Annotated in this window: 107 protein-coding genes and 9 tRNA genes (1 of these 116 running past the window's edge); 64 read left to right on the forward strand and 52 right to left on the reverse strand. The window is 67.8% G+C overall.

Annotation, left to right across the window (positions count from 1 at the left end; all coding sequences use genetic code 11):
* Both BOX17_RS11210 and ttcA read left to right on the forward strand, forming a co-directional pair.
* A protein-coding gene (locus BOX17_RS11210; protein WP_071944582.1) for a 3'-5' exonuclease crosses the window boundary here: on the forward strand, positions 1-243 show its 3' end. 384 nt of this gene lie to the left of the window's left edge; only the last 243 of its 627 coding nucleotides appear in the window; its start codon lies off the left edge, out of view; its stop codon occupies positions 241-243.
* Between the two features lie 86 nt (positions 244-329).
* On the forward strand, positions 330-1,241 hold the full coding sequence (gene ttcA, locus BOX17_RS11215; protein WP_071944584.1) for a tRNA 2-thiocytidine(32) synthetase TtcA: 912 nt from the start codon (positions 330-332) through the stop codon (positions 1,239-1,241).
* A 152-nt stretch (positions 1,242-1,393) separates the two neighbouring features.
* Here ttcA and fnr read toward each other — a convergent pair whose 3' ends face one another.
* From fnr to ccoN, 11 genes are all read right to left on the reverse strand, one after another.
* The gene (gene fnr, locus BOX17_RS11220; RefSeq protein ID WP_071946835.1) at positions 1,394-2,137 is read right to left on the reverse strand and encodes a fumarate/nitrate reduction transcriptional regulator Fnr; all 744 of its coding nucleotides are present in this window, start codon (positions 2,135-2,137) and stop codon (positions 1,394-1,396) included.
* Positions 2,138-2,204: 67 nt separating this feature from the next.
* Positions 2,205-3,560 carry an oxygen-independent coproporphyrinogen III oxidase gene (gene hemN / locus BOX17_RS11225; protein ID WP_071944586.1) on the reverse strand — a complete coding sequence of 452 codons (1,356 nt, stop codon included), beginning with the start codon at positions 3,558-3,560 and terminating at the stop codon, positions 2,205-2,207.
* A 96-nt stretch (positions 3,561-3,656) separates the two neighbouring features.
* The gene (locus BOX17_RS11230) at positions 3,657-4,355 is read right to left on the reverse strand and encodes a sulfite exporter TauE/SafE family protein (protein ID WP_071944588.1); all 699 of its coding nucleotides are present in this window, start codon (positions 4,353-4,355) and stop codon (positions 3,657-3,659) included.
* A complete protein-coding gene (gene ccoS, locus BOX17_RS11235; RefSeq protein ID WP_071944590.1) occupies positions 4,355-4,567 on the reverse strand; it encodes a cbb3-type cytochrome oxidase assembly protein CcoS in 213 nt (70 codons plus the stop codon). The genes BOX17_RS11230 and ccoS overlap by 1 nt, the downstream gene beginning before the upstream one ends.
* Positions 4,564-7,044: a heavy metal translocating P-type ATPase gene (locus BOX17_RS11240; RefSeq protein WP_071944592.1), complete on the reverse strand. Its 2,481-nt coding sequence runs from the start codon at positions 7,042-7,044 to the stop codon at positions 4,564-4,566. The genes ccoS and BOX17_RS11240 overlap by 4 nt, the downstream gene beginning before the upstream one ends.
* Positions 7,045-7,557: a FixH family protein gene (locus BOX17_RS11245; protein WP_071944594.1), complete on the reverse strand. Its 513-nt coding sequence runs from the start codon at positions 7,555-7,557 to the stop codon at positions 7,045-7,047.
* Entirely contained in the window at positions 7,557-8,990 is a 1,434-nt protein-coding gene (gene ccoG, locus BOX17_RS11250) for a cytochrome c oxidase accessory protein CcoG (RefSeq protein WP_071944596.1), read from the reverse strand. The genes BOX17_RS11245 and ccoG overlap by 1 nt, the downstream gene beginning before the upstream one ends.
* Positions 8,991-9,129: 139 nt before the next feature.
* Complete coding sequence (gene ccoP / locus BOX17_RS11255) at positions 9,130-10,059, reverse strand: cytochrome-c oxidase, cbb3-type subunit III (RefSeq protein ID WP_071944598.1); 930 nt, start codon at positions 10,057-10,059, stop codon at positions 9,130-9,132.
* Positions 10,056-10,268, reverse strand: coding sequence for a CcoQ/FixQ family Cbb3-type cytochrome c oxidase assembly chaperone (locus BOX17_RS11260; RefSeq protein WP_071944600.1), 213 nt, complete (start codon positions 10,266-10,268; stop codon positions 10,056-10,058). The genes ccoP and BOX17_RS11260 overlap by 4 nt, the downstream gene beginning before the upstream one ends.
* 2 nt (positions 10,269-10,270) lie before the next feature.
* On the reverse strand, positions 10,271-10,879 hold the full coding sequence (gene ccoO, locus BOX17_RS11265) for a cytochrome-c oxidase, cbb3-type subunit II (RefSeq protein WP_071944602.1): 609 nt from the start codon (positions 10,877-10,879) through the stop codon (positions 10,271-10,273).
* A 23-nt stretch (positions 10,880-10,902) separates the two neighbouring features.
* On the reverse strand, positions 10,903-12,327 hold the full coding sequence (gene ccoN / locus BOX17_RS11270; protein WP_071944604.1) for a cytochrome-c oxidase, cbb3-type subunit I: 1,425 nt from the start codon (positions 12,325-12,327) through the stop codon (positions 10,903-10,905).
* 349 nt (positions 12,328-12,676) lie between these two features.
* Here ccoN and BOX17_RS11275 point away from each other — a divergent pair, with 349 nt between their 5' ends.
* From BOX17_RS11275 to BOX17_RS11320, 10 genes are all read left to right on the forward strand, one after another.
* Positions 12,677-13,213 carry an alpha/beta family hydrolase gene (locus BOX17_RS11275; RefSeq protein WP_341853281.1) on the forward strand — a complete coding sequence of 179 codons (537 nt, stop codon included), beginning with the start codon at positions 12,677-12,679 and terminating at the stop codon, positions 13,211-13,213.
* A 136-nt stretch (positions 13,214-13,349) separates the two neighbouring features.
* Positions 13,350-13,425 (forward strand) — tRNA-Val (locus tag BOX17_RS11280).
* Between the two features lie 42 nt (positions 13,426-13,467).
* A tRNA-Asp gene (locus BOX17_RS11285) sits at positions 13,468-13,544 on the forward strand.
* A 31-nt stretch (positions 13,545-13,575) separates the two neighbouring features.
* Positions 13,576-13,652 (forward strand) — tRNA-Asp (locus BOX17_RS11290).
* 40 nt (positions 13,653-13,692) lie between these two features.
* Positions 13,693-13,769 (forward strand) — tRNA-Val (locus BOX17_RS11295).
* A 3-nt stretch (positions 13,770-13,772) separates the two neighbouring features.
* Positions 13,773-13,849: transfer RNA gene (locus tag BOX17_RS11300), tRNA-Asp, on the forward strand.
* A 186-nt stretch (positions 13,850-14,035) separates the two neighbouring features.
* Positions 14,036-16,048, forward strand: coding sequence for an NADPH-dependent 2,4-dienoyl-CoA reductase (locus BOX17_RS11305; protein ID WP_071944606.1), 2,013 nt, complete (start codon positions 14,036-14,038; stop codon positions 16,046-16,048).
* 286 nt (positions 16,049-16,334) lie between these two features.
* Complete coding sequence (locus BOX17_RS11310; protein ID WP_071944608.1) at positions 16,335-18,257, forward strand: PrkA family serine protein kinase; 1,923 nt, start codon at positions 16,335-16,337, stop codon at positions 18,255-18,257.
* Between the two features lie 15 nt (positions 18,258-18,272).
* Positions 18,273-19,556, forward strand: coding sequence for a YeaH/YhbH family protein (locus BOX17_RS11315; protein ID WP_071944610.1), 1,284 nt, complete (start codon positions 18,273-18,275; stop codon positions 19,554-19,556).
* 19 nt (positions 19,557-19,575) lie between these two features.
* Complete coding sequence (locus BOX17_RS11320) at positions 19,576-21,126, forward strand: SpoVR family protein (protein ID WP_071944612.1); 1,551 nt, start codon at positions 19,576-19,578, stop codon at positions 21,124-21,126.
* Between the two features lie 92 nt (positions 21,127-21,218).
* On the opposite strand, the gene BOX17_RS11325 is transcribed toward BOX17_RS11320, so the two are convergent.
* A complete protein-coding gene (locus BOX17_RS11325) occupies positions 21,219-21,533 on the reverse strand; it encodes a high-potential iron-sulfur protein (protein ID WP_071944614.1) in 315 nt (104 codons plus the stop codon).
* Between the two features lie 334 nt (positions 21,534-21,867).
* Between BOX17_RS11325 and BOX17_RS11330 the strand changes: the two genes are divergently transcribed.
* Complete coding sequence (locus tag BOX17_RS11330; protein ID WP_071944616.1) at positions 21,868-22,143, forward strand: Lrp/AsnC family transcriptional regulator; 276 nt, start codon at positions 21,868-21,870, stop codon at positions 22,141-22,143.
* 50 nt (positions 22,144-22,193) lie between these two features.
* A complete protein-coding gene (locus BOX17_RS11335) occupies positions 22,194-23,060 on the forward strand; it encodes a DNA/RNA non-specific endonuclease (RefSeq protein ID WP_071944618.1) in 867 nt (288 codons plus the stop codon).
* A 112-nt stretch (positions 23,061-23,172) separates the two neighbouring features.
* On the opposite strand, the gene BOX17_RS11340 is transcribed toward BOX17_RS11335, so the two are convergent.
* From BOX17_RS11340 to BOX17_RS16815, 3 genes are all read right to left on the reverse strand, one after another.
* A tRNA-Leu gene (locus BOX17_RS11340) sits at positions 23,173-23,259 on the reverse strand.
* Positions 23,260-23,300: 41 nt separating this feature from the next.
* A tRNA-Leu gene (locus BOX17_RS11345) sits at positions 23,301-23,387 on the reverse strand.
* Positions 23,388-23,465: 78 nt separating this feature from the next.
* Positions 23,466-23,552: transfer RNA gene (locus BOX17_RS16815), tRNA-Leu, on the reverse strand.
* Between the two features lie 236 nt (positions 23,553-23,788).
* Here BOX17_RS16815 and rnr point away from each other — a divergent pair.
* The 9 genes from rnr to BOX17_RS11390 all read left to right on the forward strand — a co-directional run bounded on the left by rnr (position 23,789) and on the right by BOX17_RS11390 (position 31,508).
* Positions 23,789-26,203, forward strand: coding sequence for a ribonuclease R (gene rnr, locus BOX17_RS11350; protein WP_071944620.1), 2,415 nt, complete (start codon positions 23,789-23,791; stop codon positions 26,201-26,203).
* The gene (rlmB, locus tag BOX17_RS11355) at positions 26,203-27,015 is read left to right on the forward strand and encodes a 23S rRNA (guanosine(2251)-2'-O)-methyltransferase RlmB (RefSeq protein ID WP_071944622.1); all 813 of its coding nucleotides are present in this window, start codon (positions 26,203-26,205) and stop codon (positions 27,013-27,015) included. Before rnr ends, rlmB begins: the two co-directional genes overlap by 1 nt.
* A 173-nt stretch (positions 27,016-27,188) precedes the next feature.
* Complete coding sequence (gene rpsF / locus BOX17_RS11360) at positions 27,189-27,560, forward strand: 30S ribosomal protein S6 (RefSeq protein ID WP_040185479.1); 372 nt, start codon at positions 27,189-27,191, stop codon at positions 27,558-27,560.
* Between the two features lie 33 nt (positions 27,561-27,593).
* Positions 27,594-27,821: a 30S ribosomal protein S18 gene (gene rpsR / locus BOX17_RS11365; protein WP_016853668.1), complete on the forward strand. Its 228-nt coding sequence runs from the start codon at positions 27,594-27,596 to the stop codon at positions 27,819-27,821.
* Positions 27,822-27,834: 13 nt separating this feature from the next.
* Positions 27,835-28,686 carry a YybS family protein gene (locus tag BOX17_RS11370; protein WP_071944624.1) on the forward strand — a complete coding sequence of 284 codons (852 nt, stop codon included), beginning with the start codon at positions 27,835-27,837 and terminating at the stop codon, positions 28,684-28,686.
* A 16-nt stretch (positions 28,687-28,702) separates the two neighbouring features.
* Positions 28,703-29,149 (forward strand): 50S ribosomal protein L9, encoded by a 447-nt coding sequence (gene rplI, locus BOX17_RS11375; protein WP_071944626.1) that lies wholly within the window; start codon positions 28,703-28,705, stop codon positions 29,147-29,149.
* A gap of 169 nt (positions 29,150-29,318) precedes the next feature.
* A complete protein-coding gene (dnaB, locus tag BOX17_RS11380) occupies positions 29,319-30,707 on the forward strand; it encodes a replicative DNA helicase (RefSeq protein ID WP_071944628.1) in 1,389 nt (462 codons plus the stop codon).
* A gap of 70 nt (positions 30,708-30,777) precedes the next feature.
* Complete coding sequence (locus tag BOX17_RS11385) at positions 30,778-31,071, forward strand: hypothetical protein (protein WP_071944630.1); 294 nt, start codon at positions 30,778-30,780, stop codon at positions 31,069-31,071.
* A 134-nt stretch (positions 31,072-31,205) separates the two neighbouring features.
* Positions 31,206-31,508 carry a DUF6482 family protein gene (locus tag BOX17_RS11390; RefSeq protein ID WP_071944632.1) on the forward strand — a complete coding sequence of 101 codons (303 nt, stop codon included), beginning with the start codon at positions 31,206-31,208 and terminating at the stop codon, positions 31,506-31,508.
* Positions 31,509-31,543: 35 nt separating this feature from the next.
* On the opposite strand, the gene BOX17_RS11395 is transcribed toward BOX17_RS11390, so the two are convergent.
* The gene (locus tag BOX17_RS11395) at positions 31,544-31,939 is read right to left on the reverse strand and encodes a thiol-disulfide oxidoreductase DCC family protein (RefSeq protein ID WP_071944634.1); all 396 of its coding nucleotides are present in this window, start codon (positions 31,937-31,939) and stop codon (positions 31,544-31,546) included.
* Positions 31,936-33,531, reverse strand: coding sequence for a cryptochrome/photolyase family protein (locus BOX17_RS11400; protein ID WP_071944636.1), 1,596 nt, complete (start codon positions 33,529-33,531; stop codon positions 31,936-31,938). Before BOX17_RS11400 ends, BOX17_RS11395 begins: the two co-directional genes overlap by 4 nt.
* Positions 33,532-33,668: 137 nt before the next feature.
* Between BOX17_RS11400 and hemH the strand changes: the two genes are divergently transcribed.
* The gene (gene hemH, locus BOX17_RS11405; RefSeq protein WP_071944638.1) at positions 33,669-34,757 is read left to right on the forward strand and encodes a ferrochelatase; all 1,089 of its coding nucleotides are present in this window, start codon (positions 33,669-33,671) and stop codon (positions 34,755-34,757) included.
* Between the two features lie 18 nt (positions 34,758-34,775).
* Here the strand turns inward: hemH and BOX17_RS11410 are convergent, their stop codons facing one another.
* The 6 genes from BOX17_RS11410 to BOX17_RS11435 are packed head-to-tail and all read right to left on the reverse strand — an operon-like array spanning position 34,776 to position 40,621.
* The gene (locus BOX17_RS11410) at positions 34,776-35,165 is read right to left on the reverse strand and encodes a Na+/H+ antiporter subunit G (RefSeq protein ID WP_071944640.1); all 390 of its coding nucleotides are present in this window, start codon (positions 35,163-35,165) and stop codon (positions 34,776-34,778) included.
* Between the two features lie 21 nt (positions 35,166-35,186).
* Positions 35,187-35,456: a K+/H+ antiporter subunit F gene (locus BOX17_RS11415; RefSeq protein ID WP_071944642.1), complete on the reverse strand. Its 270-nt coding sequence runs from the start codon at positions 35,454-35,456 to the stop codon at positions 35,187-35,189.
* Positions 35,450-35,947 (reverse strand): Na+/H+ antiporter subunit E, encoded by a 498-nt coding sequence (locus BOX17_RS11420; protein WP_071944644.1) that lies wholly within the window; start codon positions 35,945-35,947, stop codon positions 35,450-35,452. Before BOX17_RS11420 ends, BOX17_RS11415 begins: the two co-directional genes overlap by 7 nt.
* Entirely contained in the window at positions 35,944-37,455 is a 1,512-nt protein-coding gene (locus BOX17_RS11425; RefSeq protein WP_071944646.1) for a monovalent cation/H+ antiporter subunit D, read from the reverse strand. The genes BOX17_RS11420 and BOX17_RS11425 overlap by 4 nt, the downstream gene beginning before the upstream one ends.
* Positions 37,452-37,790: a Na+/H+ antiporter subunit C gene (locus BOX17_RS11430; protein WP_071944648.1), complete on the reverse strand. Its 339-nt coding sequence runs from the start codon at positions 37,788-37,790 to the stop codon at positions 37,452-37,454. Before BOX17_RS11430 ends, BOX17_RS11425 begins: the two co-directional genes overlap by 4 nt.
* Entirely contained in the window at positions 37,790-40,621 is a 2,832-nt protein-coding gene (locus tag BOX17_RS11435; protein ID WP_071944650.1) for a monovalent cation/H+ antiporter subunit A, read from the reverse strand. Before BOX17_RS11435 ends, BOX17_RS11430 begins: the two co-directional genes overlap by 1 nt.
* Positions 40,622-40,983: 362 nt before the next feature.
* On the opposite strand from BOX17_RS11435, the gene BOX17_RS11440 reads away from it, so the two are divergent.
* The 5 genes from BOX17_RS11440 (at position 40,984) to rloA3 (ending at position 44,789) form a co-directional block, all read left to right on the forward strand.
* Positions 40,984-41,136, forward strand: coding sequence for a DUF2256 domain-containing protein (locus tag BOX17_RS11440; protein ID WP_071944652.1), 153 nt, complete (start codon positions 40,984-40,986; stop codon positions 41,134-41,136).
* Positions 41,133-42,431 carry a DASH family cryptochrome gene (locus tag BOX17_RS11445; protein ID WP_071944654.1) on the forward strand — a complete coding sequence of 433 codons (1,299 nt, stop codon included), beginning with the start codon at positions 41,133-41,135 and terminating at the stop codon, positions 42,429-42,431. Before BOX17_RS11440 ends, BOX17_RS11445 begins: the two co-directional genes overlap by 4 nt.
* Positions 42,431-42,883: a DUF3429 domain-containing protein gene (locus BOX17_RS11450; protein WP_071944656.1), complete on the forward strand. Its 453-nt coding sequence runs from the start codon at positions 42,431-42,433 to the stop codon at positions 42,881-42,883. Before BOX17_RS11445 ends, BOX17_RS11450 begins: the two co-directional genes overlap by 1 nt.
* Positions 42,884-42,953: 70 nt before the next feature.
* A complete protein-coding gene (locus tag BOX17_RS11455) occupies positions 42,954-44,219 on the forward strand; it encodes a lytic murein transglycosylase (protein ID WP_071944658.1) in 1,266 nt (421 codons plus the stop codon).
* A 21-nt stretch (positions 44,220-44,240) separates the two neighbouring features.
* A complete protein-coding gene (gene rloA3 / locus BOX17_RS11460; RefSeq protein ID WP_071944660.1) occupies positions 44,241-44,789 on the forward strand; it encodes a retropepsin-like aspartic peptidase RloA3 in 549 nt (182 codons plus the stop codon).
* 21 nt (positions 44,790-44,810) lie between these two features.
* On the opposite strand, the gene BOX17_RS11465 is transcribed toward rloA3, so the two are convergent.
* Positions 44,811-45,524 (reverse strand): 16S rRNA (uracil(1498)-N(3))-methyltransferase, encoded by a 714-nt coding sequence (locus BOX17_RS11465; RefSeq protein WP_071944662.1) that lies wholly within the window; start codon positions 45,522-45,524, stop codon positions 44,811-44,813.
* A 99-nt stretch (positions 45,525-45,623) separates the two neighbouring features.
* Between BOX17_RS11465 and phaR the strand changes: the two genes are divergently transcribed.
* From phaR to coq7, 6 genes are all read left to right on the forward strand, one after another.
* On the forward strand, positions 45,624-46,088 hold the full coding sequence (phaR, locus tag BOX17_RS11470) for a polyhydroxyalkanoate synthesis repressor PhaR (protein ID WP_071944664.1): 465 nt from the start codon (positions 45,624-45,626) through the stop codon (positions 46,086-46,088).
* 70 nt (positions 46,089-46,158) lie between these two features.
* Positions 46,159-47,451 (forward strand): phosphoribosylamine--glycine ligase, encoded by a 1,293-nt coding sequence (purD, locus tag BOX17_RS11475; protein ID WP_071944666.1) that lies wholly within the window; start codon positions 46,159-46,161, stop codon positions 47,449-47,451.
* A 37-nt stretch (positions 47,452-47,488) separates the two neighbouring features.
* On the forward strand, positions 47,489-47,923 hold the full coding sequence (locus tag BOX17_RS11480) for an acyl-CoA thioesterase (RefSeq protein ID WP_071944668.1): 435 nt from the start codon (positions 47,489-47,491) through the stop codon (positions 47,921-47,923).
* Entirely contained in the window at positions 47,923-48,795 is an 873-nt protein-coding gene (locus BOX17_RS11485; RefSeq protein ID WP_071944670.1) for a phosphoribulokinase, read from the forward strand. The genes BOX17_RS11480 and BOX17_RS11485 overlap by 1 nt, the downstream gene beginning before the upstream one ends.
* 36 nt (positions 48,796-48,831) lie before the next feature.
* Positions 48,832-49,173 (forward strand): histidine triad nucleotide-binding protein, encoded by a 342-nt coding sequence (locus BOX17_RS11490; RefSeq protein WP_071944672.1) that lies wholly within the window; start codon positions 48,832-48,834, stop codon positions 49,171-49,173.
* A 73-nt stretch (positions 49,174-49,246) separates the two neighbouring features.
* Positions 49,247-49,891, forward strand: a complete 645-nt coding sequence (gene coq7 / locus BOX17_RS11495; protein WP_071944674.1) for a 2-polyprenyl-3-methyl-6-methoxy-1,4-benzoquinone monooxygenase — start codon at positions 49,247-49,249, stop codon at positions 49,889-49,891.
* 116 nt (positions 49,892-50,007) lie between these two features.
* Here coq7 and BOX17_RS11500 read toward each other — a convergent pair whose 3' ends face one another.
* From BOX17_RS11500 to BOX17_RS11510, 3 genes are all read right to left on the reverse strand, one after another.
* Positions 50,008-50,427 (reverse strand): OsmC family protein, encoded by a 420-nt coding sequence (locus BOX17_RS11500; protein WP_071944676.1) that lies wholly within the window; start codon positions 50,425-50,427, stop codon positions 50,008-50,010.
* Positions 50,428-50,644: 217 nt separating this feature from the next.
* Complete coding sequence (gene murU / locus BOX17_RS11505; RefSeq protein ID WP_071944679.1) at positions 50,645-51,307, reverse strand: N-acetylmuramate alpha-1-phosphate uridylyltransferase MurU; 663 nt, start codon at positions 51,305-51,307, stop codon at positions 50,645-50,647.
* Positions 51,304-52,329, reverse strand: a complete 1,026-nt coding sequence (locus BOX17_RS11510; RefSeq protein ID WP_071944681.1) for an aminoglycoside phosphotransferase family protein — start codon at positions 52,327-52,329, stop codon at positions 51,304-51,306. Before BOX17_RS11510 ends, murU begins: the two co-directional genes overlap by 4 nt.
* A gap of 164 nt (positions 52,330-52,493) precedes the next feature.
* Between BOX17_RS11510 and BOX17_RS11515 the strand changes: the two genes are divergently transcribed.
* The 8 genes from BOX17_RS11515 (at position 52,494) to BOX17_RS11550 (ending at position 60,378) form a co-directional block, all read left to right on the forward strand.
* On the forward strand, positions 52,494-54,959 hold the full coding sequence (locus tag BOX17_RS11515; RefSeq protein ID WP_071944683.1) for an LPS-assembly protein LptD: 2,466 nt from the start codon (positions 52,494-52,496) through the stop codon (positions 54,957-54,959).
* Between the two features lie 32 nt (positions 54,960-54,991).
* Positions 54,992-55,651 carry a SurA N-terminal domain-containing protein gene (locus BOX17_RS11520; RefSeq protein WP_071944685.1) on the forward strand — a complete coding sequence of 220 codons (660 nt, stop codon included), beginning with the start codon at positions 54,992-54,994 and terminating at the stop codon, positions 55,649-55,651.
* Positions 55,651-56,700, forward strand: a complete 1,050-nt coding sequence (gene pdxA, locus BOX17_RS11525) for a 4-hydroxythreonine-4-phosphate dehydrogenase PdxA (RefSeq protein ID WP_071944687.1) — start codon at positions 55,651-55,653, stop codon at positions 56,698-56,700. The genes BOX17_RS11520 and pdxA overlap by 1 nt, the downstream gene beginning before the upstream one ends.
* A gap of 89 nt (positions 56,701-56,789) precedes the next feature.
* On the forward strand, positions 56,790-57,608 hold the full coding sequence (gene rsmA, locus BOX17_RS11530; protein ID WP_071944689.1) for a 16S rRNA (adenine(1518)-N(6)/adenine(1519)-N(6))-dimethyltransferase RsmA: 819 nt from the start codon (positions 56,790-56,792) through the stop codon (positions 57,606-57,608).
* On the forward strand, positions 57,605-58,003 hold the full coding sequence (apaG, locus tag BOX17_RS11535) for a Co2+/Mg2+ efflux protein ApaG (RefSeq protein WP_071944691.1): 399 nt from the start codon (positions 57,605-57,607) through the stop codon (positions 58,001-58,003). Before rsmA ends, apaG begins: the two co-directional genes overlap by 4 nt.
* Positions 58,004-58,034: 31 nt before the next feature.
* Positions 58,035-58,859, forward strand: coding sequence for a symmetrical bis(5'-nucleosyl)-tetraphosphatase (locus tag BOX17_RS11540; protein ID WP_071944693.1), 825 nt, complete (start codon positions 58,035-58,037; stop codon positions 58,857-58,859).
* A gap of 31 nt (positions 58,860-58,890) precedes the next feature.
* Positions 58,891-59,214, forward strand: a complete 324-nt coding sequence (gene glpE, locus BOX17_RS11545; RefSeq protein ID WP_071944694.1) for a thiosulfate sulfurtransferase GlpE — start codon at positions 58,891-58,893, stop codon at positions 59,212-59,214.
* A 3-nt stretch (positions 59,215-59,217) separates the two neighbouring features.
* Positions 59,218-60,378, forward strand: a complete 1,161-nt coding sequence (locus tag BOX17_RS11550) for a tRNA nucleotidyltransferase/poly(A) polymerase-related protein (protein WP_071944695.1) — start codon at positions 59,218-59,220, stop codon at positions 60,376-60,378.
* 3 nt (positions 60,379-60,381) lie between these two features.
* Here BOX17_RS11550 and folK read toward each other — a convergent pair whose 3' ends face one another.
* The gene (gene folK / locus BOX17_RS11555; RefSeq protein WP_071944696.1) at positions 60,382-60,900 is read right to left on the reverse strand and encodes a 2-amino-4-hydroxy-6-hydroxymethyldihydropteridine diphosphokinase; all 519 of its coding nucleotides are present in this window, start codon (positions 60,898-60,900) and stop codon (positions 60,382-60,384) included.
* On the reverse strand, positions 60,900-61,265 hold the full coding sequence (gene folB / locus BOX17_RS11560; protein WP_071944697.1) for a dihydroneopterin aldolase: 366 nt from the start codon (positions 61,263-61,265) through the stop codon (positions 60,900-60,902). The genes folK and folB overlap by 1 nt, the downstream gene beginning before the upstream one ends.
* Positions 61,266-61,463: 198 nt before the next feature.
* Here folB and plsY point away from each other — a divergent pair, with 198 nt between their 5' ends.
* Entirely contained in the window at positions 61,464-62,018 is a 555-nt protein-coding gene (gene plsY, locus BOX17_RS11565) for a glycerol-3-phosphate 1-O-acyltransferase PlsY (RefSeq protein ID WP_071946839.1), read from the forward strand.
* A 284-nt stretch (positions 62,019-62,302) separates the two neighbouring features.
* Here plsY and tsaD read toward each other — a convergent pair whose 3' ends face one another.
* Positions 62,303-63,340, reverse strand: a complete 1,038-nt coding sequence (gene tsaD / locus BOX17_RS11570; RefSeq protein ID WP_083582146.1) for a tRNA (adenosine(37)-N6)-threonylcarbamoyltransferase complex transferase subunit TsaD — start codon at positions 63,338-63,340, stop codon at positions 62,303-62,305.
* 267 nt (positions 63,341-63,607) lie between these two features.
* Between tsaD and rpsU the strand changes: the two genes are divergently transcribed.
* From rpsU to rpoD, 3 genes are all read left to right on the forward strand, one after another.
* Positions 63,608-63,823 (forward strand): 30S ribosomal protein S21, encoded by a 216-nt coding sequence (rpsU, locus tag BOX17_RS11575; protein WP_013333229.1) that lies wholly within the window; start codon positions 63,608-63,610, stop codon positions 63,821-63,823.
* 121 nt (positions 63,824-63,944) lie between these two features.
* On the forward strand, positions 63,945-65,762 hold the full coding sequence (gene dnaG, locus BOX17_RS11580; RefSeq protein WP_071944700.1) for a DNA primase: 1,818 nt from the start codon (positions 63,945-63,947) through the stop codon (positions 65,760-65,762).
* A 242-nt stretch (positions 65,763-66,004) separates the two neighbouring features.
* Positions 66,005-67,846, forward strand: coding sequence for an RNA polymerase sigma factor RpoD (rpoD, locus tag BOX17_RS11585; protein WP_071944702.1), 1,842 nt, complete (start codon positions 66,005-66,007; stop codon positions 67,844-67,846).
* 88 nt (positions 67,847-67,934) lie between these two features.
* On the opposite strand, the gene BOX17_RS11590 is transcribed toward rpoD, so the two are convergent.
* Together BOX17_RS11590 and BOX17_RS11595 are read right to left on the reverse strand one after the other, a co-directional pair.
* Positions 67,935-68,585 carry a hypothetical protein gene (locus BOX17_RS11590; RefSeq protein ID WP_071944704.1) on the reverse strand — a complete coding sequence of 217 codons (651 nt, stop codon included), beginning with the start codon at positions 68,583-68,585 and terminating at the stop codon, positions 67,935-67,937.
* Between the two features lie 64 nt (positions 68,586-68,649).
* Positions 68,650-69,582, reverse strand: a complete 933-nt coding sequence (locus BOX17_RS11595) for a LysR substrate-binding domain-containing protein (RefSeq protein WP_071944706.1) — start codon at positions 69,580-69,582, stop codon at positions 68,650-68,652.
* Between the two features lie 183 nt (positions 69,583-69,765).
* Between BOX17_RS11595 and BOX17_RS11600 the strand changes: the two genes are divergently transcribed.
* The 6 genes from BOX17_RS11600 to BOX17_RS11625 all read left to right on the forward strand — a co-directional run bounded on the left by BOX17_RS11600 (position 69,766) and on the right by BOX17_RS11625 (position 76,255).
* Positions 69,766-71,145, forward strand: coding sequence for an L-serine ammonia-lyase (locus BOX17_RS11600; RefSeq protein WP_071944708.1), 1,380 nt, complete (start codon positions 69,766-69,768; stop codon positions 71,143-71,145).
* A 347-nt stretch (positions 71,146-71,492) separates the two neighbouring features.
* Entirely contained in the window at positions 71,493-72,269 is a 777-nt protein-coding gene (locus tag BOX17_RS11605; RefSeq protein WP_071944709.1) for an ABC transporter ATP-binding protein, read from the forward strand.
* The gene (locus tag BOX17_RS11610; RefSeq protein WP_071944711.1) at positions 72,266-73,012 is read left to right on the forward strand and encodes an ABC transporter ATP-binding protein; all 747 of its coding nucleotides are present in this window, start codon (positions 72,266-72,268) and stop codon (positions 73,010-73,012) included. Before BOX17_RS11605 ends, BOX17_RS11610 begins: the two co-directional genes overlap by 4 nt.
* A gap of 88 nt (positions 73,013-73,100) precedes the next feature.
* The gene (locus BOX17_RS11615; protein ID WP_071944713.1) at positions 73,101-74,321 is read left to right on the forward strand and encodes an ABC transporter substrate-binding protein; all 1,221 of its coding nucleotides are present in this window, start codon (positions 73,101-73,103) and stop codon (positions 74,319-74,321) included.
* 58 nt (positions 74,322-74,379) lie between these two features.
* Positions 74,380-75,267: a branched-chain amino acid ABC transporter permease gene (locus BOX17_RS11620; protein ID WP_071944715.1), complete on the forward strand. Its 888-nt coding sequence runs from the start codon at positions 74,380-74,382 to the stop codon at positions 75,265-75,267.
* Positions 75,268-75,271: 4 nt separating this feature from the next.
* On the forward strand, positions 75,272-76,255 hold the full coding sequence (locus tag BOX17_RS11625; protein WP_071946841.1) for a branched-chain amino acid ABC transporter permease: 984 nt from the start codon (positions 75,272-75,274) through the stop codon (positions 76,253-76,255).
* A gap of 72 nt (positions 76,256-76,327) precedes the next feature.
* Here the strand turns inward: BOX17_RS11625 and BOX17_RS11630 are convergent, their stop codons facing one another.
* Positions 76,328-77,218 (reverse strand): LysR family transcriptional regulator, encoded by an 891-nt coding sequence (locus tag BOX17_RS11630; RefSeq protein ID WP_071944716.1) that lies wholly within the window; start codon positions 77,216-77,218, stop codon positions 76,328-76,330.
* Between the two features lie 127 nt (positions 77,219-77,345).
* On the opposite strand from BOX17_RS11630, the gene BOX17_RS11635 reads away from it, so the two are divergent.
* From BOX17_RS11635 to mtgA, 3 genes are all read left to right on the forward strand, one after another.
* Positions 77,346-78,455, forward strand: coding sequence for an S-(hydroxymethyl)glutathione dehydrogenase/class III alcohol dehydrogenase (locus BOX17_RS11635; protein WP_071944718.1), 1,110 nt, complete (start codon positions 77,346-77,348; stop codon positions 78,453-78,455).
* Between the two features lie 19 nt (positions 78,456-78,474).
* The gene (gene fghA, locus BOX17_RS11640; RefSeq protein ID WP_071944720.1) at positions 78,475-79,329 is read left to right on the forward strand and encodes an S-formylglutathione hydrolase; all 855 of its coding nucleotides are present in this window, start codon (positions 78,475-78,477) and stop codon (positions 79,327-79,329) included.
* Positions 79,330-79,445: 116 nt separating this feature from the next.
* Positions 79,446-80,147, forward strand: coding sequence for a monofunctional biosynthetic peptidoglycan transglycosylase (gene mtgA / locus BOX17_RS11645; protein ID WP_071944722.1), 702 nt, complete (start codon positions 79,446-79,448; stop codon positions 80,145-80,147).
* Here the strand turns inward: mtgA and BOX17_RS11650 are convergent.
* Positions 80,129-81,052, reverse strand: coding sequence for a DMT family transporter (locus tag BOX17_RS11650; protein WP_071944724.1), 924 nt, complete (start codon positions 81,050-81,052; stop codon positions 80,129-80,131). The genes mtgA and BOX17_RS11650 overlap by 19 nt on opposite strands.
* A 444-nt stretch (positions 81,053-81,496) precedes the next feature.
* Between BOX17_RS11650 and dctP the strand changes: the two genes are divergently transcribed.
* The 5 genes from dctP (at position 81,497) to BOX17_RS11675 (ending at position 88,382) form a co-directional block, all read left to right on the forward strand.
* The gene (dctP, locus tag BOX17_RS11655; protein ID WP_071944725.1) at positions 81,497-82,660 is read left to right on the forward strand and encodes a TRAP transporter substrate-binding protein DctP; all 1,164 of its coding nucleotides are present in this window, start codon (positions 81,497-81,499) and stop codon (positions 82,658-82,660) included.
* 146 nt (positions 82,661-82,806) lie between these two features.
* The gene (locus tag BOX17_RS11660) at positions 82,807-85,005 is read left to right on the forward strand and encodes a TRAP transporter large permease subunit (RefSeq protein WP_071944727.1); all 2,199 of its coding nucleotides are present in this window, start codon (positions 82,807-82,809) and stop codon (positions 85,003-85,005) included.
* Positions 85,006-85,144: 139 nt separating this feature from the next.
* Positions 85,145-85,561 carry a DUF4168 domain-containing protein gene (locus BOX17_RS11665; RefSeq protein ID WP_071944729.1) on the forward strand — a complete coding sequence of 139 codons (417 nt, stop codon included), beginning with the start codon at positions 85,145-85,147 and terminating at the stop codon, positions 85,559-85,561.
* 192 nt (positions 85,562-85,753) lie between these two features.
* A complete protein-coding gene (locus BOX17_RS11670; RefSeq protein ID WP_071944731.1) occupies positions 85,754-87,658 on the forward strand; it encodes a DUF294 nucleotidyltransferase-like domain-containing protein in 1,905 nt (634 codons plus the stop codon).
* 1 nt (position 87,659) lies between these two features.
* A complete protein-coding gene (locus BOX17_RS11675; protein WP_071944733.1) occupies positions 87,660-88,382 on the forward strand; it encodes a 3'-5' exonuclease in 723 nt (240 codons plus the stop codon).
* A 101-nt stretch (positions 88,383-88,483) separates the two neighbouring features.
* Here the strand turns inward: BOX17_RS11675 and BOX17_RS11680 are convergent, their stop codons facing one another.
* The 9 genes from BOX17_RS11680 to BOX17_RS11720 all read right to left on the reverse strand — a co-directional run bounded on the left by BOX17_RS11680 (position 88,484) and on the right by BOX17_RS11720 (position 98,600).
* Positions 88,484-90,157: a BCCT family transporter gene (locus BOX17_RS11680; RefSeq protein WP_071944735.1), complete on the reverse strand. Its 1,674-nt coding sequence runs from the start codon at positions 90,155-90,157 to the stop codon at positions 88,484-88,486.
* Positions 90,158-90,201: 44 nt separating this feature from the next.
* Complete coding sequence (locus BOX17_RS11685; protein ID WP_071944737.1) at positions 90,202-90,630, reverse strand: universal stress protein; 429 nt, start codon at positions 90,628-90,630, stop codon at positions 90,202-90,204.
* A gap of 253 nt (positions 90,631-90,883) precedes the next feature.
* Positions 90,884-92,554 (reverse strand): BCCT family transporter, encoded by a 1,671-nt coding sequence (locus tag BOX17_RS11690; protein ID WP_071944739.1) that lies wholly within the window; start codon positions 92,552-92,554, stop codon positions 90,884-90,886.
* Positions 92,555-92,598: 44 nt separating this feature from the next.
* On the reverse strand, positions 92,599-93,027 hold the full coding sequence (locus tag BOX17_RS11695) for a universal stress protein (RefSeq protein WP_071944741.1): 429 nt from the start codon (positions 93,025-93,027) through the stop codon (positions 92,599-92,601).
* 310 nt (positions 93,028-93,337) lie between these two features.
* Complete coding sequence (locus tag BOX17_RS11700; protein ID WP_071944743.1) at positions 93,338-94,213, reverse strand: glycine betaine ABC transporter substrate-binding protein; 876 nt, start codon at positions 94,211-94,213, stop codon at positions 93,338-93,340.
* 84 nt (positions 94,214-94,297) lie between these two features.
* Entirely contained in the window at positions 94,298-95,131 is an 834-nt protein-coding gene (locus BOX17_RS11705; protein ID WP_071946844.1) for an ABC transporter permease, read from the reverse strand.
* 5 nt (positions 95,132-95,136) lie between these two features.
* The gene (locus tag BOX17_RS11710) at positions 95,137-96,339 is read right to left on the reverse strand and encodes a quaternary amine ABC transporter ATP-binding protein (protein ID WP_071944745.1); all 1,203 of its coding nucleotides are present in this window, start codon (positions 96,337-96,339) and stop codon (positions 95,137-95,139) included.
* Positions 96,340-96,699: 360 nt separating this feature from the next.
* Complete coding sequence (locus tag BOX17_RS11715; RefSeq protein ID WP_071944747.1) at positions 96,700-97,851, reverse strand: PQQ-dependent sugar dehydrogenase; 1,152 nt, start codon at positions 97,849-97,851, stop codon at positions 96,700-96,702.
* A 176-nt stretch (positions 97,852-98,027) separates the two neighbouring features.
* A complete protein-coding gene (locus tag BOX17_RS11720; RefSeq protein ID WP_071944748.1) occupies positions 98,028-98,600 on the reverse strand; it encodes a PRC-barrel domain-containing protein in 573 nt (190 codons plus the stop codon).
* Between the two features lie 184 nt (positions 98,601-98,784).
* Between BOX17_RS11720 and BOX17_RS11725 the strand changes: the two genes are divergently transcribed.
* Complete coding sequence (locus tag BOX17_RS11725) at positions 98,785-99,828, forward strand: hypothetical protein (protein ID WP_071944750.1); 1,044 nt, start codon at positions 98,785-98,787, stop codon at positions 99,826-99,828.
* Positions 99,829-100,033: 205 nt separating this feature from the next.
* Positions 100,034-101,314 (forward strand): serine hydrolase domain-containing protein, encoded by a 1,281-nt coding sequence (locus tag BOX17_RS11730; protein ID WP_071944752.1) that lies wholly within the window; start codon positions 100,034-100,036, stop codon positions 101,312-101,314.
* A 25-nt stretch (positions 101,315-101,339) separates the two neighbouring features.
* Here BOX17_RS11730 and BOX17_RS11735 read toward each other — a convergent pair whose 3' ends face one another.
* Positions 101,340-101,942 (reverse strand): hypothetical protein, encoded by a 603-nt coding sequence (locus BOX17_RS11735; RefSeq protein ID WP_244272135.1) that lies wholly within the window; start codon positions 101,940-101,942, stop codon positions 101,340-101,342.
* A gap of 153 nt (positions 101,943-102,095) precedes the next feature.
* Here BOX17_RS11735 and BOX17_RS11740 point away from each other — a divergent pair.
* Positions 102,096-102,172 (forward strand) — tRNA-Ile (locus BOX17_RS11740).
* A 12-nt stretch (positions 102,173-102,184) separates the two neighbouring features.
* Here BOX17_RS11740 and BOX17_RS11745 read toward each other — a convergent pair.
* The 8 genes from BOX17_RS11745 to BOX17_RS11780 form a co-directional block, all read right to left on the reverse strand.
* Entirely contained in the window at positions 102,185-103,231 is a 1,047-nt protein-coding gene (locus tag BOX17_RS11745) for a phage integrase (RefSeq protein WP_071944756.1), read from the reverse strand.
* Positions 103,228-104,520, reverse strand: a complete 1,293-nt coding sequence (locus BOX17_RS11750) for a hypothetical protein (RefSeq protein ID WP_071944758.1) — start codon at positions 104,518-104,520, stop codon at positions 103,228-103,230. The genes BOX17_RS11745 and BOX17_RS11750 overlap by 4 nt, the downstream gene beginning before the upstream one ends.
* 179 nt (positions 104,521-104,699) lie before the next feature.
* Positions 104,700-105,410, reverse strand: coding sequence for a TraX family protein (locus BOX17_RS11755; RefSeq protein WP_071944760.1), 711 nt, complete (start codon positions 105,408-105,410; stop codon positions 104,700-104,702).
* Positions 105,400-106,653 carry a secretin N-terminal domain-containing protein gene (locus BOX17_RS11760; RefSeq protein WP_071944762.1) on the reverse strand — a complete coding sequence of 418 codons (1,254 nt, stop codon included), beginning with the start codon at positions 106,651-106,653 and terminating at the stop codon, positions 105,400-105,402. The genes BOX17_RS11755 and BOX17_RS11760 overlap by 11 nt, the downstream gene beginning before the upstream one ends.
* A complete protein-coding gene (locus tag BOX17_RS11765) occupies positions 106,634-107,698 on the reverse strand; it encodes a zonular occludens toxin domain-containing protein (protein ID WP_071944764.1) in 1,065 nt (354 codons plus the stop codon). The genes BOX17_RS11760 and BOX17_RS11765 overlap by 20 nt, the downstream gene beginning before the upstream one ends.
* A 1-nt stretch (position 107,699) precedes the next feature.
* Positions 107,700-108,056: a DUF5455 family protein gene (locus tag BOX17_RS11770; RefSeq protein WP_071944766.1), complete on the reverse strand. Its 357-nt coding sequence runs from the start codon at positions 108,054-108,056 to the stop codon at positions 107,700-107,702.
* Positions 108,057-108,072: 16 nt separating this feature from the next.
* The gene (locus BOX17_RS16820) at positions 108,073-109,485 is read right to left on the reverse strand and encodes a hypothetical protein (RefSeq protein WP_125925558.1); all 1,413 of its coding nucleotides are present in this window, start codon (positions 109,483-109,485) and stop codon (positions 108,073-108,075) included.
* Between the two features lie 75 nt (positions 109,486-109,560).
* Entirely contained in the window at positions 109,561-109,812 is a 252-nt protein-coding gene (locus BOX17_RS11780) for a major coat protein (RefSeq protein WP_071944770.1), read from the reverse strand.
* Positions 109,813-109,834 lie beyond the last annotated feature (22 nt).

Consider the following 109,834-nt stretch of genomic DNA (forward strand, 5'->3'; position numbering starts at 1 on the left):
TACCTGCGCCCCCGTGTCGGCTTCGACCTGCCCAATGCCTGCATCGACGTGGCCCAGGCCTACCATCGCCAGCTGCGCCGCAGCCATCCCGAGCTGGACGTCCGGCCGCGCTTCGAGGACGTGGCCGAACGCCTGGGGGTGCCGGTGATGGGGCGGAACACGGCGCTGGGCGATGCCGTCACCACGGCGCTGATCCACCTGCGCCTGTCGCGCAGCCCCCTGCAGGTCGAGCGTTTCTGCTGATGGCCCGGACGTCGCTTCGCCTGGTCGTGGCGAGAATGGTAGGATAGTCGCCCGCCATTTCCAGCCGCCCAGGCAGCGCCCAGACCATGCAAGACGCCCTGACATTCGATCCCCGTGATACCGCCGCCCGGCCCGACGCCGCGCCGGCGATCCCGCTCGATGGCCTCGATGCCCGAGGCAAGCGCGAGTTCAACAAGCTGCAGAAGCGGCTGCGTCGCCAGACGGGCAACGCCATCATCGACTACGGGATGATCCATGAGGGGGACCGGGTGATGGTCTGCCTCTCCGGGGGCAAGGACAGCTATACCCTCCTGGAGATCCTGCGCAACCTGCAGCGCAACGCGCCGGTGAGCTTCTCCCTGGTGGCGGTCAACCTGGACCAGAAGCAGCCCGGCTTCCCCGAGCACGTGCTGCCCGAGTACCTGGAGCGCATCGGGGTCGAGTACCACATCCTCGAGCGAGACACCTATTCGGTGGTCAAGGAGAAGACCCCCGAGGGCAAGACCACCTGTGCCCTCTGCTCGCGGCTGCGGCGCGGCTCCCTGTACGGCTTCGCCGAGGAGATCGGCGCCACCAAGGTGGCGCTGGGGCACCATCGCGAGGACATCCTCGAGACGTTGTTCCTCAACATGTTCTTCGGGGGCAGCCTCAAGGCGATGCCGCCCAAGCTGCTCTCCGACGACGGCAGGAACATGGTCATCCGGCCCCTGGCCTACTGCCGGGAGGCGGACATCGCCGAGTTTGCCCGGCTGATGGCGTTCCCGATCATTCCCTGCAACCTCTGCGGCTCGCAGCCCAACCTGCAGCGCCAGTTGGTCAAGGAGATGCTGGCCGAATGGGAAAGCAAGCACCCCGGTCGGCTCGAGAGCATGTTCAATGCCGTCACCAACGTGGCGCCTTCCCAGCTGGCCGACCGGGACCTCTTCGACTTCGCCGGCCTGGAGGAGAAGCAGGCACGCCTCAATGCCGACCGCATCGATCTTCATAACGAGCTATAAGCGGCCAAGCTGCAAGCGCCAAGTGGCTCACTGAGGGGCGGCAAGCTCCACGGCAAGAACCCCATCGGATATGGCATCCGATGGGGTTCCTTGTTGATAGCGGATACGAAGCTGCCCAACATCTTGCCGAGCGCCCGGCGCGCGTCGGCGCCTCAGCGGCAGCCTTCCTGCTCGGCCACCTCGATGAGCGCCTCGAGGTCGAGGATGTTCACCTCGCGGCCGGACACGGCCACCAGCCCCTGGGACTGGAAACGGCCCAGGATGCGGCTGACTGTCTCCACCGCCAACCCCAGGTAGTTGCCGATGTCGGCACGGGACATGGAGAGCCGGAAACTGTAGGGAGAGTAGCCGCGCCGACGGAAGCGGTCGGAGAGGCTGGTGAAGAAGGTGGCCAGGCGCTGGTCGGCGGTCTTGCGGGAGAGCAGGCGCATCATGCGGCGATCCTCTCGCATCTCCTTGCTCATGCTGCGATAGAGCTGGCCCCTCAGCTCCGGCAGTGACTCGGAGAGGGCATCCAGGCGATCGAAGGGGATCTCGCAGACCATGGTGGTCTCCAGAGCCACCACCGTACCCGGATAGCGTTTCTCGTCGATGCCGTCGAGTCCCACCAGCTCGCTGGGCAGGTAGAAGTTGGTCAGCTGGTCCTCGCCGGTGCCCTCGGTGGTCACCTGCTTGAGGCTGCCGGAGCGTACCGCAAACACGCTGGTGAACGGGGCGCCCTGGCGGAACAGCGCCTCACCCTTCTTCAACGGCGCTCGACGGCGGATGATGGCGTCGAACTGGTCCATGTCCTTCACCTCGAGTGCCAGCGGCAGGCAGAGCGAACTCAGGCTGCAGGTCTGACAGCGGGTCTCGTTGAACAGTGCGCGGCGCCTGCTGGTCGCGGTGTCGGGCATGCTCTCCTCCATGAATGATGGCTCCAGCCACAGTATGGAGGATTGTCGCGCACCGGCAAACCACCCCTTAGGAGGTAGGGGAAGCCTGCCAAGGCCAGGGTGCAGGGAGGTAGGCGTCGAAGGCCGTGGCCAGCTGGCGGACCCGCAGTCGGCCGGTGGGTGTGACATTCAGTCGCATGCCCCGGCGTTCGACCAGTCCCGCTCCCTCTGCCCCGGCCAGGCGCGACAGGGGGGTGGCGAGATGGCGCTCGGCGTCCAGGCCGAAGTCGTCGCCAAGGGCCGCCAGGTCGAGGGAGAGTTCGCTCATCAGCGTCTCGATGGCGGCGCGGCGCAGGCGGTCATCCAGGCTCAGCCGGTGCCCGACGGCGGTGGGCAGGCGGCCCTGGTCCAGGGCCGACTCGTAGGCGTCCAGGGTCAGCGGGTTGCGGACATGCAGGTCCTCCAGGCGGGAGACGGCCGTGACGCCCAGCCCCAGCAGATCATGGCGCCCGCGTGCCCGCCCCGCCTGCCGGGCCAGGCGGTCGTCGCCCCGCACGAAGCGGTCCCGACCCACATGCACATAGCCCCCGGCGGCCAGCAGCTCCAGGGCCCTGTCCAGCATCTCCAGGGTCTCCTCCGCGGTGGGAAGCTCCTCGGCGCGGATGTGGCGCTGGGGAGGGAAGCGCTCGGGATGATGCTGGTAGTGAAACAGCGAGAGCCGCGCCGGCGCCATGGCGATGACCTGCTCCAGCGTGGCGGTGAAGCCCTCCCGGGTCTGGCGGGGAAGGCCGATGATCAGGTTCAGGTTCACGGAGTGGAACCCCAGCCGGTCCGCCTCGTCGATCAGCTGCTCGGTCAGGCCGGGGCCCTGCAGACGGTTGATCGCCTGCTGGACGGCGGGGTCCAGGTCCAGCACCTCCAGGCTCAGCCGGTTGAAGCCCAGCGCTTCCAGGTGCCGCAGGGTCAGGACATCGGCTTCCCGGGGGTCGATCTCGATCAGGTACTCCCTGTCCCGATCGCCGGCCAGCCGGAAGCGGGCATCCAGTCGGTCGATCAGGTCGCTCATCTGGCTCAGGCTCAGGAAGGTCGGCGTACCGCCTCCCCACTGCAGGGAGCGGACTTCCCGCCCGGCATCCAGGTGCCGACGGGTCAGGACCATCTCCCGGTCGAGGCGGGCGAGATACGCCTCTGGAAGCCGGGTGTCCGAGGTCGTGACCGGACGGCGGGCGCAGTGAAAGCAGGCCCGCTGGCAGAAGGGCAGATGGACGTAGAGGGACAGGGGCCGCGCCGCCGCATTGCTGTGCTCCAGGGCCCGACGATAGTCCTCGGCGCCGATGCCGTCACCCAGCGCATGGGTAGTGGGGTAGAAGGCATAGTCGGGTGTCGGGGACACCGCGGCGAAGGGAGCGCCGGCTCGGGGGGCGGCTGACGCGAGGGCGGACATGGGGGGCACTCCGGAGGGGAACATGCCTTCATGCTAGTGACGCGCACCGCCGGCCGCGTTGAGCTGCGTCAAGCGAACGTGGAATCGCCCCGGCCGTCAGGGAGTCGTCGCGACGGGCAGCAGCCGCCAGAGCTGCCAGAGGGCGAAGGCGATGATCGACAGCGCGGCCAGCGTGCGGGTCGCCGGATGCCGGATCAGGGCGCCGAGCTGGCTCGCCGCCAGGCCGGTGACCAGCAGGGCCGGCAGGGTGCCGAGGCCGAAGGCCCCCATCAGGGCGGCGCCCCGCCAGGGGTCCGCCATCGCCAGGCTCCAGGCGAGCATGGAGTAGACCAGGCCGCACGGCAGCCAGCCCCAGACGGCCCCCAGGGCCACGGCCTGAGGGATCCTGACCACCGGCATCAGCCGCCGCCCCACGGGCTCGAGATGGCGCCACAGCCGCCTGCCGACCGCTTCGACCTTGAGTAGCCCCTTCCACCAGTCGGCGATGTAGAGCGCCATCAGGATCAGCATCACCGCGGCCAGGACCTGCAGCACCAGGCGTGCCTGGGGGCTGAGGGCCACCAGGGTGCCGAGTCCCGCCACCAGGGCGCCGGCCGTCATGTAGCTGGCGATGCGGCCCAGGTTGTAGCCCAGCAACAGGCCCGAGAGCCTTGCCGGGCTGCGCATGCTGGGGGGCACGGCGAAGGTCAGGGCGCTCATGATGCCGCCGCACATGCCGATGCAGTGGGCACCGCCGAGCAGGCCGAAGAGAAAGGCGGCGGCCAGCGGGGGGAGGTCGAGGCCGGTGGGGTCCATCAGTCGCGGCGGTCCTCGTCACGGGGCGCGTCGGGCTCCGACGACGCCTCAGGCTCCCTGGGGCGGTCGTTCTCGTCCTCGTCGAAGAGGATGCGGTAGGCGGGGCCCTCGAGGTCCTCGAACTGGTCATGCTTGACGGCCCAGAAGAAGGCCCAGACCGCCAGGCCCAGCAGGATCAGCGAGAGGGGGATCAGCAGGTAGAGGATGCTCATGCGTTCACCAGCCTGGGAGCGTCGGCGCCGGACGGCCGCGAGGGACCGTCCCGGGACAGGCGCAGGGCATTGCCGACGACGACCAGCGAACTGGCCGACATGCCGATGGCGGCGAGCCAGGGGGGCACGAAGCCCATGGCGGCCAGGGGCAGCGCCGAGACGTTGTAGACCAGTGCCCAGGCCAGGTTCTGGCGGATGATGCGTCGGGTGGCCTGGCTGGTCGCGATGGCCTCGACGATACGCCCCAGGCGTGGGCCCAGCAAGACGGCGTCGGCGCGGGTGCGCGCCAGGTCGGTGGCGCCGTTCATGGCGATGGCCACGTCGGCGCCGGCCAGCACCGGCACATCGTTGATGCCGTCGCCCACCATGGCGACCCGTTCACCGGCAGCCTGCAGCGACTGGATGCGCGCCAGCTTGTCTTCCGGCGAGGCCGCCGCCTGCCAGGTCGAGATGCCCAGGCGCCGGGCCATGGCTGCCACCGCCGTCTCGGTATCCCCGGAGAGCAGTTCCACCGAGAGGCCGCGTGCCTTCAGGGCCTCCACGGTCTCCCGGGCATCCTCCCGCAGGTGGTCGTGGAGGCAGAACCAGCACCGGGGCTGGCCGTCCTCGGCCAGCAGCAGCCACTGGCCCTCGCCGGGCGTGGCGGGCGGCGCCTCGTGGGCGGCGAACGCCGGCGTGCCGAGTCGCCAGCGACGGCCGTCGACCCGGCCCTCCAGGCCCTGGCCGGGGCGGCTGAGCACCTCGGCGGCCTGGAGGCCGGCGTCGCGGAACGGGCGAAAGGCCCGGGCGATGGGGTGCTCGGACTGCGCTTCCAGGGCGGCAGCCAGGGCACGCGCGCGTGCCTCGTCGAGGGTGTCGCCGAGCGGGTGGGTCTCCACCAGGCGCATCTCGCCGCTGGTCAGGGTGCCGGTCTTGTCGAAGATCACCCGGTCCAGCTGAGACAGGGCCTCCAGGGCGTCGGCGCGGGTGATGAGCACCCCGCGACGGTGCAGCCGGCCGTGGCCGGCGGTCAGGGCCGTGGGCGTGGCCAGTGCCAGGGCGCAGGGGCAGGTGACCACCAGCACCGACAGGGTGACCCAAAGCATGCGGTCGGGATCGATGTACCACCAGGCCACGGCCACGCCGAGGGAGATGAGCAGCACCTGCAGCACGAAGTGGTGGGCCATGCGGGCCGCGAGCTGGGCGATGCGCGGCCGGCTGGCGAAGGCCCGGTCGGTGAGGTCGACGATGCCGGCGACCCGGGCCTCCTGCCCCGCGTGGGTGACGCGCACCGTCAGGGGGCTCTCGATGTTCTGGCTGCCGCCGGTCACGCGGTCCCCGACCCGTCGGGTCACCGGCAGGTACTCGCCGGTGAGCATCGACTCGTCGAGGCTCGACTCGCCGCTCTCGATGACGCCGTCGGCCGGCACGCCATGCCCCGGCTTGACCAGTACCCGGTCGCCGGCGGTGAGTTCGCTGGAGGGCAGGATGCGCTCCTCGCCCGCCTCGGTGAGGCGGATTGCCGAGAGGGGCAGGGCGCCGGAGAGGGCGTTGCCGCTGTGACCGCTGCGTCGCCTTGCGCGAACCTCCACGTAGCGGCCGAAGAGCAGGAAGAAGGTGAACATGGTCACCGAGTCGAAATAGACGTCGCCATGCCCCGCGATCACCGCGTAGCCGCTGGCCAGATAGGCCCCGGCGAGGGCCAGCGACACCGGCACGTCCATGCCGAGGGTCCGGCTCCTGAGGTCGCGCAGGGCACCCGCGAAGAAGGGCTGTGCCGAGAAGAGCACCACCGGGGTGGCCAGGGCGAAGGAGAGCCAGTGAAAGAGGGCGTCGAAATCGGCGCTGAGCTCGCCGGGGTCCGCCACGTAGATCGGGATCGAGAACATCAGCACCTGCATCATCGCCACCGCGGCGACGATCAGCCGGCGCACGTTCATGCGTTCCTCGTGCTTGAGCCGGCTCTGGGCGGCGTCGGGCTCGTAGGGCTGGGCCGGGTAGCCGATGGCCGCCATCTCGGCGAGGATCCGCGACAAGGGCACCTGGTCGGGATCCCAGCTGACGCGCAGGCGGTGATGGGAGAGGTTGACCGCGCTGGCGGTGATGCCCGGGAGGGCATTCAGGCGATGCTCGATGAGCCAGGCGCAGGCCGCACAGGTGATGCCGTCCACGGCGAGGGTGGCGTGCACCGTGCCCCCCTCGGCGTCGGGATGAACGAAGCGCGCCTGCAGCCCGGGGTCGTCGAAGACCGCCCAGGTCTCGACCCTGGCCACCTGGCGATCGTCCGGCCGCTCGGGCAGCTCGGTGCGGAATCGGTAGTAGCTCGCCAGGCCGCCGTCGACGATGGCATGGGCCACGGCCTCGCAGCCGGGGCAGCACAGGGGCCGGCGTTCGTCGTCCAGGGTGATCGACCAGGGCGCGTCCGGCGGCACCCGATTGCCACAGTGGTAGCAGTCGGGCGCATCGGTCTGGGGGGGCGTGGAGGAGGAGGCGACCATCTAGATCCCGGGGGAGAGCGAGATCCCGGTCTCCGTCGGGAATTTCGCTTCGCCGGTCAGGCGCCACTCGGCCTCCTGGCCCGGGGCGGGTTGCAGGTGCAGGTACCAGCGATAGTTCAGCGGCTTGTCGATCATGGTCACGTAGCGCCCGTCACGGACATGTTCCAGCACCAGGGAGCGGTCGCGGCTGCTCTCGGTCGGGAAGATCAACTCGAGGTATAGCCGCTCCGGCTGGCGTTCGCCCTTGAGGTCGACGACGATGTCGCCGGTGCGGGGATCAGCACGCATGACCGCCTCGAGGCCCAGCGCCTTGGCATGCTCCTGCTTGGCCAGCTGCTCGTTGATGGCCAGGCCCCGCTTGTAGTAGTCCTGCTCCACCGTACCGTCGTAGAAGTGGATTGACAGCACCAGGTAGGTGAGGCTGAAGGCCACCGACGAGGCCAGCAGGCCGATCAGGAACCAGGGCCAGAACTGCTTGTACCAGGGGGGAATGGGTCCGGATTCCGCGCTCATCAGCGGGTGCCTCCTAGGAAACGGCTGTCACGTTCGATGGCGATATCATCCTCCAGGGCGGTCACGCGCAGCAGGATGTCGTGGCTGGGGCGCTCGATGACGTCCGGGCTGACGGTGGCCTCCACCACAAGCTGGCGGGACTCGCCGGCGGGGACGCTGACCTCGTGGGTGTCCAGGCGCAGGCCCGGCAGCCCCTCCGCCTCGAGGCGATAGACATGGTCGCGACTGTCGAGGTTGCGCACGGTCATGGTGTAGACGTTGCTGATCTCACCCTCATCGGTCATCTGGTACAGCTGGTTGCGCTCGCGCTCCACGTCGAGTCCGAGTGGCGTGCGGTCCGTCACCGCCCAGGCGAACACACCGATCATCACCAGCAGGGCGGCCAGGTAGCCCATCAGGCGGGGGCGCAGGATGTGCGTCGGCTTGCCCTCCAGGGCGTTCTCGGTGGTGTAGCGGATCAGCCCTCGCGGGTAGCCCATCTTGTCCATCACGCTGTCGCAGGCATCGATGCAGGCCGCGCAGGTGATGCACTCGTACTGCAGGCCGTCGCGGATGTCGATGCCGGTAGGGCACACCTGCACGCAGAGGTCGCAGTCGATGCAGTCGCCGTGGCCGGCCTCGCGGGCCTGCTCGTGGCCGAGGCTCTTCTTGCGCGGCCCGCGGGGTTCGCCGCGGTCGCGGTCGTAGGAGACGATCAGGGTGTCGCGGTCGAACATCACCGACTGGAAGCGTGCGTAGGGGCACATGTAGATGCAGACCTGCTCGCGCAGCCAGCCGGCGTTGAGGTAGGTGAAGACCAGGAAGAAGCCCACCCAGAAGAAGGACCAGCCATGGGCCTCGAGGGTCGGCAGTTCCACCACCAGGTCACGGATCGGGGTGAAGTAGCCGACGAAGGTGACGCCCGTGGCCAGGGCGATCAGCAGCCAGGCCGCGTGCTTGGCGCCCTTGCGCCAGAGCTTGTCGAGTGTCATCGACTGCCGGTCGAGTTTGATTCGCCGGTTGCGCCCCCCCTCGAGGCGATGCTCGAACCAGATGAACAGGAAGGTCCAGACGCTCTGCGGACAGGTGTAGCCGCACCAGACGCGTCCGGCGAAGACCGTGATGAAGAACAGGCCGAAGGCGCAGATGATCAAGAGCCAGGAGAGCAGCATGAACTCCTGGGGGTAGAAGGTCGCCGAGAAGATGTGGAACTCCCGACCCGGGAGGTCGAACCAGATGGCCGGCCGGTCGCCCCAGGGCACCCAAGGCAGCAGGAAGAAGGCCAGCATGAGGCCCCAGTTGGACGCACGGCGCAGGCGCTGGAAGAACCCCTTGATTTCGCGCACGTAGATGTGCCGCCGGCTGGCGTACATGTGCTGGGTGACCGCCTCGTTCGGCGTGTGGTGCTTCACGGGATCCGGGGTGACATCGTGGGTCGGGATCTTCTCGCTCATGGCAGGCTCACGGCTGGCAAGGAGGGGCAGCGCCGGGAAGGAGGGCCGCTGCGGGTGGGCGTCATTGTATCGGGGCGGCCGCGGAACGAGAAAGGGTGCGACCGGAGGCCGCACCCTGTTTCATGCCGATGGCCGTGCCTCAGTCCTGTCGGCTCAGGCTGTAGACGTAGGCCGCGACGAGGTGGACCTTGTCCTCGCCGATGTAGGCCGCCTGCGCCGGCATGTGGCCGTTGCGGCCGTTGCGCAGGGTCTGGCGCACCGAATCGGCCAGCGACTGGCCGGGGGCCCGATAGAGCCAGGCATCGTCGGTCAGGTTGGGCGCGCCCAGGGCCTGGTTGCCGGTGCCGTCGGGCATGTGGCAGGCGGCACACACCGAGGCGAAGACGCTGGCGCCCTGCTCGGCGCGCTCGGCTTCCTCGGCGTTGCCGGAGAGCGAGAGCACGTGCTGGGTCACGTTCTCGATGTTCTCGCTGCCCAGCTGCTGCCAGGAGGGCATCAGGCCGTTACGCCCGTTGTTGAGGGTCTGGACGATGTTCTCCGGCGCCCCGCCGTAGAGCCAGGCGTCGTCGGTCAGGTTGGGGAAGCCGTAGCCGCCCTGGGCGTTGGAGCCGTGGCAGATCGCGCAGTTGTTGAGGAAGATGCGCTCGGCGACCTGCATGGCCTCGCCGTCCTGGGACAGCTCCGGGATCGGCACCTCCTGGTACTGGGCGAAGATCGGTGCGAAGCGTTCCTCGGCGCGGGCGACCTCCTCCTCCCACTGGCTCTCCTGGCTCCAGCCCAGCAGGCCGGCGAAGTTGCCGAGGCCGGGGTAGAGCAGCAGGTAGCTCAGCGCGAAGATCACGGTGACGACGTAGAGCTGGAACCACCAGCGCGGCAGCGGGTTGTCGTACTCCTCGATCCCGTCGGCGGCGTGGCCCGTGGTGTCGACGTTGCCCTGAGCATCCGGGGTCTTGTCGGTCTTGCGGTTGGCGAAGAGCAGCCAGAAGGCAATGCCGATCGTGCCCAGCGTGATGACGATGATCCAGGCGCTCCAGAAGCTGGAAAGGGAGTCACCCCAAAAATTGTTCATGTGTTCCTCTCTCCCTTGTCGTGTCGGGAATCGGCCTCGCGGGAGGCACTCTGGTCACGGTTCGGCTGCTCATCCTCGTCGGCGAAGGGCAGGTTGGCCGCCTCGTCGAAGTCCGGCTTGCGTCGCTTCGAGTAGGCCCACAGCGTGAGCCCCGCGAAGGCGATGATCAGCAGGATGATGATCACCCCGTTGACGGTCCCGTTATCCATGGTCAGCGCGAATCCTTGAGCACGGTACCGAGCTGCTGCAGGTAGGCGACCAGCGCGGTGATCTCGCGCTCGCCGCGGACCGCCTCGCTGGCACCGGCAATCTGCTCGTCGGTGTAGGGCACGCCCAGCGTCTGCATGGCGCGCATCTCGTCGTCGATGCGCTCCCCGCTCAGGGTGTTCTCGAACAGCCAGGGGTAGGCGGGCATGATCGACTCCGGCACCACGTCACGCGGGTTGTAGAGGTGGGCGCGGTGCCAGTCGTCGCTATAGCGGCCACCGACCCGGGCCAGGTCGGGCCCGGTACGCTTGGAACCCCACAGGAAGTTGTGGTCGTAGACCGACTCGCCGGCCACGCTGTAGTGGCCATAGCGCTCGGTCTCGGCCCGGAAGGGGCGAACCATCTGGGAGTGGCAGCCGACGCAGCCCTCGCGGCGGTAGATGCCGCGGCCCGCGAGCTCCAGGGGAGAGAGGGGCTCGAGGCCCTCGACCGGTTCGGTCGTCTGCTTCTGGAAGAACAGCGGCACGATCTCGGCCAGGCCCCCGAAACTGATCACCACCAGGATCAGTACGGCGAGCAGACCGACATTCTTTTCGACTATCTCGTGTCTCATTGGTGTCTCGTTCCCTGGTTGGCTCAGGCAGTCTGCGGAATCGGCTGACGGGCGCCTTCACCGTGCCGGACGGTCATGAAGACGTTGAAGGCCATGATCAGCATGCCGGCCACCCAGCACAGGCCACCGATCAGGCGCACGATGTAGCCCGGGCCGCTGGCCTCGACGGATTCGACGAAGGTGTACATCAGGGTGCCGTCGGCGTTCACGGCGCGCCACATCAGGCCCTGCAGGATGCCGTTCACCCACATGGCGGCGATGTAGAGCACGGTGCCGATGGTGGCCAGCCAGAAGTGCACGGCGATCATCCCCACCGAGTACATCTCGGTCCGTCCGAACAGGCGCGGGATCAGGTGGTACATGGAGCCGATGGTGATCATCGCCACCCAGCCCAGGGCGCCGGCATGCACGTGGCCGATGGTCCAGTCAGTGTAGTGGGAGAGCGCGTTGACGGTCTTCACTGCCATCATCGGGCCCTCGAAGGTGGACATGCCGTAGAAGGAGAGGGCGACCACCAGGAAGCGCAGGGTCGGGTCGGTGCGCAGCTTATGCCACGCCCCGGAGAGGGTCATCATGCCGTTGATCATGCCGCCCCAGGAGGGAGCCAGCAGGATGATCGACAGCACCATGCCGAGCGACTGGGTCCAGTTGGGCAGGGCGGTGTAGTGCAGGTGGTGCGGGCCGGCCCACATGTAGACCATGATCAGCGCCCAGAAGTGGACGATGGAGAGGCGGTAGGAGTAGACCGGGCGCTCGGCCTGCTTGGGGACGAAGTAGTACATCATCCCGAGGAAGCCGGCGGTCAGGAAGAAGCCCACCGCGTTGTGGCCGTACCACCACTGGGTCATCGCATCGATGGCGCCGGAGTAGAGGGAGACGGAGTAGGTCGCGGTCACCGGGATGGAGGCGCTGTTGACGATGTGCAGCACGGCCACGGTGATGATGAAGGCCGCGAAGAACCAGTTCGCCACGTAGATGTGGGAGGTCTTGCGCAGCTTGATGGTCCCCAGGAAGACGACGGCATAGCTGATCCAGACCACGGCCAGCAGGATGTCGATCGGCCACTCGAGCTCGGCGTACTCCTTGGTGCTGGTGAGGCCCAGCGGCAGGGTGACCACCGCAGACAGGATCACCGCCTGCCAGCCCCAGAAGGTGAAGGCGGCCAGCTTGTCCGAGAACAGCCGCACCTGGCAGGTTCGCTGCACGACGTAGTAGGAGGTGGCAAACAGCGCCGAGCCGCCGAAGGCGAAGATCACGGCGTTGGTGTGGAGGGGGCGCAGTCGGCCGAAGCTTGTCCACGGCAGTCCCAGGTTCAGTTCCGGCCATACCAGCTGCGAGGCGATGATGACACCGAGGGCCATGCCCACGATGCCCCACACCACCGTCATGATCGCGAACTGCCGAACTACCTTGTAGTTGTAGGTCGGGTGTTCAAATGCTGTGCTCATGTCAGGTTCCCATCGAACGCGGTTTGGGGGTGTCCCGCGGCATTCTGCCTCGGGGTGACCTCCGCAGGATGATGCAGGTCTATAACCAAGACTGATTCTAGCGCAGGCGCACGACAAGCTGAACACGCCAATGTATTGATTTATGAACTCGAGGAGACGGGAATTGTCGGACCATTTTTGTCGGGATTTACCTCGGATCGACCGGGAAACTCTGGTCCGACGGCTGCTGGAAGGCGACCAGGGACACTGGGACATCGACGGTCTGGGTCCGCTGGACGTGCGCGGAGAATGTCGCGTCGGGCGATTGCTGCTCGCCCATGGCGCCGGTGCGGGTCAGGATTCAACTTTTATGCAACGGTTGCGTGAGGCCCTCGCCGCCGTCGGGGTCCAGACGCTGGCCATCGAGTTCGACTACCTGCGGACGATGCGTCGCGAGGGGCGTCGCCGCCCCCCGTCGAAGGTCGAACGTCTGGTCGAGGAGCTTGCGCGGTGGTGCGACAGTGTGTCGCACCACGCCCTGTCGCCGCCCTGGCTGGGCGGCAAGTCCATGGGCGGTCGCGTCGCCAGCATGCTGGCGGCACGGGACGGTGCCCGAGGCCTGGTGCTGTGCGGCTATCCCTTCCATCCCCCCGGCAAGCCCGAGCGACTCCGCCTCGCCCACTGGCCGTTGCTCGAGTGCCCGACGCTGGTGGTGCAGGGCACCCGGGATCCGTTCGGCACCCGCGAGGAGGTGGCCGGCTACGACCTGCCCGAGGGGGTGCACCTGCACTGGCTCGAGGCGGGCGATCATGACTGGAGGCCGACGCGTGCGTCGGGTCGAGATCAGGCCGGGCTGATCGCCGAGGCCTCGGCCGAAATCGCCGCCTTCATGGCCGCGCATTCCTGAAACCCGCGTGCCGCGGGCGATGTGGCCAAGTGGATGAAAGGGCGGCGATTCTTTCCCGCTCATCGCGCCGTTGCCGCGATGCAAAAAGCGTTGACATTGGTCGGGCCCCCTGTAGAATGCAGCGCCACGTGACCGGGGGTGGTTAGCTCAGCTGGGAGAGCACCAGCCTTACAAGCTGGGGGTCACAGGTTCGAACCCTGTACCACCCACCATTGCCGCGGCAATGCCCGATCATGTTGCAGGAAGATCACAGCGGACCGGTAGTTCAGTTGGTTAGAATGCCGGCCTGTCACGCCGGAGGTCGCGGGTTCGAGTCCCGTCCGGTCCGCCAGCATCATCTTCCCCGTCGCAGGTCATCTTGCGGACCGGTAGTTCAGTTGGTTAGAATGCCGGCCTGTCACGCCGGAGGTCGCGGGTTCGAGTCCCGTCCGGTCCGCCATGATGGCATGAGACAGCAGTAAAAAGTTGCAGTAACGCGTGGGTGATTAGCTCAGTTGGTTAGAGCACCAGCCTCACATGCTGGGGGTCACTGGTTCGAATCCGGTATCACCCACCACGCGGACCGGTAGTTCAGTTGGTTAGAATGCCGGCCTGTCACGCCGGAGGTCGCGGGTTCGAGTCCCGTCCGGTCCGCCATCTGCACACGAATTCTTCAGCCCCGAGGCCCTTCCGGTCTCGGGGCTGTTTCGTTGTTCCCCGGTTTTTCCCGGCTTCCCCTTCCTCGGCGTCTTGCCGGCATTGGCGATCAGGCTTTGCGTCCGGTACCGCGACTATCATACAGTTGTTTGAAACCGTCGCCGTTTCGACCACGAGGAGCCTGCCGTGAGTGCCTACCCCCATCTCTTCCGCCCCCTGAGGGTCGGCCACCTGACGCTCCCCAACCGGGTGCTGATGGGCTCGATGCACACCAATCTCGAGGAGGCGCCCGGCGGCTTCGAGCGGCTGGCGGCCTTCTACGCCGAGCGGGCGCGCGAGGGGGTCGGCCTGATCGTCACCGGCGGTATCGCGCCGCATCCCGAGGGGGCGGTCTTCCAGGGCGCCGCGACCCTGGAACGGCCCGAGCAGTTGGCGGATCACCGCCGCGTGGTCGAGGGCGTGCACGAGGCCGGCGGGCGCCTCTGCCTGCAGATCCTGCATGCCGGCCGCTACGCCTATACCCCAGAGCTGGTGGCGCCGTCGGCGATCCAGTCGCCGATCACGCCCTTCATGCCGCGGGCGCTCGAGAGCGAGGAGGTCGAGTCGCGCATCGAGGCCTATGTGCGATGCGCCAGGCTGGCCCGGGAGGCCGGCTATGACGGGGTCGAGGTCATGGGCTCCGAGGGCTACCTCATCAACCAGTTCATCTGCCCCCGCACCAACCATCGCGACGACGACTGGGGCGGCAGCTTCGAGCGACGCATCCGCTTTCCCGTGGAGATCGTGCGACGCATCCGCGAGGCGGTGGGGGACGACTTCCTGCTCATCTTCCGCCTGTCGATGATCGACCTGGTGGAGGAAGGCAGCTCCCGCGACGAGGTCCTGGGGCTGGGGCGCGCCATCGAGGCCGCCGGCGCCGACGTGATCAACACCGGCATCGGCTGGCACGAGGCGCGGGTGCCGACCATCGTCACCAGCGTGCCGCGGGCCGCCTTCACCGAGGTGACGCGACGCATGAGGGCGGAGCTCGGCGTGCCGCTGATCACCACCAACCGTATCAACATGCCCGAGGTGGCCGAGCGGGTGCTGGCCGAGGGCCATGCCGACATGGTTTCCATGGCGCGTCCCTTCCTGGCCGACCCGGCCTGGGTCAGCAAGGCCGCCGCCGGGCGGCGCGACGAGATCAACACCTGCATCGCCTGCAACCAGGCCTGCCTGGACCAGGTCTTCCTGGGCCGGCTCACCTCCTGCCTGGTCAATCCCCTCGCCTGCCACGAGACGGAGCTTCCGGTCACGCCGGTCGATGCCCCGAGGGCCATCGCCGTGGTGGGCGGCGGTCCGGCGGGGCTCGCCGCGGCCGTCACCGCCGCCGGGCGTGGCCATGCGGTGACCCTCTTCGAGCGGGCCAGCGAGCTGGGCGGCCAGTTCAACCATGCACGACGGATTCCCGGCAAGGAGGAGTTCGACGAGACACTGCGCTACTACCGGGTGATGCTCGACAAGCATGGCGTGGAGGTGCGGCTCGGCACCGAGGCGGACGTCGAGGGCCTGCGCTCGTTCGACGCGGTGGTCCTGGCCACCGGCGTGCGGCCCCGTCGCCTCGAGCTGCCGGGCATCGACCACCCGATGGTGATGAGCTACCCCGAGGCCATCACCCATCCCGAGCGGGTCGGCCCCCGGGTCGCGATCATCGGCGCCGGCGGCATCGGCTTCGATGTGGCGGAGCTGCTGACCCACGCCGGCCATGGTGCCCAGGAGGTCTCGGCCTGGTGCGACGAGTGGGGCGTGGACCTCGACCTGGCGCATCGCGGGGGCCTCAAGGCCGCGCAGTCGCCCCCGACGCCGCGTCGGGTCTTCCTCCTGCAGCGCCGGGCCTCCCGGCCCGGCAAGGGCCTCGGCAAGACCACCGGCTGGGTGCACCGGGCCTCACTCGCGCACCGCGGGGTCGAGATGATCCCTGGCTGCGAGTACCTCGGCATCGACGACGACGGCCTGGCGCTGCGCGTCGAGGGCGAGTCGCGTCGGCTCGAGGTCGATACCGTCGTGGTCTGTGCCGGCCAGGAGCCGGTGCGGGAGCTGCTCGAGCCGCTCCAGGCGGCCGGGGTGGCCGTGCACGTCATCGGCGGCGCCGACGAGGCGGCCGAGCTCGATGCCCGGCGCGCCATCGCCCAGGGTACCCGTCTGGCCGCAGCGCTCTGACGCCTCGAGGCGGCCCTCGCCACCGGCCCTCGCCACCGGCCTGCGCCGACGCAGGCCCGCTGCCCGCCGGTCGTCTCCGGCGGGCCGCGTCGTTCCAGCGTGTAATCTCTCGAAAGATCGTCATGAACCGACGGACGTTGTCGGGCTCTGAGGAATGAGGGCTCGGGAGCGTTGACTGGTGGGCTAAACCGTTATCCGCTGATGCTGTCTACGCTGAAGAGACCCCACCCCGGCTTGTCACCACTCTGTCGAAGTGGCCGGGGAACAGGGCTTTAAGGAGGCATCGATGAGCATCTTCGATCATGTGCAGAACCGCTTCGCTCGCGTCCAGCAGGAAGAGATGAGCCTGCAGGAGTACCTGGAACTCTGCCGCGGGGAGCCGGTGGCCTACGCCACGGCCGCCGAGCGGATGCTGGAGGCCATCGGCGCACCCGAGGTGATCGATACCGCGAAGGATCCGCGCCTGTCCCGCATCTTCTCCAACAAGGTGATCCGCCGCTATCCGGCCTTCGCCGAGTTCTACGGCATGGAGGAGGCCATCGAGCAGATCGTCGCCTACTTCCGTCATGCCGCCCAGGGGCTCGAGGAGCGCAAGCAGATCCTCTACCTGCTGGGGCCGGTGGGGGGCGGCAAGTCGTCGCTTGCCGAGCGCCTGAAGCTGCTGATGGAGAAGGTGCCCTTCTATGCCATCAAGGATTCTCCGGTCTACGAGTCGCCGCTCGGTCTGTTCTCCCCGGAGGAGGACGGCGAGCTCCTGGAGAAGGAGTACGGCATCCCCCAGCGCTACCTGAGGAGCGTGATGTCGCCCTGGGCCGCCAAGCGCCTCAAGGAGTACGGCGGCGACATCTCGCAGTTCCGGGTGGTGCGTCTCTATCCCTCGCGACTCAACCAGGTGGCCATCTCCAAGACCGAGCCCGGCGACGAGAACAACCAGGACATCTCCTCGCTGGTCGGCAAGGTGGATATCCGCCAGCTCGAGCTCTACTCCCAGGATGACCCCGATGCCTACAGCTTCTCCGGTGGGCTGTGCCGGGCCAACCAGGGGCTCATGGAGTTCGTCGAGATGTTCAAGGCGCCGATCAAGGTACTGCATCCGCTGCTGACGGCGACCCAGGAGGGCAACTACAACCCCACCGAGGGCATGGGCGCGATCCCCTTCGACGGGGTGGTGCTGGCCCACTCCAACGAGAGCGAATGGCAGACCTTCCGCAACAACCGCAACAACGAGGCCTTCCTCGACCGCGTGTACATGGTCAAGGTGCCCTACTGCCTGCGCGTCACCGAGGAGATCAACATCTACAAGAAACTCCTCGAGCACTCCTCGCTGGCCGAGGCGCCCTGTGCACCGGATACCCTGCGCATGCTGGCGCAGTTCACGGTGCTCTCGCGGCTCAAGGAGCCCGAGAACTCCAGCATCTACTCCAAGATGCGCGTCTACGACGGCGAGAACCTCAAGGATACCGATCCCAAGGCCAAGTCGATCCAGGAGTATCGCGACAGCGCCGGGGTCGACGAGGGCATGGAGGGGCTGTCGACACGTTTCGCCTTCAAGATCCTCTCCAAGGTGTTCAACTTCGACAACCACGAGGTGGCGGCGAACCCGGTCCACCTGCTCTACGTCCTCGAACAGCGCCTTGAGCAGGAACAGCTGCCCCGGGAGACCTTCGAGCGCTACCTGCGCTTCATCAAGGAGTTCCTGGCGCCGCGCTATGTCGACTTCATCGGCAAGGAGATCCAGACGGCCTACCTCGAGTCCTACTCGGAATACGGCCAGAACATCTTCGACCGCTACGTCACCTATGCCGATTTCTGGATCCAGGACCAGGAGTTCCGCGATCCCGAGACCGGCGAGTTCCTCGACCGCCAGGCCCTCAACGAGGAACTGGAGAAGATCGAGAAGCCGGCCGGCATCTCCAACCCCAAGGACTTCCGTCACGAGGTGGTCAACTTCGTGCTGCGGGCCCGTGCCCAGAACAACGGCATGAACCCCAGCTGGCAGTCCTACGAGAAGCTCCGGGGGGTGATCGAGCACAAGATGTTCGCCAACACCGAGGAGCTGCTGCCGGTGATCTCCTTCAACGCCAAGGCCTCGACGTCGGACCAGAAGAAGCACGAGGACTTCGTGGCCCGGATGGTCGACCGCGGCTACACCGAGAAGCAGGTACGCCTGCTCTCCGAGTGGTATCTGCGAGTGCGCAAGTCGCAGTAGCCTGAGGAGGTCGCCATGACCTATTTCATCGATCGACGAGCCAATGCCAAGCACAAGAGCGCGGTCAACCGGCAGCGCTTCCTCGACCGCTACCGTACCCACATCAAGCGGTCGGTCGAGGAGGCGGTGAACCGCCGCTCGATCACCGACATGGAGCGGGGCGAGAAGGTCTCGATCCCCTCCCGGGACATCTCCGAGCCGGTCTTCCAGCACGGCCCGGGGGGCAAGCGCGCCATCGTGGCGCCGGGCAACAAGGAGTTCGTCGAGGGGGACCGGCTGCGCCGCCCCGGCGGCGGGGGCGGGGGGGACGGTGCCGGGGAGGGCGGTGCCTCCAACCAGGGCGAGGGCATGGACGAGTTCGCCTTCACCCTCTCCCGCGAGGAGTTCCTCGACTTCGTCTTCGACGGCCTAGAGCTGCCCCACCTGGAGCGCAAGAACCTGGTGGACCTGGACGAGGTGCGCCAGGTGCGGGCCGGGGTCTCCCGGGACGGGACGCCGGCGCGCATCAACATCGTGCGCTCCATGCGCGAGGCCCAGGCCCGGCGCATCGCCATGCGCGCCCCGATCCGCCGGGCCCTGCGCGAGGCCAGGGAGGCGTTGGCCGAGGAGGAGCGCAAGGACCCGGTGCTGCGCAACCCCGCCCGCATCGCCGAGCTCAAGGCGGAGGTCGAGCGGCTGGAGAAGCGCCTCGAGGCGGTCCCCTTCATCGACACCTACGACCTGCGCTACAACAACCTGATCGACCAGCCCCAGCCCTCCAGCAAGGCGGTGATGTTCTGCGTGATGGATGTCTCGGGCTCCATGACCCAGGCCCACAAGGACATCGCCAAGCGCTTCTTCCTGCTGCTCTACCTCTTCCTGGAGCGCAACTACGAGAAAGTCGAGCTGGTCTTCGTGCGCCACCACACCGCCGCCAAGGAGGTCGACGAGGAAGAGTTCTTCTACTCCCGGGAGACCGGCGGCACCATCGTCTCCAGCGCCCTGACCCTGGTCGACGAGATCATCGAGGCGCGCTATCCCCCCGGGCAGTGGAACCTCTACGTGGCCCAGGCCTCGGACGGGGACAACTGGGACGACGACTCCGTCGCCTGCCGGGAACTGCTCGTCGATCGCCTGATGCCGCGGCTGCAGTACTTCACCTACGTGGAGATCACCCCCCATGCGCACCAGGCGCTGTGGGAGGAATACGAGCGGGTGGAGGCCGAGTACGACACGCGCTTCGCCATGCGCCAGATCGTCGAGGCCGCGGACATCTATCCGGTCTTCCGCGAGCTGTTCAAGCGCCGAGTCGCCGTCTGAGGCGGCCTGAGGAGGCAGCATGACCCGACGACAGCCCATCGCCACCGGCTCCGACTGGAACTTCGAGATCCTCGATGCCTTCGAGGGCGAGATCGCTCGCCTGGCCGACGAGTATCGCCTGGACACCTACCCCAACCAGATCGAGGTCATCACCACCGAGCAGATGATGGACGCCTATGCCAGCGTCGGCATGCCGGTGGGCTATCACCACTGGTCCTTCGGCAAGCAGTTCCTGGCCGTGGAGCAGGCCTATCGCCGCGGCCAGATGGGGCTCGCCTACGAGCTCGTCATCAACTCCGACCCCTGCATCGCCTACCTGATGGAGGAGAACACCCTGATGATGCAGGTGCTGGTCATGGCCCACGCCTGCTATGGCCACAACTCCTTCTTCAAGGGCAACTACCTGTTCCGCACCTGGACGGACGCCTCCTCCATCGTCGATTACCTGGTGTTTGCCCGGAAATACATCAGCGAGTGCGAGGAGCGCCACGGCGTGGAGGCGGTGGAGCAGTTGCTGGATGCCTGCCACGCCCTGCAGAACTACGGGGTCGACCGCTACAAGCGGCCCTCGCCGGTCTCCGCGGCGGAGGAGGCGCGCCGTCAGAAAGAGCGCGAGGCGCACCTGCAGGCCCAGGTCAACACCCTGTGGCGGACCATCCCGGGCCAGCCCCGCGGCGATGCCCTGCCCGGCATGGCCGACGAGGAGGATCCGCTTGGCCTGCACGAGGGTGGGCGCTATCCCCCCGAGCCCCAGGAGAACCTGCTCTACTTCATCGAGAAGAACGCGCCGCTGCTGGCCCCCTGGCAGCGGGAGGTGGTGCGCATCGTGCGCAAGCTGGCGCAGTATTTCTATCCCCAGCGCCAGACCCAGGTGATGAACGAGGGCTGGGCCTGCTTCTGGCACTACACCCTGATGAACCGCCTCTACGAGGAGGGCCTGGTGGACGAGGGGCTGATGCTGGAGTTCCTGCAGTCCCACACCTCGGTGGTGCAGCAGCCGGCCTTCGACAGCCCCTACTTCAGCGGCATCAACCCCTACGCGCTGGGCTTCGCCATCTTCACCGACCTCAAGCGTATCTGTGAGGCCCCGACCCAGGAGGATCGCGAGTGGTTCCCCGACACGGCCGGCAGCGACTGGCGGGAGACCCTGGAGTTCGCGATGCGCAACTTCAAGGACGAGTCCTTCATCCAGCAGTTCCTCTCGCCCAAGGTGATGCGCGACCTCAAGCTGTTCATGGTTGTCGACGATGACCAGGAGGAGATGCTGGAGGTATCAGCGATCCATGACGAGCGGGGCTATCGTCGCATCCGCGACGCGCTGGCCACCCAGTACGCCCTGGCCGTGCGCGAGCCAAACATCCAGGTCTATTCGGCCGACATCCGCGGGGATCGTTCGCTGACCCTGCGCCACGTCCAGGACGGTCGCCGGCCGCTGGCCCGCAGCGTCTACCCCGTGATTCGCCACCTCCACCAGCTGTGGGGCTTCCCGGTGAGGCTGGAGTCGGTGGAGAACGACGAGGTGGTCCGCCGCTATCACTGGCCTCTGGCCGAGGAGGAGCGGCGCGACTGACGGCCCCGAACGAACGGTTCAGCAAACAGGGTTCAGCAATAAGAAGACCCGCGCCATGATGGCGCGGGTCTTGGGTTTGTACTGGCGGCGTGTCAGGCCTTGGCCGTCCAGGACTGGCACCAGCCGCCCGGCTCGACGCTGTTCTGCGGGAACAGCTGGCAGCCCTGGCTGTCCGCCTGGTAGAACATGCAGTTCTGGCAGTGTTCGCCTTCCTCGTAGGCCGGGTGGTCGCTCGCCTCGCTGGCGACCTTGACGTAGTTGAGGGCCTTGGCCTGCTCGGCGCTCGGGTCCAGGGGCGGGAGGTCCTGGGCGAAGGCGCGCTTCGACAGGATGCCGGCACCCAGGGGCAGGGCGGCAAGGCCCAGCAGGCTGTTGCGCATGAAGTCACGACGGTTGTGGTCGGCCATGGTCTCTCCTTGTCATCACGGTAGGGATGAAGTCTCGGCGGGACATGCTTGGTGTCCGCTCTGCTTTCCTGATCTTTATGGCGGTGGTCGGTCCACCCCATGTTCCGACAGGCGTTTCCCCGCGGAGTTCGTTCCATGGTAGCCAAGTGGTCCGGGCATCGCGAACCGCCAGGCAGCCGTGCGGCAATCCGCCGCGTGACCCGGGCGCCGCCGGAGTGCGCCCGGCCGATGGCGGTACAGCGTCCCCCCTGGCGCTGCTATACTCGCCCAGCGGCGGCGACCGCCCGACCGGAACGTGACGCGCGCGACAGCGCCTTGAGCAGGGAGAAGTCCGATGCAGAATGCCGTGATTCTGATCAATACCGACAAGGGCCAGGTGAAGGCCGTGGCCGAGCGGCTGGCCGACGTCGAGGGAATCAGCGAGGTCTACTCCACCTGTGGCCGCTACGACCTCGTGGCCATCGCGCGTACCCGCGATTTCGAGAGCCTCGCGGAGCTGGTCACCGGGCGACTCAATGCCGTCGAGGGCATCCGTGACACCGAGACCCTCAATGCCATGCAGGTGCACTCCCGCCATGACCTCGAGACCATGTTCTCGCTGGGCTGGTGAGGGGAGCGGGCCCGTGGCCCGCGGGATGATCGGACAGGGACGGTTCTCACATGGCAGCAAGGCGAGCGCGCACCGGCCACCGCTGGCGGCATCGGGTCCGTCGAGTCGGCATCACGGCACTGTTCCTGGCGGTGGCGTCGGGGCTCTGGCACTTCCAGGAGCGCGAGCTCCGCGATGGCCTGAGCTGGCAGGGCGTCACCACCTGGGAGGAGCTCACGCCGCTGACCTTCCACCGTGTGCTGCGCAACGACGGTTTCCTGGCGGGCTGGTCCGACATCCGCGTCAACCCGCTGTGGGTCAGCTACCTGCTGCAGCGGGTCGAGGATCCCTCGGCCGGGCCGCGCCCCGGCTTTCGTCGTGACTGGCGAGCCCTCTGGCCGATCTCGCCGGACAGCTATTTCGGCAGCGGCTACGACCGTGGCCATCTCGCGCCCAACTACGCGATCGCCGCGGTGCACGGTGCCGACGCCCAGCGCGATACCTTCCTGATGAGCAACATGTCCCCCCAGCGACCGGACCTCAACCGGCGGCTCTGGCAGCGGCTAGAGGAGGTCGTGATGGACCACTTCGTGCCGCGCTTCGCCGCCCTCCAGGTGATCACCGGCCCGGTCTTCCCGGCGCGCTTCCGTGACAACGTGCTCAATCGGGTCGGGCTGGTGGAGGTGCCGGAGGCCTTCTACAAGATCCTGGTGGTGCCGGGGGAGAGCCCCCGGGCGCTGGCCTTCATCATGCCGCAGCGCGTCTCGGGCGACGAGCCGCTGGACGACTTCCTGGTGAGCATCGACGAGGTGGAGGCGCGTACCGGCCTGGACTTCTTTCCCCGGCTGTCCCGGGAGGCCGCCGAGGCGCTCGAGAGCGGGGTGAAGACCGCGGGCTGGGGCCTCGACGAGGTGGCCAGGCTGCCCGGGCGCTTCTGAACGATGGTCGGTGCCGGCTGAGTCGGCAGGAGAGCAGGCACAAAAAAACCGCGATCCAATGTCGCGGTTTCCTGTCGGGCGTCGATGTGGCTCGTCTGCATGATGCGAGAAGTGGTGCCCAGGAGAGGACTTGAACCTCCACATCCGTAAGGATACTAGCACCTGAAGCTAGCGCGTCTACCAATTCCGCCACCTGGGCGCATCATGCGGTCGTCGTGTTCGGGCGCATCGCGTGAACGATGGTGCCCAGGAGAGGACTTGAACCTCCACGTCCGTAAGGACACTAGCACCTGAAGCTAGCGCGTCTACCAATTCCGCCACCTGGGCGAACACGAGTGACTCGAGCTGACAAAGAGCGTGGGAGCGAACTCCCGGATATCCAGCCGTTGATCGACGGGATATCGATGGTGCCCAGAAGAGGACTTGAACCTCCACGTCCGTAAGGACACTAGCACCTGAAGCTAGCGCGTCTACCAATTCCGCCATCTGGGCAGGCGAGGCGTATGGTACCGGATTCGTTCGATGATGCAAGCGGGTCCGGGCCCGAAAGGCAGGATTTTTTGCCGGCCTTCGGGCGCCCGGGGCGCCCTGATGGTTGGGTGATGGGGTCGCCGGCGCTATACTGCGCGCATGACAACCTACCCGAAACGCCAGATGCCATGCGCCGGACGCCGTCCCTGCGCCCTTTCGATCACGCCGCTACCGATGCCGCCAAGGATGCCCTCCGCATGACCCACTGGACGCTCAGCGACGACCCGCACGCGAAACGTGAAGCCCACAAGTACGACAAGCCCGCGCCCAGTCGAGAATACCTGATGGCCCGACTCGAGGAGGCCGGCAAGCCGATGACTCACGAGGCGATGAGTCAGCAGCTGGGCCTCGAGGACGAGGACCTCCAGGAGGCGGTGCGGCGTCGCCTGGCGGCGATGGAGCGCGATGGCCAGGTGCTGCGCAACCGGCGCAACGCCTACGCGCTGATCGACAAGCTCGACCTGATCAAGGGCAAGGTGCTGGGGCACCGCGACGGCTTCGGCTTCCTGCTGCGCGACGACGGCAAGAAGCCCGACCTGGTCATGCCACCCCGGCAGATGCGTCGGGTCTTTCACGGCGACCATGTGCTGGTCCGCATCAGCGGGCGCGACCGCCGCGGGCGCGACGAGGCCACCGTCGTCGAGGTGCTGGCGCGCAATACCCAGACCATCGTCGGCGTCTACCGGGCCAACACGCCGGAGTTCGGGGTGCTGATCCCCGAGAACTCCCGCATCACCCAGGAGGTCATCATTCCCCACAGCGCCTGCGGCGGCGCGCAGGATGGCCAGGTGATCTCCGCGAGGATCACTCAGCAGCCCGAGACCCGGGTGCAGCCGGTGGGCGAGGTGGTCGAGGTGCTCGGTGAGCGCATGGACCCGGGGATGGAGATCGACATCGCCATCCGCAGCTACGAGATTCCCGCCGATTTTCCGCCGGATGTCCATGACCAGATCGCCGGCATGTCCGCCGAGGTGGCTGAGGGGGACAAGGCGAATCGCATCGACCTGCGCGACGTGCCGCTGGTGACCATCGACGACGAGAGCGCCAAGGACTTCGACGACGCCGTCTGCGCCTGGAAGACCAAGTCCGGCAGCTGGAAGCTGCTGGTGGCCATCGCGGATGTTTCCCACTACGTGCGTCCCGGCAGCGCCCTGGACCAGGAGGCCATCACCCGTGGCAACTCGGTGTACTTCCCGGGCCAGGTGGTGCCGATGCTGCCGGAGCTGCTCTCCAACGGGCTCTGCTCGCTGAACCCGGCCGTCGACCGCCTGGCGCTGGTCTGCGAGATGAATATCTCCCAGAGCGGGGCGATCAGCCGCTATCGGTTCTACGAGGCGGTGTTCCAGTCCCATGCGCGGCTGACCTACAACAAGGTGGCCGCCATCCTCGACGACGAGGGCGAGCAGGGCGATGCCCTGCGCGAGGAGTACCGCGAGCTGGTGCCGTCGCTGAAGAACCTGCACTCCCTCTACCGGCTGCTGCGCGAGGCCCGCGTGGAGCGCGGCGCCATCGACTTCGAGACCACCGAGACGGCGATCGTCTTCAACGACGAGCGCAAGATCGAGAAGATCGTCCCGCGCTCGCGTAACGACGCCCACAAGATCATCGAGGAGTGCATGCTGGCGGCCAACGTCGCCACCGCGCGCTTCCTCGACAAGCATGACCTGCCGGCGCTCTACCGCATCCACGAGAAGCCCTCGCCGGAGCGGCTCGACAAGCTGAGACTGTTCCTCAACGAGCTGGGGCTCTCGCTCGGCGGCGGCGACGACCCCAGCCCCCAGGACTACCGGGACCTGGCCGAGGCGATCAAGGGGCGTGACGATGCCGACGTCATCCAGACGGTGATGCTGCGCTCCATGAGCCGGGCGGTCTATTCGCCGCAGAACGACGGCCACTTCGGCCTGGCCTATCCGGCCTATGCGCACTTCACCTCGCCGATCCGTCGCTATCCGGATCTGCTGGTCCACCGCGCCATCCGCTCGGTGATCCGTGGCCCGCGCCAGACCAATACCGTGCTGCGTGCCGAGGGGGGCGGCGTGGAGCCGCCCAGCAAGTGGGCGCCCTACACCTTCGAACAGATGCTCGAGCTCGGCGAGCACTGCTCGATGACCGAGCGCCGTGCCGACGACGCGACCCGGGACGTGGAGGACTGGCTCAAGTGCGAGTTCATGTCCGACAAGCTCGGCGAGGTCTACGACGGCAGCATCGCCTCGGTGACCCAGTTCGGCATCTTCGTGCGTCTCGACGAGGTGTACGTGGAGGGGCTGGTGCACGTCACCTCGCTGCCGTCCGACTACTACCACTACGAGCCCGAGAAGCATCGCCTCAAGGGCGAGCGCAGCGGGATGAGCTATCGCCTGGGTGACGGGGTCTCCGTGCAGGTGGCCCGCGTCGATCTGGACGATCGCAAGATCGACTTCGAGCTGGCCGACGACAAGCCGCGGCCCAAGCGTCAACCGCGCAAGGCTCGCGGCGGTGGTTCATCCTCCTCCGCGCCCGAGAAGGGCGGCAAGGTCGATGACAAGGTGGGCAAGGGCGGCAAGGCCGATGACAAGACGGGCAAGGGCGGCAAGCGCCGCCGCGGCCCGCGGCGGTCCAAGGCGCAAGGCTGATGGCGGCGGGGCACAGGAAACCGCGTGGCCCGCGCCGGGCGCCAGCGGTACCCGGCGGGCTCGAGGCCGTGTTCGGTGTGCACGCGGTGCGGGCGCTGCTCGACCGCGGCGAGCCCCCTCGCGAGGTCTGGGTGCAGGAGGGCAGTGCCGGCGCCCGCCTGGCCGAGCTGGTCGAGGCCGCCCGCCAGGGAGGGGCTCGTCTCCAGTCGCGTCCCCGCGACGAGCTCGACCAGCTCGCCCAGGGCGCCGCCCACCAGGGGGTCATCGCCTTCGCCGCGCCGCTCGCCTTCGAGGGCGAGGCCTCCCTGTGGCTCAGGCTCGAGGGCTGGCCCCATGCGGTGCCGCCGCTGCTGCTGGTCCTCGACGGCATCACCGACGTGCACAACTTCGGGGCCTGCCTGCGCAGTGCCGACGCCGCCGGTGTCCACGGGGTCATCGTGCCCAAGGACAAGGCAGCACCGCTCAATGCCATGGTGCGCAAGGTCGCCTGCGGGGCCGCCGAGAGCATGCCGGTCTATCAGGTCACCAACCTGGCGCGGGCGCTGGCGAAGATGAAGGCCCTGGGGGTGTGGATCACCGGCACCGCCGGCGAGGCCGACGCCAGCCTCTATGAGGCCGACTTCACCGGCCCCACGGCCCTGGTGATGGGGGCCGAGGGCAAGGGCATGCGTCGCCTGACCCGGGAGGCCTGCGACACCCTGGTCAAGCTGCCCATGGCCGGCAGCGTCTCCAGCCTCAACGTCTCGGTGGCCACCGGGATCTGCCTGTTCGAGGCGGTTCGTCAGCGCCAGGGCGTGGCCGGAGGCGACTGAGTCGCCCCCTGGCTTGCCAGCCGGATCACATATCATTAGAATACTTGCGCCCGCTCGTCCTGCGAGCGGGCATTCCTGTCTTCTGACAACCCGTCTTTTGACAATCACTCCTTGCTTCCCCTGAGCGACCCGATGTCGTCACTGTGGAAGCTGCCAAACCGCAAGGAGATCCCATGCGTCACTACGAGATCGTCTTCATGGTCCATCCGGACCAGAGCGAGCAGGTCCCGGCCATGGTCGAGCGCTACACCGGCCTCGTCACCGAGAACGGCGGCACCGTGCATCGCCTCGAGGATTGGGGCCGTCGCCACCTGGCCTACCCGATCAACAAGATCCACAAGGCTCACTACGTTCTGATGAACGTCGAGTGCAGCGGCGAGACCCTCGACGAGATCGAGAACATCTTCCGCTTCAACGACGCCATCATCCGCAGCCTGGTGGTTCGCGCCAAGGAAGCCGTCACCGAGGCCTCTCCGATGATGAAGCCGGTGGAAGAGAAGCGTGTCCGTCGCGACGAGAAGCCGCGCAGCACCGAATCCGCCTGAGCCACCCCATCGCACCTCTGAAGGAGACTTCCCATGGCACGCTTTTTCCGTCGCCGCAAGTTCTGCCGCTTTACCGCTGAAGGCGTGAAGCAGATCGACTACAAGGATCTGGACACGCTCAAGGCCTACATCACCGAGACCGGCAAGATCGTTCCCAGCCGCATCACCGGGACCAAGGCCCGTTATCAGCGCCAGCTGTCCACCGCCATCAAGCGGGCACGCTACCTGGCGCTGCTGCCCTACACCGATAGCCACCAGTAAAGCTCCGCGCGTGATGTTGCCCGTTGCCCGCTGGATGATGCGCGGTACGCCCAATGCCGCCCTCGGGGCCGCCGCGGCCACCGCCATTCCCTGGCTGTTCTGGTTGGGGGCCGCCGTGGTGGCCCTGGTCACGCTGCGACACGGCCTGGCCGCATCGCTGCCCGTGATCATCGCCGCGGCCGTACCGGCCGGCTGGTGGTGGACCCAGGGAGATGTCATCCCGCTGGCCAGCGTGCTGCTGGTCGTGCTGATGGCGGTGGTGCTTCGCGCACGGCTGCGCTGGAGCGAGGCCGCGATCGCCGGCACCCTGGCCGGGTCGGCGATGATCCAGCTCGGCATCTTCCTGCCGCCGGGCGGGGCCAGCCTGGTGCTGGAGCAGCTGCGCCAGGGCTCGCCGGATATCGCGGCGATGCTCAGTGAGCTCTCCCGGCAGGGCATGGACACCGAGCACCTGGCCGGCCTGATGATCAGCGGCGTGACCGCGCTGATCGTGCTGCTCGCCGCCGTGGCCTGCCTGGCCCTGGCGCGCGGCTGGCAGGCCGGGCTCTACAACCCGGGGGGGTTCCGCGAGGAGTTCCACGCGCTGCGCCTGCTGCCCCGGGAGCTCGCCGTGCTGGTGGTGCTCGGGGTGTTGGGCGTGGTGCTGGGGCTTCCCGCCCTGGGCATGCTCGCCTGGGTGCCGCTGCTGGTGGCGGGCATCGCGCTGGTGCATGGTTTTATCGGATTGAAGGGAATGAACGGGCTGTGGCTGGTCGCCTTCTATGTGCTGCTGATCACCACCTGGCCCATGATTCTCATTGTGCTGCTCCTGGCCTTCATCGATACGTTCGCGGATTTCCGCGGACGACTGGCCCGCAGCCACTGACAAGAGGTTTACGAGAATGGACGTCATTCTGCTCGACAAGATTGGCAAGCTGGGCGGTCTGGGTGACCAGGTCACCGTCAAGCCCGGTTACGGCCGCAACTACCTGGTCCCCTACGGCCTGGCCGTGCCGGCGACCAAGGACAACATCGAGGCCTTCCAGGCCCAGCGTGCCGAGCTCGAGGCCCAGGCCGCCGAGCGCAAGGCCGTGGCCGAGGCGCGTGCCGAACAGCTCAACGACATCGAGCTCTCCCTGGTCTCCAAGGCCGGTGAAGAGGGCAAGCTGTTCGGTTCCATCGGTCCGCGTGACCTGGCCGAGGCCATCTCCAGCGCTGGGCTCGAGGTCGCCAAGAGCGAAGTGCGCATGCCGCAGGGCCCGATTCGCCAGACCGGCGAGTACGACATCGACCTGCACCTGCACGCCGAAGTCGACGCCACCGTGCGCGTGGTGGTCGTGGCCGAGTAAGGCCGATGCCGATGGCACGCTCCCCGGGGCGTGCCTCGACAGGGGGCGAGGAGTGAATCCTCGCCCCTTTTTTTGTGGGCGTGTATGTGGGCATGTTGGTGGGCATGGGGTCGCCGCCCGCCATCGGGTAGAATGTGCCTGCCCCTTTCCCCTTGCAGGTCTGCGCACCATGAACGAACCCCTCGCCATCGACCAGGAAACCGCCGCCCTCAAGGTTCCGCCCCACTCGGTGGAGGCCGAGCAGTCGGTGCTCGGTGGCCTGATGCTCGACAACCAGGCGTGGGACAACGTGGCCGACCGCCTGGTGGCCGACGACTTCCATCGCTACGAGCACCGCTTGATCTTCAACGTCATGGGGGGGCTGGCCGAGGCGGGGCGGCCGCTGGATGTGGTGACCCTCTCCGAGGCCCTGGAGGCGCGCGACCAGCTCGATACCGTGGGAGGCCTGGCCTACCTCGCCGAGCTGGCGCGCAACACCCCCTCGGCGAGCAACATCCGCGCCTACGCGGACATCGTTCGCGAGCGTGCCACCCTGCGCAAGCTGATCCGCGCGGCCAGCCAGATCGCCGACGGCGCCTTCAGCCCGCAGGGGCGCCCCGCCGACGAGCTGGTCGACGAGGCCGAGCGGCTGGTCTTCCAGATCAGCGAGGAGCGACCCAAGTCGGGCGGCCCCATCGGCATGAGCGAGCTGCTGACCAAGGCCGTGGACCGCATCGACGAGCTCTTCAACCTGCAGGGCGAGATGACCGGCCTCTCCACGGGCTTTCGCGACCTCGACGAGATGACCTCGGGCCTGCAGCCCTCGGACCTGGTGATCATTGCCGGGCGCCCCTCCATGGGCAAGACCACCTTCGCCATGAACCTGGTCGAGCATGCGGTGATCTCCAGCGACAAGCCGGTGATGGTGTTCTCCATGGAGATGCCCGCGGACTCGCTGATGCTGCGCATGCTCTCCTCGCTGGGGCGCATCGACCAGACCCGGGTGCGGACCGGGCAGCTGGAGGACGAGGACTGGCCGCGGCTCACCTCGGCGGTGAATCTGCTCAAGGACAAGCAGCTGTTCATCGACGACACCGCGGCCCTGTCGCCTAACGAGATGCGCTCGCGGATCCGTCGGGTGGTGCGCGAGCAGGGCAACCTGTCGCTGATCATGATCGACTACCTGCAGCTGATGCAGATCCCCGGCTTCTCGGAGAACCGCACCGGCGAGATCTCGGAGATCTCCCGCTCCCTCAAGGGGCTCGCCAAGGAGTTCGGCTGCCCGGTGGTGGCGCTCTCCCAGCTCAACCGTTCCCTGGAGCAGCGGCCCAACAAGCGCCCGGTGATGTCGGACCTGCGCGAATCCGGCGCCATCGAGCAGGATGCGGACATCATCGGCTTCGTCTATCGCGACGAGGTCTACAATCCGGATAACCCCGACAACCAGGGGCTGGCCGAGGTGATCATCGGCAAGCAGCGTAACGGCCCCATCGGCACGGTGCACATGGCCTTCATCGGCAAGTACACCCGCTTCGAGGACCTGGCGCCGGACAGCTACCGCGAGGCCTTCGGCGAGTGACGGCGCCCTTGAGTCCCGCCCTCGGCCCCGTATAATGCCGTCCCCTTGAATCCCACAGGAAGGAGGCACCATGGCAGGCGGATTCCGACGCGGCAATCGCCAGCGAACCCCGAAGCTCGAGGGGCGCGGCGAGCTCCAGTCGATGGAGCGTGAGGGTCCCTTCAAGGAGTGGCTGGGGATGCCCGACCTCTACCGTTACCACCTGGAGGTGGACGGCGAGTCCTACAGCTACCAGACCGAGGACCCCGAGTTGCCGGTGCAGGTGGGCGACCGGGTGGTGTTCCGCTACAAGGAGACCAAGGCCGGCAAGTGGGTCGACCGCAACTCGCTGGGCAAGGCGATCGACCCCTCCGAATATCAGTAGGGTCGGAACCTCGCGAGGCGGCCAGTGTCATTGGAAGATAACGTCGGCGACATGAGGCCGTCATCGGGGGCCGCCAGGCTTTGCCCGACCGGCGATCTCGACATCACCGACCCGGACATCAGGAGGATGCACCCATGGAATTCCAGGAACTGAAGGCCTTCGTGGCGGACCACGACAACTTCGAGATTCGCGTGATCGGCCATGCCGGCAGCCGCTTCTACCAGGTCGAGCTCGAGGACGTGGAAGGGCAGCGCCACATGCTGTCCCGCACCGGCAAGCCGATCCTCTACCGCTCGCTGGAGGACGTCTACAACGAGCTCAGGCGGGCGGGCATCCATCGCGCCTACCTCGTCCAGCAGGTCCCCCACGACGAGGTGATCGGCCGCGAGACGCACTATCAGGATCCACTGACCTCGCGCATGCCGCTGGTCTTCTGAGCGATCCCGGCGCCTGTCGCGCTATCCTTTCCGCGCTATCCCTTGCCCCGCCGTTCCAGCCAGCGCCCCAGGCGAACGCGACGGCGGGCGAACCAGCGATACCCTGCATCCATCAGCCCACCGAGCCCCGGCAGGGTGCTCAGCCACACCAGCCGTCGATAGCCCAGCACCGCATACAGGGCCCGGCTGGCGTCCATTCCCACGAACCATCGGCCGTCGTCGTCCTGGACGTGCAGCCGGCCCATCATCGCCTCGAAGCTGCTGCCCAGGGGCTCGGCATCGAAGTCCGCGGCCTGGATGTCCACCAGCCTGACCCGCGCCCGGCGCGGATGACGCGCCAGCCAGGCCACCTCGCGCTGGCACAGCGGGCAGTGGCCGTCGTGGAAGAGGGTCACCGGGGCCCGGGCCCCCAGGGTCTCGCGGCGTGTCATGGTGTCGTCTCCTCGGCGTCATAGCCCGCCCGGTGCTCGTTCTGGGCATAGGCGGGTGGATAGGCGGGCGCGGCATCGAGCCGGCCCAGGAAGGCGCCAGCCTGGCGTCGAAGGGCGTCGCGCCGCTCCTGCTTCATGCGCGACAGGCTGCCATAGATCAGCGTCATGCGCGGGTTGGTGCTCAGGGTGTCGGCGTGGCGCTCGAGGAAGTCCCAATAGAGGCTGTTGAAGGGGCAGGCGTCCTTGCCGATGGCCTGCTTGGGGTCGAAGCGACAGTGCCGGCAGTGGTCCGACATGCGATCGATGTACTTCCCCGAGGCGCAGTAGGGCTTGGAGCCCATCAGTCCGCCATCGGCATGCAGCACCATGCCCAAGGTGTTGGGCAGCTCCACCCACTCGCAGGCATCGGCATAGACGGCCAGGTACCAGTCACACAGGGCCTCGGGGGCCACGTCGCACAGCAGGGCGAAGTTGCCGGTGACCATCAGGCGCTGGATATGGTGGGCATAGGCATGGTCGCGGGTCATCTCGATGGCCCGTCGCAGGCAGCGCATCTCGGTCTCGCCGCTCCAGAAGAAGCTCGGCAGGCCGCGCTCGGCCCCCAGGGCATTGCCGCGCTTGTAGTCGGGCATGCGCGTCCAGTAGAGCCCGCGTACATACTCCCGCCAGCCCAGCACCTGGCGGATGAAGCCCTCGGCGGCATTCAGCGGGGCGCGACCCTCGCGGTATTCGCGCTCGACCGCCTCGCATACCTCCCGGGGCGAGAGCAGCCCGAGGTTGAGCGCCGCGGAGAGCCGGGAATGGTAGAGGAAGGGCTCGCTGTCGCTGATGGCATCCTGAAAGCGGCCGAACGCCGGCAGCCGGTGCTCGAGGAAGTGCTCCAGCTCGTCCAGGGCCTGCCGGCGGGTCACCGGCCAGTGGAAGCCCTCGAGGCGCCCGAAGTGGTCGTCGAAATGCGTCGCCACCAGCGCCAGCACCGCCTCGGTGGTGGCGTCCCGGGCGTGTCGGGGAGGCGCGGGAAAGCGAGCCTCCGACGGCAGGGGCTCGCGGTTGTCATGGTCGAAGTTCCATCGGCCCCCGGCGGGCTCGGCGCCCTCCATCAGCAGGCCGGTTCGTCGGCGCATCAGGCGATAGAAGTGCTCCAGGCGGGGCGCCTTGCGCCCCCGGGCCCAGGCATCGAACGACTCGGGCGTGCTGAAGAAGCGATCGTCCTCGAGCAGGCGCCAGGGCAGGGGCGCCTCGACGCGGGCCTGCATCGCCTGCCACAGGCGCCACTCGCCGGGGCGCACCGCACGGATCTCGTCGCAGCTATACAGGCCGGCCAGGCGCTCGGCCTCGCCGATCAGGTCCTGGACGTTGTCGTCATCCTCCAGCGCGCTGTAGTGGACGACGTGGCCGCGCTCGCGCAGTTCCTCGGCGAAGTGGCGCATGGCCGAGAAGATCAGAGCGATCTTCTGGGGGTGGTGGGGCACATAGGTCCCCTCGGCGGCCACCTCGCACAGGGCGATGACGGTGCCCTCCGGCAAGTCTCGCAGGCTGGCGAGCTCGTGGCTCAGCTGATCGCCGAGGAGCAGAATCAGGGGTCTGGACATGAATTGACCAAGGGTTGTACAAGTGGTTGTGATAGTATAACTCGATTCCGCGAGCGTGCCTGCCGGTGGTAGGCTCTAGGCCTGACCGGAACACCGCGACACCCCGTTCACTCGTGCCACCACAAGGATCGCGCATCATGGCTGCCCCCGAGTCCCCTTCACTTGCCTCCGACCTCGACCGACCCGGCGAGGGACGCCTGACCCATGCCCCCGCCGACCACCCCGCCGTGCCCAGGGGCAAGGTCGGGGTGGTGCTGGCGAACCTCGGTACGCCGGATGCCACCGACTACTGGTCGATGCGTCGTTATCTCAACGAGTTCCTCTCCGACAAGCGCGTGGTCGATTACGCCGACTGGAAATGGCAGCCCCTGCTGCAGCTGGTCATCCTCTCGCGGCGGCCCTTCACGTCAGGGGAGGCCTACCGCGGGATCTGGAACACCGAGCAGGACGAGAGCCCGCTGCTGACCATCACCCGGGAGCAGACCCGCAAGGTGGCCGAGGGGCTGGCCGAGCGTCACGGCGACCGGGTGGTAGTGGACTTCTGCATGCGCTACGGCAACCCCTCCACCGACAGCGTGCTGCGACGCCTGCAGGCCGAGGGCTGCGAACGGATCCTGTTCTTCCCGCTCTACCCCCAGTACGCCTCGCCGACCACGGCCACCGCCAACGACCAGGCCTTCCGCACCCTGATGAAGCTCAAGTGGCAGCCCGCCCTGCGCACCGTGCCGGCCTACTTCGAGCATCCCGCCTACCTGGACGCCTTGGCGAGCTCGGTGCGCGAGGCCTTTGATGCCGCCGAGACGCCGCCGGAGGTGCTGGTGGCCTCCTACCACGGGGTGCCCAAGCGCTACCTGCTGGAGGGCGATCCCTACCACTGCCAGTGCCAGAAGACCACGCGGCTGCTGCGCGAGCGGCTGGGCTGGGAGGTGGGGGCGATCCAGACGGCCTTCCAGTCGAAGTTCGGCCCCGAGGAGTGGGTGGGGCCGGCCACCGTGGAGCACGTGGCCGAGCTGGCCCGCCAGGGCAAGAAGCACATCGCGGTGATCTCGCCGGCCTTCTCGGCCGACTGCGTGGAGACCCTCGAGGAGATCCAGGAGGAGATTCGCGACAGCTTCCTCGAGGCCGGCGGCGAGACCTTCACCTACATCCCCTGCCTCAACGCCCGTGACGACCACGTCGATGCCCTGCTCTCGGTGATCGAGAACGAGCTCGGCGGCTGGGTCTAGGGCGGAGAGGGCCGGGGGTCAGTGCCCCCGGTCCGGGTGCAGCACGGGCTTCTCGCCCACTTCCTCGCGGTGCAGTTCCACGGGCTTGCCGCGCGTCTTGTGCACGTGCTTGAGCTTGAGGTGCAGGCCCGTCTTGGCCAGCAGGTGGGCGCTAACCGGCGCGGTGATGAACAGGAAGAGGGTGATCAGCAGTTCCTGGAGGATGGGCTCGCCCTGGAGGGTCGAGAAGTAGAGCATCGAGCCGATCAGGATGCAGCCGATGCCCAGGGTGGTCGCCTTGGTGGGGCCGTGCAGGCGCATGTAGAAGTCGCGCAGGTGGGCCATGCCCAGCGAGCCGATGAAGGCGAAGAGGCCCCCGGCGATCAGGAAAAAGGAAATGACGCCTTCGAGGATCACGTAGAAGTTCATGGTTGCTCCGACGGTGCTGGCCTATTCGATGATGTCGCCACGCAGGATGTACTTGCAGATCGCCACCGTGCTGATGAAGCCGAGCATGGCGATCAGCAGGGCCGCCTCGAAATAGGTCTTGGTGTTCAGCCACAGCCCCATCAGCACGATCAGCGCGATGGAGTTCACGTACATGGTATCCAGGGCCAGGACGCGGTCTGGCAGGTCCGGCCCGATGGTCAGGCGGAAGGTATTCATGAGGATGGCCATCAGGACCAGCGTCAGGCTGATCGTCAGGGCGATGTCTAGCATTCGTAGATCTCCTTCAGCGGCCGCTCGTAGCGCTCGCGTATTGTCGCGATCAACGCCTCCTCATCCTCCACGTCCAGGCTATGGATCAGCAGCGTCTTGCCGTCCAGGCGCATGTTGGCCGATACCGTCCCCGGCGTCAGGCTGATGGTGTTGGCCAGCAGCGTGATGGTGAAGCGATCCTCCAGCATCAGCGGGTATTCCACGAAGGCCGGCCGCATGCGCTGCCGGGGATTGATGATCAGCCAGGCCACATGCAGGTTGGCGACGATGATGTCCCCCAGCACGCGCAGCACGTAGAGCAGCAGCTTGCCCGGCTTCTTGACATGGGGCTGGGCGTCCCAGAAGCGGTGGGTCAGCAGCGGGATGGTCAGGGCGAGGAAGCCGCCCAGCAGGATGTGGCCCGGCGCGATGCTGCGGGCCATCATCAGCCAGACCACCAGCAGCAGGACCGAGAGCAGGGGCAGGGGGAGCCAGGGACGGGGTTTGATCATGGAGACTCTCCGGCATCGGACAGGACGGCGCGCACCAGGATGTCGGGGTCGGCCAGCTGGTCGGCGGTGGCACGGGTATAGTCGCTGACCGGTCCGGCCAGGGCGACCAGCAGCGGCGAGGCGGCGAGCAGCAGGCCGACGCCCAGCCAGCGGGGCCGCGAGAGCGTCACGCCGCCGGCCTCGCCCGCGTGGCTACGCCAGAACAGCGTCGAGCCTGCCCGGGAGAGGGCGATGATGGCGGCGAGGCCGGTGGCGAGCAGGATCGGCCACAGCCACGGCTGCTGCCAGGGCTCAGCGGCGTTCAGCAGGAGGGCCTTGCCGAGGGCGCCCGACAGCGGCGGCAGGCCGGCCACCGCGATCGCCCCGGCGAAGAACAGCCCGGACAGCCAGGCCCCGTGAAGCATGGGACGACCCTTGACCAGCCGCGTGCCGGCCTTGCCCCGCTGGAGGCCGATCATCTCGGCCAGCAGGAAGAGCCCTCCGGTCACAAGGGTGCTGTGAACCAGGTAGTAGAGGAGGGCGCCGGTGGCCGCCGGCGATCCCATGCCGATGCCCGCCAGCAGCGTGCCCACCGAGACCAACACCAGATAGGCCACCAGCAGGCGCAGGTCCCGGGCGGCGAGCACGCCGATACCGGCCACCACCATCGTCGCCAGCGATAGCCACCAGACCCAGGGGCGCTCGAGGGCCTCCAGGGCCCCGGCGTGCTCGCCGAAGACCAGGGTATAGACCCGCAGGATGGCGTAGATGCCGACCTTGGTCATGATCGCGAACAGCGCCGCGACCGGGGCCGGGGCGGCGGCATAGGCCCGCGGCAGCCAGAAGTAGAGGGGCAGGATGGCGGCCTTGAGGCCGAACACCACCAGCAGCATCAGGGCGCCCGCGGTGACCAGGCCCGACCGCTCGGCGGGCAGCTCGGACAGGCGCATGGCCATGTCGGCCATGTTGAGGGTGCCGGTGGCGCCGTAGAGCACGCCCACGCTGATCAGGAACAGCGACGAGCCGGCCAGGTTGAGCACCACGTAGTGCACCGCCGACTGGATCCGCGACTTGCCGCCCCCATGGATCAGCAGCGCGTAGGAGGCCAGCAGCAGCACCTCGAAGAACACGAAGAGGTTGAACAGGTCGCCGGTGAGGAAGGCGCCGTTGATGCCCATCAGCTGCAGCTGGAAGAGGCCGTGGAAGTTGCTGCCGCGCTCGTCGTCACCGGCACAGGCGAAGATCACGCAGCCCAGAGCCAGCACCGAGGTGAGCAGGACCATCAGGGCCGAGAGGCGGTCGAGTACCAGCACGATGCCGAAGGGCGGTTGCCAGCCGCCCAGGGCGTAGTAGGTGACCTCGCCGCCGGCGGCCCGGGCCAGCATGAACAGGGCGACCACCACCAGCAGGGCGGTGGCCGTGACGCCCACCGTCCGATGCGTGCGCATGGCGCCATGCCTGCTGCGCAGCAGGAACAGGCCCACCAGCAGCGGCAGGACGACGGGAAGTACGATCAGGTGCTGCATCACCGGTGAGGCTCCTCTCGCTTGCGACCGTCGACATGGTCATTGCCCAGCTCGCTGCGGGCGCGCATGGCCAGGATGACCACGAAGGCGGTCATGGCGAAGCCGATCACGATGGCCGTCAGCACCAGCGCCTGGGGCAGCGGGTCGGCGAAATCGGCCTTGCCGTCGATGATGGCGGCGCCCCCGGTCGTCAGCCCGCCCATCGAGAACAGGAAGAGGTTGACCGCATAGGAGAGCAGGGTCAGCCCGACCACGACCGGGAAGGTCCGGCCGCGCAGTGTCAGGAAGAGCCCGCAGGCGGTCAGCACGCCGGTGGTGATGGCATAGAGGCTTTCCATCAGTGTTTCTCCTTGCTGGACCGGGAGAGGTTCTCGTCGGTGGCCGGGGCGCCCTTGGCCGGGCTGTGCGCCGTGGTGACCTTGCCCAGGTTGGCCAGGATCATCAGGGTGGCACCGACCACCGCCAGGTAGACGCCCAGGTCGAAGAGCATGGCGGTGGCCAGCTCGAAGTCGCCCACCAGCGGCAGGTGGAAGTGGCCGAAGGCCGAGGTCAGGAACGGCTCGCCGAACAGCCAGCTGCCCACGCCCGTCAGGGCGGCGATCCCGACCCCCGCGATGGCCACCGGCTGGTATTCGAACTGCAGCCGCTCCTGGGCCCACTCCACGCCGCGGGCCATGTAGAGCAGGATCAGCGCCACGGCGGTGACCAGGCCGGCGATGAAGCCGCCACCGGGCAGGTTGTGTCCGCGCAGGAAGATAAACGCCGAGACCAGCAGGGCCAGGGGCAGCAGCGCCATGGAGATGGAGGTCAGGATCATCGGGTAGCGGTCCAGGGACCACAGGCGACCCTCGGCATCACTGTGGGGCATGAACAGGCGCAGCCGCCGGAGCAGCTTGAAGATGGCCAGCCCCGCCAGCGCCAGCACGGTGATCTCGCCCAGGGTATCGAAGCCGCGGAAGTCAACGAGGATGACGTTGACCACGTTGTGGCCCCCGCCGCCGGGCACGCTGTTGTCGAGGAAGAAGCTCGAGATGCTGGCGTTGTCGCGGGTCAGCACCGCGTAGTTGAGGCTGGCGACCGCCATGCCCAGGGCAACGGAGAGGACGGTGTCACGAAAGGTGCGCGTCGCGGAGGACTCCCTGGCCGTTCGCTGCGGCAGGAAGAACAGCGCGAGCATGAGCAGGATCATGGTCACCACTTCCACCGACAGCTGGGTCAGCGCCAGGTCGGGCGCGGAGAAGCGGGCGAAGGTCAGCGATACCAGCAGCCCCACCACGGAGAGCATCAGCAGCGAGATGAGGCGGTGGCGGTGGGCGACCACCGTGCCCAGACCGCCGAAGACCATCAGGGCCGCGCCCACCAGCAGGACACCGTCCACCGGCCGTTGTGGCTGATCGCCGGTCAGGCTCGGCATCATCGACAGTCCCAGGCCGCCGAGGAGCAGGGAGGCCAGCAGCAGCAGGCCCACGTAGCGCTGCAGGGAGCCGTTGTCGATCCCCTGCAGCAGGGTCTCGGCCCGCCGGGCGAGACCCTGCATGGCTCGCTCGAAGACGATCCGCGCATCCACCGGGGCGAAGCCCTGCAGGAAGCGGCGCAGGTCCGGGTGTCTCCAGTAGGCGGTGAGGCCGGCGACGATCGCTATCCCGCTCATGGCGAGCGGCAGGTTGAACCCGTGCCAGATCGCCAGGTGGAAGTCGAGGGATTCTCCCAGCACGGCCTGGGTCGCGAGGTCCATCAGCCCGCCGGCCATCAGCGAGGGGAAGAGGCCGACCAGCACGCATAGCGTCACCAGCAGTTCCATCGGGGCGCGCATCATGCGGGGCGGCTCATGGGGGGACTTCGGGGGCGCCTCCTTCGCCGGCGCGAAGAAGACCGCATGCACCAGCCGCAGCGAGTAGGCCACCGAGAGGATGCCGCCCAGGGTCGCCAGCAGGGGCATCAGCCAGCTCAGGCCGCCCAGCACCGGGGTGGCCAGGGTCTCGGTGAAGAACATCTCCTTGGAGAGGAAGCCGTTGAGCAAGGGCACCCCGGCCATGGCGGCGCCCGCCAGGGTGGTCAGCAGGGCGGTGACCGGCATGGCCCGCCGGAGTCCGCCCAGGCGCTTGAGCTCACGGGTGCCGGCCTCGTGGTCGATGATGCCCGAGCTCATGAACAGGGCCGCCTTGAAGGTGGCGTGGTTGAGGATGTGGAAGAGCGCGGCCAGCACCGCCATGGGGCTGCCGATGCCCAGCAGCACCGTGATCAGGCCGAGGTGGCTGACCGTGGAGAAGGCCAGGATCCCCTTGAGGTCGGTCTTCATCAGCGCGAACCAGGCCCCGTAGAGCATCGTGGTCATGCCGATCAGCGAGACCACCACCGTCCAGAGCTCGCTCCCGGCGATGGCCGGATGCAGGCGTGCCATCAGGAAGATGCCCGCCTTGACCATGGTGGCCGAGTGCAGGTAGGCCGAGACCGGCGTCGGGGCGGCCATGGCGTGGGGCAGCCAGAACTGGAAGGGGAACTGGGCGGACTTGGCGAAGGCCCCCAGCAGCACCAGGCCCAGCATCCAGGGGTAGCGCGGGTCGGCGAGGATCTCGCTGCCGCTCGCCAGCACCTCGTCCATGGAGAAGCTGCCGACGATGTCACCCAGCAGCAGCAGGCCGGCCAGCAGCGCCAGCCCGCCGGCGCCGGTCACGGCCAGGGCCATACGCGCGCCCTTGCGGGCGTCGCTGCGGTGCGACCAGTAGCCGATCAGCAGGAAGGAGGAGATGCTGGTCAGCTCCCAGAACAGCCACAGCAGCAGCAGGTTGTCGGACATCACGATGCCGACCATGGAGGCCATGAACAGGATGAGGTAGGCGTAGAAGCGCCCGAAGGGCTCCTCGGGCGACAGGTAGTAGTGTGCGTAGAGCAGGATCAGCAGGCCGATGCCGAGGATCAGGATATTGAAGAGCAGCGACAGGCCATCGAGCCGGAAGGCCAGGTCCAGGCCCAGTGTCGGCACCCACTCGATGGAGAAGCGCAGTGCCTCCCCCGCGACCAGGGCGGGGACCTGGCTCAGGGTCAGCAGCAGGGCCAGGGCGGGCAGCAGTGCGGTCGTCTGTGTGCAGTAGCGTCGGCCGCGTTTCTGGGTGAACACGGGTACCAGCACCCCCAGCAGGGGAAGCAAGGATATCCACAGCAATATCATCGGTCAGTCATCCTGCGAGGCTCCGGGTACTGAGGAAGCACAGTGCTTGCCCATGGCAAAGGATGACGCGAATGACCTGTGGTCGCATCCCGTACCTGGGTCGCGCGCTTCCCATGGCTTGGCTCCCTTCCACTCTAACGTAAAGGGGCCCCTCACGCCGCCTCCTTGCCTTTCAACTCTTTACCCCTGTGTTTGATCGTTCATAGCGGTGGGGGTGGAAACCGGGCCTTGTTCCCCGTCATGAAAGCGGGACGCACTGATGGCACCTGTCGCGTCAGAAGATTGTGTGGGGGCGGCAGGCGGTATTATTTGTACAAATACTGTACTATTATTTATCGGTGTTCACTTTTCGAGGCTGTCCCATGCACCGCAAGCCGCATCTCCCCCACAAGGTTTGCGCGTATTGCGCCCGTCCTTTCGCCTGGCGACGCAAGTGGGCGCGCTGCTGGGAGGAGGTTCGCCATTGCAGCGAGCGCTGTCGCCGCGACGCACGACGTCCGGAGCATACGCCATGAGCCGGACGCTGATATGGCTGCGCAGCGATCTGCGCCTGGCCGACAACCCCTTGTTCCAGTTCTCGACGCCGCCGGAGGCACTGCTGTGCGTGTACGTGCTGGACGAGGTGTGGCTGACCCCCATGCCCGGCCTCGAGGCACCGCGCATTGGGCCGGCGCGCCTGCAGTTTCTCTGGCAGAGCCTGATCGAGCTGCGCGGCGAACTGCTCAAGCGCGGCAGCGACCTGCTGGTGCGCATCGACGATCCCGTGGAGGCGGTCGTGGCCCTGGTCGACGAGCACGAGATCGACGAGGTGCGGGTGCGCGCCGACGCTGGCTGGGAGGAGCGGCAGGCCACCGCGCGAATGGCCGAACGGCTGGACGGTGCCGTGTCGCTCTCCCGCCACGACAGCGGCACGCTGTTCGACGAGGCCTCCCTGCCCATGGCCATCGCCGACCTGCCCGGCAGTTTCTCGGCCTTCCGCCGCAAGGTGGAGCGCGACTGGTCGGTCCCCGGCGCCGTCCCGGCGCCGGTGACCCTGCCCAGCTGGCCGGCGGGTGCCCCGCGAGGCTTCCCTCCGCTTCACAAGGTCTGCGGCCGGGCGGCCGCCTGGGCGCCGGACCGTCGGGGCAACTTTGCCTTTGCCGGGGGAGAGGTGCCGGGATGGGCGCGGGTCGATCACTACCTCTGGGAGAATGGTGACGTGGCGCGCTACAAGCAGACCCGCAATGGGCTGTCGGGCGCGTATTTCTCCACGCGGTTCTCGCCCTGGCTGGCCCAGGGATGCCTGTCCGCGCGTCAGGTGCATGACGGCGTGCGGGCCTGGGAGGCCGAGCACGGCGCCAACGACTCGAGCTACTGGATCCTCTTCGAGCTGCTGTGGCGCGACTACTTCCACTGGGCGGCGTGGCAGGAGGGGGCGTCGCTGTTCGGCCGGCGCGAGCTGCCGGCCCCCGACGACGCTGTCCGCGCCTGGTGCGAGGGTCACACCGGGGTGCCCTTCGTGGATGCGGCCATGCGCGAGCTGGCGACTACCGGCTGGCTCTCCAATCGGGCGCGCCAGAACGCGGCGAGCTACCTGATCCGTGACCTGGGGGGCGACTGGCGGCTGGGCGCTGCCTGGTTCGAGCACTGCCTGATCGACTACGACGTCGCCAGCAACTGGGGCAACTGGCGCTACCTTGCCGGGGTAGGACGAAGCAGTCAGCCGCGTGCCCTGGACGTCCATGACCAGGCCGAGCGCTATGACCCCGAGGGCGCCTACGCGGCCCTCTGGGAGGCGTCGCGCCCGGCCCCTCGCCCGGAGGTCTCGTGATGCGTGCCGCGATCCCGCGTCTTCCGCTGTGGCTTGGCCTCGCCGGGCTGCTGCCCTTCCTGGTGAGTGCGGCGGCGGCCTGGCTGGCCCCGACCGCCTGGCAGGTCCTCGCCATCCGCGCCTTCCTCGGCTATGGCGCGGTGATCCTCTCCTTCCTCGGCGGTGTTCAGTGGGGCGTGGCCATGTGCCGTGAACGTCCCGGCGAGGACGCCTTCCGGGTGCGGATGCTGCTCGCCATGGTGCCGAGCCTGGTGGCCTGGCCGGCCCTGCTGCTGCATCCGCTCACCGGCGCCTGGGTGCTGGTCGCGGGCTTCGTGCTGGTGCGCGGCCACGAGCTGTCCCGGGAGGGGCGGGCGAGACTCCCCGACTGGTACCAGTCCCTGCGTACCCTCCTGACCCTGGTGGTGCTGGCCTGTCACGCCCTGGTGATCTGGCGCCTCGGCGGCGCGTGAATGGTCTGGCCTGGCGGCCGGTTCTGGGCGATGATCGGGCGATTCATGGACATGTCCCGCAGGAGCAACGATGAAACGGATGCTGACCCCCTCCCTGCTGCTGGTGCTGCTGGCCGGCTGCCAGGCGGCCCCGACCGGCGAGAACAGCGTGGCCCGGGCAGAGGAGCGCGATGCGGCGACCACGGTGGCCGTGGTCGACACGGCCGAGCAGGCCGCCTCGGAGGATTTCGATGCCTGGCTGTCGCGCTTCCGGCAGGAGGCGCGGGCCGAGGGCATCTCGGCCTCGACACTGTCGAGGGCCCTGGAGGGCCTGCGTTATCGCCCGCGGGTGATCGAGCTGGACCGCTCCCAGCCCGAGTTCGTGCGCCCGATCTGGCAGTACCTGGACAGTGCCGTCTCGGCGACCCGGGTGACCAACGGGCGGCAGCGCCTGGACGCGCATCGCGACACGGCCCGCGAGATGGAGCGGCGCTATGGGGTGCCGCCCGAGGTGATCGTCGCCATCTGGGGCATCGAGAGCAACTATGGCAGCAACTTCGGCGACTTCTCGACCCTCGAGGCCCTGGCCACCCTGGCCTTCGACGGTCGCCGCCACGACTTCGCCCGGGCCGAGCTGCTCGCCGCGCTGCGCATCCTGGACAAGGGGGATATCACCCCCGACCGCATGCTCGGCTCCTGGGCCGGTGCCATGGGTCACACTCAGTTCATGCCCTCCAGCTTCGAGGCCTATGCCGTGGACGGCGACGGCGACGGGCGGCGCGACATCTGGGGCAGCATCCCCGACGTGATGGCCTCCACCGCCCACTACCTGGATCGGGCCAGCTGGCAACCGGGCCAGCCATGGGGCGTTGAGGTCCGGCTGCCCGATGGCTTCGACTACGCCCAGACCGAGCTGACCCACCGTCAATCCAGCCACGAGTGGGCCGAGCGAGGCGTACAGACCCTGAGCGGTGATCCCCTGCCCGACTTCACCGCTGCCTCGGTGCTCGTGCCGGGCGGTGCCGAGGGGCCGGCCTTCCTGGTCGGGCCCAACTTCCGGGCCATCCTGCGCTACAACAACGCCACCAGCTACGCCCTGGCGGTGGGCACCCTAGCCGACGAGATCGCCGGTCGCGAGGGCGTGGTGCAGGGGTGGCCCCGCGAGCAGCAGCCGCTGAGCCGGCGCCAGGTACGTGAGATGCAGCATCTGCTCAATCAGCGCGGATTCGAGGTGGGGGACCCGGACGGCATCATGGGCCCCAATACCCGCCGGGGCCTGCGCGAGTTCCAGGCCGCCATCGGCACCACGCCGGATGGCTTCGCGACCCTCAGTCTGCTCCAGCGCCTGCAGCGCTGAGCCCCGTTCCCGGAGGTGATCATGCTCCCGTCACGATCCTGCCTGTCGCTGTGTGCCGCCCTGCTCCTCGGGGGCGTGGCGCCCGCCCTGGCCGCCGACCACCACGGGATGTTCGGCTGGGTCGAGAAGGCGATCCTCAAGCCCTGGGGCGTCGAGGTGAAGGCCAAGCTCGACAGCGGGGCCCTGACCTCGTCGCTGGACGCCCGTGATATCGAGACCTTCGAGAAGAACGGCGACGAGTGGGTCCGCTTCCGTCTGAAGCTCGAGGACGAGGCCAGTGGCGAGGTCTTCACCGAGCGCATGGAACTGCCGCGGTACCGCGACCTGAGGGTGCGGGGGGCGGGTGGCGTCGATGAGCGGCCGGTGGTGCTGATGAACGTCTGCCTGGGCGGCACCGTCTACGAGGAGCAGTTCAGCCTGCGCGACCGCGGAGAGATGAACTACCCGCTGCTGCTCGGGCGACGCTCCATCGGCCACCTGGGGCTGCTCGACGTGCGCGAGACCTTTCTCACCGACCCCGAGTGCGACGAGGACGCCCCCTTCGTCCCCCACGACCCCGACGAGGAGTAGGGCGCAAGCTGCCGCCAGGGATCAGAAGAGCCGGGCCAGCAGGGCGGTGACCGCGGTCTCAACCCGCAGGATGCGCGGCCCCAGGTGGATGCCCTCGCAGCCGGCCTCGAGCAGTTGTTCCACCTCCCAGGGGATGAAGCCCCCCTCCGGCCCCACCAGCAGCAGGGCGGGTTCGTCGAGGCCGCGGGGGCAGTCCAGGGGCATCCCCGGATGGGCCACCAGGCCACGCCGGCCCTCGAGCAGGCCCGGCAGCCGATCCTCGACGAAGGGGCGGAAGCCCTTGGCCAGGGTCACCTCGGGCACCAGGGTGTCGCGGGCCTGCTCCAGGCCCAGCACCAGATGGCGGCGGATCTTCTCGTCATCGAGTTCCGGCGACTGCCAGTAGCTCTTCTCGACCCGGCGCGTGTTGAGCAGGGTGATCCGCTTCACGCCCAGCGCGGTGACATGCTCCAGGCTGCGCGCCAGCATCCGGGGGCGGGGCAGGGCCAGCACCAGGTGTACCGGCAGGGCCGGCGGTGGCGCCTGGTCCAGGTCCGTGATGTCGAAGCGCGCCTCGCCGTCGTCCAGGGCCAGCAGTTGGCCGCGCCCCAGTCGTCCGCCTTCGATGCCCAGGATCAGGGTGTCGCCTGGGCGGGCGCGATGGACCTCACGCAGGTGCGCCAGCCGGCGCGGGTCTCTGACCCGAGCCAGGCGGGGCGTCTCGATGTCCTCGGGCGATAGCAGGATCAGGTTCATGGGGCCTCGCGTTGGTGGCTATGCCTTGCATGGTGGGTGTCGCGGTGCACAATAGCGCTACAGGGGCAGCCGCCTCTTCTGAGAACAAGGAGCAGCGCCGTGCGCGTGATTCGCAAGTATGCCAACCGCAGGCTCTATGATACCGAACAGAGCCGCTACGTGACCCTCGAGGACCTGCGAGGCCTGATCATCGACGAGGTGCCTTTCCGGGTCGAGGATGCCAAGAGCGGCGAGGACCTGACCCGCACCATCCTGCTGTCGATCATCATCGAGCAGGAGCAGGCCGACGGCGACGCGCAGGTGTTCTCCAACGATCTGCTCGCCCAGTTCATCCGGGTCTACGACATGGCCCAGCCGCTCCCCCTGGCCCGCTACCTGGAGCAGGGCACCAAGCTGATGCTCGAGCAGCAGCACCGCATGCAGGACCAGTGGCAGCAGGCCATGCGGCACTCGCCCATGGAGCTGATGCGCGAGCTGGCCGAGGAGAACATGAAGTTCTGGCAGAAGACCATCAACCAGGCCGGCGCCCCGAGCGACGACGAACAGGGAAAGGGCAAGCAGTGAGCGGCGTCGCGGGCGAGTTTCTGACATAATGCCGCGACGTTTCTTGCACGGTTCTGAGGTAGCACAGCGGATGAAGGTCCTGATCATCGGCGGCGGTGGCCGCGAACACGCCCTGGCCTGGAAGGTCGCCCAGTCACCCCGCGTGGATACGGTCTTCGTGGCGCCCGGCAATGCCGGGACCGCCCTGGAGCCCGGGCTGGAGAACGTCGACATCGGCGTCAGCGACCTGGAGGGCCTGGTGGCCTTCGCCCGCGAGCAGGGCGTCGAGCTGACCATCGTCGGGCCCGAGGCGCCCCTGGTCGAGGGCGTGGTCGACCGCTTCCGCGAGGCGGGCCTGGCGATCTTCGGCCCCACGGCGGGCGCGGCCCAGCTCGAGGGCTCCAAGTCCTTCACCAAGGACTTCCTGGCCCGCCACGCCATCCCCACCGCGGACTACCGCACCTTCACCGCGGTGGCGCCGGCCCTTGAGTATCTCGCCGAGAAGGGCGCGCCCATCGTCATCAAGGCCGATGGCCTGGCGGCCGGCAAGGGTGTGATCGTGGCGATGACCGAGGCCGAGGCCGAGGCGGCGGTGCGCGACATGCTCGAGGCCAACACCTTCGGCGATGCCGGCGCCCGGGTGGTGATCGAGGAGTTCCTTCAGGGCGAGGAGGCGAGCTTCATCGTCATGGTCGATGGCGAGACGATCCTGCCCATGGCCACCAGCCAGGACCACAAGCGGGTAGGCGACGGCGACACCGGCCCCAACACCGGTGGCATGGGGGCCTACTCCCCGGCGCCGGTGGTCACCGAGAGCGTCTACGAGCGCATCATGGAGCGGGTGATCCGACCCACCGTGCGCGGCATGGCCGAGGAGGGGCATGCCTACACCGGCTTCCTCTATGCCGGTCTGATGATCGACGCCGAGGGCAACCCCAAGGTGATCGAGTACAACTGCCGGTTCGGCGATCCCGAGACCCAGCCGATCATGCTGCGGCTGCGCTCCGACCTGGCCGAGCTCTGCCTGGCCGGGGCCCGCGGCGAGCTGGCCGGCCTCTCCTGCGACTGGGATCCGCGGTCCGCCGTGGGCGTGGTGCTGGCCGCGGGCGGCTACCCGGGCAGCTACCGCAAGGGGGATGCCATCGAGGGGCTCGACGCCGCCGAGGCCACCGGCTGCAAGGTCTTCCACGCCGGCACGGCCCAGCGTGACGGCCAGGTGGTCACCGCCGGCGGCCGGGTGCTCTGCGTCACGGCGCTGGGAGACGGTGTCGGGGCGGCCCGTGACCTGGCCTACCGGGGGGTCGCCGAGATTACCTGGCCCGACGTGCTCTACCGTCACGACATCGCCCACCGGGCCATCGCGCGGGAACGCGGCGACGCCTGACGACGAGCGGTTCCGAACACCAGGATCAGGAGCGAGCATGGAGCGTGTCAGACTGAGCTTTCCCGTCGATGACGTGGTGCACCGCCACCCGCTGACGGTGCGCATCACCGACATGAACTACGGGCGCCACCTGGGCCACGACGCGCTGATCTCGCTGCTGCACGAGGCCCGGGTCGCCGCGCTCGCCTCGCGTGGGCTTCACGAGTGGGACCTGGGGGGCTTCCCCTGCGTGGCGGCGGACCTGGCCGTGCAGTACCAGGCCGAGTCGCGCTGGCCCGATGCCCTGGTGGTGGAGACGGCCGTCCCGGCGCCGGGACGCAAGGCGATCGGCGTCTTCCACCGCATCCTGCGCGAGGCCGATGGCGCCACGGTGGCCACCGCCCGGATCAACCTGATGCTGATCGACCCCGAGAGCGGCCGTCCGGTGGTGATCCCCGATGCCGTGCGGGATGCCCTGGCAGGAGCGCGCTGATGTCACGGGAATATCCGATCATCGCCCTCACCGGCTCCTCCGGGGCCGGCACCACCACCGTGAAGCGCACCTTCGAGCGGATGTTCGCCCGGGAGGCCGTGCACGCCGCCTTCGTCGACGGCGATGCCTTCCACCGCTATACCCGACATGAGCTGGCGCGAATCCTCCTCGACGAGCCCGACCGCAAGGACGAGCTCTCCCACTTCGCGGTGGAGGCCAACCTGCTGGACCGGCTCGAGGCGCTGTTCCAGGAGTACGGCGAGCACGGCAACGGCACCTTTCGCCACTACATCCACGCCGAAGACAAGCAGATGATCGAGGCCGGCTACCAGGTCGGCACCTTCACCGAATGGCAGCCGCTGCCCTGTGGCACCGACCTGCTCTTCTACGAGGGCCTGCACGGGGGGCTGGTAACCGCCGAGCTCGACATCGCTCGCCATGTCGACCTGCTGGTGGGGGTGGCGCCGACCATGAACCTGGAGTGGATCCAGAAGATCGACCGTGACATGCGCCATCGTGGCTACTCCCAGGAAGCGGTGATCGACACCATCCTCGGACGCATGGACGACTACGTGCGCTACATCCAGCCGCAGTTCTCGCGCAGCCACATCAACTTCCAGCGGGTGCCCACGGTGGATACCTCCAATCCCTTCGAGGTCCAGGATATCCCCACCGACGCCGAGTCCTTCGTGGTCATCCGCTTCCGCGACCCGGCCACGGTGGACTTCCCCTACCTGCTGGCGATGATCCAGGATGCCTTCATGAGCCGCCCCCATACCCTGGTGGTGCCGGGCTCGCGGCTGTCGCTGGCCATGGAGCTGATCCTGGGGCCGCTGGTCCGCCACCTGCTGGCCCAGCGCCGCTTTCGCTGACGCCGGCACCGATCCTCACGCAAGGAGACACCGCCCATGGATTGCCTGTTCTGCAAGATCATCGATCGCGAGATCCCCGCCGACATCGTCTACGAGGACGAGCACGTGCTCGCCTTCAACGACATCAATCCCCAGGCACCGACCCACATGCTGATCGTGCCGAAGCAGCATATCGCCACCCTCAACGACATCGAGGAGGACGACCTGGCGCGCGTCGGGCGGCTGCAGTACACCGCCGCGAAGCTGGCCGCGGAGCAGGGCTTCGCCGAGGATGGCTATCGGGTGGTGATGAACTGCAATGACCAGGGTGGCCAGACCGTCTATCATATCCACATGCACCTGATGGGCGGTCGTCGCTTCACGTGGCCGGCTGGCTAGCTGGCGCCCTGCGGCTCGCGCCGCGCTCGATCGGGCGTACGACGCATCAGGTGCATACTCGAGAGATCCCATCATGACCCGCTCCCTTTCCCGTGCCGACAACCTCATCCACCAGTTCGATACGGTGCTTCGGACCCTGGTGCCCCGCGCGGCGACTCCCTCGCGGGCCTCTCCCGCGACCGAGGAGGTGTACGACGAGCCGATGACCGAGCAGGAGCGACGGCACGCGGCGGGACTGATGCGCATCAACCACACCGGCGAGGTGTGCGCCCAGGCCCTCTACCAGGGGCAGGGGATGACCGCCAAGCTGCCGGAGGTGCGCGGCCAGATGGAGCAGGCTGCCCAGGAGGAGATCGATCACCTGGCCTGGTGCGACGAACGGCTCCAGGAGCTGCACGACCGCCCGAGCCTGCTCAATCCGCTCTTCTACGCGGCCTCCTTTGGCCTGGGGGCCACCGCCGGCGCCGTGGGTGACCAGGTCAGCCTGGGCTTCGTGGCCGCCACCGAGGAGCAGGTCGGCCACCACCTGGAGGAGCACCTGGTCAAGCTGCCGCCGGGAGACCATCGCTCCCGCGCCGTACTCCGCCAGATGGCCATCGACGAGGCCCACCATGCCCAGCTCGCCCTGGAGGCGGGGGGCAGTCGCTTCCCTGCCCCGGTGAAGCTCGGCATGAAGCTGATGTCCAAGGTGATGACCACGAGCGTCTATCGCCTCTAGCGCCAGGACCCCTGGAGCAGAAAACCCCGCCGGATTCGACATCCGGCGGGGTTTTTCGTGGCAGGCATCCCGACGGTTGGCGACGGCCCTCGCGCCCCCGTTCGAGCCCGGGGCGCCTAGGCCTCGACGACGGTGTAGGAGTGGGTGATCTCCACGCCGCCCTTGACCAGCATGATCGAAGCGCTGCAGTACTTCTCGGCGGATAGCTCCACGGCGCGGGCGACCTGCTTCTCCTTGAGGCCGCGGCCGCTGACGGTGAAGTGCACGTGGATCTTCGTGAAGACACTGGGCACCTCGTCGGCGCGCTCGGCCTCGATGCTGGCCACGCAGTCGGTGACGTCGGCACGGGCCTTGTCCAGGATGTTGAGGATGTCGAAGGCGGTGCAGCCGCCCATGCCCATCAGCATCAGCTCCATGGGCCGCGGGCCGGTGTTGTGGCCGCCGTGGTCGGGCGGGCCGTCGATGACCACGCTGTGGCCGCTACCACTCTCGGCGACGAATTGGCGTCCGTCGGTCCATTTCACGCTGGCTTTCATGATGCAGGCATCCTTATTCAGTGGTCTGGCAGCCGGCTCGGTTCTGTTCCGTCGACAAGCCTACGGGGAGGCGCTGTTTATGCATCCTTGTACGCTACCGACGCCATCCATGGCGTAGGACCTCCCCTGCGGTTTGTCTCCGGCGCCCCTCGCCTGGAAGGCTGCGATGAGGGTGGTCAGGCAAAGGTGGCCAGCATAGCAGCTGCCGGGCGGTGGCTCAGCCCCGCAGGCGGCGGTCGAGCTCGGCCAGTCGCGCGGGGGTGCCCACGTCGACCCAGGCGCCTCGGTGGTGGGTGCCGCCGACCCGCCCGTCGGCCATGGCGCGCCTGAGCAGCGGAGCGAGGGCAAAGGCCCCGGGCGGTTCGCTGGCGACCAGGGCCGGGTCGATCACGCTCACCCCGGCGAAGGTGAGGCGCGGCTCGCCGGTCTCCCTGACGCGTCCCCGGGCGTCCAGGTGGAAGTCGCCGTCCGGGTGGTGGTCGGGATTGTCCACCAGCACCAGGTGGGCCAGATCGTCACCCGGGGCGGGCAGCGTCGACGGGGCCAGGTCGCACCAGATATCGCCGTTGACCAGCAGGAAGGGGGCGTCGCCCAGCAGTGGCAGCGCCTGCCGGATGCCGCCGCCCGTCTCCAGGGGAGCCTCCTCGCGGCTCCAGGCGATGGACACGCCATGGGCCGAGCCGTCGCCCAGCGCCGCGATGATCTGCTGCGCCCGGTAGCTCACGTTGATCACCACCTCCGTGATGCCCGCGGCCCGCAGGCGTTCCAGGTGGTGGACGATCAGCGGCTTGCCGCCCGCCTCGAGCAGCGGCTTGGGGCAGTGGTCGGTGAGGGGGCGCATGCGGGTGCCGAGCCCCGCGGCCAGGATCATCGCCTTCATGCGTGCTTCTCCAGCCGCGCCATCAGCGCCGGGCGGAAGGTGTCGGCGAGCCAGGCGCGAACGTCCTCGTGGCCGGGCAGGCCGGCGAGGCTGTCCTCCAGGTGGCCGAGGAAGTGCGGCAGCCGCTCGAGGTAGCCCCGACGAGTGTCACGCAGGGTCAGTCGGCAGAAGATGCCCAGTACCTTGAACGCGCGCTGGGCCGCCATGGCCTGTACCTGGGCGAGGAAGGTCGCGGCGTCGACCTTCGCCGACAGGCGGCCATCGGCGATGGCCCGCACGCGGAAGGCCTCGGTCCAGGCGGCGAAGCGCGCCGGCGTGAAGCGGCAATAGCGCCCGCACAGCAGCGAGATCAGGTCGTAGCTGACAGGACCGGCCACGGCGTCCTGGAAGTCGATCAGGTGCAGGGCGTCGTCCTTCACCATCAGGTTCATGGCGTCGAAGTCGCGATGCACCGCGACCACCGGCTGGGCCAGGGCCTCGGCGATCAGCGCCTCGCGCAGTGCCGCCCAGCCCGGCGGCGGGGACATGCCCAGCCACTCCCCCAGGCACCAGTCGGGGAAGAGGTCCAGCTCGCGGCCCAGCAGGTCGGCGTCGTAGGCGGGCAGGCCTTCGACCGGGGCGCGGTTCTGCAGGGCGTGGATCAGCGCGATGGCGCGGTCGTGCCACGCCAGGGTGGTGGGGTCGTCCTCGCCCCGGAAGCAGTCCTGCAGCGGCGTGTCGCCCAGGTCGTCGAGCTCGAGGAAGCCCGCGGCCAGGTCCACGCCGTGCAGGGTCGGCACCGGCAGGCCGGCCGAGCGCCACTGCTCGGCGATGGCCACGAAGGGATGGCTGTCCTCGCGGTCGGGCGGGGCATCCATCAGCATGCGCGTGGTGCCATCGGGCAGCTGCAGCCGGAAGTAGCGCCGGAAGCTGGCGTCGCCGGCGGCGAGCCGCAGCTCAATGGCCTCCGGGGCGAGCCCGTGGCGTTCGGCCGCCCAGGCATGCAGCCGCTGCGTTCGCGTGGGATCGGTGGCCTCTGGCATCGTCGTCTGGCTCCTTGGTGAGGGGGCGGGCGTGGTTGACGGCCCCGTGGGGGCCCCGCATGCTGAGTTCCCGACATCGTCGGCGATGGCAGGGCACATGCCGGCAGCACAGGCCGGGTGCGGCCTGTATAATACCGATTCACCCCGCCAAGGACATCGTGAGCATGGGCAAGCGACTCTCGTGGACAAGGACGGCCCTGGCAGGTCTGGCGAGCGCCGGCCTGGCGAGCGGGCCACTCTCGGCGGCGCCGCCCGAGTCGCTGCCGGCGGACCAGCTGGACTGGCAGCCCTGGGGCGAGGCGCGTCCCGCCGGCGAGCTGTGTCGCGGCCGCTACGTGATGCCGGACTACCGCCTGCCGCCGCCCTCCGGCGAGCAGGTGGCGAGCGAGTCCGACAACGTCGACTACGGCGAGGACGGCGAGACCCTGCTCGGCGGCGAAGTGCTGCTGCGTCGCGGCGACGCCCAGCTCGAGGCCCCCCGGGTGCGGGTGCCCGGCAGCCGGGAGACCGCCTACGCCGAGGGACCGCTGACGCTGCGCGACCGCGGCCTGCTGGTGCGCGGCGAGTCCGCCGAGCTCTCCCTGAACAGCGACGCCGCGAGCATCGACACGGCCCACTATGTGGCCCACGAGCAGCGCCTGCGTGGCGACGCCGTTCGCCTGGCCCGCCTCGAGGACGGCCGCTATCGTCTCACCGAGGCGAGCTTCACCACCTGCGAGCCGGGCAGCGATGTCTGGCGCCTGGTGGGCAACGACATCCTGCTCGACCGCGTGCGCGGCGTCGGTACCGCGAAGCATGCCCGCCTGGAGGTGGGCAGGGTGCCGGTCTTCTACTGGCCCTGGGTGCGCTTTCCCCTCGATGACCGCCGCCAGACCGGCTTCCTGTGGCCGCTGCTGGGCCTCTCCACGGACTCGCTCGACTACGCCCAGCCCTTCTACTGGAACATTGCCCCGAACCACGACGCCACCCTCACGCCGCGCTGGATCAGCGACCGCGGCCTGCTGCTCGGCGGCGAGTACCGCTACCTGTTCGACCAGCATGCCGGCCAGATCGAGGGCGCTTACCTGGCCAATGACGACGGCGACCCCGATGCCGACCCGAGCTACGCGGGTGAGGATCGCTGGTACATCGACTACCGGCACGCCGGGCGCCTGGCTCCCCGCACCCCCTACCGCCTGCGCTACGGGGCGGCCAGCGACGGCAGCTACTTCGACGACTTCGGACGCGATTTCGGCCAGGGCGAGGTGTCCAACATGCCGCGCCTGGCCCAGGTCGACCACCGCGGCGATGTCTGGCAGCTGCAGGCCAAGGCCCAGGGCTACCAGAAGCTCGACGACCCGCTGCTGCAGCGCGACAAGCCCTTCTATCGCCTGCCCAGCCTGACCGCCGATGCCCGCTGGTCCCAGGACAGCGGCTTCTACCAGCAGTGGCGCTCCAACGTCACCTACTTCTGGCGCGACGTGACGGCGGACGAGCAGGGTATCTACGAGGTGGGCGATCGTCGCCTGAGGATTCCCGTCACCGAGGCGGCCAACGGTACCCGGCTGCACCTCGCGCCGGCCACGGGCTGGCGGATGGACGAGAGCTGGGGGCACCTGGAGCCCCGCATTGACTGGCTCGCCACCGCCTACCGGCTGGACTACGGCAATCGCGAGACCGACCGCGACGAGCGCCTCACCCGCAGCGTGCCGGTCAGCACCGTCGACGGGGGCCTGGTCTTCGAGCGGGAGCTGGCGCTCGGCGGACGCGACTATCGCCAGACCCTGGAGCCGCGGGTCAACTACGCCTATGTGCCGGCGCGCGACCAGACCGACTTCCCGGTCTTCGACACCGCGGAGCAGGCCTTCTCCTGGAATCAGCTTTGGTCCCCCTACCGCTTCAGCGGGAGCGACCGTGTGGGCGACCTGAACCGCGTCTCGCTGGGCCTCTCGTCAAGGCTGCTGGCGGACGAGACCGGTCGCGAGCGGCTCTCGGTGGGCGTGGGCCAGGCCTACTACCTGGAGGACCGCACCATCGACATGGTGGGCGACCCGGATACCCTGCCGCCGGAGTCGAGTTTCGACCGCTACTATCGCGCCACCCGGGACCGTTCGCCGCTGGTCACCCGCGCCGACTGGCGGATCACCGACCAGTGGCGCACCCGCTGGCAGTGGCTCTACGACGACAACCTGGAGCAGACCGAGAGCACCTCGCTGGGCGTTCAGTACCTGTCACCGGCCGGTCACGTGCTGAACCTCGGCTATCGCTGGCAGCTCCAGGGCTTCGATCCCTCCCAGGAGGACGAGGACCGGCTGACCTACAACCGCGAGGAGTACGACCTGTCCTTCGCCTGGAAGGCCACCCGGCAGGTGGACCTGATAGGACGGGTGATCTACGACAACACCAACGACCGTGCCCTGGACCAGCTGGCGGGTGTCCAGTGGAACGACTGCTGCTATGGTCTGCAGCTGGTCTGGCGTGAGTGGATCGACGACAACGACACCGCCAACACCATCGAGGACGACCTCACCGACCGAGGGGTCTTCCTGCGCTTCGTGTTCAAGGGACTCGGCGGCGTCGGCGGCGAGGCCGCCAGCTTCTTCGAGCAGGCGGTGCCGGGCTACCGGACCGCCGGCCTGGACCTTCCCTGAGACATTCGACACCGACGAGAGGAAAGAGAGACATGCGCAGCCGACGTATCGCCACCCTGGCGCTGACCCTGTGCCTGGCCAGCCTGCCCCTGGTGGGGCAGGCGCAGGAGTCGGCCGCCGCGGAGCGCCAGCCGCTGGGTCGCCAGCAGCTGGATCGCATCGTGGCGGTGGTCAACGATGGCGCCATCATGGAGAGCGAGCTCGAGGATCGTTTCGCCCAGGTCCGCAGCCAGTTGGAGAGCCGGGGGCAGGGCGTCCCCCCCGACGATGTCCTGCGAGAGCAGGTGCTGGAGCGCATGATCGTCGAGGAGATCCAGCTGCAGATGGCCCGCGAGGCCAACCTGAGCGTCGATGACACCGAGCTCAACGGCCAGGTGCGCGCCATCGCCGAGAGCAATGGCATGACCCTGGAACAGTTCGCCGATGCGCTCGAGGCCGACGGTCTCTCGCTGGGCGTGGTCCGCGATCAGGTGCGCCGTGAACTGTTGATGCGCCAGCTGCAGCAGCGCCGGGTCGCCAGCCGCGTCGACATCTCCGAACGGGAGGTGGATCGCTTCGTGGAGCAGCAGGGCGCCACCCGTGACCAGGCGCGCCAGGCCCTGTTCCAGCGCAAGGTCAACGCCGAGATGGAGGAGTGGGTCCAGGAGATCCGCAGCCAGGCCTTCGTCGACAACCGCCTCGAGGCGCGATGATGTCGCAGGCGGGTGCGCCCGTGCTGGCCCTGACCTGCGGCGAGCCGGCGGGCATCGGCCCGGAGCTGGCTGTGATGCTGGCCGCCGACGGGGCACCCCCGGCCCGGGTGGTGGCCGTGGGCGACCCGGCCCTGCTGGCCGAGCGCGCCGCCATGATCGGACGTGAGGTCCAGGTCCAGGCGCTCGCCCCGGGGGAGCCACCCCCCGCGGCGCGCCAGGGCGTGCTGCCGGTGTGGCCGGTGGCGCTGCGGGCCCCGTCGCGCCCCGGTGAGCTCGATATCGCCAATGCCTGCCATGTGCTCGAGACACTGGATGTGGCGCTGCACGCCTGCCGGTCCGGCCAGGCGGCCGGCATGGTCACCGCCCCGCTGCACAAGGGGGTGATCCTGGATGCTGGCCATGCCGGCTTCACCGGCCACACCGAGTACCTGCGCGATGCCTGCGGGGTCGACGAGGTGGTGATGATGCTGGCGACCGACCGCGCCCTGCATGCCCGTGAGGCATGGGGGCAGGGCGATGCCGCCCTGCGGGTGGCGCTGGCCACCACCCACCTGCCGCTTCGCGAGGTGGCGGATGCCATCACCGGGCCCCGGCTCAGGCGCCTGCTGCACATCCTGCACGCCGACCTGCATCGCTGGTTCGGCGTAGTGGCGCCGCGCATCGCCGTCTGCGGCCTCAATCCCCACGCGGGGGAGGGCGGCCACTTGGGCCGCGAGGAACTCGACGTGATCATCCCGGCCCTGGAGGCCCTGCGCGCCGAGGGACTGGACCTTGACGGCCCCCTGCCGGCCGATACCCTGTTCACCCCGCGACACCTCGAGGGCGTCGACGCGGTGCTGGCCATGTATCATGACCAGGGCCTGCCGGTGCTCAAGTACGCCGGCTTCGGTCGCGCCGCCAACATCACCCTGGGCCTGCCGCTGGTGCGGACCTCGGTGGACCACGGCACGGCGCTGGACCTCGCGGGGCGGGGCGTCGCCGATCCGGGCAGCCTCTCGGTGGCGGTGGCCCTGGCGGCCGACATGGCCCGCCGCGGCTGCGCGGCCTGACGCCCGACCCGTCGGCCCCCGCGTCTCCTTGATGCCCGTCGCCGTGGCGCGGGCCTCATCATCACGACAGAACAGAAGGACGATCCCGAATGGCATCCCGCCCCCCGGTTCACCGGGCCCGCAAGCGCTTCGGCCAGAACTTCCTGCGCGACCCCGGCGTCATCTCGCGCATCGTGCGCGCCATCGGTCCCCGTCCCGGCGACCGGCTGGTGGAGATCGGCCCCGGCCAGGGGGCCCTGACCGAGCCGCTGCTCGATGCCGCCGGCGGCCACCTCGAAGTGATCGAGCTCGACCGCGACCTGATTCCCGGACTGCGAGTGCAGTTCTTCGACAAGCCGGGCTTCATCATCCACGAGGGCGACGCCCTGAAGGTGGACTTCCGCGCCCTGCGGGGCGGCGGCCCGGCGCTGCGGGTGGTGGGCAACCTGCCCTACAACATCTCCACGCCGCTGATCGCCCACCTCCTGCAGGCCGGCGATGCCGTGGCCGACATGCACTTCATGCTGCAGAAGGAGGTGGTCGAGCGCCTGGCGGCCGCCCCGGGTGGTCCCGACTGGGGGCGCCTGTCGGTGATGGCCCAGTACCACTGCCGCGTCGACGCCCTGTTCACGGTGCCGCCGGAGGCCTTCGTGCCACGTCCCAAGGTGGAGTCGGCCATCGTGCGCCTCACCCCCCACGAGAGCCTGCCCCATCCGGCCCTCGACGAGGGGCTGCTCTTCACCCTGGTGCGGGAGGCCTTCGGCCAGCGGCGCAAGACGCTGCGCAACAACCTCAAGGGACGCATCGACGCCGCGGCCCTCGAGGCGCTGGGCATCGACCCGGGCCGTCGTCCCCAGACCCTCGGCGTCGAGGAATTCGTGCGTATCGCCAACCACCTGGCCGCGGCCGGGAAAGGAGAGGCCTCATGACCCTGACGGCCCCGGAAGGGCTCGACAGCGATATCCGCGTCGACGTGGCGCCGGACTTTCGCCTGGACGAGTCCGACCCCGACGAGCAGCGCTTCGTCTTCAGCTATACCGTCACCGTGCACAACGGCTCCGACCACAGCGTCCAGCTGCTCGCCCGCTACTGGAAGATCACCCAAGGCAGCGGCAAGGTGCAGGAGGTGCGCGGCAAGGGGGTGGTGGGCCAGCAGCCGCTGATCGCCCCCGGCCAGACCTTCCGCTACACCAGCCGCGCGATCCTCGACGGCCCGGTGGGGGTGATGGAGGGCGCCTACACCTGCGTCGACACCGCCAGCCAGCGCCCCTTCGAGGTGGCCATCCCGCCCTTCCGGCTGGCCGGGCCCAACCAGGTGCACTAGGGTCGATGACACGCAACGCAACGGAGGCGACATGACCACCTATGCCATCGGCGACCTCCAGGGTTGCCACGAGGAGTTCGTCGCGCTGCTCGAGCGGCTCGACTTCGACCCGCGCCGCGACCGGCTGTGGCTCGTCGGCGACCTGGTCAACCGCGGCCCGGGGTCGCTTGCCTGCCTGCGCGAGGTGATGGCACTGGGCGAGGCCGCCACCACCGTGCTCGGCAATCACGACCTTCACCTGCTGGCGGTGGCGCGGGGCGGCGCCCGGGAGAACCGCAAGGACACCCTCGCGCCGATCCTCTCCGCCCCGGACCGCGAGCGCCTGCTGGACTGGCTGCAGTCGCGGCCGCTGCTGGTGCGCCGGGCGTCGCCGGCCCACGGCGAGACCGTCATGACCCACGCCGGCCTGCTGCCGCAGTGGTCGGTCGACCAGGCCGCTATGCTTGCCGACGAGGCCGAGGCCCGGCTGGCCGGCGAGGGCGCCGGCGCCTTCCTGGAGGAGATGTACGGCAACGAGCCGGCCTGCTGGCGCGACGACCTCGACGGCATCGATCGGCTGAGGATGATCATCAACGCCTTCACCCGCATGCGCTTCATCGACGGCGCGGGGTGTCTCGACTTCGCCGCCAAGGAGGGGCTCGACAGCGCGCCCCCCGGTTTCGCTCCCTGGTTCCAGTATCCGCGCCACGACGATCCCTGGCTGCTGTTCGGCCACTGGGCCGCGCTGCAGGGCGAGACGCCGGCGAGCCGGGTGCGCGCCGAGGCGCTGGACACCGGCTGCGTCTGGGGCAGCCGCCTGACCGCCCTGGACCTCGAGAGCGGCCAGCGCACCAGCGTGCCCAGCCGCCAGCGTTGAGCCCCACTCCCTCTTCTTCCACGAGGCTGTCATGACGACCTTCCAGCATCTCGATATCCCGACCCTGGCCGGCTGGCTCGAAGGCGACCAGGCCCTCACCCTGGTCGATATCCGCGACCCGCAGAGTTTCGCCCAGGGCCATATCCCCGGCAGCCGACGCCTGGACAACGACACGGTCGGAGCCTTCATCGAGGAGGCCTCGCGCGAGGCGCCCCTGGTGGTGGTCTGCTATCACGGCCACTCCAGCCAGCAGGCGGCGGCCTGGCTGGCCGGCCAGGGCTTCGCCGAGGTCTACAGCCTCGATGGCGGCTTCACCGACTGGCAGCACCGCCATCCCGATCGCGTGGAGTCGTGAGCCATGAGCCCCATCGAGGATCCCCACCTGCAGGGGCTTGAGGTCTACCGGGTCGGCGGGGCGGTGCGTGACGCCCGCCTGGGCTGGCCCGTCAAGGACACCGACTGGGTCGTGGTGGGCGCCACCCCCGAGGAGATGCGCGGGCGGGGGTTCAAGCCGGTCGGCCGCGACTTCCCGGTCTTCCTGCATCCCGAGAGCCATGAGGAGTTCGCCCTGGCGCGCACCGAGCGCAAGTCGGGACACGGCTACACGGGCTTCGTGGTCCATGCCAGCCCCGAGGTCACCCTGGAGGAGGACCTGGCGCGCCGTGACCTGACCATCAACGCCATGGCCGAGACCCCGGAGGGGGAGCTGGTCGACCCCTACGGGGGGCTGGCGGACCTCGAGGCGCGGCGGCTGCGTCACGTCTCGCCGGCCTTCGTCGAGGATCCGCTGAGGGTGCTCAGGACGGCCCGCTTCCTGGCCCGCTATGCCGAACTGGGCTTCGTCATCGCCGAGGAGACCCGCGCGCTGATGCGCGAGCTGGTGGCGAGCGGGGAGCTTTCGCACCTGGTGCCCGAACGGGTCTGGGCCGAGACCGAGAAGGCGCTGGGCGAGCCCTGGCCGGAGGTCTATGTCCAGGTGCTGGAGGAGTGCGGGGCCCTGGCCGTGCTGATGCCGGAACTGGCGGCCGATCCCGAGGGGCTCGACGAGGCGCTGGGGCGCCTGCATCGGCTCCCGGAAGACATCGAGGCCGAGGCGCAGACCCGCTGGCGCTGGGCGCGCCTGGTCGAGCACCTGGACGATCGGGATCGCGATGCCCTGGCCGAGCGGCTGCGCCTGCCGCGGGTCCATCGCGAGCTGGCCACCCAGGCGGCCAGGACCCGCAGCCTGTGTCGACGGGTCGCGGCGAACGGGCTCTGCGGGTCGCAGGTGATGCGCTGGCTCGACGCCATCGATGCGTGGCGCCGCAGCGACCGGGTGGCCCCGCTGATCAGCCTGGTGAGCCTGGATGACCCGGCACTGGCCGAGGACCTGGCCTTGGCGTGGCGGCTGGCGGTGCAGATCCTGCCGAAGGCGCTGGTGGCGGAGGGCTACCGGGGGCGTGAGCTGGGCGAGGAGCTCGCCCGGCGCCGCTGGGAGGCCATCGACGGGGCGCTCGGGAGCCCCGGCGCCAGGCCGTGAGGCCTACTCCGCGGAGGAGAGCCGCCGCCCCCGCCAGGTGAAGTCCACCGGCCAGAGGCGCTGGAGGCCGGCCTCGAAGCGGGCCCAGTGGTCGCGATAGGTCTCGCCGGTGAGCGGATGGCGTGCCTCGGGCAGCAGCTCGGCCAGCGGCTGCAGCACGAAGGCGTGGTGCAGGATCTCGCCGCGGGGCAACTCGACGCCGTCGTGGGTGCCGGTGAGGTTGCCCACGGTGAGCAGGTCGATGTCCAGGGTGCGGGGACCGAACTTGGGGAGATCCTTGCGGCGGCCGTTGGCCGCCTCCAGTCGCTTGCACCAGGCCTGCAGCTCGCCCACCGGCAGGTCGCTCTCGAAGGCCACCACCAGGTTGTAGAAGTTGCGGCCATCCTCGAAGCCCACCGGCTCGCTCTCGAAGATCCGCGAGATGGCAAGCTGGCCGAAGCTCTTCGCCAGCGCCTCCAGGCAGGCCTGCACGTGGCGGTCGCGTTCGATGTTGCTGCCGATGCTGACGGTGACCCTGGCCATCAGGCGTCTCCCGGCCGGCTGCCGCGCTCGATGGAGACCCCCACCGCCCCGGCCGCCGCCACGGCGCCGGGCTTGCGCACGGTCAGGCGCAGCCAGGCAATGGCGAACTCGGCGCGCAGGGTCTCGGCCAGGCGCTCGGCGAAGGTCTCCACCAGGGCGAACCGGTGCTCGCCGGCGAAGGTTTTGACGCGCTCGCTGATGGCGGCGTAATCCAGGGTCAGGGCGATGTCGTCACCCGCCGCGGCGGGGCGGATGTCGGTGCCCAGCTCCAGATCGAGGCGCAGCGTCTGGGTGATGGTGCGCTCCCAGTCGTAGACGCCGATCACGGTGTCCACCTCGAGCGCGTCGATCAGCACAAGATCCATCGGGGCTCCCTGGCCGTTGGGTGATGCGGACCGATGACGCCCGGTCCCGCCTGCAGGCGCCAGATTGTACGCCAGCGCGTGCTCCGGCGACACCGCGGGCGTCCGGCCTGTCGTCGGCCGCCCGCGGCTGGCAGAATCAAGCTACCCCCCTGGAGGAGCCAGCCCGTGGAGGCGCCACTTGACCTCATCCTGCCGCTGATGGCGATCGGCTATCTGAGCGGTACCTGGCTCGGTGCCCTCACGGTGTGCCGCCTCGCCGGCGTGGGCGATCCGCGGCTGGCCGGCTCCTGCAATCCGGGATTCTCCAACGTGCTGCGCCTTCACGGCTATCGGCTCGCCATGGCCACCCTGGCGGTGGATGCCGTCAAGGGCATGCCGGTGCTGTGGCTGGCCATGTGGCTCGGCCTGCCGCCCTGGGGGCTGGGGATGGTCGGACTCGGCGTGCTGCTGGGCCATGCCTACCCGGCCTGGTACCGCTTCCGCGGCGGCAAGGCGGTGGCCAGCGCCTTCGGCGTGATGCTGGTCCTCACGCCCTGGGTGGCGCTCTGCTGTGCCGCGCTCTGGACCCTGCTCGCCTGGCGGATGCGCACGGCGGCCCTCGCCTCGCTGGCGAGCGCCGCCATGGCGCCGCTGGCCAGCCTCTGGCTGGCCCCGGAGTTCGTGGGCGTGGTGATCGTCTTCACGCTGCTGGTGCTGGGGCGCCATGCGCTCAACATCCGCCGCCTCGGGCGCGGCGACGAACCCGGGCTGTGAGCCGGCACGCGGCGCGTTTCACGCCCCGGCAGGTGCCCCGAGCGTGTCCATCGGCCAGCGCGGCACCGCCTTCATGATGCCGGTCTCGTCATGCTCGCCGGCCAGCAGGCGCTGGGCTTCCTGACCATGGAGAGCGCGATCATGGCCCCGTTCAGGCGCTGGCGGGTGCCTCGAGCGTATCCCTCGGCCAGCGCGGAACCGCCTTCATGATGCCGGTCTCGTCATGTTCGCCGGCCAGCAGGCGCTGGGCCCCGTGACCGTGGAGAGCGCGATCATGGCCCCGTTCAGGCGCCGGCGGGTGCCTCGAGCCTGTCCATCGGCCAGCGCGGCACCGCCTTCATGATGCCGGTCTCGTCATGTTCGCCGGCCAGCAGGCGCTGGGCTCCCACGTACGCGATCATGGCGCCGTTGTCGGTGCAGAAGCGTCCTCGCGGATAGTAGGCCCGGGCGTCGCGCTTGGCGCATTCGCGTTCGAGTCGCTCGCGCAGCCGCACGTTGGCGCTCACCCCGCCGGCGACCACCAGGCGCTTGAGGCCGGTCTGGTCGAGGGCGCGGCGGCACTTGATCACCAGGGTATCGACCACGGCCTCCTCGAAGGCGCGGGCCACGTCGGCACGGGCTTGGTCGTCCAGCTCGCCCGCCGCCTCCAGCTGGCGGATGGCGGTCAGGGTGTGGGTCTTGAGCCCCGAGAAGCTGAAGTCCAGGCCCGGGCGGTCGGTCATCGGGCGCGGGAAGCGGAAGCGGCCGGGGTCGCCCTGCTCGGCCAGTCGGGCTATATGGGGGCCGCCGGGGTAGTCGAGGTCCAGCATCTTGGCCGCCTTGTCGAAGGCCTCGCCCGCCGCGTCGTCCACCGACTCGCCGAGCAGGCGATAGCGGCCCAGCCCCTGCACCTCGACCAGCTGGGTATGGCCGCCGGAGACCAGCAGTGCCACGAAGGGGAAGCCGGGGGGCGCGTCCTCCAGCATGGGGGCCAGCAGGTGGCCCTCCATGTGGTGGACGCCGAGGACTGGGATCTCCAGCGCCCGGGCCATGCCGTGGGCGGTGCTGGCGCCCACCATCAGGGCCCCGACCAGTCCGGGGCCGGCGGTGTAGGCGATGGCGTCGAGGGCCGTGCGCGACAGGCCGGCCTCGTCCAGCACCTGCTGGATCAGCGGCAGCAGGCGCCTCGTATGGTCGCGGGAGGCGAGCTCCGGGACCACGCCGCCGTACTCGGCGTGCATGGCGATCTGGCTGTAGAGGGCGTCGGCCACGAGGCCGCGCTCGGTGTCGTAGAGGGCGACGCCGGTCTCGTCGCAGGAGGTCTCGATGCCCAGTACGCGCATGATGGAGGCTCGTTGATGCGGGGATGGCGGCATTCTACGCATTTTGCCCCGCCTCGGCAGCAGGGAAACGATTTGCACGCGCCCGGCAGGGCGACTAGAATACTGTCCGCTGCAAGACTGGGTCGTGCACCCAGGGGCCATGCCCTGCATCTCCTCGCATCGTTCCGGTTCGCCTGGCGAGTCCGGCGTATTCTGCGTGGTGATGAGGGAACCCACGGGGTGTGCGTACAAACCGAACTCAAGTTACCCAAGGTAGGTGAGTGCTTAATGCCTTCTGTCAAAGTACGTGATAACGAGCCGTTTGACGTCGCGCTGCGTCGCTTCAAGCGTTCCTGTGAAAAGGCCGGTGTCCTCTCGGAAGTGCGTCGTCGCGAGCAGTACGAGAAGCCGACCGCAGAGCGCAAGCGCAAGGCGGCCGCGGCCGTCAAGCGTCATGCCAAGAAGCTTCAGCGTGAGCGCAAGCGTTTCGAACGGCTCTATTGATCCGTACTGGAGTCGGTGAGGGCCCCTGGCCCCAGCCGTCTCAAGAGGGACGCCAAGCGGCCGCCTAACGGTGGCCGCTTGTTTTTCGACGTCTCCTTCCCGCTGCCCGCAGGTTGCCCCCATGTCCGGTCAGATCCCCCAGCGCTTCATCGATGACCTCCTGGCCCGTGTCGACGTGGTCGAGGTCGTCGGCGAGCGCGTGAAGCTGAAGAAGGCCGGCCGCAATCATTCGGGGCTCTGCCCCTTCCATCAGGAGAAGTCGCCGTCGTTCACCGTCAGCGCCGACAAGCAGTTCTATCACTGCTTCGGCTGCGGGGCCCACGGCAATGCCCTGCGATTCCTGATGGAGTACGACAAGCTGCGCTTCCCCGAGGCCGTGGAGCAACTGGCCGGGCGACTCGGCATGGAGGTGCCCCGCGAGGGCGCCGACGACCCGCGGGCTCAGGCCCGCGAGCGCAAGCGCAAGGAGGGGGTCAACCTGCTGGAGCTGTCGGCCAGCTTCTATCGGGAGCGGCTGAAGATGCCGGAAGGGGAGGCCGCCCGCCGGTACCTGGCCGACCGAGGGCTGTCGCCCGAGGTCCAGCAGACCTTCGGCATCGGCTGCGCCCCGGCCGGCTGGGAGGCGCTCAAGCGCCACCTGTCGGAGCGCGGCATCGCCGAGGCGGTGCAGATCGAGTACGGCCTGCTGATCCAGCACGAGGAGAGCGGCAGGACCTATGACCGGTTCCGCGACCGGGTGATGTTCCCGATCCGCGACGTCCGCGGGCGCACCATCGCCTTCGGCGGGCGCGTGCTGGGCGATGCCAAGCCCAAGTACCTCAATTCGCCCGAGACGCCGGTGTTCCACAAGGGGTGCGAGCTCTACGGTCTCTTCGAGGCTCGCCAGGCCAACCCGCGGCTCGAGCGGGTGGTGATCGTCGAGGGCTACATGGACGTGGTGGCGCTGGCCCAGTTCGGGATCCGCAACGCCGTGGCCACCCTGGGCACCTCGACCAGCGAGGAGCACCTGAGTCGGCTGTTCCGCATGGTCAGCGAGGTGGTGTTCTGTTTCGACGGCGACCGCGCCGGGCGCCAGGCCGCCACCCGGGCCCTGGAGACGGTGCTGCCGCAGATGATCGACGGGCGCCAGGCGCGGTTCATGTTCCTGCCCGAGGGCGAGGACCCGGATACGCTGGTGCGCCGCGAGGGGCCGGAGGCCTTCGAGGATCGCATCACCTGCGCGAGCCCCCTGTCGGAGTTCCTCTTCGATCACGCGGCCGAGGGGCGCGACCTGGCCACCATCGAGGCGCGGGAGCGTTTCGCCAGCCAGGTCCTGGCGGCCATCCGCCAGTTGCCGGAGGGCGTGCTGAAGTCCCTGCTGCTGGGGGAACTCTCGCGGCGTACCGGCGTCGATCAGTCGCGCTTCGAGGCTCTCGTCACGCCCCGCGAGGCGCCGGAGAACGAGCAGCGGGGGCCGGAGGCCGAGTCCGTCGAAGAGCCGGTGTCACGCCCCGAGCCGGGCCACGGCAGGGGGCGCCAGTCCCTGAGCCTGATGGGGCGCGTCCTGCAGCTGCTGGTGCACGAGCCGCGCCTGGTGGAGCGCCTGCCCGTGGAGGCCGACTGGTATCCCGAGGCGGACCCGGAAGCGCGGCTTTGCCGCGAGGTGGAGCGGCTCCTGCGGGCCGGTCGCTACCGCAGTGCCCAGGTGCTGCTTGCCCACTTCCACGGCACGCCCGAGGGAGAGCGGCTGGCCACGCTGGCGCGTCGTGAGCTGCTGATTCCGGCCGGGGCGCGGGCCGCCGAACTGGACGGGCTGGTCGAGCATTTCCGACGGCACCGGCTGAGGCCCTCGCGTCAGGAGGAAGTCGATGCCCTGCTGTCCAAGCAGCAGAGGGGAGAGCGGCTCTCCCAGGAGGACCGGCAGCGACTGATGGTGCTGCTGGCCGAGCTGAAGGGATGAAACGGGAGCCGCTTTGAGCCCGGGAAATCCGGCAGTGGGGTTGAATTTCCTGCCGTCATCACCACATACGAGGAAGGTGCCTTCGAGAGGCGCAACCTCACAACCTAACACACCTGAATGACCGCGCAAACACATCAAACTGGCAGGAAAGTGGTCTTACCCGCTATACTGTCCGGCTTATCGAGTTTTCACCGCCTCAGTACTTCAGGTGCTTCATTCTTCTTCGTCGAGATAGGGTTTCTATGGCTGGAAATGCGCAGCAGCAGTCACGTCTGAAGGAGTTGATCGCGCGCGGCAAGGAACAGGGCTTCCTGACCTATGCCGAGGTCAACGACCACCTTCCCGAGGATATCGCCGACCCGGATCAGGTGGAAGACATCATCGGCATGATCAACGACATGGGCATCAGCGTCGTCGAGGAAGCCCCCGATGAAGACACCCTGATGATGTCGGATCACTCCACCGACGAGTCGGCGGCCGAAGAGGCCGTGGCCGCGCTCGCCGCCGTGGAGAGCGACGTCGGCCGCACCACCGATCCCGTGCGCATGTACATGCGCGAGATGGGGACCGTCGAGCTGCTGACCCGCGAGGGCGAGATCGAGATCGCCAAGCGGATCGAGGAGGGCACCCGTGAGGTGATGTCCGCCCTGGCCTACCTGCCCGGTGCCGTCGACTCCATCCTCGACGCCTATGACGCGACCCAGGACGAGGAGGCCCCGGGCCGCCTCTCCGATCTGTTCTCCGGCTTCATCGACCCCGATGAGGGGATCCCCGGCGTGGCCGAGGCGGAAGTGCCCGAGGAGGAGCCCCGGGACGAGTCCGAGGGCGATGAAGACGACGACGATACCGAGGCGGAGGAAGAGAGCGTCGGCGGTCCCGACCCCGAGGAGGCGCGCGCCCGCTTCGAGCAGATCCGCGAGCTGAACGCCGCGGCCCAGGCGGCCATCGAGGCCCATGGTCGCGCCTCGAAGGAGGCCCAGGAGGAGCTGGCACGCCTGGCGCAGCTGTTCTCGCCGATCAAGCTGGTGCCCAAGCACTTCGAGCGGCTGGTGGGCCAGGTGCGCATCAGCGTGGAGCAGGTGCGCGCCCAGGAAAAGGCGATCATGCAGCTGTGCGTGAAGAAGGCCAAGGTGCCGCGCAAGACCTTCATCAAGGCCTTCCCGGGCAGCGAGTCGCGTCTCGAGTGGCTCGACGAGTTCGCCGAGGCCAACTCGAAGTATGCAGCGCGGCTGGAGCCGCTGCGGGGCGACATCCATCGCTCCCAGCGCAAGATCGCCTTCGAGGAGGAGATGATCCAGCTGCCGGTGACCGAGATCAAGGAGGTCAACCGTCGCCTCTCCATCGGCGAGGCCAAGGCCCGCCGGGCCAAGAAGGAGATGGTCGAGGCCAACCTGCGCCTGGTGATCTCCATCGCCAAGAAGTACACCAACCGTGGCCTGCAGTTCCTGGACCTGATCCAGGAGGGCAACATCGGCCTGATGAAGGCCGTGGACAAGTTCGAATACCGTCGCGGCTACAAGTTCTCGACCTACGCCACCTGGTGGATCCGCCAGGCGATCACCCGCTCGATCGCCGACCAGGCCCGCACCATCCGCATCCCGGTGCACATGATCGAGACCATCAACAAGCTCAACCGCGTCTCGCGGCAGATGCTTCAGGAGATGGGTCGCGAGCCGACGCCCGAGGAGCTCGGTGAGCGTCTCGAGATGCCGGAGGACAAGGTCCGCAAGGTGCTCAAGATCGCCAAGGAGCCGATCTCCATGGAGACGCCCATCGGTGACGATGACGACTCGCACCTGGGGGACTTCATCGAGGACGGCACGATCCTGCTGCCCATCGACTCGGCGACCGGCGAGGGGCTGATCGAGGCCACGCGCAACGTGCTCGGCGGCCTGACCGCCCGCGAGGCGAAGGTGCTGCGCATGCGCTTCGGCATCGACATGAACACCGACCACACCCTCGAGGAGGTCGGCAAGCAGTTCGATGTCACCCGCGAGCGGATCCGCCAGATCGAGGCGAAGGCGCTGCGCAAGCTGCGTCACCCCAGCCGCTCCGAACCGCTGCGCTCCTTCCTCGACGAGTAGTCGCCGGCGCGCTCCCGCAGACGACGCCCGCAGCCCATGGCTGCGGGCGTCGTCGTTTGCGGGGTGGCGTCTTCCGGAGCAGCCCCGCTCAGCCGTGGGCGCGATGCCAGTGGCGCGCCAGCAGGGCCAGTTCGACCATGGCGATCAGGATCAGCGCATAGCCGAACAGCTCCACCACTTCCTCGGCGGCATTCTTGAAGGTGCGCACATAGTCCTCGCGGAGGATCACCTGCCACATCTCGCTGCGGCCATAGAGTCGCGAGAAGACGTAGGTGGTCAGAAAGCCCGCGGCGAAAAGGCCGAAGGAGAAGCTGTTGGCGAAGCCCGCGAACTCTGCCGCGAATGCGCGGCGGCGGCGGATCACGCCATGGAGGATCGGCAGGATGATCAGCGCCACCAGCAGCTGCCAGGCGCCGTCGAAGACGCGGGCATCCAGCAGGGCGTCCTGCTCGCGCACCAGGGAGCTCGTCATCAGGGCGAGCAGCAGCAGGCTCACCTGCGGCAGCTCACGAAGCACGACCCTGACGTAGAGCAGCAGGAGTGTCGAGGCTGCCAGCAGGGCGGTCTGGGCCAGTTCGGTGAAGCCCCATTCCGAGAAGTGGGAGCTGGGCAGGTAGAGGGCCTCCAAGTAGATGCCCTGGGCGATGCCGGCCACCAGCAGGATATAGAGGCTGGCCCTCAGGCAGGTGGCGGCGAAGCCGATCGGCTGCGGGCGCGCGTGGGTGGGGCGGGGTGACATCGTGAGTCCGTTCCAGCATGACATCCAGGTAACCTTCATTCTAACGTCGCTGTCCGCGGCATGCCTACTCGCCCGGCCCGTCCGGGGCGCGCCGCGCCTCCTCGACGATCCAGTCGTGCACCGCGGCCACCCGGCGGTCGTCCAGTGCGCCCGGCGCGTGGACGATGCCGTAGCGCATGCCGGTCGGCACGCGCTGGGCGAAGGGGGCGATCAGGGCGCCGCTGCCCAGCTCTCCCCGGATCAGGGTCTGGCGGGCGATGGCCACCCCCATGCCGGCGATGGCCGCCTCCATGGTCAGGTGGTTGCGGTTGAAGGTATAGCCCCGGCGCAGGTTGAGAGGGGGAGCCTCGATGGCGTCGAGGTAGCGCTCCCACTCGGCGTGCTCATGGCTGCCGCGCCAGGCCGTGACGTCGTGCAGCAGCGGATACCAGGCCAGGTCGGCCGGATGGCGCAGGGGCGGTCGTCCGCGGAGCAGGGCGGGGGCGCAGACCGGGAAGATCCGCTCCTCCATCAGCGGCGTGATGGAGAGCCCGGGGGTGTGCCCATCGTTGAGGTCCAGGGCCAGGTCGAAGTCGCCGTCGCGCAGCGAGACGCTGCTGTCCTCGGCGGTGACGTGCAGTTCGATGTCGGGAAAGCGCGCCTGCAGCCGGGGCAGGCGCGGCATCAGCCACTTGTGCAGGAAGGAGGGCACCGAGCGCAGCCGGATCACCCCGCTCATCACCCCGCTTTGCAGCCGCCTGACCTCGAGCCCCACCGCCTGGTAGGCCTCGTCCACCACCGACGCCAGGCGCCGCCCCTCCTCGGTCAGTTCCAGCCGGCGCGGCAGTCGGCGGAACAGCCTGAACCCCAGTCGCTGCTCGAGTTGCTTGATCTGCTGGCTCACCGCGCCGGTGGTCACGTGCAGTTCCTCGGCCGCCCGCGTGAAGGACAGGTGACGGGCGCTGACGGCGAAGACCTTCATCCAGGCGTGGGTCTGGGCATTCAGGAGACGGCTCATGGTTTAGAAATTCTATACCATGCGCGAGATATTCTCGATTGCCGGGGCGATGGATCGCCGCCATGATGAGGAAAACTCTCGGCAAGCGTCGAGTGGCTTTAGCCTGACTGACGCATCGACGTCAGCCCGGCAGCCCCGACCCTTGATGCCGGCACGCGCCGGCCCCCGACACGAGGCATCCCCATGGCAATCAGCGTCTTCGACCTGTTCAAGATCGGCATCGGCCCGTCCAGCTCCCACACCGTCGGCCCCATGCAGGCCGCCCACGACTTCGTGCAGGCGCTCAAGCGCCGCGAGCTGCTGGAGCGCGTGGCCCGGGTCGAGGTTCACCTGCACGGCTCCCTCTCCGCCACCGGCAAGGGCCACGGCACCGACCGGGCCATCATCATGGGCCTGATGGGCGAGCGCCCGGAGCAGATCGACCCGGCCATCGTCTCGCCGTGCATCGAGGAACTGCTGGAATCCCGGGCCCTGCTGCTCGACGGCCGCCTGGCGATTCCCTTCCTGTGGACCCGGGACCTGCAGTGGCACGACGAGAGCCTCGACTACCACCCCAACGCCATGACCCTGGTGGCCCATGGCCACGCCGAGGAGCTCTACCGCAACACCTACTACTCGGTGGGGGGGGGCTTCGTGATCGATGCCGACCAGGCGGCCCGGGGCGAGCTCGACTGCGACACCACGGCGCTGCCCTACGATTTCAACAGCGGCGCCGAGCTGATGGCGCTGTGCCGGCTGCATGGCCTGCGCATCAGCGAACTGATGATGGAGAACGAGAAGGCCTGGCGCAGCGAGGCCGAGGTCCGCGCCGGCCTCTGGCGCATCTGGGAGGCGATGCAGGCGTGCGTCGACCAGGGGCTGGCCGCCGAGGGTATCTTGCCCGGCGGGCTCGAGGTCAGGCGCCGTGCGGCGACCCTGCACCGTCGACTGAAGGCCACGGACGGAAATCAAGGCCTGATCGCCTCTACCTTCTCGGCGATGGACTGGGTCAATGTCTTCGCCCTGGCCGTCAACGAGGAGAATGCCGCCGGCGGGCGGATGGTCACCGCGCCCACCAACGGGGCGGCGGGCATCATCCCGGCGGTGCTGCACTACTACATGAAGTTCCAGTCCGATGCCTGCGAGCACAACGTCGTGGACTTCCTGCTGACCGCCGGCGCCGTGGGCATCCTGTGCAAGAAGAACGCCTCTATCTCCGGCGCCGAGGTGGGCTGTCAGGGCGAGGTGGGCTCGGCCTGCGCCATGGCGGCCGCGGGGCTCACCGAGGTCATGGGCGGCACCGTGGGGCAGGTGGAGAATGCCGCCGAGATCGGCCTCGAGCACAACCTGGGGCTCACCTGCGACCCGGTGGGCGGCCTGGTGCAGGTGCCCTGCATCGAGCGCAACGCCATCGCCTCGGTCAAGGCGATCAACGCCGCCCAGATGGCGCTGGGGGGCGATGGCGAACACTTCATCTCGCTGGACAAGGCGATCCGTACCATGCGCGACACCGGCGCCGACATGCAGGACAAGTACAAGGAGACGTCCCGCGGCGGTCTGGCCGTCAATGCCATCGAATGCTGACGACGTCCCGAGCCGGCGGTCGGTCGGGCCGCCGGGCAGCGCAGGCGCGATGTCCCGGCGGGGCATCGCGCTTTTTTTTGTCGCACGTGTTCGTCCGATATCGTTTGCAAGCTATTGATAGCGCGGGCGTCTACACCATTGGTCGAGTTCCGTCCTTCTCCTGTTGCCCTGGCGTCGCCTCTCATCTAGTTTACGTTAACGTAAAGTGCAGAGTGTTCTCCGGGGCTGCCTGATAATTGCAACACGGGCCCTCGCTGCCGGCACCGCGCCAGAACAACGACAACGGCCGACAACAACGACAACAGCATCAACGGCGGATCGCGCCAGCGATCCAGAGAGGACGAAACATGACCCAGGAGTTCATACTGGAAACTCGCGGGTTGACCAAGGAGTTCCGTGGCTTCACCGCCGTGGACGACGTCAACCTGCAGGTCCGGGAAGGGCATATCCATGCCTTGATCGGCCCCAATGGGGCCGGCAAGACCACCGTCTTCAACCTGCTGACCAAGTTCCTTCCGCCCACCCGCGGCGAGATCCTGTATCGCGGCAAGCCGATCACCGGCATGAAGGCCAACGAGATCGCGCGGCTGGGGCTGGTGCGCTCCTTCCAGATCTCGGCGGTATTCGCCCATATGACCGCCATGGAGAACGTGCGGGTGGCGCTGCAGCGTCGCCTCGGTACCTCCTTCCACTTCTGGAAGTCCGAGCGCAGCCTCGAGCACCTCAACGACCGAGCCCTCGAACTGCTCGACGAGGTCGGCCTGCGGGACTATGCCGACGTGCTCACCGTGGAGATGCCCTACGGGCGCAAGCGGGCGCTGGAGGTGGCGACCACCCTGGCGCTGGATCCCACCCTGATGCTGCTCGACGAGCCGACCCAGGGCATGGGCGCCGAGGACGTGGACCGCATCGTCGAGCTGATCCGGCGGGTCTCGAAGGGCCGCACCGTGCTGATGGTGGAGCACAACCTCAGCGTGGTCAGCCGCCTGTGCGACCGCATCACTGTGCTGGCCCGCGGCAGCGTGCTGGCCGAGGGCGACTACGAGGCCGTCTCCCGTGACCCGCAGGTCCGGGAGGCCTACATGGGCAGCGATGCCGCGGCGGAAGAGGAGGCCAGCGCATGAGCCAGGCAGCAGAGACGCTCGCCGAATTCCAGGACCGCGACGGCGCCGAGATGCTGCGGGTCAGCGACCTGCACGCCTTCTACGGCGAGTCGCACATCCTGCACGGCGTCGACTTCGACGTGAAGCGCGGCGAACTGGTGACCCTGCTGGGCCGCAACGGCGCCGGACGCAGCACCACCCTCAAGTCGATCATGAACATGGTCGGCCAGCGCACCGGGTCCATCGTCATCAACGGCACCGAGACCCTGGCCATGAAGCCGCACCGCATCCCGCGGCTCGGCGTAGGCTACTGCCCCGAGGAACGCGGCATCTTCGCCAGCCTCGACGTCGAGGAGAACCTGCTGCTGCCCCCCACGGTGCGCAGCGGCGGCATGGGGATCGACGAAATCTATGCGATGTTCCCCAATCTCTACGAGCGTCGCCGCAGTCAGGGCACCCGCCTCTCGGGCGGCGAGCAGCAGATGCTGGCCATGGCCCGCATCCTGCGGACCGGGGCCCGGATGCTGCTGCTCGACGAGATCACCGAGGGGCTGGCGCCGGTCATCGTCCAGACGCTGGGCGAGGTGTTGGTCAAGCTCAAGGAACGGGGCATGACCATCGTGCTGGTGGAGCAGAACTTCCGCTTCGCCGCCCCCCTGGCCGACCGTCACTTCGTGATGGAGCACGGCCGTATCATCGAAGAGATCAGTGCCGCCGAGCTTCCCTCGCGGCGCGAGCACCTAAACTCCCTGCTGGGGGTGTGACGGCCGCGCCGTCCCGCCCTCGGTCCATGCACCGCAACGCACCTGCATCGACAACAACAAACAGCCCCCCGGGGCCACGGAGATGAACATGACCTTCAACAGGAAGACCCTCGCCAGCAGCATCGCCCTTGCCGCCGCCACCCTGGTCGCCAGCAGCGCCCAGGCACAGATGAGCGACGACGAACTGCGCATCGGCTACCTCGCCGACATGTCCGGCACCTATCGCGACCTGGCCGGTCCGGGCGGCCTCGAGGCGCTGAAGATGGCCGTCGAGGACTTCGGCGGCGAGGTCAACGGCGTGCCGATCGAGGTCTTCAGCGCCGATGACCGCAACAGCGCCGACGTCGGTGCCAACACCGTGCGCGGCTGGATCGACCAGGAGAGCGTCGACCTCGTCGCCGGCATGGTGGCCTCCTCGGTCTCCATCGCCGTGAGCAAGCTGCTGGAAGAGGCGGGTGGCCTGGCGATCATCTCCGGTTCCGCGGCCTCGAGCATCACCAACGAGCACTGCACCCCCAACCACATCCACTGGGTCTACGATACCTATCCGCTGGCCAACGGCACCGCCAAGGCCGTCGTCGACCAGGGGGGCGATACCTGGTTCATGCTCACCGCCGACTACGCCTTCGGCCATGCCCTGGAGGCCGACGTCACCAAGGTGGTGGAGGAGAACGGCGGCGAGATCGTCGGCGGCGTGCGCCACCCCTTCCCGACCAGCGACTTCTCCTCCTACATCCTGCAGGCCCAGGGCTCCGGGGCGAAGATCGTCGGCCTGGCCAACGCCGGCTCCGATACCGTCAACGCCATCAAGACCGCCAGCCAGTTCGGGCTGGTGCAGTCCGGCCAGCAGCTCGCCGGCCTGCTGATCTTCCTCAATGACGTCCACGCCATGGGACTCGAGTCCACCCAGGGGCTGCTGCTCACCACCGGCTGGTACTGGGACATGGACGAGCAGTCCCGCGAGTGGGCCGAGCGCTACTTCGAGCGCGTGGGCAGTATGCCGACCATGGTCCAGGCCGGTGTCTACTCCAGCACCATGCACTACCTGAACGCCGTGGACGAAGCGGACACCGACGAGTCCCAGGCGGTCCGCGCCCAGATGGCCGCGACCCCCGTCGAGGACTTCTTCTCCCGCAACGGCTACATCCGCGAGGACGGTCGCATGGTCCACGACATGTACCTCGCCGAGGTGAAGTCCCCGGACGAGTCCACCGGCGAGTGGGACCTCTACACGATCAAGAGCACCATCCCCGCCGACGAGGCCTACCGCCCGCTCTCCGAGAGCCAGTGCAAGCTGGTCCAGAACTGAGCAGGGCCAGACAGGGCGGCGGCCTCGGCCGTCGCCCCTCTGACGGGAGGACCGTGACATGACGATGATTTTCGGGGTGCCGTTGGCGGTGTTCATGGGCCAGCTGATGCTGGGCCTGATCAACGGCGCCTTCTATGCTCTGCTCAGCCTGGGGCTGGCGGTGATCTTCGGGCTGTTGAAGATCATCAACTTCGCCCACGGGGCCCAGTACATGCTGGGAGCCTTCGCGGCGATGCTGGCCCTGGAGTACCTGGGCATCAACTACTGGGCCGCACTGCTGCTGGTACCACTGGTGGTGGGGGCCCTGGGGGTGGTGATCGAGCGCCTGGTCCTGCGGCGCATCGCCCACCTCGACCATCTCTATGGGCTGCTGCTCACCTATGGCCTGGCGCTGATCCTGGAAGGGACGTTGATCAACATCTTCGGGGTGTCCGGGTCGAGCTACCCGACGCCCGAGGCGCTCCTGGGTGGCCTGAACCTCGGCTTCATGTTCCTGCCGACCTATCGCGCCTGGGTGCTGGTGGCGGCGCTGGTGGTCTGCGTGGGCACCTGGTTCGTCATCGAGCGTACCCGGCTCGGGGCCTACCTGCGTGCCGGCACCGAGAACCCGGCCCTGATGCAGGCCTTCGGCGTCAACGTGCCGCAACTGATCACCCTGACCTACGGGTTCGGCGTGGCGCTGGCCGCCTTCGCCGGCGTCCTCGCGGCCCCGCTCTACCCGGTATCGCCGACCATGGGCTCGAGCCTGCTGATCGTGGTCTTCGCGGTGGTGGTGATCGGCGGCATGGGTTCCATCCTCGGTGCGGTCCTCACCGGGCTGGCCATGGGCCTGATCGAGGGCCTCACCAAGGTCTACTACCCCGAGGCGGCCAACACCGTGATCTTCCTGGTGATGATCCTGGTGCTGCTGCTACGCCCCGCGGGACTCTTCGGCAAGGAGGCATGACGTGATGGCCACGACCCAACACCTCACCCCCGCCATGCAGCGCCAGCGCAACGCGCGGATGCGGCGCAACATGCTCTATCTCGTCCTGATGGCGCTGGCCCTGGTGGCACCGCTCGCCATCTACCCGGTGTTCCTGATGAAGGTGCTGTGCTTCGCGCTGTTCGCCTGCGCCTTCAACCTGCTGCTGGGCTATGCCGGGCTGCTCTCCTTCGGCCATGCGGCCTTCCTGGCCACCGGGGGCTACTTCACCGGCATCATGCTCTCGAGCTACCCGGGCCTGACGCCGGAGGCCGGCATCCTGATCGGCACCCTCGCGGCGGTGGTACTGGGCACCTTCTTCGGCGTGCTGTCGATCCGTCGCCAGGGCATCTACTTCGCCATGGTGACCCTGGCGCTGGCCCAGATGATGTTCTTCTTCTTCATCCAGGCGCCCTTCACCGGCGGCGAGGACGGCCTGCACGGCGTGCCGCGCGGGGAGCTCTTCGGGCTGATCAGCCTCTCCGACAACCTGCCGATGTACTACTTCGTGCTGGCGGTCTTCGTGATCGGCTTCGCCATCATCCAGCGCACCGTGCACTCGCCCTTCGGCCAGGTGCTCAAGGCGATCCGCGAGAACGAGCCTCGGGCGGTCTCGCTAGGCTACAACGTGGACGCCTACAAGCTGGTGGCCTTCGTGATCTCCGCGGGGCTCGCGGGCCTGGCGGGGTCCACCAAGACGGTGGTGTTCCAGCTGGCCTCGCTGACCGACGCCCACTGGCACATGTCCGGCGAGGTGATCCTGATGACCCTGCTGGGCGGGGTGGGCACGCTGTTCGGCCCCGTGGTGGGCGCCGGCCTGGTGGTCAGCCTCCAGACCCAGCTGGCGCAGTCGCCCCTGGGCAACTGGGTGAGCGTGATCCTCGGCGCGATCTTCGTGATCTGCGTGCTGAGCTTTCGCAGCGGCATCGTCGGCGAGATCGGCAAGCTGGTGCGCAAGAACTTCAAGTAGGGCCGAGAGGCCACGTCGACACAGGGCGCCCCGAGGGGCGCCCTGTGTCGTTCTGGAGTCGTTCTGTTGCCCTCAGCGACGCCCCGGCAGCTGGGCGGGGAGATGCTCGGCCAGGAAGTCGATGAACTGGCGGATCTTGGGGGAGCGATGGCGGTGTCGCGGGGTGACGGCCCAGACCGCGCTGTCGTCGTGGCGGTAGGCGTCGAGCACCGAGACCAGCTCGCCGCTGGCCAGGTGGGGGTCCACGTAGTAGTCGGGCAACTGGGCCAGCCCCAGGCCCTTGAGGGCGGCATCCAGCAGCGCCGGCCCCGAGTTGCTCTCCCAGGGGCCCTCGACCCGCACCTCACGCCGCACGCCGTCCACCGCGAAGCGCCAGTGGTCCCGCGAGCCCACCAGGCAGCGATGGTGGGCGAGCTCGGAGAGGGCGTGGGGCTGGGGCCGACGGGTGAAGTAGGCCGGGGAGCCGACCACATGCTCGCGGCGCTCGCAGAGCCGACGGGCGATCATCGAGGAGTCCTCGAGGTGGCCCATGCGGATGGCGATGTCGAAGCCCTCGTCGATCAGGTCGACCTGGCGGTTGGTCAGGTGCAGCCGGACCCCGAGCTGCGGGTGCCGGCACTGGAAGTCGTTGACCAGGGGCGCCACGAAGCGCTCCCCGAAGGTGGTGGCCGAGGTCAGGCTCAGGGTGCCGCTGGGGCGGGCCTGGAGGTCCTTCACGGCGGCCTCGGCCTCGCGGAAGCCGTCGAACAGGTGGTGGCAGTGCTGGTAGTAGACGGTGCCGGCCTCGGTGAGACGGATCCGGCGCGTGGTCCGGTAGAGCAGGGTGGTGCCCAGCTGGTTCTCGAGCTGGCTTACCAGGCGGCTGACGTGGGAGCTGGAGACCCGAAGCCGGCGCGCGGCGGCCGCGAAGGTCCCCAGGCGGACCACCTCGATGAAGGCCTCGACCCGATCCCAGCGCTGCATGACGGCTCCTCCCGGCAGGATTGTTGCTGTGTGACAATAATGTTCTGCATTTGATGCAGTTTATCCGGATGGGACGAATTGCCTAGACTGTCGTCAGACTCACCACACACCCAACGAGGAAGATGCCATGAAGTCACGTGCCGCGGTCGCCATGGAAGCCGGCAAGCCCCTGGAGCTCACCGAGATCGACGTCGAGGGCCCGAAGGCCGGCGAGGTGCTGGTGCGCATGGCCGCTACCAGCGTCTGCCACACGGATGCCTACACCCTCTCCGGCGCCGACCCGGAAGGCAACTTCCCGGCGGTGCTGGGCCACGAGGGCGCCGGCGTCGTCCAGGAAGTGGGGCCCGGCGTGACCAGCGTGCGTCCCGGTGACCACGTCATCCCGCTCTATACCGCCGAGTGCGGCCAGTGCAAGTTCTGCCTCTCGGGCAAGACCAACCTGTGCAGCTCGGTGCGCGCCACCCAGGGCAAGGGCGTGATGCCCGACGGGACCTCGCGCTTCTCGCTGGAGGGCAAGAAGCTGCATCACTACATGGGCACCTCCACCTTCAGCGAGTACACGGTGCTGCCCGAGGTGTCGCTGGCGGTGGTCTCCAAGGAGGCCCCGATGGACAAGATCTGCCTGCTCGGCTGCGGCGTGACCACCGGGATCGGCGCGGTGATGAACACCGCCAAGGTGGAGCCCGGCGCCACGGTCGCCGTCTTCGGGCTCGGGGCGATCGGCCTGGCGGTGATCCAGGGCGCGGTGATGGCCAAGGCCAGCCGCATCATCGCCATCGACGTCAATCCCGAGAAGTTCAAGCTGGCCGAGCAGTTCGGTGCCACCGACTTCATCAACCCCAAGGACCATGCCGACCCCATCCAGCAGGTGGTCATCGACCTGACCGACGGCGGCGTCGACTACTCCTTCGAGTGCATCGGCAACGTCAACGTCATGCGCCAGGCGCTCGAGTGCTGCCACAAGGGCTGGGGCGAGTCGGTGATCATCGGCGTGGCCGGGGCCGGCGAGGAGATCTCCACGCGGCCGTTCCAGCTGGTCACCGGCCGGGTCTGGAAGGGGTCCGCCTTCGGCGGCGTGAAGGGCCGCACCGAGCTGCCGGGCTACGTCGACCGCTACATGAAGGGCGAGATCAACATCGACGACTTCATCACCCACGACATGCCCTTCGAGAAGATCAACGAGGCCTTCGAGCTGCTGCATCGTGGCGAGAGCATCCGCACCGTCCTCCACTACTGAGCCATCAGGAGCCTGACCCATGACCATGACCGAACACCTAGAGCTGGTCTCGGCCAACAAGAGCTTCGGTGGCTGGCACAAGCGCTATCGCCACCGTTCCCGGGCGCTGGACTGCGAGATGACCTTCGGCATCTATCTGCCGCCCCAGGCGGAGTCCGGGCGGGTGCCGCTGATGTGGTGGCTGTCCGGCCTGACCTGCACCGACGAGAACTTCATGCAGAAGGCCGGGGCACACCGGGTGGCGGCGGAGCTCGGCATCGCCATCGTCTGCCCGGACACCAGCCCCCGGGGCACCGACCTGCCCGGTGAGGACGACAGCTATGACTTCGGCAGCGGCGCGGGCTTCTACGTCAATGCCACCCGGGAGCCCTGGAAGCAGCACTACCGCATGTACGACTACGTGGCCGAGGAGCTGCCCTCGGTGGTGCGTCAGCACTTCCCGGTCAACGGCCGCGAGTCGATCAGCGGCCACTCCATGGGCGGGCACGGAGCCCTGATCCTGGCGCTGCGCCGCCCCGGCCACTACCGGGCGGTGTCGGCCTTCGCGCCCATCGTCAATCCCAGCGAGACCCCCTGGGGGCAGAAGGCCTTTTCCGGCTACCTGGGGGAAGACCGCGGGCTCTGGACCCAGTACGATGCCTGCGAGCTGGTGGCTCGCGGCGCCTCGAGCCAGCCGCTGTTCATCGACCAGGGCGAGGCCGACGACTTCCTCGAGCAGCAGCTCTGTCCCGAGCGCCTCGAGGCCGTGTGCGCCGAGCATGACCATCCGCTGACCCTGCGGCGCCAGCCCGGCTATGACCACAGCTACTACTTCATCGCCACCTTCATCGAAGAGCACCTGCGCTACCACGCCGAGCGACTGAAGAAGCGCTGAGCGCTCGCAGGCGCGTGCCAGGCTGACAAGCTGCCTCCCTTCGGGGAGGCAGTCTCGTTATACTGGCGGGCATTCACGGAACGGTGAGGGGAGCCCATGGCCGAGCGAGACGCGCAATGAGGGAGTGGCAGCAGCGGGCCTGGCGGGTGCTCTGGCGCACCGTGCTCGGCTTCGTGGCGTGCTCGGTGGTGCTGGTGCTGGTGCTGCGCGTGGTCCCGGTCTTCGGCTCCATGGTGATGGTGGAGCGCAAGGTGCAGTCGTGGATCGCCGGGGAGTCCCTCGATATCCGCCACCAGTGGCGCCCCTGGGAGCAGCTCTCCGACCAGGCCAAGCTGGCGGTGATCGCCGCCGAGGACCAGCGCTTCCCGCGTCATCACGGCTTCGACTTCGAGCAGATGCGCCGCGCCTGGGAGACCAGCCTCAACGGGGGGCGCCTGCGCGGGGCCAGCACCATCAGCCAGCAGACCGCCAAGAACCTCTTCCTTTGGACCGGCCGCAGCTGGGTCCGCAAGGGGCTCGAGGCCTGGTTCACCCTGCTGATCGAGGTGGCCTGGCCCAAGCAGCGCATCCTCGAGGTCTACCTCAACATCGTCGAGTGGGACACGGGGGTGTTCGGCCTCGAGGCCGCCGCTCGCCACTACTTCGGCGTCTCCGCCGACCGGCTGACCGAGGCCCAGGCCAGCCGCCTGGCGGCCATCCTGCCCGATCCCCGCGGCCGCGATGCGGCGCGCCCCGGCCCCCTGGTGGAGCGACGCAGCGTCTGGATCCGCCAGCAGATGCGCAACCTCGGCGGCCCCGCCTACCTCGAACGGCTCTGAGCGCCTCCCGACCGGCTCTTCACCACCAGCACCACCCCGGCGATGGCGATGGCCATGCCGGCCAGCGACAGGGGCGGCAGGCGCTCGTCGAACAGCCACCATGCCTCCAGGGCGGTCACCGGCGGGACCAGGTAGAAGAGGCTCGCCACCCGCGAGGCCTCCCCGCGCCGGATCAGGGCCATCAGCAGCAGGATGGCGCTGATCGACAGCACCAGCACCAGCCACCCCAGGGTCAGCACGAAGGTGGTGGTCCACTCGATCTCCCGCGTCTCGAACAGCAGGGCACCCAACCCCATCAGTGTCCCGGTGGCGAGATACTGCACCACGGTGCCGCCGAGCAGCGGCATGCCGGTGCAGTAGCGCTTCTGGTAGAGGGTGCCCAGCGAGATGCCGGCCAGGGCCACCATCACGCTGACCAGGGCGCCGATCCCGAAGCCCTGGAACAGCGTCTCGCCCGGGTCGAGCTTGCCACCCAGCACCAGGGCGATGCCGGCCAGGCCCATCACCAGCCCCAGCCATTGAACGGCGCCCAGTCGCTCACCCAGCAGCGGGCCGGCAAGCGCCGCGGTCAGCAGCGGCTGGAGCCCCACCAGCAGGGCCGCCAGTCCCGCCGGCATGCCCTGGTAGATGCCATAGAAGACGCCCCCCAGGTAGGCGCCGTGGACGAGCAGGCCCGAGACCGCGATGTGTCCCCACAGCCCGGCGCCCCGCGGCCAGTCCGCCCGCATCAGCAGGGTCAGCGGCACCAGCAGCGTCAGGGTCAGCACGCAGCGCACGAACAGGAAGGTGAAGGGTTCGGCATGAGGCAGGCCGAACTTGGCACCGATAAAGCCGGTGCTCCACAGCGCGACGAAGAGGATGGGCATGGCAGCCAGCGCGGCCTGGCGGTGACGTTCCGATGTCATGTCGGGGGATTCCGGGGTCGGTGAATGGGGCTTCCGGGGTCGATGAATGGGGGCATCATCGCGGGGGAGGGCGCGGGATGCCAATCTCGGGGCTCGTGCTTTGGTCGTAGGCGACGAGCCGGCGGAAAATTGGTCAGACCATGATTTTACCTGTCTAGACAGTACATTGCCTTCATTCATCGCATGGTATGACCAATGGCCCCGGGTCGCTTGCGTTGAAATTGCCTATTGGCCGGGGGCCGTCTTTTCGCTAGTTTTCGCTATGGAAGTCGTTTCCAGATATGTGCGATCTTCTTCTCAGGGTCCTACAGGGATGGTGAGACTGGCATATCGGTCGATCGTCAGCATCACCGGCATGCCCAGATGGCCCAGGGACGACAACAACAAAGATCCGGTCAACGCTCGCGGTGTCGCGGGCGCGCTCAACAATCAGGAGTCCATGCCATGCAAGACGACAAGCAGCCGTCAAGCACCACTACCGTCGACAACGAGGGCGTCAAGGAAGCGTTCAAGACTCCCAGCCGTCGTAACTTCCTGAAGGCCGCCGCCGTTGGTTCCGCCGCTGCCGTCGCCGCGCCGTGGGTCGGCAACGTCCAGGCCCAGGAAGGCATCAACATCCGCATGCAGTCGTCCTGGCCGCCGGGAACCCCGGGCTACCGCATCTTCGAGGAGTGGGCCAAGGGCGTGGGCGAGGCCACCAGCGGCGAGGTCACCATCGAGCCCTTCCCGGCGGGTGCCGTGGCCGGTGCCTTCGAGGTCGCCGATGCCGTGCGCAACGGCGTGCTCGACGGCCAGAACTGGTTCACCGTCTACTGGCCCGGCAAGATGCCGGCCGGCGTGTTCCTGACCGCCTACCCGATGGGCCTCTCGCTGCCCCACCAGTGGGACATCATGTTCGGCGCCTACGGCGGCTTCGACCTCGCCAAGGACCTGTACCGCAAGCAGGGCCAGGAGCTGCTGGGCTATGTCCACCACGACATGAACCTGATCCACTCCAAGAAGCCGCTGCGCAGCTTCGACGACTTCAAGGGCGTCAAGCTGCGCATGCCGGGCGGGATCGTGGCCGAGACCTTCGCCGCCGCCGGCGCGCGTACCACCCTGCTGCCAGGCTCCGAGGTCTATCCGGCCCTGGAGAAGGGCACCATCGACGCGGCCGACTACACCGGCGCGGCCAACAACTACGAGCTGGGCTTCTGGCAGGTGGCGGACTACATCATCATGGGCCCGCCCTCCACCCCCTGCCTGCACCAGGCCGTCGACCTCATGGACATCTCGGTCAACCGCCGCGTCTTTGAGCGCATGTCGACCCAGACCCAGGACCTCATGCACGACCTGGTGGCCGCCTACTCCCGCGAGCACTACGCGGCGATCCAGAAGGCCAACGCCGAGGCCTGGCCGAAGTACAAGGAGAAGGGCGTCGAGATCATCCACCTCAGCGAGAACGACGCCGATCGCTTCCGCGAGGTCGCCGTGCCGCTGTGGTTCAAGTGGGCCAACAAGGACAAGGATGCCGCCCGCCTGTTCAAGGCACACCTCGACACCATGATGGACCCGGCGGTGGCCCTGATCACCCCGGAAGACATCAAGGACTACGAGCTCAACCTGTAACCTGACCTGCTCCACCATGCCGGGTGCTGTTGCCTGCGGGCCGCAGCACCCGGCTTGGGTAGAGTGACCACTACTGATCCCGCATCCCGTCGACTCGATGTTCCGTTGCCATCGCCGGGAGGTGATGGTGTCGCGGAGGAGTATCCATGAATTTTGAGATAGATTTTGTCCTGCCGCACTGGCTCTACTGGTCGGTGTTGCTGTTGCTGCCGCTGGTGGTGATGTTCTTCGTCGACCGCAGCTTCCGTCGTGGGGGCCACATCGACGGCGGTGACACCGCCGAGGTGCCCGCCGGCGAGGAGGTCGAGGTCGGCTACCAGCCTCCCGGCAACCTGTTCACTGCCATCGTCGACCGCATTTCCGGGTTCTCCGGCCGCTACGTGGCCTACTGGGCACTGATCGCACCCTTCGCTTTCGCCTACGAAGTGCTCGTCCGCTACGCCTTCAACTCGCCGACCAACTGGGTGCATGAGTCCATGACCCTGATGTTCGGCATGCAGTACCTGATCGCGGGGGCCTATGCCCTGCGCGAGGGCGGTCATGTCCGCGTGGACATCCTGTATCAGCGTGCCAAGCCCCTGAACAAGGCGGCGCTGGACCTGACCACCTCGGTGTTCTTCTTCATCTTCACCGTCGCGCTGATGGTCACCGGCTGGAAGTTTTTCTCCCAGTCCGTGAGCGATGCGTACTTCTTCGGCTCCAGCTACGCCAACGAGACCTCCTTCACCGAGTGGGCCATCCAGTTCTACCCGGTCAAGTTCATGCTCTTCTTCGGGGCCCTGCTGCTGCTGTTCCAGGGCTTCGGCCAGCTGGTCCGCGACTTCCAGTCGTTGTGCCATCACTGGCGCCTCCACGAGGGCGCCCGAAACTTTGCCCGTGTGCTGCTGACCATCGCCGTCGTGCTGGCGGCCTGGACGATCTTCGAGATGGTCAACGTCGCGGTGACCGACTACGACAGCCTGGCGGGAAGCATCGAGAACAGCCTCGGTTCCGTCGGCATCGGCGCCCTGACGCTGGTGATGTTCGGCTCGCTGATGGTGGTGCTGGTGGCGGGCCTGCCGCTGGCCTTCGTCACCGGTGGCCTCGGCGTGGTCTTCCTCTACCTGGTGGGCGACCAGGCGATGCTGAACCTGATGCCGTCGCGCATCTTCCCGATGATGACCAACTACCAGCTCTCGGCCATCCCGCTGTTCATCTTCATGGCCTCGGTGCTGGAGAAGGCCGGCATCATCGAGGAGCTGTTCGATGTCGTCTACAAGTGGATGGGCGGCCTCAAGGCGGGCCTGGCCATCGCCACCGTCATCGCCTCCACCCTGCTGGCCGCCATGGTCGGCGTCATCGGCGCCGCGGTGGTGACCATGGGCCTGATCGCCCTGCCGGCGATGCTCAAGCGCAACTACGACCCGGAGATCGCCATCGGCTCGATCATGGCAGGCGGTACCCTGGGCATCCTGATCCCGCCGTCGATCCTGGCGATCATCTATGGCGTCATCGCCCAGCAGTCGGTGGGTGAGCTCTACCTCGGCTCGCTGATCCCGGGCCTGATGCTGGCCTTCATGTACGGCTTCTACTGCTGGCTGCGCGGTACCCTGAACGTCAACATGGCGCCTCCGATGCCGGTCGAGGACCGGGTCGACATGAAGGAGAAGCTGCGTCTGCTGCGCAACATGCTGGCGCCGATCATCCTGGTGGTCCTGGTGCTCGGCATCATCTTCACCGGCATCGCGACGCCCGTGGAGGCGGCCGGCATCGGCACCTTCGGTTCCCTGATCGTGGCCGCCATGCACCGTCGCCTGACCTGGCCGAACCTGCATGCGGCCTGCATGACCACCCTGGTGGCCTCGGCGATGGTGATGTGGATCATCTTCGGCGCCAGCATCTTCGTCGGCTTCTACATCCTGCAGGGCGGTCAGCAGTTCGTGCAGGAGCTGATCTCCGGCGCAGGCCTCGGTCCCTATGCGGTCCTGGCCCTGATGATGGTGCTGCTGGTGGCGCTGGGCATGTTCCTCGACTGGGTCGGCATCCTGCTGCTGGCCGTGCCGATCTTCGTGCCCCTGATCCAGGGACTGAGCTTCACCGGCGTGTTTGGCCTGCCCGGGGTCGACCCGGCCGATGTCTCGCTGTGGTTCGGCGTCATCTACCTGGTGAACATGCAGATGTCCTTCTTGAGCCCGCCGTTCGGCTATGCGCTGTTCTACATCAAGGGGGTGTGCCCGCCGCACATCACCATGGCGCAGATCTTCAAGTCGTCCTTCCCGTTCCTGGGGATCCAGGCGCTGGGCCTGCTGCTGGTCATCCTGTTCCCGGCCCTGGTGACCTGGCTGCCCAACCTGGCCTATGGCTAGGAGGCGGTCGGGACTGCCACAATGCACGACGCTCCCCTCGGGGAGCGTCGTCTTTTCAAACCGTTACACGACAAACCTGAACCCTCGACGCGATGGCTCGTCTGATCGGGGGCACACTCAAGACATTCTGGAGGTATTCATGCAACGGATGACTGCACTGTTCTCGGCCGCGCTGCTCTCTCTCGGCCTCGCCGCCACCCAGGCACAGGCCCAGCAGGACGAGGCTGCGGCCAACAACGCGGAACAGGCGCAGGCCACCGCGCCGGCTCAGGACTTCTCCGATTCCCAGCTTCAGCAGTTCGCCGATGCATCCAAGGAGATCGCCGTGATCTCCCAGGAGTACACCAAGCAGCTGCAGGCCGCGGAAGGCGAGCAGGCCCAGGAGGACGTGCGCAAGGAAGCCAACGACGAGATGGTCAAGGCCGTCCAGGACAGCGGTCTCGAGGTGGATACCTTCAACGCCATCGGCCAGGCCATCCAGCAGGACCCGGAGCTGATGCAGCGCGTGCAGGAAATGGCCAAGGCCAGCACCGCCAGCGAGGGCGAGAACTCCTAAGCCGAGTCTCCCCGCACGCGGCCGATCCGTCGGCCATCGACAGGCCACCCCGTGGATGAAACGGGGTGGCCTTTTTCGTGTCGGGCCGGATCCCGGCAGGCGTACCGGGGGGAGCGGGGGCGCCGTCCGCCTTTACAGCACCGGAAGGCCCCCGCAGACTGGTCCCATGCCCACCGCTCGGGAGTCATGGACATGGACGTGGAACTGCTGGAGATTCGCCACCACATGGGGCGGTTTCCCCCCTTCGACCGGATCTCGGACGAGCTGCTCGACGAGCTGGCCAGTCAGGTGGACGTGGCCTATTTCAAGGCCGGCAGCGACATCCTGGTGCTCGACCAGGAGGTTCACGACCTCTGCTACATCCGCAGCGGGGCGGTGGAGGTCTATCGCCGCGGCGGCGAGCTCTACAACCGCCTGGGTGAGGGCGACATCTTCGGCCACTTCAGCCTGCTGCGAAACCGCCGGGTCCGCTTTCCTGCCCGGGCCATGGAAGACACCCTGATCTACTTCATTCCCGAGTCGGTCTTCTACCAGCTCTGCGAGGCCGATGCGCACTTCGCCGACTTCGTGGAGGTGGAGCGCCCGCGGCTCGAGTCGACGGTGGAACAGGACAAGAAGCAGAACGACATGATGATCACCCGGGTCCGCAAGCTGCTGACCCGCTACCCCCTGATGCTGGAGGCCAGCACCACCGTCCAGGAGGCCGCCCGGCAGATCACCGAGGCCCAGGCCTCGGCGGTGCTGGTGCTCGATGCGCCGAGCGACACCCCGCGCTATACCTTCCGCGACAGCGAGGGGCGCGCCTGGCAGGTCACGGGCATCCTCACCGACAGCGACTTCCGCAAGCAGGTGGTGGCCGCTGGGCGCCCCGCCGACACCCCGATAGGGGAGGTGACCGGTCATCGCCTGGTCGCCGTCCAGTCCGACGAGTCGGTCCATGAGGCCATGCTCTGCATGCTGCGCAACAACATCCATCACCTGCCGGTCATGCACCGTCGCTCACCGGTCGGCATCGTCCACCTCTCTGACATCATCCGCTATGAGACCCACTCGAGCCTCTACCTGGTCAGCAACATCTTCCACCAGTCCAGCGTCGAAGGCCTCGCCCGCTTGACCCCCGACGTACAGGAGGCCTTCGTCCGCCTGGTCGAGGAGGGCGCCGATTCGCGGATGGTCGGCAGCGCGCTCTCCACCATTGGACGGAGCCTGTCGCGGCGCCTGCTGGAGCTGGCCGAGGCGGAGCTGGGGCCGCCGCCGGTGCCCTACTGCCTGATGGCGCTAGGCTCCATGGCCCGCAACGAGCAGTCCATCGTCACCGACCAGGACAATGCCCTGGTGCTCTCCGACGACTTCGACCCCGCGCTTCACGACGACTATTTCCTCACCCTGGCCCGGCGGCTCAGCGATGGCCTGGCCGCCTGCGGCTATCCCTACTGCAAGGGCGACATCATGGCCACCAACCCGCGGTGGCGTCAGCCGCTCGCGGTCTGGAAACGCTACTTCCATGACTGGATCCAGGCGCCCACCCCGGAGCGGCTGCTGCACAGCTCGATCTTCTTCGACCTGGACACCGTCTTCGGCGACAACCCGCTCGTCGAGGAGCTCCAGGACCTGATCGCCGAGCAGGCGCCCAAGCATCCGCTCTTCCTGGCAGCCATGGCGCGCAACGCCGTGAACCGCACCCCGCCACTGGGCTTCTTCCGCACCTTCGTGATGGAGAAGGACGGCAAGCACAACAACTCCATCAACCTGAAGCGCCGGGGCACCGCGCCCATGGTCGACCTGATCCGTATCCATGCCCTGGCCTGTGGTTCACGGGCCCAGAACAGCTTCGACCGCCTGGATGACATCGACCGCACCCAGCTGCTGGCCCCGGGGGTCAGCGACCGGCTGCGCTATGCCCTCGAGTTCCTCAGCATGTCGCGCATCCGCCACCAGATGATCGACCTCCAGCACGAGCAGGTGCCGGACAACAACATCGAACCGGAGAACGTCTCCAATACCGAGCGCCATAACCTCAAGGATGCCTTCCAGGTGCTGAGCAACGCCCAGAAATTCCTCAAGTTCCGCTATCCCATGCCGTCGCGGTCACGCTGAGATGCGCCTTCCCCGACGCAGGCGGCCGGCGGGGCCGAGCTGGCCCGAGTTCCTGGCGCGCCGGGCCGAGCTCGCCCAGGACCCGCCGCTGGCGGGGTTCTTCGCCGCCGGGACCATGGCGCCCGAGACCCCCATTGGCGAGGTGCCCATGGTCGCCCTGGACATGGAGACCACCGGCCTCGACGAGCGTCGCCATGCCATCGTCAGCATCGGCCTGGTGCCCTTCACCCTGGGGCGCATCCGGCTCGCCGAGCGGCGCTACTGGGTGCTGAGGCCCCCGCGGCCGCTGGAGGCGAAGTCGGTGGCCTTCCATCACATCACCCACTCCGACATCGCCCATGCCCCGGACCTCGACGAGATCCTCGACGAGCTGCTGGAGGCCCTGGCGGGGCGGCTGGTGGTGGTGCACTTCCGGCACATCGAGCGCCCCTTCCTGGATGCCGCCGTGCAGGCGCGACGAGGGGAGGGGCTGCTGTTCCCGGTCATCGACACCATGTCGCTGGAGGCCCGCTGGCACCGCCAGTCACCGCTGGCGCGCTTCAGGCGCTGGATCGGCCGGCCCCCGGCCTCCATCCGCCTCTATGACAGCCGGGCGCGCTACGGCCTGCCGGTCTACTCGGGCCACCACGCCCTGATTGATGCCCTGGCCACCGCCGAGCTGCTGCAGGCGCAGGTGGCCACGCACTTCAGCCTCGAGACCCCGGTGGGTGAGCTCTGGACCTGACGGCCCCGCGAGGATCGTGAGGAGCAGACACGAGAAAGGCGGCCCGCAGGCCGCCTTTCTGTTGCTGGCCGACGCCTGTGGCGCCGGGAAGAAGGTTGCCGCTACTTGGCGCGTGGCTCGCTCATCAGGCCCTTGACGATGGCGTAGCAGCCCACCAGCAGCACCAGGGTGAAGGGCAGGCCGGTGGTCAGGGCGGCCGTCTGCAGGGCGCTGAGACCGCCGCCGAGCAGCAGCGCGATGGCGAGGGCACCCTCGATCAGCGCCCAGAAGATACGCTGCGGCTTGGGCGCATCGACCTTGCCACCGGCGGTGATGGAGTCGATCACCAGGGAGCCGGAGTCGGAGGATGTGACGAAGAACACGATCACCAGCACGATCCCGACGAAGGAGGTGATGGTGGTCAGCGGCAGGTACTCCAGCATGGTGAACAGCTGCAGCTCCAGGGCGGCATCCTGCACCTTGGTGATGCCCTGGTTGACCACCTGGTCGATGGCCGTGGTGCCGAAGGCGGTCATCCACACTACCGAGGCCATCGACGGCACCAGCAGCACGGCGATCAGGAACTCGCGCACGGTGCGGCCGCGGCTGACGCGGGCGATGAACATGCCGACGAAGGGCGACCAGGCGATCCACCAGGCCCAGTAGAAGGCCGTCCAGCCCTGGCTGAAGTTGGCGTCCTCGCGCCCGAAGGGCATGGAGAGCGCCGGAAGGTGCGTCACGTAGCCGACCAGGCTATCGAGCACGCCGGTGGCGATCATCAGCGTCGGTCCGACGGCGATCACGAAGGCCAGCAGCAGGAAGGCCAGCACCATGTTGATCTGGGAGAGGCGCTGCACGCCCTTGTCCACCCCCAGCAGGATCGAGCCCAGCGCGACCACGGTGATGCCCATGATCAGCAGGATCAAGGTGGTGTTGGTGTCGGGAAGGCCGAACAGGTAGTGAAGCCCGGCGGAGGCCTGGGTGGCACCGATGCCGAGCGAAGTGGTCAGGCCGAACAGGGTGGCGAAGACCGCCAGGATGTCGATCAGGTGGCCTGGCCAGCCCCAGACACGCTCCCCCAGGATCGGGTAGAAGATCGAGCGCATGGTCAGCGGCAGGCCCTTGTTGAAGGCGAAGATCGCCAGCGACAGGCCGACGATGGCATAGGCGCCCCAGGGGTGAAGCCCCCAGTGGAAGATGGTGGCGGCCATGGAGAGGTCGATGGCGCCGGCCTGGTCGCCCGCGGCGGCCCCCAGCGGCGCCCAGTCGGTCCGCACCCCGTTCTCCACGGTGGTGCCGGCGATGGAGGTGCCGTAGTGCGTCAGGGGCTCCGATACGCCATAGAACATCAGCCCGATGCCCATGCCCGCGGCGAACAGCATGGCGAACCAGCCGAGATAGCTGAACTCCGGCCTGGCGTTGGCGCCGCCGATGCGCACCCTGCCCATCGGCGTGAAGATCAGCACGATCGCCAGGATCACGAAGACGTTGGCGCCGAGCAGGAAGACCCAGCTCAGCTTGGTGGTGAGGAAGTTGAATATGCTGTTGAAGATCGGCTCCAGCTGATCCTGGAGGGCCAGCGTGCCGATCACGAACAGCAGGATCACCAGTGAGGAGACGACGAAGACCTTGCCGTGAAGGTCGACATCGATCCCCAGGGGCGAGGCGGTGATGTTGTCCTGTCCGATCACGTAATCGGTTTCGATCAGGTTGGCCGCACCCTCGGGCGCTGGAATGCCCTCGGTGCCGGTATTGTCCGGCGCCTGGGGCTTGCCGTCATCGTGTTTGTTAGCCACTAGACGTCTCCCTTGCGGTTATCGGTGAGTAAAGCGTTCCTGAGTCACTTTCCGGCGGAGGGCCTCACGAGGAAGATCGAAGCCTTGGTGTGGGTGGCCACCTTGCCCCCATGGGAGGGAATCACCGCATCCGCATGCTTGGGCGGATGGGTCGGCATGATGACGAGATCGGCGCCGACGTCGTCGATCGCCTTGATCAGGGTGTTGTCCAGGTCCGCGATGGGGTCCGGACTGACGATGGTCTTGCTGCTGACCGGCTGGCCGTGGATCTCGCCCCGCTCCTTGGCGAAGGCCTCGAGCTTCTGAGCGTACTCCTCGGGCGTGTGCGCCACGCTTCCCGGCGTGCTGGCCGTGACGCCGACGTAGCACACTTCGGCCTCGTAGTGCCGGGCCAGATCGGCGGCTGCCTGCAGCGACGGCTCGATCAGGTCCAGGTGCGCCAGGTCGACTGGCACCATGATCTTCTTGAACATGCCTGCGCCTCCTTGTTTGCTAAGGATGATGCTTAAGACGGTGTTCTGGATGGTGTTGCGACGGTTTCATTGTGGCCGCTTGTTCTCGAAACACCAGACCGGGTTTCAACGGCACGGCTCTTTTGTTGGACGCGAATTGTACATGCTATCGAGCCCAGGTGCAGATGTTGCCGGATCCGGACACGAAGAAGGCGGCCCGCAGGCCGCCTTCCTTTTGCTGACCGACGCCGGTGGCGCCGGGTTGAGGTTGCCGCTACTTGGCGCGCGGCTCGCTCATCAGGCCCTTGATGATGGCATAGCAGGCCACGAGCAGCACCAGGGTGAAGGGCAGGCCGGTCGTGATCACCGCGGTCTGCAGTGCCGTCAGGCCGCCCCCCAGCAGCAGTGCGATGGCGATGGCGCCCTCGATCAGTGCCCAGAAGATGCGCTGCGGCTTGGGCGCATCGACCTTGCCGCCGGCGGTGATGGAGTCGATCACCAGGGAGCCGGAGTCGGAGGAGGTGACGAAGAACACGATCACCAGCACGATGCCGACGAAGGAGGTGATGGAGGTCAGCGGCAGCTGGCCCAGCATCACGAACAGCTGCAGCTCGAGTGCGGCTTCCTTGACGCCCTGGAAGCCGTCGGTGACCACCTGGTCGATGGCGGTACCGCCGAAGGCGGTCATCCACAGCACCGAGACCAGCGAGGGCACCAGCAGCACGGCGATCAGGAACTCACGCACGGTGCGGCCGCGGCTGACGCGGGCGATGAACATGCCGACGAACGGTGACCAGGAGATCCACCAGGCCCAGTAGAAGGCGGTCCAGCCCTGGCTGAAGTTGGCATCCTCTCGGCCGAAGGGCATGGAGAGCGCCGGCAGGTCGACCATGTAGGCACCCAGGTTAGTGAAGAAGCCGGAGATGATGGCCAGGGTCGGGCCCACGGCGATCACGAAGGCCAGCAGCAGGAAGGCCAGCACCATGTTGATCTGGGAGAGGCGCTGCACGCCCTTGTCGACACCGGCGACCACCGACATCAGGGCCACCACCGTGATGCCCATGATCAGCAGCACCATGGTGACGTTGTTGTCGGGGATGCCGAACAGGTAGCCGAGACCCGCCGAGGCCTGGGAGGCGCCCAGGCCGAGCGAGGTCGCCAGGCCGAACAGGGTGGCGAACACCGCCAGGATGTCGATCAGGTGGCCCGGCCAGCCCCAGATCCGCTCACCCAGGATCGGGTAGAAGATCGAGCGCATGGTCAGCGGCAGGCCCTTGTTGAAGGAGAACAGCGCCAGCGCCAGTGCCACGACCGCGTAGATGCCCCAGGGGTGCAGGCCCCAGTGGAAGATGGTCGCGGCCATGCCTACGTCGATGGCGCCGGCCTGGTCACCCGCGGCGGCGCCGAGGGGGGCCCAGTCGGTGCGTACGCCGTTCTCCGTGGCGGTGCCGCCCATGGCGGTGCCGAAGTGCGTCAGGGGCTCCGATACGCCGTAGAACATCAGCCCGATGCCCATGCCCGCGGCGAACAGCATGGCGAACCAGCCCAGGTAGCTGAACTCCGGCTTGGCATGTGCGCCACCGATCCTGACCTTGCCCAGAGGCGTGAAGATCAGCCCGATCGCCAGCACCACGAAGATGTTGGCCGCCAGCAGGAAGAACCAGGACATGTTGCCGGTAAGGAAGCTGAAGACCGTGTTGAAGATCGGCTCCACCTGGTCCTGCAGGGCGAGGGTGATGATCACGAAGAACAGGATCAGCAGCGACGAGATGGAGAAGACCTTGCCATGCAGGTCCAGGTCGATGCCGAACTTGGTGGTGGTGATGTTGTCCTGACCGATCACGTAATCGGTATCGATGAGGTTTGCCGGCCCTTCCGGTGCCGGGATGCCCTCGGAGCCGGCAGTCGGCTCCGAGGGCTTGTTGTCGTTGGGATCGTTAGCCACGAGTTATCTCCCTTGCAGTTCGTCGTTGTTGAAGCGTTCGTGAATCACTTTCCGGCGGAGGGCCTCACGAGGAAGATCGAGGCCTTGGTGTGGGTGGCCACCTTGCCCCCGTGGGAGGGGATCACTGCATCCGCGTGCTTGGGCGGATGGGTCGGCATGACGACCAGGTCGGCACCCACGTCCTCGATCGCCTTGATCAGGGTGTCGTCCAGATCGGCGATGGGGTCGGGGCTGACGATGGTCTTGCTGCTCACCGGCTGGCCATGGAGCTTGCCGCGTTCCTTGGCGAAGGCCTCCAGCTTTGTCGCGTACTCCTCGGGCGTGTGAGCCGCGCTCCCCGGCGTACTGGCCGTGACGCCGACGTAGCACACCTCGGCCTGGTAGTGCCGGGCGAGATCGGCTGCCGCCTGCAGCGACGGTTCGATCAGCTCCAGATGGGCCAGATCGACCGGCACCATGATCTTCTTGAACATGCTGCGTCTCCTCGTTGCTAGGGACTGTGGGTTTCGACGGAGAGCCTTGCATTCTGACCTCCTCTCGTAGAAACACCAGACGATCTTTCAACGGACCGATTTTCTCCCGGGCCTCCATGGCATCCGGTCATCGGCCCTGGCGCAGGCTCGGCGCGCCTCGCCCGGATGACGGAGCGCGTCTTTCGGGCGTGCCCCCGGCGGGGCAAGGTGGGCGCGAGCGGCGGGCCCTCAATGAAGCGGGGAGGCGCCATCGGTGCCTCCCCGCGTCATTGTCACGTGGCCGGGGTCGCCCGGGGCGACCCCGCTGTCCTCACGATTCGGACAGCCACTCCTGGACCACGTCCTGGTTTTCCGCGACCCACTGCTTGGCCACCTCGTAGGGCTCGGCGTCTTCTGCCTGGTTACCCAGCATGACCTCGCCCATCTGCTCGGGGGTCCATTCGAAGGCATCCAGGATGGCGTAGGCCCCCGGCAGGTCTTCCTTCAGGCCGTCGCGAGCGATGGTGTGGATCTGCTCCGCACCGCCGTAGACGTCCTTCGGGTCCTCGAGGTACTTGAGGTCCCAGCGGGCGAACATCCAGTGCGGCGTCCAGCTGGTGACCACGATGTCTTCCTTGTTGTCGAGGGCGCTGTCCAGGGCCGCGGTCATGGTGGCGCCGCTGCCGCTCTGGAGGTCCACCTCCTCGAGGTCGTAGTTCTCGATGACCTTCTCGGTGAGGCTCATCAGGCCGGCGCCCGGGTCGATGCCGGTGATCGTGCCATCGAAGGTGTCGGCGTTCTCGTCGAGCTCGGCGATGGAGTCGACGTCGGTGTAGGCCGGCACGACCAGGCCCAGCTTGGTGCCGTCCAGGTTGGTGCCCAGGTCGACGACGTCGTCGCTGACCCGCTCCAGGTAGTGCTCGTGGGTGGTCGGCAGCCAGGCGGCGACGATGGCGTCGGCATCGCCCGAGGCGACGGCCTGCCACATGGCGGCGGCGGAGAGCGAGGTGATCTCGACCTCGTAGCCGGCCTGCTCCAGCACGGCACGGACCACGTTGGTGGAGGCGACTTCGGAGGCCCACTCCACATAGGCCAGGTTGACGGTGCCCTTGTCCTGCGCCTGGGCGGAGCCTGCGGCGAGGCCGGCACCGGCGATCATGGCGAGGCTGGCGAAACGGATGCGACGGTTGATCGGTTGCTTGATCATCGAGCTACCTTCTTCCGGAAATGTAGGGGTACAGCTTGAGGCAACCCCATCATGTTGCAAGGGGTTGCCTTCAACGGCGTGCCGTTATGACTTGCGGCCCTTGCGCAGCGACTGGGTCACGCGGTCGAGCAGCATGGCCAGGATCACCACGGCAATGCCGGCCTCGAAGCCGTCGCCCGGACGCAGGCGCTGGATGGCGCGCCAGACTTCGCTGCCCAGGCCGTCGGCGCCGATCATGGCGGCGATCACCACCATGGAGAGGGCCAGCATGATGGTCTGGTTGATGCCGGCCATCAACGTGGGCAGCGACAGCGGCAGCTGGACCTTGAGCAGCTTCTGGCGGCGGGTGGCGCCGTAGGCGTCGGCCGCCTCGATCAGGTCCTTGGGCACCTGGCGGATGCCGAGGGTGGTGAAGCGGATCGCCGGCGGCATGGAGAAGATCACCGTGGCGAAGATCGCCGACACCGAGCCGATGCCGAAGAAGGGGATCGCCGGGATCAGGTAGACGAATGCCGGCATGGTCTGCATGAAGTCCAGCACCGGCATGATCGTCCGGTAGAGCCGTTCGGAGAGCGCCGCGGCGATGCCCACCGGCAGGGCGATGACCACCGCCACCAGGGTGGCGATCACCACCAGGGTCAGGGTCTCGATCATCGGGTCCCAGAGGTCCAGGTTCCAGATCAGCGCCATGCCCAGGGCGGCACCGATGGCCAGGCGATAGCTGGCCACCCACCAGCACAGGCCGACGATGATCAGCAGCAGCGCCCAGGGCGGCAGCCAGAACAGGGCGTCGTTGAGCCCGTCGATACCGGTCTGGGTGACTCGCGAGATGGCGCGGGTCACGCCGGAGTATTCAGTGGTCAGCCAGTCGAGGCCGCCCTCGATCCACTGACCCAGCGGGATGCTCGGGATTTCGATAGCCATTACTTGTCTCCTGCCTGTGCCAGTTCATCGAGGACGGCGCCCTTGACCACGACGCCCTGCAGCCGCTTCTCGGCATCCACCACGGCGATGGGGAAGCTCCGCTCGCTGAACATGGCGAAGAGATTGTGCAGCGGTTCCTCGGGACCGACGGAACGGAAGTCATGGGTCATCACGTCGCGGATGTGGTCCTTGCCCTCCTTGGCGGCCTGCTCGAGGGCATCGACCTCCACCAGGCCCATCAGGGTGCGGTCGCGACTGGTGACATAGATCGAATCCAGGCCGTGCTCGCTCATCTTGCGCAGTGTGGTGCGCGGGCCGTCGTCCTCGCGGGCGGTGGCCCGTACCGGGCGCATGGCGTGCTCGGCGGTGAGGATCTTCGACATGTCGACGCCCTCGATGAAGCGCTTGACGTACTCGTCGGCCGGGTTGGTGAGGATCTCCTCCGGCGTGCCGATCTGCACGATCTCGCCATCCTTGAGCAGGATGATGCGGTCGCCGATGTTGAGCGCCTCGTCCAGATCGTGGGTGATGAAGACCGTGGTCTTCTGCATGCGGTGCTGGAGCTCGAGCAGCTCCTGCTGCATGTCGCCGCGGATCAGCGGGTCCAGGGCCGAGAAGGCCTCGTCCATCAGCAGTACGGTGGAGTCGTTGGCCAGCGCCCGGGCCAGGCCCACGCGCTGCTGCATGCCGCCGGAGAGCTGGTTGGGATAGGCGTCGGCCCAGCCCTCCAGGCCCACCTGCTTCAGTGCCTTCTCGGCAATGTCGGCCCGCTCGGCCGGATCCACGCCGCGGATCTCGAGGCCGAACTCGGCGTTCTGCTGCACCGTGCGGTGCGGGAAGAGGGCGAAGTTCTGGAACACCATGGAGAAGTGCCGGCGACGGCACTCGAGCAGCGCCTTGTCGTCCAGCTGGGGGATGTCCTCGCCGTCGATCACGATCTCGCCCTCGGTGGGCTCGATCAGGCGGTTGAGGCAGCGGATCAGGGTCGACTTGCCGGACCCGGAGAGCCCCATGATCACCAGGAGTTCGCCCTCGTAGACATCGAAGTCGATGTTCGACAGGCCCAGTGTCTGGCCGGTCTTGTCGAGGATCTCAGGGCGCTTGTGTCCCTGGTCGCGCATTTCGAGGGCCTTCTTGGGATTGTTGCCGAAGACCTTGCTCAGGTTGCGTACCCGAATCTTGACGTTTCGATTCTCGTTCATTGGCTCTGCCTTTTGTCGGCTCCCGCCGAAACAACGACGTGGAGTTCCGAAGGGTCGAGTGTCGTGACGCAAAAAAACGACATCACTTTGCCACACGGCTGCGTTGACCGTGGCATCGGGATGGCGATGGATAGCGCAATACCCTAGTGGTATTTGAACGGCTATTCAAATTAAAACCCCTGCCAGCCAAGGTTTACTTAGCTGTCCCGGGGCCGGCACAGCGGCCCCGGGGCGCCCCGCAGAGGCGAAAGGCCGGCACAGGGAAAGGCAGGAAGGGCGGCCACGAGGGCCTGGGGCAACGCCCCGGTCACCCCTACGGGAAGGCCCCGGCGACGGGCGTTCCGGCGGAGGAGGGCGTCGCTATTCGGCGACGGCGGGCGCCAGCCGATACAGGCCGCCATCGGCGCTGTCGGTCAACAGGTAGAGGGTGCCGTCGCGGGCCAGCCGCACATCGCGGATGCGGCCGATCTCCCCCTCGAGGATCACCTCGCGCTCGACCACCCTGTCGCCGTCCAGGGCCAGGCGCACCAGTCGCTCGCTGCCCAGGCCGCCGGCCAGCAGATGGCCCCGCCAGGCGGGGAAGGCGTCGCCGGTCACCTCGGCCAGGCCCGAGGGGGCGAAGCGGCCCGCGAAGACATGCACGGGGTCGCGCATGCCCGGCGCGCTGTCCACGCCGATGGGCTGGTTGGTGGCGTAGTCGTTGCCCCGGCTGACCACCGGCCAGCCGTAGTTCTCGCCGGCGACCAGGCGGTTGAGCTCGTCACCGGTACGCGGGCCGTGCTCGGTGCTCCAGGCGGTGCCGTCCGACGCTACGGTCAGGCCCTGGGGATTGCGGTGGCCCAGGGTGAAGATCTCGTCGAGGACCGTGTCGTCGTCGACGAAGGGATTGTCCGCCGGGACCCCGCCGTCCTCGGTGAGACGCACGACGCTGCCGGTGTGGTCGCGGCCGTCCTGGGCGCTGCGCGGGCTGCCTCGCTCGCCGACGCTCATCAGCAGGGTGCCGTCGTGCCGCCAGGCGAGGCGCGAGCCATAGTGGTGGCGCGTCGGGGCGAAGCGGTTCTGGACGAAGAGCGTCTCCAGGTCCACCAGGGCGTCGTCCTCGAGGCGCCCGCGGGAGAGGGTGGTGGCATGGCCGCCGCTCCCCGCCTGGCTCCAGGTGAGGTAGACCCAGTCCTTGCCCTGGCCCTGGCCGTATGCCGGGTGCAGGACGACATCCAGCAGGCCTCCCTGGCCGCCGGCGGCGACCCGGGGAGCGCCGGCGAGGCGGGTGACGGTGCCGTCCGCGTCGATCCTCGAGAGGCGTCCGGGGCGCTCGGTCACCAGCCATTGGCCGTCCGGCAGCTCGGCCGCCGCCCAGGGACGCTCGAGGCCCGTGGCGATGCGCTCCAGGCGAAGGTCGTGGTGGTCGGTGACGAGGCGTGGCTCGATCACCTCCGCGCCCGCCGCCGGGGTGGCCACCAGGCCGAGGCTCCCCCACAGTGCGGCCAGGCCGGCCAGGACTCGTGCTCTCATGGGCATCGCCTCCTCCCGCGTTCACCCTTGCCTTACGCCGTCCCTGGCCGCGCTCGTCGCCGACCGCCGTGGCGGGGTCGTCAGCAGTATAGCCAAGCGGTCCCACGGGAGCGGGGGCCAGACGCAGGAAAGCCCGGCGATCACCGGGCTTTCTCGTCGGGCGCAGGGCGTCTCCGTCAGTTGCCGGAGTCGTTGGCGGCCTCCTGGGTGCGCTCGCCGACGTCCTCCAGCGCCTGGCCGATGCGGTCCAGGGCACGCGAGGCGCCTTCCTGGGTGGTGTCCCAGGCGCTGGCCGCGCCCTCCTTGGTGGTTTCCCAGGCCTGCTGGGCGCCCTCGCGGGCATCCTGCCACCAGTCATTGGTGTAGGCCGGCTGCTGGGAGAGCTGCTCTTCGCTCAGGTCCACGTTCACCCGGTACACCATCTCGTCGAGGCTATTGCCATTCTGGGTCTCGACGGTGAACTTTCCGGCCTCGACCACGAACTGCTGCTCGCCCTTCAGGTCGAGCAGGTTGCCGGTATCGACCACCAGGGCGCGCACCTGCATGTCGTTGTCGAGCAGGATGTCCTCGACCTCGCCGACCTGCTCGCTGCCGGAGGTGGAGTAGACATCGGCATCGAGCAGCTCGTTGGCGGAATAGAGGCCCTGGGGCGCGGCCAGGGCGCTGCCGGAGAGGGCCAGGCCGCCGGCGAGCAGGGCGCCCAGGCTGGCACGATGGATCGCGTGGCGAAGGGGCGTGTCGTGGGTCATGCGTTCTCTCCTTGTAACGTTGCCGTACTCGAAGGCGTGCAGCGACGCCGTGCTTCCTTTGTCCCGTCGAGGCCCGCGCGGGTTCACCCCCATGCAGTAACGGACTGTTACCGCCCGCGCCCTAGTCCCGGCGGCCCGTCGCCTATTAGGGTGATCGCCACATTCCCTGACAGGAGTCGTTCCCATGGTTCAGGCGAGCATCCGCCAGCAGGGCACCATCCACTGCTTCCCCGCGGGCCTGCGCGACGAGCAGGGCAGGCTGGTGAATGCCGAGGTCTCGGCGGTGGCCTTCGACGGCAAGCGCCTGCTGATGGCCAGCGACAAGCCGATTCCCGGCGAGGCGCGCTCCGCCTGCTTCGCCCTGCCGATGGAGGCGCACGGCCCCGACGACACGCGACTCGACTACTTCACCCAGCCGCTGATCAAGCAGGCCGAGAAGTACGAGGACTTCGCCCTGACCGCCGACGGCCGCCACGTGCTGGCCACCACCGGCTTCGATCGCATCGACGACGAGAGCCACGCGCTGAACGACTACAACCACCTGCTGATCTGGCCGCTGGGCGAGCCGGACCGGGTGCAGGTGGTCGACCCCGACCCCCGCGACGGCGTGGCGGGCTCCCTGGAGCTGCGCGACAAGCTCGGCGCCGCCATCGGCTTCCCCTACTACAAGATCGAGGGGCTCGCGGCGATTCCCGGAGAGCTCGGCGACGGCTTGCTGCTCTTCGGCATCCGCGAGCAGGGCAACGCCCACGACGACTTCGCCTACGTCAGCCGGGTGGTGGGCGCTCACTACCGCATCAGCGGGAGCGGCAACCTCGAGTTCCTCGACGCGCTGCGCGAGCACTATGCCTTCGATCCCGGCCACCATTCGGCCGTGCGCTTCCCGTGCGGCCTCTCGAGCCTGGAATACGACCCCTACCACGCGCGGCTCTACCTGCTGACCAGCTTCGAGACCGAGCAGGACGGCGAGGAGCACATCGGCGGCTACCTGTGGGCGATGAGTCTCGAGGACTTCCGGGCCGGCCATCGGCCCGAGCTCGTGACCACCCCGGCGGACGCGCCGCTGGAGTTCGAGCACAAGGCCGAGGGGCTGGCCGTGCTGGACCACGATCGGCTGTTCGTGGTCTACGACAACGACCGCCACCTGGGTCTGGGCAGCGTGGACGAGCGCGACGAGCGCCACGCCTGCGAGGCCCCCTATACCCTGCTGCGGGTGACGAACCGCTGAGCCGGCATCGCCGCGCCGTCAGCAGGACCCGGGCGCGACCCCATCATACGCCGTTGCCCTTCCCGGGGTTCTGGACAAGACTCGCTCATGGGACCACCGCGGGGAGGGTGCCGCCATGTCGGCAGCGAGGGAAGGGAGAAGGACGCATCCGTCTCGGTCGGACGCGCCAGGCCGTGGGCCGCGAGCGGTAGCGCTCTGCCTCGCCGTGCTCCTGGCCGGCCTGGGGCTGCCGGCCGCGGCCCAGGAGTCACCCCCGAGCGCCGAGGCGTCCGATCCCGTGGCGCTGGGCTGGATGCAGGGCTTCCCGCCGCCGCCCGAGCGGATCATCGGCCAGCCCGACGCCGACTACTTCAGCTTTCCCAAGCTGCGCTGGACGGTGTGTCACTTCCGCGAGCTGCTGCCCACCCGGCGGGTCAGCCGCGGCCTCGGCGCGCCCCGCGCGCTCGCGGAGGCGCCCGACGCCGGCATCGATGCCGTCACCTTCACCCCCCTGGGCGGCGGCGCGCCGATGACCTGGGCGGCGTCGCTGGCCGCGAACTACACCGACGGCATCCTGGTCCTGCATCGCGGCCGAGTGGTCTACGAGCGCTATGCCGGCTGCCTGGACGAGGCCGGCATGCACGGGGCCATGTCGGTCACCAAGTCGATCACCGGGCTGCTGGGCGAGATCCTGGTGGCCGAGGGGGCCCTGGACGAGACGGCCCGGGTGGCGACGATCCTGCCCGAGCTCGCCGACAGCGCCTTCGGCAACGCCACCGTGCAGCAGGTCATGGAGATGACCACGGGGCTCGACTTCAGCGAGGACTACGCCGACCCCGACGCCGAGATCTGGGCCTACAACGCCGCGGCGAGCCCCCTGCCCAAGCCGGAGGGTTACGAGGGGCCGCGCACCTACTACGAGTTCCTGGCCACCGTGGAGCCCGAGGGGATTCACGGCGAGGTCTTCGGCTATCGCACCGTCAACAGTGACGTCCTGGGCTGGCTCATCGCGCGCACCACCGGCCGGTCGGTGGCCGACCTGCTCTCGGAACGGCTCTGGCAACCCATGGGCGCCGAGCAGGACGCCTACTTCACGGTGGATTCCATCGGCACGCCGTTCGCCGGCGGCGGCCTCAGTGCGGGCCTGCGCGACCTGGCACGGGTCGGCCAGCTGATGCTGGACGGGGGCGAGCTCGACGGCGAGCGGCTCTTCCCCGAGGCGGCCGTCGCGCGCATCCGCCAGGGAGGCGACCGCCAGGCCTTCGCCCGCGCGGGCTATTCGAACCTGCCGGGTGGCAGCTATCGCGGCATGTGGTGGGTGCTGCACAACGATCACGGCGCCTTCACCGCCCGGGGGGTGCACGGCCAGGCGCTCTACGTCGACCCGACCGCGCGGATGGTGATCGCCCGCTTCGCCTCCCACCCGGTGGCGGGCAACGCGGCCAATGACCCGACCTCGCTGCCCGCCTACCAGGCGCTGGCCGAGTACCTCATGCAACGCGAGTAGCGGGCGTGCGGCGAGCGGGGCGTCTTCACGGCTGGACCAGCACGGCGTCGAGGTGGACCGGCACCTCGTCACCGATCCGCTCGTAGCCGAGCAGCAGCATCACCGAGCGCACCGTCGGGTCGGCCATCAGCACCCGGCCATCCAGGGCCACGCGCTCGGCGTTGGTGACCCGCACCCGGTCGGACGCTTCCCGCGTGAAGCGCACCGCCAGCGGCTCGCGGTGCGTCTCACCGCTGGACCGCACCGAGAATTCCAGCGTCTCCACCAGCGACTCGCCCACCGCCAGCGCCTCGAGGCGCCGGGGCGGGAAGCGCGTGGTCACGGTGGCCATGGGCTGCTCGGTAAGGCCCGAGAGCCAGGGCGGCAGCGGCCCCAGGCGCTCGATCACGTCCGTCTGGTCCAGCCGCAGCGGCAGGCGCAGGGTGCCATCCGCCTCCACGGTGCCGGCGATTCGGCGCACCTCGTGCTGGCGGGGGATGGGCCCCTGCGGGCCGAGCTCCACCACGGTGGCGGACACCCGCGAGCGCGCGGGGTCCAGCTCCCAGGCGGCAGCCGCCGGCAGGGCCAGCAGCAGGGCGAACAGGGAAGTGCCGAGGGCAGTGGCGTGGGGCAAGAGGCGTAGTCGCACCGGTCGATCTCCAGAAGGGCAGGGCCACCTCCAGACCGCGGCCGAGGGAGGAAGTGCCGTGGCGAGAGATTCGGCAAGGCGAGGGCGGCTGGCTATGGCCACCTTCATCGCCATTCGCTATCATACGGCGGCGCCACTCGGCGCTTCCGGAAAGGGCCTATAGCTCAGTTGGTTAGAGCAGGGGACTCATAATCCCTTGGTCGCTGGTTCGAGTCCAGCTGGGCCCACCAAGTATCAATATCTTACCTTGCCTTTCCGCCTTCCTCGCCCGGTTCTTGGGGCGATATGTCCACATTGTGTCCATCCGGTGCTTTCGGCCCGAACTTGACCGCTTCGAATAGGTGGTCGGGGGACAGGTGTGCATATCTCATGGTCATCTGGATCGACTGGTGGCCCAGGATCTTCTGGAGCGTGAGCAGGTTCCCGCCGTTCATGACGAAGTGGCTGGCGAAGGTATGCCGGAGGACGTGGGTGCGTTGCCCTTTGGGGAGCTGGACGTCGCTGCGCTGTAGCGCCCTGGTGAAGGCCAGGTAACTGTCACGAGGGAAGAGGCGACCAATCGAGGGCCCATGCTGGCGGAGTTGCCGGTAGAGATCCTGGTCGATGGGTACCGTCCTGGTCCTGCCGTTCTTGGTGTTCACAAAGGTGATGCGTCTTTCCCTGACATATTCGGATCTCAGGTGCTGGGCTTCGCTCCAGCGGGCGCCGGTCATGAGGCAGATGGAGGCGATCAGGTGGACGTCCTGGTTGCGGGCGTTGCGCAGCTCCTGGAAGAGGGCGTCTATCTGCTCCTGGTTGAGGTAGGAGGGCTCACGCTCCGGAAGCCGTAGTGACTTCAGCTTGGCGAAGGGGTTGCCGTGGGACCATTCGTCCATACGGATGGCGAAGTTGAAGACGGCGCGGAGGTAGCTGATGTCATGGTTGACGGTATTGGGTGACAAGCCCTGGGCGAGTCGCTGTTGCCGGAAGCGTGCGGCATCGCTGGGGGTGATGGTGATGGCCTGGGGGTTGCCCATGAGGTCGACGAGCTGGCGGAGCTTGGCGAAGCGCCAACGGTTATCACTGAGCGTCGCGCCGTGCATGTCGTACCAGTATTGGGCGAGATCCCAGAGGCGGCGCTTGTCGCGCTTGGGGGGCAGGTAGTCCTGTCCCGCTGCTGCCTTGGCGCGGGTGACGGCTTCGAAGCGTTTGGCTTCGACCTGGGTAGGAAATGTCTTACGTATGCGTCGGCCAAACGCTCCCTCGGGTCGGATATCGACCTGCCAGCCGGTCTTCACCTTCCTGATCATGCGGCCTTCCCCAGCAATCGTCGCTCTATCAATTTCTGCTCGACCAGGAGCCGGAAGGCGCCCGAGTCAATGCCGCGGCGTCGATAGTATTCGGCGAGGTCGTCCCACATGCCGGAGCGCTGCAGAAACTGGATGGCCCGGTGAGTGCGGAAGCCCTGCCGGGCATAGATCGAGATGAGGTTGCCGAAGGCCAGGCAGACGTTCTTCTCGTTGCCCAGACCAGGGGCCTTGCGGGCGCGCTTGTAGAGGAAGTGCGGTTCGTGGGCGTAGAAGCGCGGGTCGTCCTGGAGCAGTTGCCAGGTGGGGTCGATGAGGTTGCGGCAGGTGTCGAGCCGGTAGGACTGCATGGCGGTGCGCCAGAGGCCTGTGAGGTGGGGCACCACATCGGCGAAGCGGTGGAAGCCGTGGGCGCTGTCGAGGACTTCGCCGGTGTCGACGTTGCACGGGATCCCGAGGGCGAACTCGCGGAGCACGGACTGGTGAAAGCGCATCTCGATCCGCCAGACGTCCTGCTCGGGGTCGTAGGCGGGTGACAGGTCATCGCGGGTAGCGTCCTTCCAGAGCCCTTCCCAGAAGTGGAGCTTGTCGCGGTGGTGGGCTTCGCGGGTCTTGTTGTAGATGGCGCACTGCAGGGCACCGGCGGTACCGAACAGGAAGCTCTGCCCATAGCCGTATTGGGCGGCGACCTCCCCGGAGGTGATCTCCAGGTTATCGATGGCGTTGAGGCGGGTGATGCGCTTGGAGCGCGTGACGAAGCGGTCCATGAGGTTAGTGGGCGGTTGCCAACCCTGGACGTCCAGGGCGAGGTGGACGGCGCAGCCAGCGTGCTCGAGCTGGGCCAGCAGGTGCGAGGCGATGTGATCCATGAAGGCCTGGCAGTCGGCCGGGGTGCGCTCCTGGATGAAGTGTGGGGATAGCTCGATCTTCACGTGCGTACCGACCTGGTCGACCTTGGTGTGTCGGGCCTGGAGGAAGACGATCACGCCGAGGTCGTTGTTCTGGAGCCGGTAGCGGAAGCCTGAGCCGGCAGAGCCGGCCCCGATGCCCCACAGGGTGCCGAAAAGCTCAATGGTGGTGCCACGTCCCTCCTGGTAGGCCCGGATGATCTCATCGAACTGGGACAGGCAAGGCTGGCCCCGGTACAGCTGCCGCACGGTGTCGACCCCGGCGTTGAGGATTCGCAGGCCGTCGAGCTCCTGTTGTCCCCTGGAGCTGAGGAAGAGCCGACCACCGGGGTCCTGCTCTCCGCGTGCCAGCGATTCGAGTGAATAGCGTTCCCATCGCTTCATTTCTTGATACCCCGTAAAGACAGTTATTGGCGTGTTATCGCGGTTTTCGTTGTCACTCTGCGAGACGTGCTACAGGGAGGGTCTCGTCCGTCTGCCAACGTGCCGCCATGACGCCGGATCCCTGGTCGATGGATTCGGGTGTGGAGTGGCGCCATGTCGTCCCGTCGGCTGTGCATCGGTCATCCCAGGGCGGCGGTGAGTGGCTGGACGGCGGCGATGACCAGGAAGTGAACCGGGTACCAGGAGAGCCAGAGCGAGCGAGGCATGGCCGTGAGCCGGGCGCTGACATGGCCGGCACCACGCATCAAGAGCAGCAGCAGGCCGAGCGCGGTGGACAGGCTGACCAGGTTAAAGACCAGGCTGGGGTTGAGCTGAAAGGCGACCAGGGCGGCCGGGATGGAGAGGATCGGGCGCCAGTGGTCGGGGACGGGCTGGAAGGCCAGGGCGAATGCGGGGACCAGGAGCAGACCCGGGACACCGTATTCCAGGGCAGGGGCGATGACGGTGGCGGCGATGGCGAAGCCGAGGGCGAGGGCGAAGGTGAGACGATCCGAGCGAACCAGGGGAACGGTGAGCAGAAGCCCCAGGGCCAGGGTGAAGATGACGTTGAGCTTGTCGCTGCCGGTGACCAGGGCGAAGGGCAGCTGGGCGATGAGGGCGATGGCCAGCATCCGCAGGGCGTAGCCAAGCGGGTCGCGGGTGTTGTGCACGGCGTGCCAGGCGACCATGGCGGCGAACAGCGGCAGGGCGATGCGCCCGAGGAGGATGGCCCAGGGCGTGAGGGGGCTGGCCTCGGGCAGCAGGAAGCGGACCAGGTGCTCGAGGGTCATGGCGCCGACGGCGAGCCATTGGCCCCAGGGGATCCAGGTGTTGCGGGTATCAGACGTCATGGCGGGTGATCTCCGTGGCTTGGAGGAGGACGTAGAGCTTGCGGTGCTCGGTGCTGGTCGAGGTGGAGCGGAACAGGGCCCCGAGGCCGGGGATCTTGCTGAGGACCGGGACGCCGCTCACGGATTCGGTGGTGTTCTCGCTGACCAGCCCGCCCAGGAGCACCGTCTGGCCGGACTGGATCTGGACGGTGGTGTTGATGCTGCGCTGGTTGGTGACGATGTCGGCGGCCGCCAGGGAGTCGGTAAGGCTGTCGGCGGTGGTGCTGACATCCATGACGATCAGGCCGGATGCAGTGACGACCGGGGTGACGTTGAGGGTCACGCCGATGTCCTTGCGCTCAATGGTCTGAAAGGGGTTCTCGATGTCGGCGGCCTCCCCGGTGATGCGGCCGGTGATGATGGGGACGTTCTGGCCGACGGAGATCCGCCCGGTGAGCCCGGACAGCGACAGCACCTGGGGCGTGGAGAGCACACGGGCATTGCTGTTGCGCTGGAGGGCGTTGATGGCGAGGGCCAGCATGTTGCGGTCGAAGATCCCGAAGGAGGCGCCGGGCAGCGACAGGCCGTTGTCGAGGTTGCGGGTGTTGAAGCCACCGGCTACTGGCGTGCTCGAGGCGTTCCCGAAGGCGACGCCGAGGTCGAAGGTATCGCCTTCCACCATTTCGAAGATCACGGCTTGAATCAGCACCTGGGGGTGCGGGACGTCGAGTTGCGGGAGTAGCTGCTCGAGGTCGTCCAGGCGGTCCTGGGGACCACTGACGAGCAGGGCGTTGGAGGCGTGGATGACCTGGGCGCGGGCGGCGGTGGTCGCGGGGCCCTGAGTGGCATTCAGATAGGCGGCGACCAGCGGGGCCAGATCATCGGCGCGGACGTTGTTCAGGGCCATGACGCGGGACGCCTGGGGCGGCTGGGGCACGTCCAGGTGCTGGGTGAAGTCCTGGGGCGGCTCCTCGAGGGGGAGCAGCAGAGGCGGGTTGCCGTGCAGGATCTCGTAGCCGTTGGCGCGCAGCACCCCTGCTACGAAGTCATCGAGCTGGGATTCGGGGACGTCGTCGGCGTAGACGGTCAACGAGCCCTGTACCGTAGGGTCGATGACCAAGGGCATGTCCGCCTTGTCCGCATACCAGCGTGCGAAATCTCGCACATCGGTGTCCGCCATCTCGATCGGGATGGCGTAAGCGATCGACGACAGCGAGGCGAAGAGAAAGGCGATCAGGGTGTGGTTAACAGTGGATCTCGACATGGTCTTGTCCTCGGTGCAGACGGAGGCGGCAGGCATCGAGCGGGACGACGTGAAGCCCTTGGCGGTTGAGGTCGTCACTGGTCAGGGTGCGCTGGTCGCCATCGGTCAGGCGGTAGACGGTGGAGTCGCCCAGGCGGGCGTAGCTGGTGATGCGCAACCCCTCGAACTGGCTGAGTTCGGGGGCTGAGAGGGTTTCCGTTGTCTCTGGGGCGCGGGCGTTGACCTGGTCGACCACCAGGACGGAAACCGTGAGGAAGACGCCGAGGCCGAAGCTGGCCAGGGTGAGGAAGGGCCGGTTGAAGCGCTTCCAGTAGATCCGGGTCATTCGCATGTAGAACCTCGCATTCCGAGGCACCCGAAGACGGCCATGGGTGTACCAGGGCGGCAGAAAGGAATAGGTGCCGTGGGGGTAGCTGTCGGAGAAGGCTTGCTTGGTGTCGTAGGCGGGATAGAGGTGCCGGCCGGTGTAGGTCCAGCGCTCGACCACCATGCTCTGCGGGCTGTCGCCGTACTTGACGATGCCGAGGTGGAGCTTGGGCATGGGCAGCTTGCCCCCGGCGAACAGCGACCAGAGGGCGCCGACCAGGGGGATGGAGACGCGATCCAGGCGCCGGCAGTAGACGACATGCTCGGCCAGGGCCACGCGGGCCTGCTTGTCCATGATCGAGAGATCCTGGATCAGGAAGATGATGTCCCAGCCGAGCTTTCGGGCGTGCAGGAACCAGTTGATGACCGCCTGGCGGGACTTGTCGGCCCAGGAGCGCGAGTTGAACCAGGTGCCGCACTCGTCGAGCACCAGCAGACCGTTCTGCGACTCGTCGTAGGCGTCGGTACCGGTGCCGATGGCTTCCAGGTCCTCGAGGGTGGGCTTGTCAGGGATCCGGTAGCAGCGGGTTTGCCGCGCCTTCTCCCCGATCAGCTTGTCGAGGTTCAGGTCGAGGTTGGTGGCGACCTTGCAGCCGCGCTGGAGCTTGTCCTTGATCTTGCCGACCGCGACCAGGGTTTTCCCCGCGCCGAGTTTGCCGGTGACGACGTAAACGGCCATGTCAGAAGTCCGCCAGGAACATGGAAATGAGCTTGCTGGAAATGCCGAAGATGAAGACCAGGGCCTTGGTGGCGATGATGGCCGATAGGCAGGTGACGAAGTTGCCGGGCAGGATCCGCTCGATGCCATCGCCCAGCATGGGCGGCAAGACGACGGTGAAGGTGTCGAACAGATCCATCACGCCGTTGGCCAGCAACGAGATGATGGCGAGCAGGGCGGCGACCTTGATGGTGAACAGGACGACTCGAACGCCGAGCTTCCAATAGAAGATGGTGAAGTGCGCGGCAACATTGCCCTTGGCAATGGCGGCCACCAGGGCGGCCCAGATACCCGCAATCGCAGCGACAGGTGCGGCCATGGAGAATCCTCCTAGATCAACTCGGCCGCGCCGAGAACATGGTGGCGATAATCACGTAGAGCGTGAGGGCGTAGAGGATCCAGGCGAGGGCTTCGCGGATCATGTCGAACACGTCGCACTGGATGGTGAAGCTGTAGGGCGTGCCCTGGGCAAAGACCAGGGGAGAACATGCCGGCTCGGGGATAGAGGGAAAGAAGCTGCTCCAATAGCCCTGCATGGTGGCGTAGAGGCTGCCGAACTCTGAATCGGTGCCATCGATACGCGACATGAGGTTGTCCTTGGCCCCTTCGAGGGCGCCGGTGGCTTTGGACAGGTTCTCTTCCGGGGTGCCGACGTCCTCGATGTTGTCACCGGTCGGGCCCTGGTCGGCGATGGACTTAACGGTGTCGTCCACATAATCACTGAACTTGTCGACGATGCCGTCGAAGCCGTCGTTGACGGCGTTCTTGAGGCTGGAGATCGCCTTGATAATGCCGTCGGCATCGTCGCCGTATTCCTGGCCGTCGGCGGTAGTTGGAGCAGAGGTGGGAGATTTCAGGCCGCCATCGGCGTTGTATTCGGTGGTAGTGCCGTCAGGCTCGGTAATCGTATAAGACCCATCATAATGATCAACACGTGTAGAAGTGTCGGGGTATTCAGCTCCCCCCGTGTTGGCATCCTCACCGGTATAACAAAAAGAGTCGCCGTTGTTGTCGGTGACATAGGACCAGGGGCAGTCGAGAGAGGTATCAGTCGTCGGCTCGATTTCTGAATAATGCGGATCATACAAATTGGATTGCATGTAATCAGCTTCGGGGTCGAGATCGGTGGAAGAATCAGGGGCTTCCGGGACTTTGCCGATGGGCTCATACCAAGCGGAAAACTGTCCATTGGGATAGGTAATCGTCTCACCTGATGTGCCGGACTGATACTGCCACTCACACCCCTGATAAGACACGATGTCACCGATACTGGCGCCTTCAGGAGCTTTAAGGTATTCAGGGTCGAGGGAAAGGCAGTATTCGTCGGTCGTGGGAGGTCCACCACATCCATTGCCGGAACCATCTTCGACTTGTCCGGTGGATGTGGATGACTCGCCATAGCGGGCAATACATTGCTCGTCGGTATATACCAGTCCAGCAGGCTCAATAAATGATGTTTGAGGATATGAAAAGATATCGCCACTTCCGCTATAACGGTAAACATAATACGAGGCGAAGTATTGACCCGCATACGGTTTGCATTCTTGCTGAGTAATAATATAAGGCAGGGAATAAGACGTTGAGTTGGCGCCTTTGTCATGAGCTTTCGACATGGCATCGGCATACATGCCAGATGTACAACCGCCGTAAGCGTAATAGGACTTCGCATAACCAATGCCGACATATCCGGCGAAGGCATCCAGGGGAATCATGAGAAGAAAGCCGACCAGGAGCAGAGAACGAAACATGACATGAATTCCCAGGGTGCTGACCAAAAGGGGGCCCGAAGGCCCCCGGCTTGAACCGCCCAGGGGCGGGGTGGATCAGGTCGCCTTGTTGGCGAACTTCTTGAACAGGCCGATGGCGAGCAGCGAGCCGACGATCCCGGCCACCACCGGCCAGGCGTAACCGGCCATGGCATCGGCTTCGGACTGCAGGGCGGTGAAGGCCGCTTCAGCGGCGGTGGGCTCGGTGGCGTTGGCGGTGCCGGCCACGACCAGGGCGGTGATACCGGCGCCGGCCTGGGTGTAGCGGTTGCGGGCGGCGTGGCCGAGCTTGCGAAGTGCGGATTTCATATGGACATCTCCATGAAGCGTT

The organism is Halomonas aestuarii, from assembly GCF_001886615.1.
Taxonomy (GTDB): Bacteria; Pseudomonadota; Gammaproteobacteria; order Pseudomonadales; family Halomonadaceae; genus Halomonas; species Halomonas aestuarii.

Bases quoted from the DNA above. Each gene is read 5' to 3' on its own strand.
- ttcA (WP_071944584.1), top strand. From the start codon at position 330: ATGCAAGACGCCCTGACATTCGATCCCCGTGATACCGCCGCCCGGCCC.
- fnr (WP_071946835.1), bottom strand. From the start codon at position 2,137: ATGCCCGACACCGCGACCAGCAGGCGCCGCGCACTGTTCAACGAGACC.
- hemN (WP_071944586.1), bottom strand. From the start codon at position 3,560: ATGTCCGCCCTCGCGTCAGCCGCCCCCCGAGCCGGCGCTCCCTTCGCC.
- BOX17_RS11230 (WP_071944588.1), bottom strand. From the start codon at position 4,355: ATGGACCCCACCGGCCTCGACCTCCCCCCGCTGGCCGCCGCCTTTCTC.
- ccoS (WP_071944590.1), bottom strand. From the start codon at position 4,567: ATGAGCATCCTCTACCTGCTGATCCCCCTCTCGCTGATCCTGCTGGGC.
- BOX17_RS11240 (WP_071944592.1), bottom strand. From the start codon at position 7,044: ATGGTCGCCTCCTCCTCCACGCCCCCCCAGACCGATGCGCCCGACTGC.
- BOX17_RS11245 (WP_071944594.1), bottom strand. From the start codon at position 7,557: ATGAGCGCGGAATCCGGACCCATTCCCCCCTGGTACAAGCAGTTCTGG.
- ccoG (WP_071944596.1), bottom strand. From the start codon at position 8,990: ATGAGCGAGAAGATCCCGACCCACGATGTCACCCCGGATCCCGTGAAG.
- ccoP (WP_071944598.1), bottom strand. From the start codon at position 10,059: ATGAACAATTTTTGGGGTGACTCCCTTTCCAGCTTCTGGAGCGCCTGG.
- BOX17_RS11260 (WP_071944600.1), bottom strand. From the start codon at position 10,268: ATGGATAACGGGACCGTCAACGGGGTGATCATCATCCTGCTGATCATC.
- ccoO (WP_071944602.1), bottom strand. From the start codon at position 10,879: ATGAGACACGAGATAGTCGAAAAGAATGTCGGTCTGCTCGCCGTACTG.
- ccoN (WP_071944604.1), bottom strand. From the start codon at position 12,327: ATGAGCACAGCATTTGAACACCCGACCTACAACTACAAGGTAGTTCGG.
- BOX17_RS11275 (WP_341853281.1), top strand. From the start codon at position 12,677: ATGCAACGGTTGCGTGAGGCCCTCGCCGCCGTCGGGGTCCAGACGCTG.
- BOX17_RS11310 (WP_071944608.1), top strand. From the start codon at position 16,335: ATGAGCATCTTCGATCATGTGCAGAACCGCTTCGCTCGCGTCCAGCAG.
- BOX17_RS11315 (WP_071944610.1), top strand. From the start codon at position 18,273: ATGACCTATTTCATCGATCGACGAGCCAATGCCAAGCACAAGAGCGCG.
- BOX17_RS11320 (WP_071944612.1), top strand. From the start codon at position 19,576: ATGACCCGACGACAGCCCATCGCCACCGGCTCCGACTGGAACTTCGAG.
- BOX17_RS11325 (WP_071944614.1), bottom strand. From the start codon at position 21,533: ATGGCCGACCACAACCGTCGTGACTTCATGCGCAACAGCCTGCTGGGC.
- BOX17_RS11330 (WP_071944616.1), top strand. From the start codon at position 21,868: ATGCAGAATGCCGTGATTCTGATCAATACCGACAAGGGCCAGGTGAAG.
- BOX17_RS11335 (WP_071944618.1), top strand. From the start codon at position 22,194: ATGGCAGCAAGGCGAGCGCGCACCGGCCACCGCTGGCGGCATCGGGTC.
- rnr (WP_071944620.1), top strand. From the start codon at position 23,789: ATGACCCACTGGACGCTCAGCGACGACCCGCACGCGAAACGTGAAGCC.
- rlmB (WP_071944622.1), top strand. From the start codon at position 26,203: ATGGCGGCGGGGCACAGGAAACCGCGTGGCCCGCGCCGGGCGCCAGCG.
- rpsF (WP_040185479.1), top strand. From the start codon at position 27,189: ATGCGTCACTACGAGATCGTCTTCATGGTCCATCCGGACCAGAGCGAG.
- rpsR (WP_016853668.1), top strand. From the start codon at position 27,594: ATGGCACGCTTTTTCCGTCGCCGCAAGTTCTGCCGCTTTACCGCTGAA.
- BOX17_RS11370 (WP_071944624.1), top strand. From the start codon at position 27,835: ATGTTGCCCGTTGCCCGCTGGATGATGCGCGGTACGCCCAATGCCGCC.
- rplI (WP_071944626.1), top strand. From the start codon at position 28,703: ATGGACGTCATTCTGCTCGACAAGATTGGCAAGCTGGGCGGTCTGGGT.
- dnaB (WP_071944628.1), top strand. From the start codon at position 29,319: ATGAACGAACCCCTCGCCATCGACCAGGAAACCGCCGCCCTCAAGGTT.
- BOX17_RS11385 (WP_071944630.1), top strand. From the start codon at position 30,778: ATGGCAGGCGGATTCCGACGCGGCAATCGCCAGCGAACCCCGAAGCTC.
- BOX17_RS11390 (WP_071944632.1), top strand. From the start codon at position 31,206: ATGGAATTCCAGGAACTGAAGGCCTTCGTGGCGGACCACGACAACTTC.
- BOX17_RS11395 (WP_071944634.1), bottom strand. From the start codon at position 31,939: ATGACACGCCGCGAGACCCTGGGGGCCCGGGCCCCGGTGACCCTCTTC.
- BOX17_RS11400 (WP_071944636.1), bottom strand. From the start codon at position 33,531: ATGTCCAGACCCCTGATTCTGCTCCTCGGCGATCAGCTGAGCCACGAG.
- hemH (WP_071944638.1), top strand. From the start codon at position 33,669: ATGGCTGCCCCCGAGTCCCCTTCACTTGCCTCCGACCTCGACCGACCC.
- BOX17_RS11410 (WP_071944640.1), bottom strand. From the start codon at position 35,165: ATGAACTTCTACGTGATCCTCGAAGGCGTCATTTCCTTTTTCCTGATC.
- BOX17_RS11415 (WP_071944642.1), bottom strand. From the start codon at position 35,456: ATGCTAGACATCGCCCTGACGATCAGCCTGACGCTGGTCCTGATGGCC.
- BOX17_RS11420 (WP_071944644.1), bottom strand. From the start codon at position 35,947: ATGATCAAACCCCGTCCCTGGCTCCCCCTGCCCCTGCTCTCGGTCCTG.
- BOX17_RS11430 (WP_071944648.1), bottom strand. From the start codon at position 37,790: ATGGAAAGCCTCTATGCCATCACCACCGGCGTGCTGACCGCCTGCGGG.
- BOX17_RS11435 (WP_071944650.1), bottom strand. From the start codon at position 40,621: ATGATATTGCTGTGGATATCCTTGCTTCCCCTGCTGGGGGTGCTGGTA.
- BOX17_RS11440 (WP_071944652.1), top strand. From the start codon at position 40,984: ATGCACCGCAAGCCGCATCTCCCCCACAAGGTTTGCGCGTATTGCGCC.
- BOX17_RS11445 (WP_071944654.1), top strand. From the start codon at position 41,133: ATGAGCCGGACGCTGATATGGCTGCGCAGCGATCTGCGCCTGGCCGAC.
- BOX17_RS11450 (WP_071944656.1), top strand. From the start codon at position 42,431: ATGCGTGCCGCGATCCCGCGTCTTCCGCTGTGGCTTGGCCTCGCCGGG.
- BOX17_RS11455 (WP_071944658.1), top strand. From the start codon at position 42,954: ATGAAACGGATGCTGACCCCCTCCCTGCTGCTGGTGCTGCTGGCCGGC.
- rloA3 (WP_071944660.1), top strand. From the start codon at position 44,241: ATGCTCCCGTCACGATCCTGCCTGTCGCTGTGTGCCGCCCTGCTCCTC.
- BOX17_RS11465 (WP_071944662.1), bottom strand. From the start codon at position 45,524: ATGAACCTGATCCTGCTATCGCCCGAGGACATCGAGACGCCCCGCCTG.
- purD (WP_071944666.1), top strand. From the start codon at position 46,159: ATGAAGGTCCTGATCATCGGCGGCGGTGGCCGCGAACACGCCCTGGCC.
- BOX17_RS11480 (WP_071944668.1), top strand. From the start codon at position 47,489: ATGGAGCGTGTCAGACTGAGCTTTCCCGTCGATGACGTGGTGCACCGC.
- BOX17_RS11485 (WP_071944670.1), top strand. From the start codon at position 47,923: ATGTCACGGGAATATCCGATCATCGCCCTCACCGGCTCCTCCGGGGCC.
- BOX17_RS11490 (WP_071944672.1), top strand. From the start codon at position 48,832: ATGGATTGCCTGTTCTGCAAGATCATCGATCGCGAGATCCCCGCCGAC.
- coq7 (WP_071944674.1), top strand. From the start codon at position 49,247: ATGACCCGCTCCCTTTCCCGTGCCGACAACCTCATCCACCAGTTCGAT.
- BOX17_RS11500 (WP_071944676.1), bottom strand. From the start codon at position 50,427: ATGAAAGCCAGCGTGAAATGGACCGACGGACGCCAATTCGTCGCCGAG.
- murU (WP_071944679.1), bottom strand. From the start codon at position 51,307: ATGAAGGCGATGATCCTGGCCGCGGGGCTCGGCACCCGCATGCGCCCC.
- BOX17_RS11510 (WP_071944681.1), bottom strand. From the start codon at position 52,329: ATGCCAGAGGCCACCGATCCCACGCGAACGCAGCGGCTGCATGCCTGG.
- BOX17_RS11515 (WP_071944683.1), top strand. From the start codon at position 52,494: ATGGGCAAGCGACTCTCGTGGACAAGGACGGCCCTGGCAGGTCTGGCG.
- BOX17_RS11520 (WP_071944685.1), top strand. From the start codon at position 54,992: ATGCGCAGCCGACGTATCGCCACCCTGGCGCTGACCCTGTGCCTGGCC.
- pdxA (WP_071944687.1), top strand. From the start codon at position 55,651: ATGTCGCAGGCGGGTGCGCCCGTGCTGGCCCTGACCTGCGGCGAGCCG.
- rsmA (WP_071944689.1), top strand. From the start codon at position 56,790: ATGGCATCCCGCCCCCCGGTTCACCGGGCCCGCAAGCGCTTCGGCCAG.
- apaG (WP_071944691.1), top strand. From the start codon at position 57,605: ATGACCCTGACGGCCCCGGAAGGGCTCGACAGCGATATCCGCGTCGAC.
- BOX17_RS11540 (WP_071944693.1), top strand. From the start codon at position 58,035: ATGACCACCTATGCCATCGGCGACCTCCAGGGTTGCCACGAGGAGTTC.
- glpE (WP_071944694.1), top strand. From the start codon at position 58,891: ATGACGACCTTCCAGCATCTCGATATCCCGACCCTGGCCGGCTGGCTC.
- BOX17_RS11550 (WP_071944695.1), top strand. From the start codon at position 59,218: ATGAGCCCCATCGAGGATCCCCACCTGCAGGGGCTTGAGGTCTACCGG.
- folK (WP_071944696.1), bottom strand. From the start codon at position 60,900: ATGGCCAGGGTCACCGTCAGCATCGGCAGCAACATCGAACGCGACCGC.
- folB (WP_071944697.1), bottom strand. From the start codon at position 61,265: ATGGATCTTGTGCTGATCGACGCGCTCGAGGTGGACACCGTGATCGGC.
- plsY (WP_071946839.1), top strand. From the start codon at position 61,464: ATGGCGATCGGCTATCTGAGCGGTACCTGGCTCGGTGCCCTCACGGTG.
- tsaD (WP_083582146.1), bottom strand. From the start codon at position 63,340: ATGCGCGTACTGGGCATCGAGACCTCCTGCGACGAGACCGGCGTCGCC.
- rpsU (WP_013333229.1), top strand. From the start codon at position 63,608: ATGCCTTCTGTCAAAGTACGTGATAACGAGCCGTTTGACGTCGCGCTG.
- dnaG (WP_071944700.1), top strand. From the start codon at position 63,945: ATGTCCGGTCAGATCCCCCAGCGCTTCATCGATGACCTCCTGGCCCGT.
- rpoD (WP_071944702.1), top strand. From the start codon at position 66,005: ATGGCTGGAAATGCGCAGCAGCAGTCACGTCTGAAGGAGTTGATCGCG.
- BOX17_RS11590 (WP_071944704.1), bottom strand. From the start codon at position 68,585: ATGTCACCCCGCCCCACCCACGCGCGCCCGCAGCCGATCGGCTTCGCC.
- BOX17_RS11595 (WP_071944706.1), bottom strand. From the start codon at position 69,582: ATGAGCCGTCTCCTGAATGCCCAGACCCACGCCTGGATGAAGGTCTTC.
- BOX17_RS11600 (WP_071944708.1), top strand. From the start codon at position 69,766: ATGGCAATCAGCGTCTTCGACCTGTTCAAGATCGGCATCGGCCCGTCC.
- BOX17_RS11605 (WP_071944709.1), top strand. From the start codon at position 71,493: ATGACCCAGGAGTTCATACTGGAAACTCGCGGGTTGACCAAGGAGTTC.
- BOX17_RS11610 (WP_071944711.1), top strand. From the start codon at position 72,266: ATGAGCCAGGCAGCAGAGACGCTCGCCGAATTCCAGGACCGCGACGGC.
- BOX17_RS11615 (WP_071944713.1), top strand. From the start codon at position 73,101: ATGACCTTCAACAGGAAGACCCTCGCCAGCAGCATCGCCCTTGCCGCC.
- BOX17_RS11620 (WP_071944715.1), top strand. From the start codon at position 74,380: ATGACGATGATTTTCGGGGTGCCGTTGGCGGTGTTCATGGGCCAGCTG.
- BOX17_RS11625 (WP_071946841.1), top strand. From the start codon at position 75,272: ATGGCCACGACCCAACACCTCACCCCCGCCATGCAGCGCCAGCGCAAC.
- BOX17_RS11630 (WP_071944716.1), bottom strand. From the start codon at position 77,218: ATGCAGCGCTGGGATCGGGTCGAGGCCTTCATCGAGGTGGTCCGCCTG.
- BOX17_RS11635 (WP_071944718.1), top strand. From the start codon at position 77,346: ATGAAGTCACGTGCCGCGGTCGCCATGGAAGCCGGCAAGCCCCTGGAG.
- fghA (WP_071944720.1), top strand. From the start codon at position 78,475: ATGACCATGACCGAACACCTAGAGCTGGTCTCGGCCAACAAGAGCTTC.
- mtgA (WP_071944722.1), top strand. From the start codon at position 79,446: ATGAGGGAGTGGCAGCAGCGGGCCTGGCGGGTGCTCTGGCGCACCGTG.
- BOX17_RS11650 (WP_071944724.1), bottom strand. From the start codon at position 81,052: ATGACATCGGAACGTCACCGCCAGGCCGCGCTGGCTGCCATGCCCATC.
- dctP (WP_071944725.1), top strand. From the start codon at position 81,497: ATGCAAGACGACAAGCAGCCGTCAAGCACCACTACCGTCGACAACGAG.
- BOX17_RS11660 (WP_071944727.1), top strand. From the start codon at position 82,807: ATGAATTTTGAGATAGATTTTGTCCTGCCGCACTGGCTCTACTGGTCG.
- BOX17_RS11665 (WP_071944729.1), top strand. From the start codon at position 85,145: ATGCAACGGATGACTGCACTGTTCTCGGCCGCGCTGCTCTCTCTCGGC.
- BOX17_RS11670 (WP_071944731.1), top strand. From the start codon at position 85,754: ATGGACGTGGAACTGCTGGAGATTCGCCACCACATGGGGCGGTTTCCC.
- BOX17_RS11675 (WP_071944733.1), top strand. From the start codon at position 87,660: ATGCGCCTTCCCCGACGCAGGCGGCCGGCGGGGCCGAGCTGGCCCGAG.
- BOX17_RS11685 (WP_071944737.1), bottom strand. From the start codon at position 90,630: ATGTTCAAGAAGATCATGGTGCCAGTCGACCTGGCGCACCTGGACCTG.
- BOX17_RS11695 (WP_071944741.1), bottom strand. From the start codon at position 93,027: ATGTTCAAGAAGATCATGGTGCCGGTCGATCTGGCCCATCTGGAGCTG.
- BOX17_RS11700 (WP_071944743.1), bottom strand. From the start codon at position 94,213: ATGATCAAGCAACCGATCAACCGTCGCATCCGTTTCGCCAGCCTCGCC.
- BOX17_RS11710 (WP_071944745.1), bottom strand. From the start codon at position 96,339: ATGAACGAGAATCGAAACGTCAAGATTCGGGTACGCAACCTGAGCAAG.
- BOX17_RS11715 (WP_071944747.1), bottom strand. From the start codon at position 97,851: ATGAGAGCACGAGTCCTGGCCGGCCTGGCCGCACTGTGGGGGAGCCTC.
- BOX17_RS11720 (WP_071944748.1), bottom strand. From the start codon at position 98,600: ATGACCCACGACACGCCCCTTCGCCACGCGATCCATCGTGCCAGCCTG.
- BOX17_RS11725 (WP_071944750.1), top strand. From the start codon at position 98,785: ATGGTTCAGGCGAGCATCCGCCAGCAGGGCACCATCCACTGCTTCCCC.
- BOX17_RS11745 (WP_071944756.1), bottom strand. From the start codon at position 103,231: ATGATCAGGAAGGTGAAGACCGGCTGGCAGGTCGATATCCGACCCGAG.
- BOX17_RS11750 (WP_071944758.1), bottom strand. From the start codon at position 104,520: ATGAAGCGATGGGAACGCTATTCACTCGAATCGCTGGCACGCGGAGAG.
- BOX17_RS11755 (WP_071944760.1), bottom strand. From the start codon at position 105,410: ATGACGTCTGATACCCGCAACACCTGGATCCCCTGGGGCCAATGGCTC.
- BOX17_RS11760 (WP_071944762.1), bottom strand. From the start codon at position 106,653: ATGTCGAGATCCACTGTTAACCACACCCTGATCGCCTTTCTCTTCGCC.
- BOX17_RS11765 (WP_071944764.1), bottom strand. From the start codon at position 107,698: ATGGCCGTTTACGTCGTCACCGGCAAACTCGGCGCGGGGAAAACCCTG.
- BOX17_RS11770 (WP_071944766.1), bottom strand. From the start codon at position 108,056: ATGGCCGCACCTGTCGCTGCGATTGCGGGTATCTGGGCCGCCCTGGTG.
- BOX17_RS16820 (WP_125925558.1), bottom strand. From the start codon at position 109,485: ATGTTTCGTTCTCTGCTCCTGGTCGGCTTTCTTCTCATGATTCCCCTG.
- BOX17_RS11780 (WP_071944770.1), bottom strand. From the start codon at position 109,812: ATGAAATCCGCACTTCGCAAGCTCGGCCACGCCGCCCGCAACCGCTAC.